Below are 114,856 nucleotides of genomic sequence, written 5' to 3' on the forward strand. Positions count from 1 at the left end.
CCCGAGACCACCCACTGCAACTGGCTGAGCGACATGTCAAGGGCGTGCTGAATCGTGGGCAGCGCCACCGCGACCATCGAGGTGTCCAGCGCGTCCAGGAAGAACGCGGCACACAAGACGGCGAGGAGAGTCGCCGCGCGGCCGCCAAGCTTGGCGGCCTGGGGGCTGGCGCCCGCCACTGTTGATTGATCAGTAGTACTCACGAAGCCGAATGTATCATCGCTACGTTTTGAGTCAAGTGATCGCTATATATTTTTGTAGCGTCGCTACCCTTCGGAGGTGCGGGAGCACGCTCACCAGGCATGTATGGCGACAACAGCCGCTTGCGGCAGGGGTACGAACAACCATCAGCGGCTGAGATCATCCCGGTTCTTCGGTCGTGGCAGCAGTAGGGGTGGTAGTAGCGTCGCTATAGCGCGTAATGTAGCCGTATGCCAAGCACACCTGTCCGTGACCGACTGCTCCTCGCTGGCGCCCGGCTCCTTGAGGCCTCCGACGGAGGCGACGTCTCCACTCGTGCCATCTGCGAACTGGCCGGTGTCCAGGCGCCGACGCTGTACCACCACTTCGGCAGCAAGCAGGGTCTGCTTGATGCCGTCGTCAGTCATGGGTTCCGCAGCTTCCTCACCACCCAGGACGATCACCGGGACGGCAGCGACCCCATCCAGCAGATCCGAGAGGGCTGGGACCGGCACATCCAGTTCGGCCTCGAGCACCCGACGTTCTACGCCTACATCTACGCCCGTGTGGGCCAGGGAACCCGCTGCGGCGTGGTGACTGATGTGGAAGCCATGCTGCTCAAGGCGCTGAAGCCGGCGGCTCAGCAGGGGCTGTTGGCGATTGAGCCGTCGGACGCAGCAGCCGAGATCCTCGCGGCCAGCAGCGGCGTCATCATGTCACTGATCACGGACCCGGAGCATGGCACCGACCTGCGCATGTCCGCCCATATGCGCGACGCGGTCCTGAGCGCCATCACCGCCAACAACGACGCTCACGACGAGCCGGCCAGCGCAGCCACCGCGGTGGCGTCTGCCGCGATCTCCCTCTCCTCTGTACTTGATCACGCCCCGGACGTACTCAGCCCGACCGAAATGGCCTTGCTGCGGGACTGGCTCATGCGCCTGGCCGCTCGATGAGACGGCGTTACCGGGCCGCCGCGGAGGCCTGGCAGACCCTCGCCGAACTCACTGCCCAAGGCCGGGAGATGCCTCGTTGCACACGGCGCCCGAACTGGCGGTCACAGCGTTCACGGAAAACCGGACCGCAACCACGCACACGTGGTGGTCGTGGGCGGGCCACTCACGACGACCCTGCGCGGGCTGGTGATCGACGAGGTCACCGAGGTGCTGCCCGCACCGACCGTCACTACCGGCCTGAGCTGGTCACAGTTCAGCCGGTACCGTCCTGAGGGCACCGCGGGCGGGTCCACCATCGCCCTGGACGACGCACACGGCCCGATCGAGCGCATCGTCGAGCGAGAGGCGATCCTGACACCCGCCGACCCGTTGCACACCCCATGGGTCGCTGCCGTGCACGCCGGCCGCGCGATGCGCCGCCACCTCACCGCTCACGGCCTCGGCACGGTCGCGGACGCACTGCTGGCCCAGCCCGAGTTGCGCTTCCACCCGGTGACGCCCGACGACGCAGTCCTCGGCGAGGACGAGCGCCGCTACAGCAGGCTGTTGTCCGACAAGGTCCTCGACAGTGCCATGGTGCTCATGCTCGTCAAGGGGGGTGGCCCTCCAGCAGCAGCAACACAGGGAGCGGACTTCGGGCGACTGGCGCAGGCATTGCAGGCCTGGCAACAGCCGAGCAGGCTTCTCCCACAAGCGCCGCCGCCTTGGGTGAACGTGCAGGTCGTCACCGACTCGGACGGCTGGCTGCAGTGGTGTGGATCTCGTCGGCCCTGCCGGGCCGCGCTCACGACCTGACCGCCGCCCGCACCCACGGCATCATTCGGATCTGCGAACGCCAAGGCGTCCCGGTCGTTGCCGACCGTGCCTACATAGGCGCAGGCCCCTGGGCCGTCACCGCCATTCGACCATCATCAGGCGGCCAACTATCCCTGAACGAGTAGACGCTGAACCGCGCGCTCGCCCACAACCGTGCCCCTGCCGAACAAGGCGTCGCCCGTCTGACGTCCTGGCGGATCTTCGGGTCTGTAAAACGAGCGGCCCTGTCTCACATCCGGTGGTGACGGATCGTAAGGAGGGATGGTCTCCAGTCGCAGAGAGTGCAGTTAGTGCTCTGACCTCGGTGTTTCATGGGGTGGACGGCCCTGCGGTGGGATGCCGGCCTGGACACGTCGTGCTCGAATCGGCCGCCTGCGTAGCCGCCGCCGATTCCTGGGGACGACTGCCCGGCGCACGGACCTGCGACTTCGCGGCCGTTGGGCCTACCCCATCGCCATCACCACCGTCCGTCACCACCGGATGTGAGACAGGGCCGAACGTTTTACAGTCCCCAGCTCCGTCACGATCAGCACCGCTTCGTCGGTGAGATGTCGGAGATCCCACGACGCCAGTGTGTCGGTTACCAGGGTCCGCGCGGCGAGGGCCGACTCCGGGATCCGCTTCAGGGATCTGGCGCACGGCAACGCGTCCCCGTGCGGTACCTGCTCTGCCGTACCTGTCGGTGACGGCTCGTCCGACGTGGTCGAGAGCCGGCGTGCGGCAGCCAGCTCTTGCTCGCGCCTGGCGACAGTGGGCTCGGCTGTCATGGCGTCTCCAGCGATAGGAAATGAGGGCCTTAACAGTCCCTCTTTCGCACGTGGATCGTCACGGGCAGTGATGACCAGGAAATCTGGACGGACAACGCGCCCTGTGACCCGTGAAAACTCCTTCTCTCGCGGAAGGTTTTGGACAGCGGTGAACCCCGAAACATGGACATTTCTCAAGCCGGGCAGCTGACCGAGCGCTACCGTGAAAACACATAACCACGTCTGGGGGATCTCATGGCCCAGTCTCCGAAGCCCGGTAGCAAGGCCCAGCGTGACAATCTGCGCAGGGAAATACTTGCGGTCGGCTGTTCGGCATCGGACATCGTGAACGAAATGCGGGCCCGCTGGGGTTTTCGCCCTCGTGAGGCGTGGCGGCACGCGCACGGTCTGAGCTTGCAGGAGGCCGCTGATCGCATCAACGAGGAGGGTGTCACCCGTGGTGACGCCACGGCAGCCGACGCCAGCCTTCTGGGCAAGTGGGAGAAGTGGCCGCTGACCGACCGTCGGCCGTCGCAGGCCGTTCTCGACCTCATGGCCGAGGTGTACGGCTGCGAGGCGGAGCAACTGCTCGACATCGAGGACCGGCGAGCCATGCCTCGCGTGGAGGCGCCCGCACCGCGCCAGACGGTGCGTGTACGGGAGACGCCCGACCCGTTTCGTACGCCCGACGAGCCCCCGCCGACGCTCGCCGCCGAGGTCCGGCAGGCGGCGGAGGAATCCGTCGCGTGGGCCGCATGGGCCGAGACCAGCACGATCGGCGAATCGCGTTGGAGCAGATCCAGTCCGACGTCCGCCGTCTCGCCAAGGACTACCTCGGCGGAGACGCCGTCGAGATCTTCACCCGCACTCGGCGCCTGCGCGACACCACCTTCCGCCTCCTGGAGGGGCACACTTCACCGCGGCAAGCGTCGGACCTGTACGTCGCCGCCGGTTACCTGTGCGCCCTGCTGGCCTGGATGAGCAGCGATCTGGGCCACCTGGACGACGCCGAGGCCCACGGCCGTACCGCCTGGCTGTGCGGCAAGAAGGCCGAGCACCAGGGGCTGCTCGCCTGGACCGCGAGCACCCGCAGCAAGGTCGCCTTCTGGGACGGACGGCTCAGGGACGCCGTCCAGCACGCCCGCCGCGGAGCGATGTACGCGGCCGGCGGCACCGTCGGAGCGCTGCTGGCCTGCCAGGAAGCGGACGCCTGGTCGAAGCTCGGCGCCGCCGAGGAGACCCAGGACGCTCTGCGTCGCGCCCAGGCCGCGCGGGACCAGAGCACCGGCGACGACGAGATCGGCGGCTTGTTCTCCTGCAGCACCGGCAGGCAGGAGCAGTACGCCGCGAGCTCCCATCTGCGCATCGCGGCCTACGGCGACGCGCTGGACGAGGCCGAATCGGCGCTCACCCACCTCCAGGCCCAGCCGGTACGCGCGTACGGCACCGAGGCGCAGACCTCGATCAGCCGCGCCATGGGGTACGTCGGCGTCGGTCAGCCGGACGCCGTGATGGAGGTACTGCTGCCGGTCCTCCAGCTTCGGCCGGAACAGCGCTACGGAACGGTCATCGGCCGTATGCGCGATCTGACCACGCAGATGACGCAAGCACCAGGAGCGCGGGGCGCCGCAAGCGTCCAGGCGCGGGCTGCGCCGCTCGACTGGTGCCAGGACTCGGCGCCGCGGAGGCTCGCCCTCTCGCCAGGTGCGGGCACGAGCTGACAGGATCGGCGGTTATGACCCCTCAGGCCATGCGCAGCCACTGGTGGTGGCGACCCGGTTGGGACGTGGGCCGTCGCTTCTACACCTGGCATATCACCTGGGAGGGTCAGCACGACGTCCACCGAGTCGCCGATGGCTACCGCCGGGCGCTGGCGGGCCTTCCGGGCTGGACCTGATCCCCGACCGCTGGCTGCACCTGACGACGCAGGGCGTCGGATTCACCAACGACGTCTCCGAGGCGACGGCTACGGCGATTGCCGCTGCGGCCCGCTCCCGGCTGGCGGCCCTGCACTCGTTCGACGTCTCGCTGGAGGCTCCGATCGTCGATCCGGAAGCGATCCTTGTTCCTGTGGTCCCGGCGGAGCCCATCCGCCGGCTCCGACAGGAACTGCGCTCAGCGATTGCCGACGTGCTGCCGGAGGTGCCGGAACCTGCGGAGGGCTTCAACCCGCACGTCAGCATCGCGTACAGCCACGCCGAGGGCCCGGCCGCGCCTTACGCCGAGGCGATCGAGGCCGCGGCCGTACCTCCGGCGAAGGCTGTGGTCACGCACGCAGACCTCATCGTGATCCACCGCGACCACCAGATGTACGAATGGACCACGCTTGCCGAGGTCCCTCTCGGGTAACTCGTGAGCTGCTTGGCCCGAAAGGGACGGATGGTCTACCTGCAGACATCGGGTCCACGGTGCGGGAACCTGTGACCGCTAGGGTGGCTTCTCTGAGTCGGGCAAGGCGCGCCGTGGGCCGGAGAGGCGTTGCTTCGGAACCTCAAGCATGCACGCGACACGCGGGTCGCACCGAAGGAAAATGCCCGGCATGCGGAGAATCGCGCATCGCGGAGTTTCGTGAGAGTAGTCGGCAAGGCAAGCTTGTGCTGGTCAAGTACCGTGGCCGCCGCCCTCCGGGGCGGCGGAGGATCGCAACCATTGGATGGACCGGACGACGGTGCTGTCCGAACTGGTGGCCGCCGCCCTCCGGGGCGGCGGAGGATCGCAACCGGGGGAGTGGCGAAACGTTGGCGATCATCCACCCGTGGCCGCCGCCCTCCGGGGCGGCGGAGGATCGCAACGTCCGCAACGACGGAGTGTGGTGCATGCCGAAGGTGGTTGTCCGCTGTCATCCAATCGAGGCGTTTGACAGCGAACCCAGTCGTTCCGGCTTCCTCGCCAGCGAGCCTGGGTCTGTCCAGCCAACGGGCAGACCGCTCCGCCGCCACCGCCTACCGAACTCGCGGGTGGGGCCTCCGGGAGTTCTGAAATTGGCACACCAGGCGATCTACCTGCGACTATCGTGCCTCCGTGACGTTGACCGACACCGAGATAGCCGCCCTGATCGCACCCGCCGGGCTTCACTTCGTGCAACGGCGCTGGGATGAGGTCCCGCTGCCGCCACTGCCCGAGGGTTACTCGCCGGCGAGTGCCCGCCCCGAGCACGGGCGATTCGACTCCCACCCGGACGAGATCGCCGACGTCGATGCCCCGGACATGGCTGACAAGGTCAACGCGAGTTGGTATCGGATGGCAACGCAGTACGGACTCTTCAATCAGGACCGCGAGTTCCTCCTCGGCGTCGACACGCACCCGACGGACGGAGAGCCCGAAGAGGACGGCTGGGCCTGGGTCCAGGTCCGCCTCCTTGACGACTGGGACCTGGTCACGAGCGAGGTGACCCAGCTACGGAGCGGGTTCGCGACACTGTTCACTACGCGCTTCGTGCCGGAATTTACCGCGGTGTCGCTGGACGGACGCATGATGATGAACACCACCGTCTGGGGCAACGGCACCGTCAGCACCATCGCCATCCGCCCCTAGCGATCAGCTTCGGAGCTCCACTCCTGCTGACAATGAACTCAGTCGTCGCAGGTCAGGGCGTCGTCGTCGACTAACTTCGCTGTCCAAGGACAGTGGTGGCCGTTGCCCTCCGGGACGGCGGAGGATCGCAACCGGTGGCAGCACCTGTACGAGCTGTGGCACCGCGCGTGGCCGCCGTCCTCAGGGGCGGCTGGCTTCGTGCATCTCTAGGAACAGCAGATGTGGACGGGTTTGGGAGGCAGTTGGTGATCTTTCGTCGCCTGGATGTCGATGAGAAATGACGGCATGAACGGCGATGGAAGCTGGTTCACGTCCCTGAGCCGAGCCGGTTCCCTGGCCAGTTGTCGACTGTGGGGGGAAACCGCCGTGACAGGCGACGTCAGTTGGGGAAGACTCGTGTCGTGCGCGATCGTGTAGAAACCCCCTCTGGCCTGGTGCTGCGGAGATGGAAGGCCGAGGACGCCCAGGCGGTGATGACCGCGTTCGCGGATCCGCTCATGCGTGGCCAGTCCATCGAGCCGGTTGATTCTGTCCAGGCCGCCGAGCGGTGGATCACGGCTCGCGCTGAGCACTGGGCCGCGGACTACGCCTATTCCTTCGCCGTCGTCGATGGCAGCGGCCTCGTTCTCGGCCAGGTGCGTCTTGGTCCAGTGGATCGGCGTCATGCCACTGGATGGGTGTCCTATTGGACAACGGCGACGGCCCGGGGCCAGGGAATAGCTTCCCGTGCCTGCCATGCTGGGGCTTGCTGGGCTTTCGACGATGCGGAACTCTTCCGGCTGGAGCTTGGGCACCGGGTGAACAATCCCGCCTCATGCGGAGTTGCTCGCGCTGCTGGTTTCGCGGTGGAAGGGCAGCAACGACAGAAGCTCGAATACGACGGCGTCCGCGTCGACGTGGAACTCCATGCCCGCCTGGCAACGGATCCAGAGCCCGCTTCGTTGTGAGGCAAGCTCTTCCTGTGGCACCTGATGGGTGAGGCTGCGCGAGAGGCGGTGCGGGACGAACGCCTCCAGCGGGGCCTTGCCCGACTCGACCACGATTTCCGGCTTCCGGGCTGCGACGTAGTAACGGACCATCCCGTAGGAGACGTCGGCGCCATGTTCCTCGACCAGCCGGTGGAAGATCCTCGTGACCGTGTGCCGTTGCTTGCGCGGCGCGTCCAGATCCGCCCGCAGGATGCAGTCGATCACCGACTTGTACGGATCCAGAGCCGATGCCCGCGGCGGCAGCTTCTTGCGCGGCTCCAGCCAGGCAGAGTCCAGCGCTTTCCGCACCGTCCGCCAGGTCGCGCCGTGCGTGCGCTCAAGCTCGCGCATTGACATGCCACCACGGTGGTCACGCCGGATCGCCGCGTACAGCTCGACCTTCGACATCCGCGGCATGACCAGCACCTTTCACCAGGGGCACCTCGATGCTGCCCTGGCAAGAATCCCAGTGTCTCCCAAACTAAAAAAACTCGGGTTCTGGCTCAAGTTCTGTGGTCTGTGACTTTGGGTAACCAATTAGATCTCGAACAGGGCTTCCTCTTGTGGCGGGATCGGAGGGTCAAGGAGGTCGCGGAGGTGGGTGATCTCCTGACGCCACTTCGACCAGTTCGCAGCTTCGGCCCACTGCTCGGCGAGTTCAGACCGGTCGGAGACCACTTGGTCCAGGGCGTCGACGGCGAGCATTCGAAGGTCTGCGGGCAACTCCGGTAGCGGCTCTGATGGGCCATAGTTCAAACACGCCGGCTCGCCGTCAGGATGCTGGGCGACGACCAGGGCGGCTGCGGCCACTGCCCGCTCGCCGTCGTAGATACCCAGGAAGTCCACGGGGCTGGCGGCACGTACGAGCACGCCCCGGATCATGGGTTCACGTTCTCCCAGCGCTGCCTCGTCCAGATCACCCCCGAAGTCGGCGGCGGTGTCATTGTCGAAGGGGCCGGTATCCCAGGTGCCCATGTCTCTCCTTGCATGGCCGTCTGGGGGATCGTCGCACTGACCACCGACAACGAGATCACGAGGCAAGCAGCACCCGCTTGCGCAGGAGCTTGAAGCCAGCACGTCCGTACATCTGTCGCTTGATCATTTTGATGCGGTTGACGTGGCCTTCCACGACGCCTGAGCTCCAGGGCAAGGTCAGGCCGGCTGTGACGGCTGCGAGGTCGCGTTCGAGGCCGTTGATGAAGGTGTGCATGCTGGGCAGGTCGTCGGCCCGGACCGCCGCTATCCACTCGGGGAGCCGTTCTCTGCGCTGGGTGAGCATCTGCCCGAAGGAACGGACGTGCCCGGCGAGGGTGTCCAGCTCGGGGCAGTGGGCCAGAACGGACTTCAGCTTCAGCCGGTCCTTCTCCGCAAGGGCGTCTGGGTGGGTCAGGATCCACCCGGCCACGGTCCTGGGCGACGGCGGCCGACCCTCCGGCACGGCGTCTCGGAAGGGACGAAGGTAGGCACGGACGGCACCGTATCCACCTGTGTATCCGTGGCTCTGGATCTCCTTCCAGAGGGTCCAGGCGTTCGTGCAGCCCTCGGCCCACCGCTCGTGCAGGTACGACTTGAAGTCGTCGAGCTTTGTCCTGCGGTTCTGCCACTGGCCTTGGAAGAGGTCTTCCGGGCTTGCCGCGTCGGCCAGGCGCTGAACGGTTCGGTAGGTCATTCGGAGTTCGCGGGCGACCGCCCGCCGGCTGTGCCCTTCGCCGAGCATTTCGTGCACGATGGCGTGCTTCTCGCGAGTTCGATCGGCGAAGCGGTGTCCAGTCGGCCACGGGGACGTGCCAGCTTCGGGAGCCGGCGGCGCAGTGGCGCTCTCGGAGCCGGGAACCGTGAATGGCACTCGCAGACAGGTCCGATGGCGCGATACGCATCGCTCGGTGGCTTCGCCGAGGTTGCGCCAGAGATGGAAACGGTCTGCGACCTGCACGGCGGTGGGAGCCCCGGTGCTGGCGCCTTCGGCGAAGAAGGGGGCACGGTCGCGACAGACCACCTCAACCTCAGGACACTCAGCAAGCCAGGCGGCGACAGTGGCTGCCTCACGGTCCGGCAGCAGATCCACTGGTCTGCCGGTTTCGACATTGACCAGCACGGTCCCGTAGATGCGGCCCTTGCGCATCGCGTACTCGTCGATACCCACCACCCGCGGGTCCGATGGCTGAGGGTCAGGCATCGCATCGACCAGCCGAAGCACCGTACTGCGGCTGACGGAGACTCCGAAGACGTCCGCAAGACGGGCTCCAGCGCGGCCGGTCAATGCAAGACCCACCTCGGCCAAGGCCGAACGCAGCCGGTCAGTCCGCTGAGCGTGACGGCGGGTCAGTCCCGGGATCTGCTCCACGAAGGTCTGCCGTCCACAGGAGGCGTCCGCGCAGATGAACCGGCGGACCTGGAGGCGCAGCACCACACGCCTTCCCACGCTGGGCAGATCAGCAGGAAACCGCAGGTAGGACCCATGAAGTCGGTTCGACCACCTTCCACAGCCGGGACACTCAGCACCAGCCGACTTGCAGGCGATTCCGATCCAGATCGCCTCGCCGTCGTCCTCCGCTGACAACACCGCGACTTCAGGGTCCGACAGGAATAGGAGCTCTTCCAGACGCAGCAGCACTTCGTTCACGGCCTCGAACTCTCGGGCACGACAAGGCGGCCATGGGGCATTTCAGGACGATCGGGTGAGAGCCAATATGGAGATCAACAGTCACGGAGCGTGGATGCTCCACAGAAGTTGAGCCAGAACCAACTGTCGACGTCACCCGTCCGTGGGTCTGGGCACCTCCCAAACCCGTCGATAATCGACTTCACTACTGCTCGATAAAGCCAGGCGGCGGAGGATTGCACTATCGAGGACACCGGGCGCGGTGTCGCGGCCAGGGGTGTGGCCGCCGCCCTCCGGGGCGGCGAGGGATTGCAACGGTTACGTGACCGAGGACGGTGTGACCATCGCCCAAGCGGCCGCTTCGCACCGGCGGATTGGGCTGGCCCCGGACCGGGTCCGTGGACAAGCTCGACCGGGTCGCGCCCTACCCCGCTGAACTCAGCGGACACCGACCCGCTCGGCCAGGTCGACCACCTGCTTGCGATACGTCGGGCGTGCCCGCTTCCGCAGGTCAGTCACCATCTGGATGGCCATCGGGTTGCGGGCGAAGTCTTCCGGCGCGACGGCTGCCAGGTCGGTCAGGTGGACCAGGACCGCCGCGTCCTCGCGTAGCAGGTCCCAGCAGCGGGCGACGTCGAGCTGGAACGTGAATCGGCGCTCCAGGGGGAGACGCGACGTGTCGATCCGGTCCGCGAGGGCCAGGGCAGCCCGTGAGTTGCCGGCCTCCGTGTCGATAGAGACGGCGTGGAGTTGGACGTTCGTGGGGCCGAAGACGGTGTGGTGGGCGTTGCCGTCGCCGACGGCTGTCGCCAGCGGGGTGGCCGACTTGGCGAGTCGCTCGCGCGCTGCCCAGTACCTTTTCCTGCGTCCGTCGGCGACCACCGCCACGAGCTGCAGCGCGCCCGCCATGGCCGCTGCCTCGCCCTGCGGATCCGCGCCCAGTTGTTCGACGGCCCGCACGGCGACGTCCGCGGCGGCGTCCGGATCGCCCGTACCGAGGAGGATGTGGCCGAGATTCCACCGGGCTGCCGCGATGCGGATCGGGTCGTCCGCTTCCTCGGCCGCCCGCAGGCCGCGGTCGGCCACCATCATCGACAGGTCGGCTCTGCCGGTTCTGCGGCAGTAGGAGCGGAGCATGAAGTACATGTCCGCTGCGCACCGCTGGATCTCCCGGCGTGCGTGGGTGTCCGCGTCGGAGCGGTGGCGGCGCAGCGCGGCGTTCACGTCGTGGATCAGACCGGGGAGGGCATCGGCCGCCGCGGAGAAGCGTTCGGGGTGGGTCTCCCACGCGCGCCAGGTGCTGTCGACGGCGGCGCGCAGCTCCGCCGTCGAGCACGGAGGGCGGCCGGGATCCTCCACGTGGCCGAGGAGAGCGTTGGCGACACGTCGGTCGGCGCAGGCCTTCTCGGTGCGGGGTCGCGGGTCGGACGGCTCGTCCAGCAGCACGGCCACGGGGATCCGTAACTCGCGTGCGATGCTCATCAGGACGGGCAGCGTGGGCGTCTTTTTGCCGCGCTCGATACGGGAGAGGTAGTCCTCCGTGATCCGGCAGAGGCCGGCGACGACCGCCTGGCTCTTGCCCTGCCGCTCGCGATGCTCGCGAATACGCTGGCCGACAGGGAGTTCCGGCTCCATCGTGGCGGCCCCCATGGTCGGTGGTTCCAGCGGTGATTGACGAGGAAGGACGTGGCGCATGGCACGGCGGCAGGTCGTCCTGTGGGACATCGACCATACGCTGGTGGAGACCCGGGGTGTGGGAAGGGAGCTGTCGGCCCAGGCCTTCCGGGCGGTCACCGGGCAGGAGATGCTCCGTCAGGCGACGGTGGACGGTATCACCGAGGCGGTCATCTTCCGGGAGACGGCGAAGCTGCACGGGCTGGAAACGGACAGGGCCGACTTCGAGCGGTTCGCGGCGGCGCTCGCCGACGCCCACGTGGCCGCCGCGGCGGAGCTGCGCGCCCGGGGCCGGGCCCTTGCCGGGGCGGAAGCCGTCCTGGACAGGCTGGCTACGGCTCCCGGGATCATCCAGACGGTGGTGACGGGCAACGTCCGGCGCGTCGCAGAGATCAAGTTGGGCACCTTCGGGCTGGACCGTCACATCGCCTGGGACCTTGGCGCTTACGGAGAGGACGCGGACGAGCGCGCCGACCTGGTCCGGACCGCCCTGCGAAGGGCTGCGGCGCACCTCGGTATCCCGCTGACGTCACGCGACGCCGTGGTCGTCGGCGACACGTCCGCCGACGTCAGGGCCGGCCGATCCGCAGGCGTTCCGGTCATCGCCGTCGCCACCGGCCGGACGTCCGAGACCGATCTGCGCGCCGCAGGAGCCGCGTACGTGGTCCCCGACCTCACCGACCACGAGCAGCTCGCGCACATGGTCGCGTCCCTCTCGGCTAACGACGCGACCTGAGGTCGCCCCGGGGCCCCGGACGGCCGGGCCACCCGGACCGAGAGTCCGGGTGGTCCGGTCGAATCTCTCGTAGCGTCAGCAACCACCGCGCGAGGGAAGGAACCCGTCTTCATGAGCAACACGGCCGTCGAGCCCGACGAGGCCAGCCGCTTGAGGAACAGCGTCGTGGACACCCTTCGGAAGGCGGGGTGGATCAGCTCGCCCGAGGTCGAAGCCGTCATGCGCGCCGTCCCCCGTCACGAGTTCGCGCCGGGGGCCACGCTGGAGGAGGCCTACCAGCCGTACGCCGCTGTGATCACGAAGACCGACGAGCACGGGATCCAGCTCAGCTCGGTGTCTGCCCCGCAGATCCAGGCCCTCATGCTGGAGCAGGCCCGGGTCGGCCCGGGAACGCGGGTGCTGGAGATCGGGTCGGGCGGGCTGAATGCTGCCTACCTGGCCGAACTCGTCGGCCCCGGAGGACACGTCACCACGGTGGACATCGACCCGAGCGTGACGGACAGGGCCAGGCGTCTGCTGGACGACCACGGATACGGCCGGGTCACGGTGGTGACGGCGGACGCCGCCGAGCCGATTCCCGGCCTCGGGCAGGTCGACGTCGTCATGGTGACCGCCGGGGCCTGGGACATCCCGCCGGCCTGGACCGACCAGCTCGTTCCCGGCGGGCGGCTGGTGGTGCCGCTCCGGATGCGCGGGCTGACGCGCTCGATCGCCTTCGTCCGCGTGGACGACCGTCTGGAGAGCGAGTCCGCGAAGATCTGCGGCTTCGTCCCGATGCAGGGAGCCGCCGCCCACCGGGAGGATCTGCTCCTGGTCGCCGGCACGGCCGAGATCGGGCTGCGCTTCGACGACGGTCTGCCCTCGGACCCGGGCCTGCTCGACAACGCCGTCACCTTCCCCCGGGTCGAGATCTGGACCGGAGTGGCCATCGGCGTCAGCGAGCCGCTGGACACCCTGCAGATGCACCTCGCCATCATGCTGCCCGGCTTCTGCACCATGGCCGTGGACCCGGACCTTGACTCCGGGATCGTCGCCCCCGCCAACAAGGGCTTCTCCCTGGCCGCCGTGGACGAAGCCGGGCGTACCTTCGCCTACCTCACCCACCGCCGTACGGAGGACAACGGGCACGTCGAGTTCGGCGTCCACGCGCTCGGCCCGGACGCCGCCGCCTTCGCGGAGACCGTCGCCGACCACGTACGCGGTTGGGCCCTCGCCCACCGCGGCGGCCCCGGCCCGGACATCCGGGCCTACCCGGCCGGTACCCCCGACAACCGGATCTCCGGCGACCGGGTCATCGACAAGGTCCACAGCCGGATCGCACTCTCCTGGCCCGCCACCGCGTGATCGTCGGCCAGGCATCCGCACCACCCACAACGGAAGGAAGGGCACCACCATGAGCATGTCCGCCCCCGCGCCGACGGCCACCGACGACGAGGACTTCGCCCCGCTGGACGTGCGGGTCGTCCTCGCCACCCACCCCCACGGCAAGCTCCAGTGCTCGACCGGCGACGGCTGCGGCAGCACCTGTTCCAACGGCGCTTCCGCCTGCGCGTCCTCGGTGGACGACCCCGCCTGATTCCGGGTCCACAAAAGCCGTCGGGCCGGGCTGGTGCCGTACAAGTTCGGGAGGGGGGTGAACGCGAAGATCCAGTTCAGGATTGCCGACGTCCAGAATTGGGTGAGGCAGCGGCGGATGGTCGGCTGACCATCCGGTTCGGCCTGCGCTGCCACCACGCAGCAGAGGCGGCAGCGCGCGCCGACGTCAGACCGCCAAGCCCACGTCGAGGATTTTGGCGGCCTTGCTGATGGAACCGGGCATCAGGTGGCGGTAGATCCGGAAGGTGATGTCGAGGCTCTTGTGGCCCATCCATTCGGCGACGTCGGTGATGGGATGCCGTGGGAGAGGCAGTTCGAGGCGAAGAAGTGACGGAAGCCGTAGACGGTCATGCCGTCAGGGATGTCGACGGTGTCGGACTTCTTGATACGTTGCCACTGGTTGGAGAGGCAGTAGTAGGGATAGGGCTGTTCGGCGTTCCGGGGATTGCGGAGGAGGTAGCCGTCCACGGTGCCGTGCGTCTTCGCGTACGACTCGATGGCCTCGCGGGTCCGTGACGGCAGGGGGACGTCCCGGTACTCGCCCGGCTTGCGGTGCTTGAGACGGGCGTAGGTGTTGGTGGTCTGGTTGACCTGCGCGTGGACGCGGTAGGTGTCGCTCGCGACGATGTGGTCGAGGTTGACCGCTGCCGCCTCGCCGTTGCGCAGGCCGCAGCCGCTCATCAGCTCGGCGACGAGGTGGAAGGCGTCGTCGCCCGAGGAGCGGAGGAGGCTCAGCTGGGCGGGGGAGGGGATGACGGTGCGCGCGGGGTCGTACTGCGGTGGCTTGACGCCGTCCAGGGGGTTGTCCTCGTAGAGGCCGAGGCGGTGGGCGTCCAGGAGGATCGCCTTCAGCTTGTCGTAGACGTTGGACTGCGTGGCCAGGCCGACGCCGTTGCGCTCCATGGACTGGATGAAGGTGTCCACGACCTTGTGGTCGAAGCTGCTCATCCGGCGGCTCTCGAAGGCGGGGAGCAGGTGGTGCGCGAGGAGGGAGTCGAGGTGCCGGCGGGAGGAGTCCGCCAGGTGGCGCTGGCCAGCGCGCCATTCGGTGGTGAAGGTGCCGAACGTCATGGCGCCGTACTTGCGGATGCGGTCGGCCCTGCTCTTGCTGTGCGCCTTGGACTTCTTGTCGCGGTAGACGTCGGTGAGCCGCTCCATGGCGGCGTCCTGGCTGGTGAAACCGGACTCCTCGGTCTGCCGCCCCGCGCTGTCGCGGTACCTGATCGTGTAGGCGTGCGGGCACTTGGTCCACCTGGCGGGCGGATGTTCGCAGGTCTTGAAGAAGGTGCCCATCCCGCGGGGCAGGGTCTTGGCGGCCATGGTTCGGCGGCCTCCTCGGCGTCCGGTGCTGGGGTTTTGCTGACCTCCGAGGGTGGATCATGCCCTTGAGCTGCTGAAACACCGTTTGTGCGTGCTATGTTCTGGAACTTCGTCGGCAGGTCAGCCGAGGACATCGTTGAGGCCCGCGAGGCCTGGCGCACCGGCACCCGCTTCGGCGAGGTCCACGGCTACGCGGGCCCCCGACTGGAGGCCCCCGCCCTGCCCCCGACGCCGCTGAAGCCGCGGGGGCGGGAGCGCTGAGCTGGGGTTTTCTCGCCGCTGCTGCAATCGCCGACGTGCCCCCGACGCGGGGGTGCCGCGCTCTCTGAGGGGTCCGGTGGGGCCGGCCCGCGGCCGGAAAGATCCGCGTGAGACGATCGGCGCCGTCACGGTTTGCAGTGGCGGGGACTGGAACGGAGCGGAAGCCACCGTGCCAGTCCCCGACATCGCTCAGTTGTAGCGGTTGAGGATGTGGGCCCGGTCGGGGTTCCAGGAGCCGGTGGTGCTTGTCCAGCTGGTCAGGGCGCCGTTGAACTTGCCGGTGTGGTCGGCCTTGGCGGTCCAGGTGATCAGTTTCCGCTTGCCGTCCGTTGTGTCGTCGTACAGGGCCGCGACGTCGTCCATGCCGTCGCCGTTGTAGTCGCCGGTGATGAGGTGCACGTTCTGGTAGGTGAACAGACCGGTTGCGGCGGTCCATGCGATGACGGGCGCGGCGAACTTGCCGTCGCTGGAGGCGGCGAGGGTCATGAGGTCGTCGTGGCCGTCGGCGTAGTCGTACCAGAAAGCGACGTCGTCGATGCCGTCACCGTTGAAGTCGCCCGCCTGGAGATGGGTGCGCGCGAAGCTGCCCCAGGTGCTGCTGGCCCAGGAGGGGACGGGGCTGCTGAACGCGCCGGTGGGCTGGCTGAGGAAGGTGTGCATCTGGACGTGGCCGTCGAGGTATCCGTACAGGAGGGCCAGGTCGTCGCGGCCGTCGCCGTTGAAGTCGCCGGTCACGAACGCGCACTGCACGGTGGTCCAGGTGTGGGCCGCGGGCCCGGTCCATGCGGAGAACGGGGCGTTGAAGCCGCCCTGGGCGGTGGAGGTGAAGGTGTACAGGGCGTGCGTGGTGTCGGCCAGGCTGTACCAGACGGCGAGGTCGTCGCGGCCGTCACCGTTGAAGTCGCCGCTCTGCAGCAGCATGTTGTCGAAGTCCCAGGAGCCCGAGGGCGCGCTCCAGGAGGCAACGGGAGCGTTGAAGCCGCCGTCTGGCCTGCCGAGCGCGGTGAAGATCTTGACGGTGCCTTCCTCGTAGCCGTAGAGGATTACGACGTCGCCGAGACCGTCACCGTTGTAGTCACCGGTGGCGAACTTCATGTTGCTGATGTGCTGCCAGGTCGTCGCGGGCGCGGAGTAGGACTCCATCGGTGCGGCGAACGATCCGTCGGGGTTGGCGACGAACGTGTGCAGGGCGTCCGATCCGTCGGTGTAGTCGTACCAGACGCCGATGTCGCTGCGGCCGTCACCGTTGTAGTCGTGGCGGGGCGGCAGCGCCGGGTCGGCGACCGTGGCGCTCACCCAGGCGCCCACGGTGTCCACGCGGGTGTCGACCGCTCCGGTGCGGGTCTCCGAGGGGTCCGCGCCGAAGCAGCCACCGCCCCAGGAGCGGCTGTTGATCCCCACGAGCTGCACCGCGCCGCCGCTCTCGCGGAGCAGGGGACCGCCGCTGTCGCCCTTGCAGACCGCCGCGCCGTCCTGACCGGTGATGTCGATCTCGCCGGCGGCGACGGTGTCCACGCCGAACGTGCCGGTGTGCAGATTCAGCGGGACCCACTCGTCCTTGGTCCGGCCGTATCCGGCGACCTGCAGTTGCTCTCCGGCCACAGGCGCGGTCGTGCTCAGCGCGACCGGGGCGATCCCGGCGACCGGGCTGGCCAGCTCGGCCAGCACCAGGTCCTGCCCCGATTCGGGCACGAGCTTGACGACGGTGCGGACCTGTCCGGCCGTGGTCGTCAGGTCGGCACGCCCGATGGTCGCGGTCGTCTTCGCCGTGGGCGGGCCGGTGGGTACGTCCAGGCCCGCAGCCGGGTCGGCGACGAAGCAGCTCGCGGCGGTGAGGACCCACCGAGGGGCCACCAGCGCACCGGAGCAGGCGCGCTCGGTGTCCCCGGTACCGATGTCGAGACGGGTGGTGAAGGCGTAGGAGGAGGCGGTGTCGGTGGTCGGTGGACCCGTGACGGCGTTCGCGGGCGGGACGTTCAGCGCGATTGCGGCCACCAGGGCCGCGGCCGGCAGGGCGACGCGCACAGGTCTGAGGAGTTGCATGGTGTGTGTGGGTCCTCGGCTCAAGGGTCGTGCGGCCGTCGGCCGCGGGAGAGTGGCTGATAGGAGGGGGCTTTCGACTCGGCAGGGCCGGTCGACGGTCCACCCGACACCTCGGACCGGCCGGTCTGCCGGGTGGCCGGAGGGCCGCCCTCCCGCGTCTGCGGGAGAGCGGCCCTCCGCGGCCCAGGCGTCAGCCGAAGACGCTGCCCAGGCCCCGGAGGATCCCGGAGCCGAGCTCGATCGCGCCGTCCCCGATTTTGTAGAGCTGCTCCGCGGCGTTGCGTTCGGCGAGGTCCAGTGCCTCGTCCAGCGGCTTGAGGTACTTGCCGGCAGCAAAGGTCAAGGTGGCGAAGGCGGAGTTGCCCACGATCTTGAGGAACTCCGGACTCGTCGGCCCGTAGCCGAGGTAGGCGGCGGTGACGGCGATGACGTCCAGCGCGACCGACGCCTCGGCGAGGGTCCCTGCGAGGAGCTCCATGGCACCGGCTATCGGCTCCGCCTCCGGCCCCATCTCGGCGACGAACACCCCCGCGAGGGCGAGGATCCCGGCGATGGTGCTGGAGTCGGCACCGGCCTGTTCGGCGAGTTCGGCCAGCTCCCTTGCGTCCTCCTTCCACTTGGGGACGTCGTCGCCGTCGTTGGAGTCGTTCTCCGGGTCGTCGATCTCGTCCTTCTGGGCGTTCTCGGCCCGCTGACGGGCCGCCGCCGCCATCTCCTGCTGCCGCTTCTCCCTGGCGATGCGGTGCGCGTCACTCGCCGCCGCTGCCGCGGCCTCCGCGTCGTCGCCCGCCTGGAGGGCCGACGTATGGGCCGACAGGGCCGCGGCCTGCGCCGACGTGGCGGAGGCCGTCGCGCTGCGGGCGGCGGACGTGGCCTTGTTGGCGGAGTAATTCGCCAGGCGTGCCGCTGACCGGGCAGCCGCGGCGGCGTTCTTCGCCCGGTCGGCCGAGGCCTGGGCGTCCTGGGCGGACTGCTCGGCGGCATCGGCCAGGTCGTTCGCCTTCTGGGCGGATGCCGCGGCGTCGGCGGCGGACGCCGCCGCCTGGTCCCTGTACTTGGCGGCGTCCGCGGCCGCGTTCCGGGCGGTCGCGGCGGCCTGCTGGGCGAGGGCGGCGTTCTGCAGGGCCTGGTGGGCGACCTTGGTGGCGGCGGCGATGGCGCCCTGCATGGCAGCGATGTGGGTGGCCGAGTCGTAGTCGAGCTGGGCGCAGGTGTGGCGCACGGTTGCCAGGAAGTGGCGGCGCATCCAGGCGGGCCCCTCCATGGCGGCCTGTGCGTAGGCCCTGGTGTAGGGGCCCGCGGTGTCGAGCAGCGCGGCGGTGGCCACGCCGTCGTCCTGCATCTGGGCCGGCTGGACGGCCGACTGGAAGAAGTCGAAAAGGGCTTCGGGGGTGTTGGCGTCCATGGCGTCGTTCGCAGCCTGGGTCACCAGCCTGCCCGGCCCGTCGGCCAGGATGCGGGCGATGCCGAGCGCGTTGCCCGGTTTGGTGGCGTCCTTGATGCCGGTGGTCAGGAACGCCGCCGCGGCGCCTGGTTCACTGCTCTCGAGCACTGTGGCGGCGGCGGAGCTGACCGTCGGAGTGCCGGCCTGGGAGATGGCGAAGACCGTCTCGCGGTCGTCCTGGTCCTGTGCGAGTGTGCGATCGGTGTCGATCCACCGGTGGATGTCGGCATCGGCGCCGGACAGCGCGAAGCGCGCCGCCTCACGCGACCAGGAACTTCCGCAGTTCATGACGGCGACGGCCGCCTTGCGTCCGAGTACGGTGGCCTGGTCCGTGTCGCCCGAGCTGAGCGCCGCTTCGGCCTGCGCGACGAGGTCACGGGCCGCTGCGGAGGTCCGCTGGTCCTGGGTCCGCTGCGCCCGGAGCGCCGCCCCCTGCTCTGCGTCCAGCTGGGCGAGCTGCCGGCATTCCTTCATGGCCTGGGCCTGTTCGCGTGCGAGGGTGTCCAGCTCGGCCTGCCGCGCCGCTGCCTCGACCGCGACGGCCTGGGTGACGGCGTCGAAGGCGTTGTTCGCGGCCTCGGTGGCCGCGTTGGCGAAGGCGGTGGACTTGTTCGCGTAGTCGAGGGCCTGGCCGGCGTACTGGGCGGCCCACTCGGCGGCGTCCGCGGCGGCGTCGGCATGACCGGCCGCGGCGTTCGCGGCGTCCCTGGCCGCGCGTGCCGCGGATGCCGCGGTGGCGGCGAAGGACTGGGACTTTACGGCGGCGCTGGTGGCGATGGCGGCGTTGTCGGCGGCGATCTGCGCCTGCCGCTGGGCCTCTGCGGCCTCGGCCTGGGCCACGCCGGAGGCGGAGGAGGCCGCCTGGGCGGACGCGCTCGCGGCAGCGGCCGCCTGGCCGGCCGCCGTCGCCGCGGACTTCCCGGCAGCGGCCGCCTTGTCCGCCACGCCGGCAGCCTTCTCGGCGGCGGCCGCGGTGGTGCGGGCGCTGGCGGCCGCGTTGCGCGCGGCGGTGGCCGCGTTTCTGGCGGCAGCAGCCTTCGAGGCGTCCTTGGACGCGGCGACGGCGCAGTTGTACGCGTTGGCCGCGGCCGATCCGGCGACGGCGGCGGCGTGGCCCGCGGCCGTAGCGGCGCGGGAGGCACGGCGCGAGGCGTCGATGGCCGCCTGGGAGGCGCGGATGGCGATCCGGGCCGCGTCGGCGGCGCCACCGGCGGCCTGCGCGGCCTTCCGCGCGGCGTTACCTGCCTTGGCGACGTCCTGCTGGGCGGCAGCGGCTTCCGCGGCGGCCGTTTCGGCAGCGCTCTTGGCTTTGTCCGCGGCCTGCACGGCGCGTGCGGAGGCGTCCTCGGCCAGCTTCGTCTGGTTGTCGGCCCGTTCCGCCTCCCGCTGGACGGCGGAGACCAGTTCGCTGATCTTCGCGGCTTCCTGGTCGCGGGCACGGGCGATGTACTGTCCGGTGTCCAGGAACCACTCGATGTCCTCGGCGGTGCCGTCCAGGGCCCGGGAGGCGTACGTCCGCACCTCCGGCCCCGCGCCCACCGAGAGGGCAGCCGTCTGGACCTGCATGTCCTGGAGGCGCGCCGTGTACTGCCCGTTCAGGAGGAACTGCTCAAGTGCGTCCTGGGTGCCGGTGTCGAGCGCCGCACTGCCCGCGGCGGCGACCCGCTTGCTTCCCGCCGCGATCAGGGATGCCGTGGTGACGGACAAGTCCTGTTCGTACGCGGCCTGGTAACCGTCCTGGAGGAAGGTGGCCACGGCGGCGTCACCGCCCTCCAGCGCGGTGGCGGCCGCGCCGCCCATGCGCTTCCCGGCCTTGGCCATGACCCTGACGACGGCGGCACGGTTGTCGACTGCCGACGCCATGGCCAGCCCGGTGGCGAGGAAGGCCCCGACATCGGCGTCCGAGCCGGTCATGGCGGTCTCGGCCGCGACACGGACCGCGGGCCCGCCGGTCATCCACGCCTTCACCACCTGCGCCCGCTCCGTGTCGGGCAGGCCGAGGATGTCGGGACCCGACGCGTCGTCCGGAGGAGGCGTGTCGGCGTACGCCGCCGCGGGGTTGAGCACCAGACTGCCGGCCACCGCGCCGGCCGTGGTGGCGGCGAGGGCACCCAGCAGGTGACGTCTGCTCATGTACGGGTTCTTCACGTGTTCCTCCGGGTCGGTACGGCCGCCCGGAAGCAGCGGGCGGCCGAACGGGCGGTTCTCTGACGGGCGGCAGGCCGGCGCGACGGGTGCGGGCCCGGGGGAAGGGCACGCCGTGCGCCGGACGTGCGGCACGGCGTACGGAGGCCGTGGTCGCAGCGTGCGGAGCGCTTTTGCGGGCCCTCTTCGCAGATAGGATCCGGGCGGTGCGGTGTATCAGAGTGCGATAGGAAACTATCCGGATTCGGCGCAGCCGGTTGGAATATCGCATTCCGGCTCCGGAATGCCGTGTTCCGTATTCCCGGCTCCGCGGTGGACGGTGGATCGTGGCTATCGAACCAAGGACGAAGGAACCGCCCGCGCGGTATGCGCAGCCGGGCGGGACATATGTGACAGGGTGCCGGGAAAGGCGTCCTGCCTCCCGGGTGAATCGGCCGCCCCTACCGCCGAACGAATCGGTACAACTGCCCCCCACCTGTACGGAAGCAGCAACAGCCGTGCTGCGGGTGACGCTTCCGCGGACTGGCCTCACATTAGAGAAACCTTTTCACTGTTGCAAGGGTTGGCGGTGATCCCTATGATTCTCGTGGCCGCGGCAATGGGCCTCGCTCGGATAGGAAATCATTCCGGTTCACCAAGCCGGCGACACGCCACCCGGAGGCCTCACGGACGAGTGCGGCGACCCGGCCGGGTTCCGGTGCCGCGCCGGCCGGCGGCGCGCTTCTCACGCGTCTCAAAAAAATGGGAAGTAATTGCACGTCAGCAAGCTGCGCTCTGCACGGAACTCCGGGGCGGCTCTTGCCGCCGCTGCCGGAGCTGCGGCGAGAGCCACAAGGGGGACGCCGGGTCCCCGACCCCACCACGACAGCTGACCCGTCGATGCCGTGTCGGCACGGACGCGGACGGCCCAAGAGAATCGACTGTGAGGACCGAGATGGACACACCTGTTGCGACCGAGCCGCGGACGAGGCGCAGAAGCCCGCTGAGGCGCGCCTGCGGCGTCTTCGTGGCGGCCGGACTGGCCGCGGCCGTGATGACGGCCGGCGCGTGGTCCGGGGCCAAGGCCTCGCCGGAGGCGCGGACGCGGCCCGTGGCCGCGGTCCCCGCCGCGGACGAGGCGCCGGGGTACGCGGTCGAGGACTTCGCCTACCCCGGCGCGGACCGGATCCTCGCCGAGCAGGGCATCACCCTCGAACGGGGTGACGGCCACATCGTCCTGGCCGACTGCGCGAGCGAGGGCGAGCTGCTGGAGGTCAGGTCCACCGACTCGGCGGACACCTTCTGCTTCCGTGTCACCGGGAACAGCGGCTGGCTGACCCTGAAGATCCCCTCGGTCTACGCCGTCAAGGGCAACGACTACACCACCCAGGTCGACATGACCACCGCCGACGAGCAGCGCACGTACGACATCGACAAGAACCTGTGGACCGGCGTGGGCGAGGCCGACGACGACCAGGGACGCGAATTCCAGCTCATGGAGATCAGGACCAGCAAGTAGCGCCGGTCCGCGCCTCCTCGCGTGCCCGCCGGTCACCTGCCCCTCCGCCCAGCCGCTCTGGCGCGGCCGACCCCCGCCCAGACCTTGCCCCGAGGAACCACCACACCATGCCTTTCGCCAGACCTCTGCGCGCCGTCCTTCCGGCCGCGGCCCTGATCGCCGGGCTCGCGCTGGACGTCCCGCCCGCGAGTGCCGTCTCCGGCCAGCCGTCCACCGACACCACCTACGGCTACGCCGTGCGCCTGACCATCGGCGTTGATGCCAGGGCCTGTTCGGGAGTCCTGGTGAACGCCCGCTGGGTGCTCACCGCCGCGTCCTGCTTCGTCAGCGACCCGGCCTCCGGAGCCGTGCCGGCCGAGGGCGCGCCGGCCGAGAAGACGGTGGCCACGATCGGCCGCACCGACCTGACCACCACCGGCGGCCTGGTCACGGACGTCACCTACCTCGTCCCCTCACCCGGGCGCGACCTGGCCCTCGCCCGCCTTGCGCAGCCCACGACCGGGATCGCCGGCACCGCGCCCATCGCGTTCGCGACGACCGCACCCACCACGGGGGAGAGCCTCACGGCAGCCGGGTTCGGCCGGACCGCGACCGAGTGGGCGCCCCTGGCCCTGCACACCGGCACCTTCACGGTGGACTCGGCCCAGGACGGCCGGCTGGCCATCACCGGACAGGACACAGCGATCTGCGCGGGCGACGCGGGCGGGCCTCTGGTCCGGCAGAAGGACGGAAAGCCCGAACTGGTCGGCGTCAACTCCCGTTCCTGGCAAGGTGGCTGCTTCGGCCAGGACACGTCCGAGACGCGCACCGGCGCCGTCTCGTCACGCGTGGACGACAGCGCCGTGCAGGCGTGGGTGCAGGACACGGTCGACCAGGTGCGCGAGGTCGTCACGGCCGCCGACGTCAACGGGGACGGACGCGCCGACCTCGGCATCCTGGGGACGGACGGCAACCTCATGGTGCGCACCGCGAAGGCGGCTCCCTCGGGCAGCCCCTCGCTGCGCTTCAACGCGGGCGTCCTGTGGAGTTCCCACTGGTCCAACTACCTCGGCCGGCCGGGAGAAGGACGCCTCTACTTCGCCGACATCACCGGTGACGGCAAAGCCGACATGATCGTTCAGGGCACTGACGGCAAGGTCAGCGTTCGTACGAACACCGGCACTTATTTCAACGGCGGTACGGACTGGAGTGCCGGGTGGTCCAACTACCTCGGTCAGCCGGGTCAGGGTCGTCTCTACTTCGCCGACATCACCGGTGACGGCAAAGCCGACATGATCGTTCAGGGCACTGACGGCAAGGTCAGCGTTCGTACGAACACCGGCTCTCCCGGCACCGGAGGGCAACCGCTGGGCTGCTTCGGCGCGGCCACCATCGGATGACGGTCGGCGGTCTGCGACCGGCCGTCGGCCACCGGCGCGACGGGCAAGGCCCCCGAGCTTGTGATCGAGATGTCCGACGTCTCGATCACACTGCTCGGGGGCCTCGTTGATGATCTGCCGCACTCGACCTACCTCGTACGCACCCGTCGAGCGCGGCGTCGCCGCCTGAAGTCCCGGCGGATCCTGCGCGTCAGTCCGGCAGCCAGTGCAGCTCGTGCGCCAGGGCTTCGGCGACGGCGCGGACGCGGCGGTGCAGCGGCGACTGCTCGCGTGGGAGGACCAGGTGGATCGTCAGGCTGGGCGCGCCCCGCAGCGGTCGCCAGGTGAGACCGGCCGGTTGTGTCGTGGCCGCGGCCTCTCCGGCCGGGGCCAGGGTGACCCCGTCGCGCAGGTCGCGCTGAGACATGTCGAAGGAGACTGCGGGCGTGTGGAATCGGGGTGGTGGCCGGGTGTCCCGGAACACCGCGGACAGCTGATCGTGGATCACGGGGTTGGCCGCACGGTCCGGGAGTCGCAGCGGATACGCGGCCGCGTCGGGGATCTCGATCTCCGGGTGCTCGGCCAGCGGGTGGTGCTGCGCCAGCAGGACCCCGACGCGTACACGCCGCAGCAGGAACCGGCGTACGCCACGGCCCGGCTGTTCACCGCGGGTGATCCCGGCATCGATGCGGCCGTCGGCGACCGCGGGGGAGATCTCCGGTGTCGCCATCGGGACCGCGCCGACCTCGAGTCCGCTGCTGCCGCGAACCAGCCTGTCCACCAGGGCCGGTGCCGTCTCCGCCCCGGTGGACAGGCTGTATCCGATGCGCAGCGTGCCCACTTCACCGGCCGCCGCGCTCCGGGCGGTGTCCCAGGCCCGGTCCAGCGCCGCCAGCGCGGGCGGCGCGGACTCCGCCAAAGCCGCACCGGCCGCGGTCAATACGACGCTGCGCGTGTTGCGGACCAGCAGGGCCGTACCGAGTTCCGCCTCCAACCGGCGCATCCGGGCGCTGAGTGCGGGCTGTGCGACACCGATCCGTGCGGCCGCGCGGGTGAAGTTCAACTCCTGTGCCAGCACCAGGAAGTAGCGCAGGCTCACCGTGTCCGGCGCCACGTGCCCTCCCCTGCCGATTGATAACGATCCGTTCTGAGCCTATCCCGTACCGGTCTTTCCCTCGGCCGCACGACAAGGCCTAGCCTGCGCGTACGACGATTCCACCGAACGCAGTACCCGTCGCGGAATCGATCGCTCCCGGTGTCAATTCGACGTCGGACGTGTCCGGCCCGACAACGGAGGTTTCCATGGCCAAGGGCTACTGGGTCAGTGTCTACCCCGCCATTTCCGACCCCGAGGCTCTCACCGCCTACGACGAGCTGGCCCGTCCGGCTGTCCAGGCCGGGGGCGGGCGCCTCCTGACGCGTGGCAGCCGCGTCGTCGCCCATGAGGCCGGAATCACCCAACGTGTCGTCCTGATCGAGTTCGACAGCTTTGAACAGGCCGTCGCGGCATACGAGAGCGAGGCCTACCAGAAGGCGCTGGTGGCCCTCCCCGACGGCGTCGAGCGCGACTTCCGCATCGCCGAAGGCATCGACTGACCGACGGGGACGCCGCTGGAGCCGCGAGGGGATCCGTCGCGGCCGGGTCAGCCCGGCTTGACCGCCAGCGTCGCAAAATAGTGAGACATGTACGGGGCGGATGCATTGGATTGGTGCGGCGCCTCCGTGAAGCCGGTGAGGGCGAACCCCGCGGCGAGTTGGCCGCCGATCTGGTCGGTGAGGGAGTGGCTGTATTCGAGAGGCGCATCGGCGCCGAACTTCGCGGCGCGTTCCTCGGCGGAGTAGTGCGTGACATCGCTGTAGGGCAGTTTGTGCACGACGACCAGTTCGCCGCGCTCGTCGAGCGCCTCGTGGTCGAACAGGTACACATCAGGGTTGAGGAATCCCGAGAGCAGAATTCCGCCCGGTCGCAGGACGCGGAAGCACTCACGCCACACCGCTGCCAGGTCCGGTACGAATACGTTGGAGACCGGATGGAACACGACGTCGAACGCTGCGTCACCGAAGGCGCTGAGGTCGCGCATGTCGCCCAGGACGGTGCGCAGTTCGAGTCCGTCGCGCGCCGCCACCATCCGGTCCTGGCCGAGCTGGCGGGGTGAGTTGTCGAACACGGTGACCCGCGCCCCCGCGGCGGCGAGGATCGGACCCTGCTGGCCGCCGCCGGAGGCCAGGCACAGCACGTCCCTGCCGGTCAGGTCCGCCGGCAGCCAGGAGCGGTCGACCGGCTCACGCCCGATGAGGACGATCGACCAGTCGCCCGTGCGGGCACGCCCGACATCCTCGGCGCTCACCGGCGTCGACCACTCGTTGCCCTCCTGGACGTACTTGTCCCAGGCTTCGCGGTTGTGGGCGGCCGGGTCGACAACAACGTCCCGCACGTTCAACTCCCTGCTACGGCCGAGCGGACATCCGCGGTACCGGCAGTTCGGTGCCGCAGGCCGACACGATTGCACATCGGGCCCTTCTGCAACCGCCGGACGGCACCCGGCGCAGCACTCCTGGCCCGGAGGACCAGCGGGTGCGGACGACGCGCGCGGGACGGTCCGCCTGGCGTTCGGGTCCGCGAGGACGTCCCGGAGCGCGGCCCGGAGCCCGTCCTGGGCCCTCCGGCCGCCGGGGGTGCCGGTGGCGGAGCGGTAGCCTGCGGGCGGACGAGGAGGAGCATGGGACGGGACGGCAGATCGGTGCTCGGGCAGTTCGCGGTGGCCGCGGTGGCCGCCGCTCTGCTGTGGTTCGGCGCCACGTGGCTGGCGCCCCACGTGATCCGCGGGCTCATGGGCGGCTGGTGAGCGGCGGCCGGGGAACGTCTACAGGACGTCCCAGAGGGGAGAGCTGAGGAGACCCTCGGCATCGGAGAGCACGACGAAGCACAGGAGTGCCCACTCGCCCCGGTCGAGCCCGTCCGTCTCCCAGGCGTCGCCACGGGAGCGGAGGACGAGGCGGTCCTCACCGCCGACACGGCGGGTCAAGTGCCGGTGGAATCCGTGCACCGTGAAGGAGAGGGTCCGGCCGTCGTCCAGCTCGAAGTGGAGGCCGCGGCGGCTCGCCAGGAGCGACCTGCCTGCGGCCCGCACCGTGAACGGGACGCCGTCCAGCGTGCCGTTGAGGCCGTGACGCAGGCTCTTGCGCAGGCCCAGGGACGGAGCGGCGTCGTCCACCCGCAGCAGGACCTCCTCGCCGAGGACCACCTGCCAGTTCTCCCACGCCTCGGCCACGGCGACGAAGGTCACCCGCCTGCCGGGCTCCCGGAAGAGCGTGTATTCGCCGTACGCCGTCGGGACACGGGCGAACGGAGCCCGGGCGTTCACCGGGGCGTTCCATGCGGACCGCGGTGCGCGCCAGGACGGTTCGAGACGGGACGGCTCGATACGGGTTTCGGACATGGCGAGGACCCCCCTTCGCACGGCCGATTCTAGGCGCCGGCGGCCGGGCGGCGTGGGCGATCGGGCGATCGGGCACCTGTGTGCGGCAGCCGTGCCCACACCGCCGGGGGCGGGTCAGGGTCACTCCGGCCACGGGTTGTCACGGATGAGCTGGACGAAGTCCTTGCGGTGGAAGGCGGGGTCGAAGTGGGCCAGGACGTCGTCGTTCATCGTGCCGAAGGTGGTGTCGGGGCGCGCGGACATGCCGTCGTAGAAGGCCTTCAGGATGCGGTTCTTGAAGTCGGGGCGGGGGTGGGCGGCGACGACCTCGGTACGCTGCTGGTCGGTGATCTCCGCCAGGCCGAGGCCGAGGACGTCGGTCTCGACGCCGAGGGTCACGACGGCGACCTCGGGGGAGAGGCGGAGGGGGACCTCCGGGGTGGTGTGCAGGGCGATGGCCAGCCAGACGTCGCGGGCCTCGCGCTCGGAGCGGCCGTGGTCGAGGAGGAAGGCGCGGGCGGCCTCGGCGCCGTCGAGCTCGAAGCGGCGGTCCCTGGTGGCGTACGAGGGGGTCAGGCCGAGGTCGTGGAAGAGGCCGCCCACGTAGGCCAGCTCGGGGTCGACCTCCAGGCCGCGCGCGGCTGCCTTGAGCGAGCCCCAGAAGTAGACGCGCCGCGAGTGGTGGAAGAGCGTCTCGTCGGCGGCCTCCCGGACGAGGGCGGTGGCCTCGCGGACCAGCCGGGTGTCGGGGACGGCGATCCCCGCGACGGTCTCGGCGTTCACAGGGTTCCCAGTGTTCACGGCGTTCTCCGAATTCTCCGGTACGGGTGCCCCCGCGGGGTGCGCGGCGGGCTGGTTCCCAGCATTCCCGCAGGTCGCCGTGCGGGGCACCGCCCGAACCGCCGTGCACCCCACAGATCCGGACCTCGGCCGTACGCGTCGTCAGCGCGTGTCGCCCGTGCCGCCGCCCCGTGCCGTGCCGAACCGGGACCGGTAGCCGCTCGGCGGGACGCCCAGACGGGCCACGAAGACCCGGCGCATCGTCTCCGCGCTCCCGAACCCCGCCGCCCGCGCCGCCTCCGCGACCCCGCGGCCCGCGTCGAGCTGCGCCTTCGCGTGGTCGAGGCGGACCTCCTCGACGAACCGCGCCGGGGTCGTGTCCAGCTCGGCGGCGAACAGCCGCGCCAGATGGCGCGGGCTGACCCCGGCGCGGGCGGCCAGCGAGGCCGCGGTGTGCTCCAGGCCGGGCTGCGCCGCGACGAGGTCGACGACCGAGCGCAGCGCGGGCGTGCGCGCCGGACGCACCTCCAGCGGCGCCGAGAACTGGGACTGGCCCCCGGGGCGCTGCATGAACACCACGAGGCTGCGCGCGACACTCCGCGCCAGGTCGGCGCCGTGGTCCTGCTCCACCAGTGCCAGGGCCAGGTCGACACCGGCCGACACCCCCGCCGAGGTGACGACGCTGCCGTCCTCGACGAACAGGGCGTCGGGGCACACCTCGACCTCGGGGTACGCGCGGGCGAGCAGTTTCGCGTGCCGCCAGTGGGTGGTGGCGCGCCGCCCGTCCAGGACGCCGGCGCCCGCGAGGGCGAACGAGCCGGTGCAGATGGACACCAGCCGCCGGGCGCGGGGGTGCAGCACGCGGATCGCCTCGGTCAGCCCGGCGGGCACGGGCCGGGTGACCAGCGCGTCGCCCCCCGCCACGACGACCGTGTCCGCCTCCGCCACCTCCGCGGCCGCCCCGTCGACGGGCAGCCGCAGGCCGACGGACGTGGTGACCGCCGCCCCGGACGGCGACACGTAGCCGAGCGTGTAGCCGGCGCCGAACAGGTTGGCCTCCGCGAAGACCTCGGCGGGGCCCGCCACGTCGAGCATCTTGACGCCGTCGAAGACGACGAACACGACGTGCCTCCCGCGTCCCACGATCCCGCTCGTCCTCTCCCGCGCCGCCCCGCCGCGCCGCCCGCGGCACCCGGCAAGCCTTCCACCCTCAGCGTCTCCCGGCCGCCACCGCGGCGCCGGTGTCCGCGGGGGCGTCCTCCGGTACGGGACGCGGGTCGGGCAGCCGGGTCAGCAGCGTGACGGCCAGGAGTACGGGGAGCAGCGCGGCCAGCGTGCGGGTCAGGCCGCCCAGTTCGGCGGCCCAGCCCACGGCCGCGGGGCCGAGCAGGACGCCCGCGTAGGTGAAGGTGGTGAAGCGGGAGACCGCGGTCGCCGCGCTCACCCCGCCCGTCCGGCCGACCGCGCTGAAGGCCAGCGGCAGCAGCACCGACATCCCGGCGCCCATCACGGCGAACCCGGCGACGGCGGGCACCGCCCCGGCGGCCGACACGGCGGCGCCGAGTCCCGCGACGGCGACCAGCCCGCCCGCGCGGAAGACCCGCGGGGCGCCGTAGCGGGTGGCCAGCCGGTCGCCGACCACACGGACGGCGGTCTGGCCGCCGGCGTACGCGGTGACGGCGGTCGCGGCCAGGCCGACCGGGACGCCGCGGGCGTCGTGCAGGAAGATCGGCCCCCACCCGAGCGCGGCGCCCTCGCAGACCATCAGGGCCGTGCCGGTCAGGCCGAGCGCGACGAACGCCGCGCTCCAGCGGCCCGCGTCCCGCCGGGCCGGGGCCCCCGCGCCGCTCCCGCGGTCGGCCGCGGCGGGCAGCAGCAGCCGGCCCAGGACGAGCCCGGCGGCGGCCAGCACCGCGGCCGCGCCCACGAAGTGCGCGGTGAGGGTCACCCCGGCCCGGGACAGCCCCGCTGTCACCAGCGAGGCCACGACCGCGCTGATGCTCCACGCGGCGTGGCAGCCGCTCAGGATCCGCCGGCCGGCGCGCTTCTCGACGGCGACGGCGTGCGCGTTCATGGCGGCGTCCGTCGTGCCGTGCACGGCGCCGAGCGCGGTGTTCGCGGCGGCGAGCGCGCCGAAGCCGCCGGCCAGGCCGACCAGGGCCAGCAGCAGCGGCATGACGACGAGCGACACGCGCAGCACCGGCCGGCTGCCCACCCGGGCCACCAGCGGCCCGACGAACTGCATGGCCACGATCGCCGCCCCGGCGAACAGCAGCCCCAGCAGCCCCACCTGGCCGTCGCTCAGGTGGTGCGCGCTCTTCAGCGAGGGCTGCCGCGCGATCGACGTCGACAGGGTGAGCCCGTTGAGGAGGAACACCGCCGTCGCCGGCCACCTCCCGCTCCCGACCGCCCCTGCCCCCTGCTCGCGCCCCGTCATCCCGCGACCTCCGTCCGACTCCGCCGACGGCCCCGAAACCCGGGACCGTACCCACGACGAACGGGACGGCCGCACATCGACACCTCCCGGCGACCGGCCGCCGGGCTGTTCCGGGACCGGGCGGCGGGGGGGGAGACCTGCCGGCGGCGGGCGCCGGCGGCTCGCGCGAGAGCGGCGGCCCGCTCCCCTTCCCCCGGGAGCGGGCCGCCGCCTTTCCGGGTGGTCAGCTGTACGTCAGGCCGCTGACGGAGCAGTAGCGGACGAACGGGCCCGGGTACACGTACTCGTCCAGGCAGTAGCCGTTCGCGCTGATGGTCGAGGTGCCCGCGGTGATGGCGTAGCTGTAGCCCTCCCACATCGGCGTCTTCGGGTCCGTCTCGCAGAAGCTGGTGTTGATCGCGAGGGCGGTGGCGCTCGCCGGGATCTGCACGGTGAAGTACTTGACGCCGCCGGACGCGTAGCTCGAACCGTCGGGGTAGTACCAGCCGGAGCCGTTGTTGACGCTCAGCCCGTACGGCAGGCCGTAGGAGCAGCTCAGGGCGAGGTTCAGGGTGCGCATGGTCTCGGCCGAGGCGGACTGCGGCGCCGCGGCCGCGAGCAGCAGGGCGGCGGCGGTCGCCGACCCGAGCGCCACGAGCCGGGAGGCGGTGCTTCGTGTGTTCATGGGTACGTCCCTGTCCTTCCGGGCGCCGGGGCGCCCTGGCGAGTGGGGGTGCGGACGTGCGGGAGGCCGGCCGCGGGCTGCTGTCGCGGCGACAGGCCGCGGCCCGGCGCCGCGGACGGCGGCTCGCCCGCGGACGTGCTGCCCATCGTGGCCGCGCGGCGGGGCGGCGGCCGCGGGTTCCGAGCACGGGCGAAGAGCGGCGGAGACCGGCGAACAGCGGCGGAATCCGCCGCGGTCGGCGGAGCGGCGAGACGGCGGGGACGGCGGGGACGCGGGGTCGGCGAGGCCGCCGGGGCGCAGGGCCTGCGAGGCCGCCGGGAGCCGCGGGATCCCTGGGGGGACGGGTGTCCCGCGGGACCTGTGAAGGCCGGCGTACGGGCCCCGGCTCCCCCGCCCCGGCGGTAAGCTGCCGCCCGCCCACGGTGTTCGGGCTCGTGCCCCGCGGAGAACGGGACGGGAGAGGACGTGGAGTGAGGCAGCCCCTGCCGGACCCGGCCGGTCCGGTGGCCGAGGCCGCAGCGGCCGTGCGGACGCCGGACGAACTCGCCCTGCTGTTACGGGACCTGCGCCGCCGGCACGCCCGCGGCCGCCAGGACAGCCCACTGACCTACCGCGAACTGGCCGCGCGGACCGGGTGGTCGCAGACGGCGATCGCCGAATACTTCACCGCCCGCACGCTGCCGCCGACCGACCGGCTCGACGGGCTGCTCGACCTGCTGGGCGCCACACCGGCCGAGCAGCGCGCGCTGGCCACCGCCCGGGACCGCGTCGAGGAGGCCGCCCGCCGGACGAGGGGCCGCGGCGGCGCCCCGCCCGCCCCGGGCGGGCCGGACCCGGTGCCGCGCCAACTGCCGGCCCCGCCGGAGCTGTTCACCGGGCGGGCACACGAGCTGGCGCTCCTGGACGAAGCCGCGGGTACGCACCCGGGCGGCGGCAGCGGCGCGGACGGCGGCGGGACGGGTGGCATCTGCGCGATCGGCGGTATGGGCGGTATCGGCAAGACATGGCTCGCGCTGCACTGGGCCCACGCCCGGCGCGACCGCTTCCCGGACGGCGAACTGCACGCCGACTTACGCGGGTTCGACCCCACCGGCCGGCCCGTGGACCCGGCGGCAGCGGTGCGTGCCTTCCTCGCGGCCCTCGGCGTGCCGCCGGCGTCCGTCCCGGCCGGGGCGGAGGCGCAGGCCGCGCTCTACCGCGGCCTCACCGCGGACCGGCGGATGCTCGTCCTGCTGGACAACGCGCTCGACACCGCGCAGGTCGCCCCGCTGCTGCCCGGCGGCAGCGGCTGCACCGTGCTGATCACCAGCCGGCGGCGGCTGACCGGGCTGGTCGCCGCGTACGGCGCGCGGCCGGTGGCCCTCGGCGAGCTGCCCGCGGACGACGCGCGCGAGGTGCTCGCCGGCCGCCTGGGCCGCGCCCGGCTGCACGCCGAGCCCCGCGCGGCCGACGACCTCGTCGCCTGCTGCGCGGGCCTGCCCCTCGCGCTCGGCATCGCCGCCGCCTGCGCCGCCACCCACCCCGACCTGCCGCTCGCGGCCCTGGCCGGTGAACTGCGCGACGACGCACGCCGGCTGGACGCCCTCGACGGCGGCGAACCGCGGGCCGACCTGCGGGCCGTACTGTCCTGGTCCGGCCGGGCCCTGTCGCGGGAGGCCGCCCGCGGCTTCGGGCTGCTGGGCGCCGCCCCCGGCCCCGACGTCACCGCCGACGCGGCCGCCCACCTCCTCGACCTGCCGGCCGCGGCGGCCCGTGCGCTGCTGCGCGAACTCGACCACGCCCACCTCGTCCAGCGCCACGCCCCCGAGCGCTACCGCATGCACGACCTGCTCCGGCTGCACGCCACAGAACAGGCCCGCACGCACGGCACCCCGGCCGAACAGCGCGCGGCGATCCGCCGCCTGATCGACTTCCGCACCGAGGCCGCCTGCGCGGCCGCCCGATTACTCGCCCCCCACCAGCCCCCACTTCCCCTGCCGCCACCGGAAGCCGCCGCACCGCCCGTACGGCCGCCCGACACCGCCGAGTCCGGCGGCGTCATGTCCGGCGAGTCCGTCCCCGGCGGGTACGCGCCCGGCGGCGGCGCCCCCGGCCGGTTCGCCCCCGGCCGACCCGTTGCCGGTGAGTCCGCGTCCGGCGGCGTCATGTCCGGCGAGTCCGTCCCCGGCCGGTACGCGCCCGGGGGCGTCATGTCCGGCGAGTCCGTCCCCGGCCGGTACGCGCCCGGCGGAACCGCCCCCGGCGCCCGCGGCACCGGTCCATCCGCCACCGGCGCCTCCCTCCCCACCGCCGCCGAGCCCCGCGACCTCCCGCAGACGCCGCCCGACCGGGCCTCGGCCATGGCCTGGTTCGACGCGGAGCACGCCAACCTGGTGGCCGCGCAGCAGGCGGCGCGCGGGTACGGGTGGGACGGCCAGGTGTGCCGGCTGGCGTGGGCGCTGGACCCCTACCACCGCAGCCGCGGCCGCTACGCGGACCAGGCGGCGGCATGGCAGCTCGCCGTGGACGGGGCGGAAGGGCTGCGCGAGCCCGCCCTCCGCGCCCGCGCCCACCAGATGCTCGGCGACGCGTGCGCCCTGCTCGGGCGGACCGGCGACGCGCTCCGCCACCTGGACCGGGCGCTGGAGCTGACCGGCGGCGCCGGGGACGCCGCCGTCCGTGCCGAGATCCACCACAGCCTGGGCGGGGCCTGGGAGCGGCATGGTGACGACCGGCGGGCGCTGGAGCACGCACTGCGCGCGCTGGCGATCTCCCGCACGCTGGACGACACCTACCGCCAGGCGCGGGCCCTCAACGCCGTCGGGTGGCTCCGCACGCGGCTCGGCGACCACGCCGAGGCCCGCGCCGACTGCCTCGCCGCCCTCGCGCTGCTGCGCAAGCACCCCGCCGACCGCCGCCAGCTCGGCGAGTCCAGCACGCTCGACAGCCTCGGCTGCATCGCGCACCGGCGCGGGGACCACGACCTGGCGGTCGCGTACTACGCCGAGGCACTGGCCATCTGCCGCGCCCAGGGCCACAGCCACCTCGAAGCCGACGTGCTGCGCCACACCGCCGAGTCCCTCCTCGCCCGCCACCGCACGGACGAGGCCCGCGACGCCCTGGTACGGGCCCGCGCACTGCTCACGGCCCAGCACCGGCTGGACGACGCCGAGCACGTCGGACGCGACCTTGCGGGCCTCGCCCGGTCCCCGGGCGGCCGGGGGGAGGGCGGCTGACGGCCCGCGCGGCGGTCGCCGACGCCGGGCGCGCCGGGCGCGTCCTCCGAACGCACCGGACGCCGCCCTGCTGGAAGCCGCGCCGCGCGATGTGCGCCGCGTTGGACGCGGGCGCCGACCCCCCGATCGCCGACGGCGACGGCGTCACGCCGCTCGCGCACGCCGAGCGGTGCGGCTTCCCGCCGAGCGCTGATCCGGGCCGCCGGCTGATCTCCCCGCATGCCCCCCGGCTCCGGCCGGTCCGGGGCCGGGGGCCTGTCACACGGTGGCCCGGGCGACGAGGGCCCGGCGGGCGCGCAGGCCGCGGACGGCGGACGAGGCGACCGCGACCAGGGAGCCGCCGACCGCCCAGGCGACCAGCACCCAGATCGCCGCGGCGATGCGGTGGCCGTCGAAGTAGACGGTGTTGCGTACCGCGGTCGTGCCCGCGCCGGGCGGCAGGGCCTGGCCGATCGCGCGCCAGAACGGCGGCAGCAGGGACGCCGGGTAGACGCCGCCGGAGCTGGGGTTGCCGAGGACGGTGAAGATCAGGATGGTCAGGCCGAGTCCGACCGTGCCGGCCAGCGACTGCAGGGCGACACCGGCCGCCGCCGACGCGTAGACGACGAGGGTCCCGATGCCGGCGAGCTCCCAGAACGCGCCCGGCAGGCAGTTCAGCACCGGGCCCACGATGACCGCGCCCCCGATGCCGGACACGAACGCGTACGGCAGCATCACCAGCAGCCGCACCAGGACGCGGCGCAGGGTGGGCCGCCGGGAGCCCGCGGCCATGCTGAGCGCGGAGGACGCGAGGTAGCCTCCGATCGTCCAGCTCAGCACGAGGTAGAACGACGACAGTCCGCGGAAGTCGCCGGCCGCGGGCGGGCGGATGTCGCGCACGACGACGTCGCGGTGCTGGGCGGTGTTCACGGTCCGCACGACCTTGGTGGCCGCGTCGCTCGCGGAGGAGCCCGCGGCCGAGGCGACCAGGAGGGTGTCCGCCGCCGCGCGCGGGTCGAGGAGGAAGGCCGCGTCCGTACGCCGCTCCAGCAGTCGCTGCCGGGCCTGCGCCTCGCCGGTGACGGCGGTCGCGTGCACCGGCTCGCCGGGCAGCGCGTTCAGCCGCGCGACCGCCGCCTGCCGGACGGACGGCGGCGCGGCCACCACGACCGGCACCCGGTGCGGCTTCGGCGCGTGGAAGGCCCCCATGTAGGAGAGCGCGAAGCCGAGCTGGAGCAGCAGCACCCCGAAGACGACGAACGCGGACCGCGGCGTGACCGCGTCCCGCAGTTCCCGCACGACCCCGCCCAGCCCGCCGAGCCCCTCGGCCCCCGGGAACCCGCCGGGCTCGCCGGGACTGCCCGAGCCCGGCCCATCCGGGCTGCGTCCGCCGGAGCCGGAGCCGGAGCCGGACCCGTTGCCGTTGCCGTTGCCGGAGCGGCCCGCCCCGCCCGGATCCTGGGGCCCGTCCGGGCCCGGGCCGGGCCGGTCCGCTTCGTGCGCCACCTCCGCCGCCCTTCCCGCGTACCGTCGCCTCCCGGGCCCACGGCCGGGGTCGTCATATCGTCGGTCCGGTACGGGGCCGGTTCGCGCGGGCGCGCCCGGGCCGGGGCCCGGCCCAGCCGTTCGGCCCAAGCGGGCCCCGGGGCTACTGCGGCAGCGCCCAGGGCGCCGAGCGGAGGTCGGCGACGCTACGGCGGGCGCGCGCGGCGGCGGGCGGCTCGGCCGGTCTGCCGACCGCGATCATGGTGACGACCTCCCACCCGGGGCCGGGCTGCAGCTCCGCGGTCAGCTTCTCCAGGTCGAACGCGCGGAACTGGTGCGCCGCCAGGCCCATCGCGTGCGCCTGCAGCGTCAGATGCGCGACGGACTGCCCCAGGTCGTAGTCCGCGAACTCGGAGTAGAGCAGCCTGCTGCCGTCGACGTAGCGGTGCGCGAGCGTGACGACGAGCAGCCCGGCGTCCACCGCCCAGCGGGCGGAGCTGCGCGCGAGATGCGGCAGGATCCTGGCGTGGTCCGGCTCGCCGGGGCGCGCGGCGACGTACGCCCACGGCTGCGAGTTGCCCGCGGAGGGCGCCCACCGGGCGGCCTCCAGCAGGAGCGCGACGGCGTCGTCGTCCAGCGCGCCCGACGGGTCGAACTTCGACGGGCTGAAGCGGCCGGCGAGCAGCGGGTGGAGGCCGTCGAGCGGCGGGCGGTCACGGTTCACGCCGCGTGCAACTCGCTGCCGCGGGGGTGTATTCCACTACTCGGCGGCCCGAGCCCGTGCGGCCTCCCGGGGCGCGGCGGCGGGCCCCCGCCGGGGCGAGCCGGCACTCGACGGCGAATCCCATGAGGGGGTCCAGGCCGTCCGGCTCGCGGCGCTGTCCCCGAACGGGCCGAGCGGGGCGGAGGGGGCTGCCGCGGCCGGGTACCGGGTCAGACAAGGGTCAGGCAAGGGTCAGGAAGAGCTTCTCCAGCTCGGCCTCGGACATGGGCGGCTGGTTCTCGTCCGCCGCGGTCATGCACTGCCGCATGCCGCTCGCGATGATCTTGAAGCCCGCCCGGTCCAGCGCGCGGGAGACGGCGGCGAGCTGGGTGACCACGTCCTTGCAGTCCCGGCCCGCCTCTATCATCGCGATGACACCGGAGAGCTGCCCCTGGGCCCGCCGCAAACGGTTGAGGACCGACTGCACCGCGTCCTCGTCGACCGCCATCCCCATGGCCGCCACTCCTCTCGTCCGGCAACCGTCCAGCGGTCCAGTGTACCCCCGGGGGTATGAAAACCCGGGGGCCGCGGAAAGAAGCGGACGGGGACCGGCTCCCCGGGCCGCGGCCGGCCGGGGCGCGCTCAGCCCCGCCGGGCCGCCGCCGCGGACCGGGCGCGCCGCACCGCCCACAGCGGCACCGCCAGCCAGCACACTGTGAACCACACCACCAGCCCGCCGGCCAGCCACCCGGCGACCGCGTCCGGCACCACCAGGCGCAGGACGAGCAGCAGCGAGCAGGTCATCGTGCACAGCAGCAGGAAGAGGCCGAGCACGGTCAGCCGCGAGGCCCAGACCACCGTCTCCGGTTTGAGGTGGTGGCCGGTCAGCAGCCGGTGCATCGCCGCCGGGCCCACCAGCACCCCGGTCGTGGCCGCGCCCAGTACGACCGAGGTCGCGTACAGGTGCCGCTCGGTGCCGGACAGCTCGGCGAAGCGCTGCTGGAAGGCGACGGTGAGCAGGAAGCCGAAGAGGATCTGCACGCCGGTCTGGGCGACCCGCAACTCCTGGAGCAGGTCCGACCAGCGGCGGTCCGCCCGTTCCTCGACGGTCTCGTCGCGACCGGGGGCCGCGGTGTCCGCCGGGTCCCCGGGTGGGTGTTCCGTCATCGCGCGTGCTCCTTTCCGTGCAGGGGCGGCGGGTGCGGTACCCGCCTGATGAATCTGCCCCGTTCCGCCCGGCCCACCGGCTTCGCCGCGCCGTGGCTGATCGAAAGTGTCGAATCACGACCCACCCACGCTGCCGACGTGATTGAACGCGTTTGAACGCGGTGTTTGTTTGCCGGTGTCCCCGGGGGTGGGCAGGGCATATGGCACCCGCTCCGACCTGCGACGCAATGCGATTCGGCGGTGTCGTCCGGCTCTCGCTCGCCCACTCGACGCCTGAGTGCTCATGGGGGATTGTGTGCGAAAGTCTTGCGCGCAGACCCGGCTGAAGTTACGTTTCCGCGGCACGCACCCCGTAGCGCCCACCCGCGCCCACCCGCGCCCACCCGGGCCCGCACGTCCCCCGTCTCCGCCTCGCACCGCCCGCACCGCCGCACTGTCGCCGAAGGGAATCCCCCTGTGGAACTGTCCCGCCGCACCTTCACCGCTCTGACCGGCAGCACGGCCGCCGCTCTCGCGCTGCCGGTCGCCGCCGCCCACGCCGCCGCCGCGGACGCCCCGGCCGCCGCACCCGCCGGGGTCCTGCCCCGCCCCGACGCCGACGGCCGGGCCCACAGCGTCGGCTTCGACCGCTACTCGCTGCTCGTCGACGGGCAGCGCGTCCCGCTGTGGTCCGGCGAGGTGCACCCCTTCCGGCTGCCCAGCCCCTCCCTCTGGCTCGACGTCCTCCACAAGATGGCCGCGAACGGCTACAACGCCGTCAGCATCTACGCCGCCTGGAACTTCCACTCGCCCGCGCCCGGCTCGTACGACTTCACCGGCATCCGCGACCTGGACCGCTTCCTGGACATGGCCGCGGAAGCGGGCCTGTACGTCATCGCTCGCCCCGGCCCGTACATCAACGCCGAGGTGGACGCCGGCGGCTACCCGGCCTGGCTGGCGACGACGCCCGGCCGCGCCCGCACCAGCGACCCGACCTACCTCGCGCACGCGGACGAGTGGCTCACCGCCGTCGACGCCGTGATCGGCCGGCACCTGTACACCAAGGGCCAGGGCACGGTCGTGCTCTACCAGCTGGAGAACGAGTACGCCTCCTACGTCACCAGCGCCGCCGGCCGGGACTACATGGCCCACCTCTACGCCAAGGTGCGCGCCGACGGCATCGACGTCCCGCTCTTCCACAACGACAAGGGCCGCAACGGCTACTGGGTCCCCGGCAGCTTCGACACCGGCGGCGAGCAGGGCCGCTACCTCTACGCCTTCGACGGCTACCCCTCGCCCAGCGGGTTGGCCCCGGACTGGGGCTACTTCGGCACCGGCGGCGCCAAGGGCGGCGCGACCGCCAGCCCCGACACCCCCGGCTTCATGGCCGAGTTCGGCGGCGGCTGGTTCGACCCGTGGGGCGGCGCGGAATTCGGCGGGCTCGGCTACGCGGAATCCCGCAGGACCCGCGACGCGGCCTTCGAACGCCGCTTCTACCTCACCAACCTCGCCAACGGCATCAAGGTCCACAACGTCTACATGACCTTCGGCGGCACCTCCTGGGGCTGGATCCCCGCCCCCGTCGTCTACACCTCCTACGACTACGGCGCCGCCATCGACGAGGCCCGCAACCAGACCTCCAAGCTGCTGCCGATGCGGCAGATCGGCTCGATGCTCGCCGCCTTCCCCGACCTCGGGCAGCTGGACCGCGCGGACGACGTGAGCGCGGCGGCCGTCACCGGCGGAGCCGTCCGCGTCTACCACGTGGCGAACCCGGACCGCGGCTCCCACCTGTACTTCCTGCGCAACGACAGCAGCGCCGACGCCACCTGCACGCTGCCCGTGACGACGGCCGCCGGGGAGCTGACCGTGCCCGCCGCGCCCGGCGGGCTGCGGGTCACCGGTAAGGACATGAAGGTCGTCGCCGCCAACCTCTCCCTCGGCCGCCGCGCCCTGCTCTACACCACCGCCCAGCCCATGTGGCGCGCCGCCGGCCGGGCCCAGGACCTCGCGCTGCTCACCGGCCGCCCCGGCGACCCCGTCGAGACCGTCCTGCTGTGCCGCACCCGGCCCACCGTCACCGTCACCGACGGCACCGCCGAGACCTCCTACGACGCCGACGCTGGCACCCTGCGGATCAACGCCGTCCTCGACGGGCTCACCCGCGTCCGCGTCGAGGACGGCGGCAGCGACACCCCGCTGCTGCTGCTCCTGGCCGACGACACCGCCGCCGCCACCCTGTGGCCGAGCACCACGACGGCCGGCCCGCTGCTCGTCCGCGGCCCCGCCCTGGTGCGCGCCGCCCGCGTCCACGGCGTCAACCTCGACCTGACCGGTGACACCGACGCCCCCGCCCCGCTGGAGGTGTGGGCCCCGGACGGCATCAAGCACGTCAACTGGAACGGCAAGCGCGCCGACACCCGTTCCACCCGCGACGGCAGCCTCGCCGCCACCGACCGGCTTCCCGGCCCGCAGCCGGTCCGGCTGCCCGCGCTCACCGGCTGGCGGTACGCCGCGGAGAACCCGGAGTCCGAGCCCGGCTTCGACGACCGCCGCTGGCGCACCTGCGACCTCACCACCTCGCACAGCTCCACCGCGCTGCCCGCGGGCCAGCCCGCCGTGCTCTTCGCCGACGACTACGGCTGCTACTACGGCGACGTCTGGTACCGCGCCCAGGTCGGCGACGCGGCCGACGCCGAGACACTGTCGCTGACCTACCAGGGCGGCACCCTCGGCCTGCTGATGGCCTGGTGGGACGGCCGCCCGCTCGGCACCCACCGGCTGCCCACCCCGGCCAAGGCCCAGGACACCGTCGCGAGCTGGACCGGCACCGCCGCCTTCGCCGTGCCCGAGGACCTGCGCGGACCGGGCCCGCACACCGTCGCCGTACTGGTGCGCCCGATGGCCCACGCCGAGGACGGCGGCGCCAACGACGCCTTCAAGGCCGCCCGCGGCCTGCTCGCCGCGACCCTCGACGGCGCCCCTCTGACCTGGCGCATCCAGGGCGCGGCAGAACTCGACACGGTACGCGGCGTGCTCAACACCGGTGGCCTGTACGGCGAGCGCTCCGGCTGGCACCTGCCCGGCTTCCCCGACGGGGACTGGACGCGGGTCTCGCTGCCGCACGACGGGACCCGGCAGGGCGTCAGCTGGTACCGCACCGACTTCGCCCTCGACGTCGACCCCGGCACGGACGCGTCGATCGGCCTGACCCTGACCGACGACCCGTCCCGCGCCTACCGCGTGCAGATCTTCCTCAACGGCTGGAACCTCGGCCAGTACGCCAACGACGTCGGCCCGCAGCACACCTTCGTGCTGCCGAACGGCGTCCTGCGCACCCGCGGCTCCAACAGCCTGGCCCTCGCCGTCCTCGCCGACGGCACCACCCCCGCGGGCCTGCCGCAGCCCGAGCTGACGCTGCTCGGCGCGGTCGCGGGCGGCGTCCCCGTCGAGGACGTCCCCGCACCCGGCTACTGCGGGCGCTGAACCCCGTGCGGTCCGGCACCCGCCAGAGCTGGTGCCGGACCGCACGGTCCCACCCGGCGCGCGGGCTTCAGCGCGCCGGCTCGATCCGCCCCGCGACCTCGCCGAGGCCCACCGGGACACCGCCGGGGCCCACGGCCGCCGCCGTGATGACGACCTCGTCGCCGTCCTCCAGGAAGGCCCGCCGGGAGCCGTCCGGCAGTTCCACCGGGCGCGCCCCGCCGTGCGTCAGCTCGATCAGCGCGCCGACCTGCTCCGGCCGCGGCCCGCTGACCGTGCCTGACGCGAAGAGGTCGCCGGGGCGCAGGCTCGCGCCGTTCACCGTCAGGTGCGCCAGCATCTGCGCGTACGTCCAGTACATCGACGCGAAGGGCGGCCGGGAGACGGTGTGGCCGTTCAGCCGCAGCTCCATCGCGATGTCCAGGCCGCACGGCGGCAGCACACCCGCGTCGTCCAGGTACGGCAGCAGCGGCGTGTCCCTCGGCGGCGGTGCCGTACGTGCGTGGGCCAGCGCCTCCAGCGGCACCACCCAGGGGGAGACGGAGGTCGCGAAGGACTTCCCGAGGAAGGGGCCCAGCGGCACGTACTCCCACGCCTGGATGTCGCGGGCCGACCAGTCGTTGAGCAGGCACACGCCGAAGACGTGCTCGTCCGCCTCGGCCATCGCGACCCGGCGGCCGCGCGGCGACGCACCGCCCACCACGAAGCCCAGCTCCACCTCCACGTCCAGCCGCAGCGACGGCCCGTACGACGGAGCCGCCTCACCCGCGGCCCTGCGCTGCCCGCACGGGCGCAGCACGGGCGAGCCCGACACCACGACGGTGCCCGCTCGGCCGTGGTAGCCGATCGGCAGGTGCTTCCAGTTCGCGGTGAGGGGGTCGGCGGCGTCCGGGCGGAAGATCCGGCCGACGTTCGCGGCGTGGTGCTCGGAGGCGTAGAAGTCGACGTAGTCGGCGACCTCGAAGGGCAGGTGCGGCAGCGCCTGCGCGAGCGGCACCAGCAGCGGCGCGACCGCGGCCGCGTGCTCCGGCGCCGTCAGCCACTCCGCGACCGCCGCCCGCACCCGCGTCCACACCGGCCGTCCGGCGGCCAGCAGCGGGTTCAGCACCGGCGCCGACAGCAGCGACACGATCTGCCCGGGCGCGCCGGCCGCCCGGGCCGCGGCGCCCGCGTCCAGCACGTGCCCGCCGTAGCGCACCCCGATGCGGGGCGCCGGATCCGCGGCGGTCGAATACACCCCGTAGGGCAGGTTGTGCGGCCCGAACGGATCGTCGAGCGGTACGGACAGCGGGTTCGGGGCGTTCAACGGACCTCCAGCGCGGGGCGGCGGCAACGCCCCGAGGCTACCGCCGGGCCCGCCGCCGGGTTTGGAGCTGCCCGCAGGTCAAACGTAAAGTCGGTCCGATGACCCGGGAGGCGTACCCCGGCGGCACGGGGCCGGCGGGACCGGCGCGGACACGGAGAGCGGCAGCGGCATGACGGCGACCACGCAGGACCTTCACGACCCCGGGCACGAGGAGCCGACCCCGCCCGAGCGGGCCGCGGGATCCCGCGTCCCCGGCGCCGGCGTCCCCGGCGGCGACGCCCCCGGTACGGACGTTTCCGGCAGCTCCGGTACCGGCGTCCCCGGCATCGACCCGGCCCGCATGGAGGTCTGCCTCGCGGTGCTCGCCGAGCTCGACGGGCTGCCCGTCGACCACCCCGACGCGATCGCGGTGCGCCGCGCCACCGCCGGGATCTACCGCACGGTCAAGCAGCGCCGGCGCCAGGAGCGCCGGGCCGCCAAGACCGAGAACGACAAGCGTGTCACCGAGGCCACCGCCACCGGCGCCGCCGACCGCATCGACGACGAGACGCTCGGCATCCAGCTCGCCCCCTCGGTCAGCACCGAGATCGCCGGCATCCTGGAACGCCCCCGGTCCTGCTACGTCTGCAAGACCCGCTACACCGAGGTCGACGCCTTCTACCACCAGCTGTGCCCGCCCTGCGCCGCCGAGAACCGGGCGCGCCGCGACGCGCGCACCGACCTCACCGGCCGCCGCGCCCTGCTCACCGGCGGGCGCGCCAAGATCGGGATGTACATCGCGCTGCGGCTGCTGCGGGACGGCGCGCACACGACCGTCACCACGCGCTTCCCGCGGGACGCCGTCCGCCGCTTCAAGGCGATGCCGGACAGCGACCAGTGGATACACCGGCTCAAGATCGTCGGTATCGACCTGCGCGACCCGGCCCAGGTCGTCGCGCTCGCCGACTCGGTGGCCGCGGAAGGCCCGCTGGACATCCTCGTCAACAACGCCGCCCAGACCGTACGCCGCTCCGCCGCGGCCTACCGCGAGCTCGTGACCGCCGAGTCCGCGCCGCTGCCCGCGGGGGAGCTGCCCGGCACCGAGGTCTTCGGCGCCTTCGGCAGCGGCGCGCGCACCGCAGCCGCCCTGCCCGCCCCGCGCGGCGGCCGCGGGCTCACCGCCGACGACGTCACGGGCCTCGCGCTGGTCAGCGGCTCCGCGTCGCTCGCCCGCATCGAGGCAGGCACCGCGATCGACGCGGGCGGCCTCGTCCCCGATCTCGACCCCACGAACACCTGGGTGCAGACGGTGGGCGAGGTCGACCCGGTGGAGCTGCTGGAAGTCCAGCTCTGCAACGTCACCGCGCCCTTCATCCTCGTGAGCCGCCTGCGCCCGGCGATGGCCGCGGCGGCGGCCCGGCGCAAGTACGTGGTCAACGTCTCCGCGATGGAGGGCCAGTTCTCCCGGGGCTACAAGGGCGCCGGCCACCCGCACACCAACATGGCCAAGGCCGCCCTCAACATGCTCACGCGCACCAGCGCGAAGGAGATGCTGGAGAAGGACGGCATCCTCATGACCGCCGTCGACACCGGCTGGATCACCGACGAGCGGCCGCACCCCGACAAGGTCCGCCTCGCCGCGGAGGGCTTCCACGCCCCCCTGGACCTGGTCGACGGCGCGGCCCGCGTCTACGACCCGATCGTGCGCGGCGAGCTGGGCGAGGACCTCTACGGCTGCTTCCTGAAGGACTACGCCCCCGCCGCCTGGTGACCGGCGCCGCTAGTGCTGTGACCGGGAGGGTTCACCGTCTTGCGTCGCCCGGCACGGCACCTCGCTGCGTTGCCGCATCGACCGAGCAGGCCCACTACGAGGCCGATCCGGCGCCTTGCGATGCACCGCACCGGACGCCGCAAGCTCCCGGCAAACCCTCCCGGTCACAGCACCAGCCGCCGACCTCGAACTCGTTGCCCTCGGGGTCGGCCAGGGCCCCCGCGTGGCCGGGCGGGGCGGCGGCGAGGCGCAGCCGGAGCCGGTTGCGGCCGGACTTCGGCGCCGCGGGCGGGCCCATCACGAGGGCGGGCCCGGCGCCCGCCGGATCCCGCAGGCACACGCCCCACTCCCCGCGCCCGGTGACCGCCCAGCCGGTCGCGGCGGACCAGAAGCGGCCCTGCGCCTCCGCGTCGGCGGCGTCCAGGCATATCTGCGCGAGCGCCGCCCCCGGCGCCCCGCGGTGCTCGGGCAGCACGCACAGCTCGTTGCCCTCGGGGTCGGCGAGCACCTCCCACGGCACGTCGCCCTGCCCGATGTCGGCCCGTACCGCCCCGAGCCCCAGCAGCCGCCGCACCGTCGCCTCCTGGCGGCCGCCCCCGGCGAGGTCAAGATGCAGCCGGTTCTTCCCGCCCTTGGCCCCCGCCCCGCCCGCGAACCGCAGCTCGACCCCGCCGCCGGGCGGCCGCACCACCGCGCCGGGCCCCGCGGGCCACTCCAGCGCCGCGGCCCAGAACCGCGCGAGCCCCTCCGCGTCCACCGCGTCGACCACGACCGCGACCACACCGCCTGCCATCGCCACCACCCCCGTGCCCGGTCCCGTCCTCCGGCGAGTTTAGAGGCGGCGTCAGACGGTCAGCCGGTAGCGGGCCATCATGCAGTCGTCCTCGTGGTCGAGGATGTGGCAGTGCCACACGTAGCCCTGCAGGCTCGTGCCGTCCAGGGCGGTGAAGGCGGCGTCGGGGTCGAAGCCGAGTTCGGCGGCGTCGGGGAAGCGGACCAGGACGCGGGTGACGGTGGCGGGCGGGCAGGCGACGGTGTCCTTCAGGCCCGTCTCCCAGGGGGACGGGGGCTGGGCGGTGCCGAGGAGGTAGGCGTCGGGGGAGGGGCGCCAGGGGGTGCCCGCGGGCGGGCGGGGGTTGGCGCGGACGTAGGACTCGATGTCGAGGCGCTGCCGGTCCAGGACGCGCGTGTGCACCAGGTGCAGGTGCATCGGGTGGGCCTGCGGGGAGACGTTGACGAACTCCCACACCTCGGTCGTGCCCTGCCGCGGGGCGGTGACCGGCCCCTGGCCGTACAGCAGGTTGTCCATCGTCATCCCGGCCGGCGGGTAGCCGGGGACGCGGGCCGGGGTGAGGGTGATGATCCGGCGCGCGGCGGTGGGCTGCGGCGGCGCCGGCAGCGGGGCGGGCAGCCCGGCCCCGCCGCGCAGCCGGTCGGGCGGGGGAGTGCGGAAGCCGCCCACCCCGGTGCCGGTGAAGCGCATGATGTCGGCGGTCGGGGCGACCCCCGTCGCCGCCACCACCTCGGGCGACTCCTGCTGGTCGTTGGTCAGGTCGACGTGCTCGCCCGCCGCGAGCGAGCCGAAGTCCACGACCAGGTCCAGGCGTTCGCCGGGGGCGATGCGGACGGACGTGGTGCGGGCCGGCGCGTCCAGCAGAGCGCCGTCCGCGCCGACCACCCAGAACGGCATCCGGTCGGAGAAGAAGAGCCGGTAGCCGCGGGCGTTGGACGCGTTGAGCACCCGCAGCCGGTAGAAGCCGCGGGCGACCTCCAGATACGGCGACACCACGCCGTTGACGGTCATCGTGTCGCCGAACATCCCGCCCTCCCAGTGCCCCTGCGGCACCGCGCGGGCGGTGCGGAAGACGAGCGAGCCGTCCTCGGCGAAGCGCCGGTCGGCGAGCGTGAGCGGCACCTCGAACTCGCCGCCGGGCAGCCCGAGGGGGTTGCCGGCGGCGCCGGTGTCGTACGCGTCGCGCAGCATGTACTGGCCGGCGAGCCCGGCCACCGCGTTGAGCCGGGTGATGCCCATCGCGTGGTCGTGGTACCAGAGGTGGCCCGCCTGCTGGTCGTTCGGGTGGCGGTAGGTCATGCTGCCGCCGGGCCGGAACGCGTTCTCGGGGTGCCCGTCCGCGTCCGGCGGGGTCACGGCGCCGTGCAGGTGCACGGAGGTGCGCGGCTGCGTGCGGTCGAGTTCGGAGGCCCCCTGGAGGGCGGGGTCGACGTCGGCGGCGAACAGGTGCCCGTGGAAGCCGTTGCTGAAGGTGAGCGAGAGCGGCACGCCGCGCTGCGCCTCGATCGTCGGGCCGAGGTACGGCAGCCCGCCGTACGACCACGTCCGCGCCGTGCCCAGGTCGCGGTGGAAGCGGTGCGCCGCGGGGGCCATGGCCAGCGTCCGGTCGCCGGTGAGCACGGGCGGCAGCGGCAGCGCGTCGACGTACGGCGTCAGCTGCGGCGAGGCGAAGGTCAGCTGCCGTGTGCCGGGACGGGGGCTGGGACCGTGGCCGGTCCCGGTGGCGCGGGCGGTCCCTCCCGAGGCGCCGAGCGCCCCGGCGGCGCCCAGTCCTGCGGCGGTGAGCAGCGAGCGACGGGACGGGCCGTTCGGCATGCGGGCTCCTCGGGATCGGCGGGGACCGACCATAGGCAGACAAATGACGCATCGTCAACGATATGGGGCGTCGTGTCCGGTGTGCGGCGGCGGCGCGCGCCGTGGGCCGCCGCCCCCGCGCAGGCCGGGGCGGGCGGCGGGGCGCGCGGGTACGGACCCGGCGGCCCGGGGAGGGCGCCCGGCGGGATATTTTCGCGGGGCCGCCCCGCGCGGGCGGCGGAGAGGAGGAGTGCCATGGCCGGCACCGGCGACCGCCCCCGCCCCGAGGGGAAGACGCTCGCGGTGATCGCCGCGGAGGCGGGCGTGTCGGTGTCCACCGTGTCGAAGGTCCTGCACGACCGCTCGGACGTCGCGGCCCGCACCCGCGCCAAGGTCCAGCGGCTGCTGGCCCAGCACGGCTACCCGGCCCGCAACGGCCCCACCGCCACCGCGCTGGCACCCGGCGGGCTCGTCGACTTCGTCGTCGACGAGATCGACGGCGCCTGGGCCGCCGAACTCATCCGCGGCGCCGAGGAGGCGCTCGACGCGGTCGGCATGGGCCTGGTCGTGTCCGCCGCGCACGGCAGCGGCAGCAGCCCCGCCCGGCGCTGGCTCGACTCGCTCGCCGCCCGCCGCACCCTGGGCGCGATCCTGGTCGTCCCCGAACTCGACCAGCAGCAGCACCGCGAGCTGCTCCGGCTCGGCATCCCCTTCGCACTCATCTCCCCGGCCGAGGAGCCGCCGCCCGGCGTGCCGTGGGTCGGCGCCACCAACTGGCCCGGTGGGCTCGCCGCCACCCGGCACCTGGTCGGCCTCGGCCACCGCAGGATCGCGGTCATCGGCGGCCCGCCGCAGCGGCTCGCCTCGCGTGCCCGGGTCGACGGCTACCGCTCGGCGCTGGAGGAGGCGGGGCTGCCGTACGACCCGGAACTGGTCCGCTACGGCGACTTCACGAACGAGCCCGCCTACCGGCACGCCCTCGACCTGCTGCGGCTGCCGGACCGGCCCACCGCCGTCTTCGCGGGCAGCGACCAGCAGGCGCTCAGCACCTACCGCGCCGCGGCGACGCTGGGCCTGCGGGTGCCGGACGACGTGAGCGTCGTCGGCTTCGACGACCTGGCCTTCGCCGACTGGGTCACCCCGCGGCTGACCACCGTGCGCACCCCGCTGGCCGACATGGCGGCGCTGGCCGCCGGGATGGTGCTCCAGCTGATCGGCGGCGGGCGCCCCGCCTCCACGCGGGTCGAGGTCGCGAGCGAGCTGGTCGTACGGGAGAGCAGCGGCCCGCCGCCGGGCTGAGGGGACCGCCCGGGACCGTACCCCGTACCGGCTACGGCTGGGTCGCGGCCATGTAGAAGATCTCCCAGTGGTGGCCGTCCGGGTCGTAGAAGCTGCGGGTGTGCATCGGGCTGGCCTCCTCGGTGGTCTTCGCCGGCCGCGCCCCCGCCGCCAGCGCCGCGTCGCCGATCCGGTCGACGTCGTCGGGCGAGTCCTGCTGCACGGCCACGATCACCTCCGTCACCGCTCCGGTGTCAGGGACGGGCCGGCCGGTGAACGACGTGAAGAACGGCTCCGTCAGCAGCATCACCAGGTTGTCGTCGCCGACGACCATGCACGCGGCGCGCGCGTCGGTGAAGTCCGGGTCGAAGGCGAAGCCGAGCGCCTCGAAGAAGGCCATGGACCTCGGGAGGTCCTGCACGGGGAGGTTGACGAAGATACGGCCGGCCATGGTGTCCGCCTCTGCTCGGGTGCGCTGCGCACGGGTCCGTTACGCAAGGGTGGACCGGACGGCCCGGCGGAACTCATCGCCCGCCCCGGCCGCGCGGGCTCATTCGCCCAGACGGGCCCGCAGCCACGCCAGCGCCTCCCGGCCCTGGGCGGCCTGGAACGCCCGCAGGGTCGGCAGCCCCGGCGGGGCCGGGCGGCGCGCGTGGCCGAGCAGGAAGCCGGCGAAGGCGGCCACCACGGCGGTGACGGCGTCCTGGTCCGCGCCCGCGGCGACCTCGTGCCGCGCGAAGAGCCGTTCCGGCGGCGGGCCGCCCTGCATCCGCACGCTCGGCAGCATCAGCAGCAGGTCGTACCAGGGCGCGGCCAGGCAGGCCCAGGGCCAGTCCACGACCACGACCCGGCCCTCCGGGGTGAGCAGCAGGTTGTCGGCCCGCAGGTCGGCGTGCGCGAGGGTGCCGCCCGCCGCGCCCGCGGCCCAGCCGGACTCCAGCTCCGCCAGCGCGGGCAGATTCCGCGCCGCCCACGGGTCGAGGCCCACCAGGTCGTCGGTGCCCGCGGCGTGATCCGCGGCGAGGATCCGCCAGCCGCGGAAGGCACCGTCCTGCTTCTCCGCGACCGGCGGCGCGGCGACCGGGCTCGGCGTCAGCGCCGCGGCCAGGCCGCGGACGGCGTCCAGCACCAGGTCCAGCTCGGCCGGCTCCCACGGCTGCGCGGGCAGCCGCCCCTCGACGTCCTCGAAGAGCAGCACCACCCAGCCGTCCAGGTCCAGATCGGCGAGCAGCCGCGGCGCCGGGACCCCGGCGGGAAGGTTCCGGGCGATGCGCACCTCGTCCCGGTGGATGCCAGGGCTCTCCGGGTTCTGCGCCTCGCTCACCGCCTTGACGAAGGCCCGCCGCCCGTCCGCGAGCACCAGCCGCGCCGCGACACCCGGGGAGAACCCGGCGCCCTGCGTGGCCGCCCGCACCACCCGCGCCCCCAGCCGCCCCTCGACCGCCGCCCGCACCCCGGCCGGCACCGCCTCCCACGGCGTCCGCAACCCGCGCGCCTCGGGAGCCCTGACCTCTGCGACCTCGTCCATCCCGGCATCCTTCCGGCCCCCACCCCGCCGGGCGACCGCTTTTCCGCGGAGCCCGGGGCCGGAGCACGGCACGCCCGGCGCGCAGCGGCGGAAGAACGGGAAAAGCAGAAGGACCCCAGATCGACTGGGGTCCTTCGTCAGTGTCCGAGGGGGGACTTGAACCCCCACGCCCGATAAAGGGCACTAGCACCTCAAGCTAGCGCGTCTGCCATTCCGCCACCCGGACGGGTGTGACGTCACGGCCTCCCGGCCGTGGCGACGGGGTAAACCATAGCAAAGATCGGGGGGTGCCGATCACCGTCCCGCCGGGGGCGGGAACGCCGGTCGGGGCGGGTGCGCCTTGGGGGTGTGCGGGGTGGCGGGGCAGGATGGGGGAGGCGTCCGGCGCGAGCGGCGGACGGGTCCGCGATGGGTGAGGGCGAGGAGGAGGCATCGTGAGCGAGTCACGGCCGGGCGGTGCGGGCGGCGGGACATCAGCGGGCGGCGGGCGGGTGAGCGGCGAGGACGAGGTCGCGGCTCTGTGCAGCGAGCTGATCCGTATCGACAGCAGCAACTACGGGGACCACTCCGGGCCCGGCGAGCGCGCCGCGGCCGAATACGTGGCGGAGAAACTGGCCGAGGTCGGCCTCGAACCGCAGATCTTCGAGTCGCACCCGGGGCGCGCCTCGGTCGTGGCCCGCGTCGAGGGCGAGGACCGCTCGCGGCCCGGGCTGCTCATCCACGGGCACACCGACGTCGTCCCCGCCAACGCTGACGACTGGACCCACCACCCCTTCTCCGGCGAGATCGCCGACGGGTGCGTGTGGGGCCGCGGCGCGGTCGACATGAAGGACATGGACGCGATGACGCTGGCCGTCGTCCGCGACCGGCTGCGCAGCGGCCGCAAGCCCCCGCGCGACCTCGTCCTCGCCTTCCTCGCCGACGAGGAGGCCGGCGGCACGTACGGCGCGCGCTTCCTCGTCGACAAGCACCCGGACCTCTTCGAGGGCGTGACCGAGGCGATCGGCGAGGTCGGCGGGTTCTCCTTCACCGTCAACGACGACCTGCGGCTCTACCTCATCGAGACCGCCGAGAAGGGCATGCACTGGATGCGGCTCACCGTGGACGGCACCGCCGGGCACGGCTCGATGACCAACAAGGACAACGCCATCACCGAGCTGTGCGAGGCCGTGGCGCGGCTGGGCCGGCACGAATTCCCGGTGCGTGTCACCAAGTCCGTCCGCGGCTTCCTCGACGAGCTGTCCGACGCGCTCGGCACCGAGCTGGACCCGGAGGACATGGAGGCGACGCTCGCCAAGCTCGGCGGCATCGCCAAGATGATCGGCACCACCCTGCGCAACAGCGCCGCGCCCACCATGCTCGGCGCCGGCTACAAGGTCAACGTCATCCCCGGCCAGGCCACCGCGCACGTCGACGGGCGCTTCCTGCCCGGCCACGAGGAGGAGTTCCTCGCCGACCTCGACCGCATCCTCGGCCCGCGCGTCAAGCGGGAGAGCCTGCACTCCGACAAGGCCGTCGAGACCGACTTCGACGGCGCCCTCGTGGACGCGATGCAGCGCGCACTGGTCGCCGAGGACCCGGGCGCCCGCGCCGTCCCGTACATGCTCTCCGGCGGCACCGACGCGAAGTCCTTCGACGACCTGGGCATCCGCTGCTTCGGCTTCGCGCCGCTGCGGCTGCCCCCCGAGCTGGACTTCGCCGGGATGTTCCACGGCGTGGACGAGCGCGTGCCGGTGGACGGCCTGCGCTTCGGCGTCCGCGTGCTCGACCGCTTCATCGACCAGAGCTGAACCGACCGGATCGAGCGGAACCGATCGAACGCAGCTGAACGGTCGACCGGGTGTTCCCGTACCGGTGGTCTCCTTAGCCGGTACGGGTGAAGGGCCCGGTCCTTTCGTAGCTCTATTCCTCCCGAGGTCGTTACGACGATGTGGTCCGCAGGCTGGGGCCGCACACGTCCACGAGGAGGAACGAGAATGATCAAGAAGGTCGCCGCCGCCGCGGCTGCCACCGGCGGTCTGGTGCTCGCGGGTGCGGGCATGGCCGTTGCCGACTCCGGCGCCCAGGGCGCCGCGGTGCAGTCCCCCGGTGTGCTCTCCGGCAACGTCGTCCAGATCCCGGTGCACGTCCCCGTGAACGTGTGCGGCAACACGGTCAGTGTCATCGGGGTGCTCAACCCTGCCATCGGCAACTTCTGCGTCAACCAGTGAACCCGCGGCGGCCGCACCGACGCGGCCGCCGGCTCCGGACCGGCCCCGGGCGCGCACCCGCGCCCCGGGGCCGGTCGGCATTCCCCGCCCCCATGGCGCATGCGCGCAGGGCCGGCGTGTGCCGGCGCGGGGGCGAACGTAGAACGAGGAGAACAGCAATGCGACAGGTCGCAACCAAGGGCCTGCTCACCGTGGTCGCCACCAGCGGCGTGATCGCCGCGACCGGCGGCTTCGCGTACGCCGACGCCGGCGCCGCCGGTGCGGCCGCCGGGTCGCCCGGCGTGGTGTCGGGCAACGCGGTGCAGGTACCGGTGCACGTGCCGGTGAACGTGTGCGGCAACACGGTCAACGTGATCGGGCTGCTCAACCCGGTGTTCGGCAACAAGTGCGCCAACACCTCCGCCCACGCTCCCGGCACCGGCCGGACCGGCTCGGGCGCCACCGCCCGCGGCGGCGCCCACGACTCTCCGGGCGTCGGCTCCGGCAACGCGGTCCAGGCGCCGGTGCACGTGCCGGTGAACGTGTGCGGCAACAGCGTGGACGTGGTGGGCCTGCTGAACCCGGCCTCCGGCAACGAGTGCGCGAACGGCGCAACCCCGCCGGGCGACACGAGCACCCCGGGTACGCCGGGCAACCCGGGGACTCCCGGTATGCCGGGCACGCCTGGGACACCGGGCAACCCGGGCACGCCCGGAAACCCCGGTACGCCCGGAACCCCTGGCATGCCCGGTACGCCCACCACCCCGGGCAACCCGGCGACGCCGACGACGCCGGCGACGCCGACGACGCCGGCCACCCCGACGACGCCGGCCACTCCGACGGGTGACACCCCCGCCACGCCGCCCGCCGGGGCCACCCTCGCGCACACCGGTGCCGACGGCGCGGCCTTCAGCGCCTTCGCCGCCGGGGCCCTCGTCCTGGGGGGAGCGCTGCTCTACCGCCGCGGTCGCCGCGCCGCCCGCGGCTGAGACGGCCCCGATACGTCAGCGCGTACGCGTCCGGACCCGGCCGCGTACGCGAACGGGCGCCCGACGGCGCCCCTCCGTGCGGGCCGCGCGCTTGCGGCCCGCGCCCGGGTCCGGGCCCGACGCCGCGCGTGCCGCGTCCGTGGGGCCCGTCAGCCGGCCGTGCCCGCCCCGGCCGTGCCCGCGCCGCTCACCAGGTGGCCCGCAGCTGGCGGATGATGCGCCGCCGCAGCCGTACGCGTCTGCTCCCGTCGGGATAGAGGCGCAGCCGGTCCAGCTCCCAGTGCCCGTACTCCGCCTCGTCCGTCAACAGGCGCGTCGCGTCCTTGCGGGAGACCCCCCGCGGGACGTACATCTCTCTGAATTCGTATTCCGGCATCGCATCTATTGTGCAAGCAACGCCCCGGTGCGGATAGCGTCTGCTCCATGTCTGATGACGTGCAGCCCACGGCGGCCGAGGTTCGTGCCGCAGCCGAGGCGGTCAAGGCCGCGCTCGACCGGCATCTCGACGCGGTCGAGAAGCGCAGCGGCGAGGACGACCCCGCCGTTCACGAGGCGTTCGAGGCGCTGGCCTCGGCGGCCGAGTCGTATGACGAGTTGCTGTACGAGGTCTACGACGAGGTCACACCGCTCGAAGTGCCCACCGGCAACGCGATGGCCGACTACGACGGTCCCGAGGAGCCCGAGGCGATCAGCGTGCTGATCCGCCGCGACTACCAGATCGTGGCGCCCGACCGGCTCTTCTCGCAGGCCAGACATGCCAGTGAGGCCACCGACGGATCGGCCACCGCGTCGGTCAACGCGGCCCTCGGGGTGATCTTCGGGGAGTACGAGCCCGACGAGATCGCCCAGCGCCACAAGGACTTCGGCCTGGAGGAGGGCGACGCGGCGGTGTGGGTCTCCGCGGCGGAGCAGGGCGAGCCGGGGGAGTGGCTGGAAGCGCCCTTCGACCAGGCCGACCCGCACATGGTCATCTGCCGCTTCGACATCAGCGCCTTCTACGACGACGAGCTGGCCGCGCTCGACCCGGACTAGCCGCTGCGCGGCGCCGGAGGCGGGGCGCCGAGCCCTTTGCCCGGGGGCGCGGCTGCTGCCCCTGGCGGGGCGCCGGGCGGCCGTGTGGGGCCCGCGTCGCCGTGGCGCCTGCCCGTTCGCCCGTACGGGGCCGTCCCCCTCGCCGGGGGCGGCCCCGTACGCGTGCGGTCAGGCGTCCGCCGCCAGCTCGGCCAGGACCACGGGGAGGCGGGTCGTGCGGGGGGCGGCCGGGGGACCCGCCACGGCCTGGGACAGGCGGCCTTCGGCGCCCTGGACCACCGACAGGTGGCGCTCGCCGCGGCTGAAGGCCGTGTAGATCCAGGAGCGGGTCAGCAGCGGTCCCGCGTCGCCGGGGATCACGACCACGGCCGCGGGCCAGCGCGACGCGGCCGCCTGGTGGCCGGTCACGGCCCAGCCGTGGCGCACGGCCGCGGCCACGTCGGCCCGCGGGACGACGACCGGGCCGCGCTCGCACTCCAGCCGCAGCCCGTCCGGCTCGGCGCCCGCCACGGTGCCCGGCTCCGCGCGGCCGGGCGCGGGCACGTAGACGACGCGGTCGCCCGGGTCGAAGCCGCCGAAGCGGCCGGGACCGGGATTCAGCCGTTCCTTGAGAGCGGCGTTGAGGGCGCGAGTGCCCACCGGTCCGCCGTGGCCGGTGGTGACCACCTGGACCTGCGGCCCGGACAAGCCGAAGGCACGCGGCACCGAGTCGGCGACCAGCTGGACCGTACGGTGCACGGCCTCGCGCCCGTCGTGCACGGGCACCACCACGACCTCCTTGCCCGGCGCGTCCACGGCTGCCAGCTCGCCGATGCCGACGCACGAGACCAGCTCGCCGATCGGCCCCGGGTCCGGCGTGCGGGACACCACGCGCGGGCAGGCGCGGGAGGCCAGCAGGTCGGCGAAGACCCGGCCGGGGCCCGCCGACCACAGGGCGTTCGGGTCGCCGCTCAGCACCAGGCGGGCGCCGTCCGGCAGCGACTCCACGAGCGTCGCGGCCTCCTCGACCGACAGCTGCGGGGCGTCCAGCACCGCCAGCAGGTCCAGGTCGAGGCTGCCGTCGGCGGCGCGGCCCGGGCCCTCGGCGCCCGACAGCAGCCCGTCGAGCGTCACGGCCGCGTCCGGGCCGGTGTCCGCCGCGAGCCGGGCGCGGCCGCTGCCGGAGTACGCGGCCGCGTACGCGCGCAGGCCCGCGGCCCGCGCGGCGGCGACCAGCGCGGCGGGCTCGGCGCGCGCCGCCTCGCCGCCGCTGTGCACGACGAGGCCGCTGCCTGCCGCGGCCCGGATCAGCTCGGCGGCCGAGGGCGTCGGGGCCTGGGCCCCGGCCCAGGCCGCACCGTCGTCCGCAAGGGAGCGCAGGAGCCGGACGAAGCCCTCGCCGAGGGCCTCCTCGGCCATCGCGTAGCGGTCGAGGGCGAAGAGCACCTCGGGCGCTTCTCCGGCCCCGTCCTGCTCTTCCTCTTCCTCCTCGTCGCCGCCCTCGCGGAATTCGAGCAGCTGGCCCTCGGCGACCGCCGTCGCGACCGCGGCCTGCGGCTCCGGCAGCCCGTAGCGCCCGAGGGCGGCGAGCAGCTCGGCGGGCGCCAGCGCGGTGTGGCCGTGCAGCGCGGCGTCCTCCAGCGCCCGGCCGACCAGGGCGCGGGCCCGCCGCTCGTCGCCCGGCCCGCAGGCCTCGCCGAGCAGCCCGCGCGCGAAGCCGTCGGCCTGCTCGACCCGCACGCCGCCGAGCCCCAGCAGCAGCCACGGATCCTCCCGCAGCTCCTGCGCCGCCCGCTCCCCGAGCACCCGCACGACCCCGCCCGCCAACTCAGCGGGCGCCCCGCCTTCCACCAGCACTCCCGCGGCGGCCTCGACCGCCGCGGGATCGACCACGGCGGCCTGCGGCACGACCGGCCCACGGGCACGCTGCCCGCCCCCGCCGCCCGCCGTCCCGGGGCGGGCCGGGGCTTCGGCACCCGCGCGGCGGGGCGCCCCGGCATCCCGGTCCGCCGACTGCGGCGAGTGGCCCGCGTCCGTACGCGCCGAGCCGTCGCCGCTGCCGGGCACCTGCTGCGTCGCGTCCGCACCCCCGGAAGGGCCCGTACCGGCGTGCTGCCCGACCGCGCCGTCCTCCGCCGCGCGCCCGGACCCGCCGCCGTTCTCCGCCGCCCCGGCGTCCGCGTCCGCCGGAGCAGCGCTTTCCGTGTCGGCCCCCGGCGCGCCCGCCGCCGCGGCCGGCTCGTCCGACCCCGGCGCGGACGCCGGAGCCTCCCCCGTCCCCGCCGGGGAGGTGGCCGCACCGTCCTCCTCGGAGGGGGAGCCCTCCGCGCCGTCCTCCGCGGGAGCGGGGGCCTGCGGGCTCACCGGAGTCGCGCCCGCGGCCTCCGCCGCTTCCGCCGCCTGGAGGGCAGCCGCTTCCGCCGCCATCGCCTCGCGGCGTCTGCGGCGGGCCGCGGCGGCGTCGCCGCGCGGGGCGGGGGCCGCGGCGTTCTCGCCGCGCTCGATGGAGCGGATCGCCGCCGCGAGGTCGGCGAGGCCGGAGGGTTCGGCGGGGGGCATTGCGGCCTCCGTGGGGGGAGCGTGACGCGCGTTCAGAGCGTGCTCCAGTCGTGGTCCGGATAGCGGTGCAGCGGCGCCGACACGTCGTCGAGCGCCAGGTTGATCTCTTCCGGAAGGGTAAGCGCCTCCACTGACAACGCCGCCGTGAGCTGCTGCACGTTGCGCGCGCCGAGCAGCGGGGCGGCCACGCCGGGCCGGTCGCGTACCCACGCCAGGGCGACGTGCAGCGGCGAGACAGCCAGGCCGTCGGCCGCTATGGTCAGCGCGTCCACGATGAGCCGGGCGGTGTCGTCGAGGTAGGGGGCGACGAAGGCGGCGAGGCCCTCGTCGCCGCCGCGCGAGTCCTGCGGGACGCCCCCGCGGTACTTGCCGGTGAGCACACCGCGGCCGAGCGGTGAGGAGGGCAGCAGCCCGAGCCCCAGGTCCAGCGCGGCGGGCAGCACCTCGCGCTCGACGCCCCGCTGGAGCAGCGAGTACTCCATCTGGGTGCTGGCCAGCGGGGTGCGTCCGGGGCCCGCGAGCTGCCAGGCCGCGGCCTTGGCGAGCTGCCACCCGCAGAAGTTGGAGACCCCGACGTAGCGGGCCCGGCCGGAGCTGACGGCGATGTCGAGGGCCTGGAGCGTCTCCTCCAGCGGCGTGCCGGGGTCGAAGGCGTGCACCTGCCACAGGTCGACGTAATCCGTGCCGAGACGCTGCAGCGAGGCGTCGAGGGCCGACAGCAGGTGGCCGCGGGAGGCGTCGAAGCGGCGGTCGGGGTCGGGCACGCTGCCCGCCTTGGTCGCGATGACCAGGTCCGAGCGCGGCACCAGGTCCTCCATGAGCCGCCCGAGCAGGTACTCGGCCCCGCCGTCCGCGTAGACGTCGGCGGTGTCGACCAGCGAACCCCCGGCGCTCCAGAAGGCCTTGAGCTGGTCGGCGGCGTCGCGTTCGCCGCTGGTGCGGCCCCAGGTGAGCGTGCCGAGCCCGAGCCGGGAGACGCGCAGACCCGTACGGCCGAGGTGCCTTTGCTCCATGGGCGCTGAGATTACTGCCCGCACCGCTCGAATGGGCGGCAGTGACGTACCTGACAGGTCCGGTGGCGGCCGCGCGCGCTACAGTCCGGTGGAGCACCGACGTTACCGACCAGTACGAACGTTCGGCGCCGCACCGGCACGTACGACCGACCACGTACGACCACGCCTGACTGCGTACGACCGGGTACGGCCACGTACCACCACGTGCGCCACCGACCAGCTCAAGGGAGAACCATGAAGCTCGGGATCAACCTCGGCTACTGGGGTGCCGGCATGGACGCGGACAACCTCGCCGTCGCCCAGGAGGCCGACCGGCTCGGCTACTCCGTGTGCTGGGCCGCCGAGGCCTACGGCTCCGACGGGCCGACGGTGCTGTCCTGGGTGGCGGCGCAGACCGAGCGGATCGACGTCGGCTCGGCCATCTTCCAGATCCCGGCCCGCACCCCGGCGATGACGGCGATGACCGCCGCGACCCTGGACTCGCTGTCCGGCGGACGCTTCCGCCTCGGCCTCGGGGTGTCGGGACCGCAGGTCTCCGAGGGCTGGTACGGCGTCAAGTTCGACAAGCCGCTGTCCCGCACCCGCGAGTACGTCGAGATCGTCCGCAAGGCCATGGCCCGCGAGCGGCTGGCGTACGAGGGCGAGCACTGGACCCTGCCGCTGCCCGGCGGCCCGGGCAAGCCCATCAAGCTCACCGTGCACCCGCAGCGCGAGCACATCCCGCTCTACATCGCCGCGATCGGCCCGAAGAACCTGGAGCAGACCGGTGAGATCGCCGACGGCGCCCTGCTGATCTTCCCGTCCGCCGCGCATCTGGAGGACACCGCGCTGCGCCACATCCGGGCCGGCCGCGCCAAGGCCGGGCTGACGCTGGACGGCTTCGACGTGTGCCCGACGCTGCCGCTCGCGGTCGGCGACGACGTGGCCGCGCTGGCCGACGTCTTCCGCCCGTACACCGCGCTGTACGTCGGCGGCATGGGCAGCCGCAAGCAGAACTTCTACAACCAGCTCGCCCGGCGCATGGGCTACGAGCGCGAGGCGGCCGAGATCCAGGACAAGTACCTGGCCGGCGACAAGGACGGGGCCGCGGCTGCGGTGCCGCAGCAGCTGATCGACTCCACGTGCCTGCTCGGCCCGGTCGAGCGGATCGCCGACGGCATGCGGGCGTACGCCGACGCGGGCGTCACGACGCTGACCCTCGCCCCCGCGGGCTTCACACTGGAGGACAGGGTCGCCGGGCTGCGGGCGGGCGTCGCCGCCCTGGAGCGCGCCGGACTGGCGTGACGCCGGGCCGGCACGCGGCGGCCGATCAGCCCGGTACGAGCCGGCCGAGCAGCCGGCCGAAGTCGATCAGCCGGGCTATCTGCCCCGCGCCGCCGTCGTCCAGCGACTTGCTGAAGCGGAAGGCCTCGGGCCGGAATTTCGCCGAGGCCACCGGCAGCGCCGAGTCCGGATCGGCCGCGACCGCGCTCAGCTCGTGCGGCATCGCGGTGGCCAGCACCAGGTAGACCCCGCGGTCCACGCGCCGCCCGAGGTCGTCGCGGCCGACCAGGGTGCGCATCCCGACGTGCCCGATCGCCTCCAGCGGCAGCACCTGCACGGACGAGTCCAGCACCGTGCCGCCCGGCGCGGAGGCGTCGGCCAGCTCCTCGCTGTGCCACAGGATGAGCCGCCGCCCGTCGCACACCGCGGCCTCCTGCCACACCGACGCCCCGGCCTCGGTCAGGTCCACCACCCGCTCCAGCGTGAAGCCCCGCACCCGGCGGCGGCCCAGCACTCCCGTGATGGCGTCCATGGCGACGTCCGCGTGCAGGAAGTAGACCCCGGCGGCGTCCTCCAGCCGACCGTACGGCGACCAGTCGGTGCCGGCGGTGTGGCTCCCGCCGGCAGCCGGGCGGCTCCTCGTCGCCTTGCTGAACATCTCCACCCGCTTCGCGATACGGCTCCCGGGGCCCCCTCGACCCCTGCTGCACCTTACCGAGGGGGCGGGACACCCGGACCTATACCGGAGCGGGCGGATCCGGCGAATCCTGCGGGAGGCGCGCCGAAAACCGCGGCCGTGGTGGGGGCTCGGGGGGATCATCCCCGCCACGGCCGTCGTCCAGCACAACGGACGCCACCGGAAAGGGTTACGGTGGCGCACATGCCTACCGCGATCCTTGTCCGGCACGGCCGGTCCACCGCCAACACCCAGGGTGTGCTGGCCGGCTGGACCCCGGGCGTCGCCCTCGACGACACCGGAAGGGCGCAGGCCACCGCGCTCGCCGCACGGCTCGCCGCGCTGCCGCTGACCGCCGTGGTGTGCAGCCCGCTGCAGCGCTGCCAGGAGACGGTGCGTCCGCTGCTGGAGACCAGCACCGGGCTGCCGCTGCACACCGACGACCGGGTCGGTGAGTGCCACTACGGCGACTGGACCGGCCGCAAGCTCGCCGAGCTGGCCGACCAGCCCCTGTGGACGACCGTGCAACGGCACCCGTCGGCCGCGGTCTTCCCCGGCCCCGAGGGCGAGTCGCTGCGCGCCATGCAGGCCCGCGCGGTCGACGCCGTCCGCGACTGGAACGCGCGGATCGAGGCCGAGCACGGCCCGGACGCGCTGTACGTGGTCTGCTCGCACGGCGACATCATCAAGTCGCTCGCCGCCGACGCCCTCGGCATGCACCTCGACCTCTTCCAGCGGATCAGCACCGAGCCGTGCTCGGTGACCGCCATCCGCTACACCCCGCACCGCCCCTTCCTGCTGCGCCTGGGCGACACCGGCGACCTGGGGGCGCTCGCCCCGCCGCCCGCGCCGCCCGGCGGCAACACCGCCGACGCGGTGGTCGGCGGCTCCACGGGCGCCCCGTGATCAGCTTCCGCAGTAGGGTGGTGGCGGATGCGGGTGCGCGGTGAGCACCACCGCGTACGCCGTCCGTGCCGCACCCGCCGCGTACCGCCGCCGCCCCGCGGCACAGCCCCACCGCGGTGTCGGAGCCATCCGGCGTCACCGCCTCACCGCCCCACAGCCGAGCAAACGGAGCAGGACGTGCCCCGCCAGGTCTTCTTCTACGAGCACCCGGACCGTTTCGTGGCCGGTACGGTCGGCCAGCCGGGTCAGCGTACGTTCTTCCTGCAGGCCACGGCCAAGGGCAGGACGACCAGCGTGGCCCTGGAGAAGACCCAGGTGGCCGCGCTCGCCGAGCGGATCGACGAGCTGCTGGACGAGGTCGTGCGGCGCAGCGGCGGCAACGCCCCGGTGCCCGCGGTCGCGCCGACCGAGCTGTCCGACACCGCACCGCTGGACGTGCCGGTCGAGGAGGAGTTCCGGGTCGGGACCATGGCCCTGGCCTGGGACGGCGCGCACGACCGCATGGTCATCGAGGCGCAGGCGCTGGTCGAGCTGAGCGGCGAGGACGAGGAGGACCTCGAGGCGGCCGAGGAGCAGATGCTCCAGGACGAGGAGAACGGCCCGCCGCTGCTGCGGGTGCTGCTCACCGGCGCCCAGGCCCGTTCCTTCGCCAAACGCGCCCTGGACGTGGTGTCCGCGGGCCGCCCGCCGTGCCCGCTGTGCAGCCTGCCCCTGGATCCGGAAGGACACGTATGCCCGCGTCAGAACGGGTACCGGAGGTCGGCCTGAGCGCCGCCCCCGCGGCGCTGACCCTGCTGACCCTGCTGTCGGAGGGGGAGCTGACCGTACGCGGCCGGGTCCGCGACGCGTCGAACGCGGTGCTCTACTGCGAGGCCGCCCACCAGGGCGTGACGGCCGCGTGCGTCTACAAGCCGGTCGCGGGGGAGCGCCCGCTGTGGGACTTCCCCGACGGCACGCTGGCGCAGCGCGAAGTGGCCGCCTTCCTGGTGTCCGAGGCGACCGGCTGGGGCCTGGTGCCGCCCACGGTGCTGCGCGACGGCCCGTACGGCGAGGGCATGGTGCAGCTGTGGATCGACCCCGCGGCGGACGGTGACGCGGACGGCGACGGCAGCGGCGACGACGGCGGCAGTGGGGGGCCCGCGCTGCTGGCCCTCACCGAGGACACCGAGCCGGCCCCGGGCTGGAAGGCCGTGGTCGAGGCCGAGGTGGGCGAGGGCCGCACCGCGCTGCTGGTGCACGCCGACGACGACCGGCTGCGCCGCCTCGCGGTGCTGGACGCGGTGATCAACAACGCCGACCGCAAGGGCGGCCATCTGCTGCCCGCCCCGGACGGAAAGCTCTACGGCATCGACCACGGTGTCACCTTCCACACCGAGGACAAGCTGCGCACCCTGCTGTGGGGCTGGGCGGGCGAGCCGCTGCCCGCGGAGGCGGTGGCGGCCCTGGAGGGCCTCACGGCGGCGCTGGACGGCGAGCTGGGCGTACGGCTGGGCCCGCTCATCACCGCGGCCGAGATCGGCGCGCTGCGGGCCCGGGTGGCGCGATTGCTGGAGACCGGCATCCACCCTTTGCCGGGGGGCGGCTGGCCCTCCATACCGTGGCCCCCGGTCTGACCGGCGGCAGCCCCCGTGCGGCCGTGACCGTTGGGGCGAGCGGGCCGCACGGGGGCCGAAACGGCTGCTCGCGCAGGTAAACGTGCTGCTCCCGCTCGTTCGGCCCGCGGGCGGAAGGTTAATCTCATTTCATGCATGCCTGGCCCGCTTCCGACGTCCCTGCCCTCCCGGGCACTGGACGCGCACTCCGTCTCCACGACTCCGCGACCGGTGGCCTGGTGGCCGTCGAGCCCGGACCGGTCGCCCGCCTCTACGTCTGCGGCATCACGCCGTACGACGCCACCCACCTGGGGCACGCGGCCACCTACAACGCGTTCGACCTCGTCCAGCGCGTGTGGCTCGACACGAAGCACCAGGTCCAGTACGTGCAGAACGTCACGGACGTCGACGATCCGCTGCTGGAGCGCGCCAACGCCACCGGCGACGACTGGACGGCGCTCGCCGAGCGTGAGACCGCGCTCTTCCGCGAGGACATGACCGCGCTGCGGATGCTGCCGCCTGCGCACTACATCGGCGCCGTCGAGGCCATCCCGCGCATCGTGCCGCTCATCGAGCGGCTGCGCGAGGCCGGCGCGGCCTACGACCTCGACGGCGACACGTACTTCTCGGTCGACTGCGACCCGCACTTCGGCTCCGTCTCCGGCTTCGACGCCACCGTCATGCGCGCGCTGTCCGCCGAACGCGGCGGCGATCCGGAGCGCCCCGGCAAGAAGAACCCGCTCGACCCCATGCTGTGGATGGCCGCCCGCCCGGGCGAGCCCAGCTGGGACGGCGCGTCGCTGGGCGCGGGGCGCCCCGGCTGGCACATCGAGTGCGTCGCCATCGCCCTGGAGCACCTCGGCATGGGCTTCGACGTCCAGGGCGGCGGCTCCGACCTGGTCTTCCCGCACCACGAGATGGGCGCCTCGCACGCCCAGGTGCTCACCGGCGACTACCCCTACGCCAAGGCGTACGTGCACGCCGGAATGGTCGCGCTGAACGGCGAGAAGATGTCGAAGTCCAAGGGCAACCTGGTCTTCGTGTCGGCGCTGCGGCGCGCGGGCGTCGACCCCGCCGCCATCCGGCTGGCGCTGCTCGCCCACCACTACCGCTCCGACTGGGAGTGGACGGACGCGGTGCTGGAGCAGGCGCAGGAGCGGCTGGACCGCTGGCGCGCCGCGGTCTCGCGGCCGGACGGGCCGTCCGCCGAGGCGCTGGTGGACGAGATCCGTACCGCGCTCGCGGACGACCTGGACGCCCCGGCCGCGCTGGCCGCCGTCGACGCCTGGGCCGCGCGGCAGCAGGCGGCGGGCGGCACCGACACCGGGGCGCCGGGCCTGGTCTCGCGCGCGGTGGACGCGCTGCTCGGGGTGGCGCTCTGACGCCGGTCGGGACTGCGTCCTGACCGCCGGGCCCTGACCGCGGGGGCCCGGCGGTCACAGCACTGGAAGCGAAGGAGGGGCGGCACCGCCGGTGTGCGGTGCCGCCCCTCTCTTTCCTGCTCCGGGGTCCCCCCATTCCCCCCCGGCTCGGACGCCCCCCCGCGCCCGGGTCTGTTACGTGAAGGTGCTCGCGGCGGCCGTACCGCCGAGGTCGGCCGCATGCCCGGGCAGTTCCCGGGCCGCCAGCAGGTTGAGTTCCGCGACTTTCAATCCCAGTGCGAAGCGGCCGGAGACGCCGAGACTGTCCATCATGTGGCAAATCCGCCGCTGGATGGTCCGATGACCGCGCGAGAGTTTTCTCCCGATAGTGGCGTCGGACAACCCTTCACGCATTAATGCCAGAATTCGGAAATCTACGTCGTCCATACATTCGTCGATTACCATGATCCCCCCCCGGGGAAGGTATGCCAACGTGATGGATCACATGCTAACCGGCGACAGTTCCCCTGCGCAACTAACATTCCGTAAATGCAGGTGGCCGTACCGCGCACGGGGTCCGTCCGTGCGCCGCGGGGTCCGGCGGCCGACCCCCACAGCGTGGCAGGTGCCGGACGTACGCGCTTTGGCGCGGCGTGTCCGGCTCTTGACGATCCGTTGCCCGTCGCGGTCCGCGGGCTACTCCGGGTCGGCCCCGGTGCCGTCGCCGGAGTCGTCCCCGTCGCCGTCGGTGCCGTCGTCCGGGTCCCCGGTGTTCTCGTTCTTCCCTTCCGCGTTTCCCGCCTGCCCCTCGGTGTTTCGCGGCTCCTCCGAACGCTGCGGCCGACCGAGGTCGCGGAATTGCGGGACGCCGTCGCCGCCTTCGCTCGCGTAGTCACCGGGCTGCGGGTCGCGGCGTCTCAGATAGCGCTCGAATTCCCGTGCGATGGCCTCGCCCGACGCCTCCGGCAATTCCGCGGTGTCGCGCGCTTCCTCCAGCGTCTGCACGTATTCGGCGACCTCGCTGTCCTCGGCGGCCAGCTGGTCGACCCCGACCTGCCAGGCCCGCGCGTCCTCGGGCAGCTCGCCCTGCGGGATACGCAGGTCCAGCAGGTCCTCCAGGCGGTTGAGCAGCGCAAGGGTGGCTTTGGGGTTGGGCGGTTGGGACACGTAGTGCGGCACCGCGGCCCACAGGCTGACGGCGGGCACCCCGGCGTGCGTGCAGGCCTCCTGGAGGATGCCGACGATGCCCGTGGGGCCCTCGTACCGGGACTCCTCCAGGTCGAGCGCGGTGGCCAGGTCCGGGTCCGAGGTGACGCCGGTGACCGGGACGGGACGGGTGTGCGGGGTGTCGCCGAGCAGCGCGCCCAGCACCACGACCATTTCCACGCCCAGCTCGTGCGCGAAGCCCAGCAGTTCGTTGCAGAACGTCCGCCAGCGCATGCTGGGTTCGATGCCGCGGATCAGGACCAGGTCGCGCGGCTTGGGGGACTGGACCCTGGCCACCGACAGCCGGGTGGTCGGCCAGGTGATCCGCCGGACGCCGTCCTCCATCCACACGGTGGGGCGGTTGACCTGGAAGTCGTAGTAGTCCTCGGCGTCCAGCGCGGCGAAGACCTCGCCCTTGAACTCCCGGTCCAGATGGGCCACCGCGGTGGAGGCTGCGTCCCCGGCGTCGTTCCAGCCCTCGAACGCCGCCACCATGACCGGATCGATCAGCTCGGGTACCCCCTCAAGCTCGATCACCCGGCGCCTCCTTCCGGCCGGCGGGGCCGTGCGGCCCCGATCCGGCGCTGCTCTCACTTGCTCGTCACGTGCGCCACCAGCCTACGTGCCCGGGCCCGCGCGGACGGCGGTCCCGCCGTTGTGGGGGCGTTACCGGGGCGGCGGTGCGGGCGACGGCGGGGGCCGCCCGGCGGCTGCCGGAAGGCCCGCGAAGGCCACGCAGGTGAGACCTGGAGACATCCGATCTGTATCAACAACTTCGCCCCGCCCTCTGGACGGGCACCCGGCACCCCCGCTATACATCGGATCACCAAGAAAAGATCCGATGTCTCGCGACGGGAGTGTGCATGAGTCCGACCATTACCGAGGTCGACGTGTACGACGTCCGCTTTCCGACCTCGGAGCAGCTCGACGGCTCGGACGCCATGAACCCCGACCCCGACTACTCCGCCGCCTACGTCGTACTGCGTACCGACGACCCCGGCGACCTCGCGGGGTACGGCCTGTGCTTCACCATCGGCCGGGGCAACGACGTCGTCGCCGCCGCGATCGAGGCGCTGCGACCCTACGTCGTCGGCCGCTCGGTGGCCAGTGTCACGGGCGACCTCGGCGCCTTCTACCGGCTGCTCACCCATGACTCGCAACTGCGCTGGCTCGGCCCCGAGAAGGGGGTGATGCACATGGCCGCGGGGGCGGTGGTCAACGCCGCCTGGGACCTCGCCGCACGCGAGGCCGGGAAGCCGGTGTGGGCGCTGCTCGCCTCCATGAGCCCCGAGCAGCTCGTCGACCTCGTCGACTTCCGCTACCTCAGCGACGCGCTGACCCGCGACGAGGCGCTGGACATCCTGCGCCGCGCCGAACCGGGCCGCGCCGCCCGCGCGGAGACCCTGCGCAAGGAGGGCTACCCGGCGTACACCACCGAGCCCGGCTGGCTCGGCTACTCCGACGAGAAGCTCACCCGGCTCGCCAAGGAGGCGGTCGCCGCCGGGTTCGGCCAGATCAAACTGAAGGTCGGCGCCGACCTTCAGGACGACCTGCGGCGGATGCGGCTGGCCCGTGACGCCGTCGGCCCGGACATCCGCATCGCGGTCGACGCCAACCAGCGCTGGGACGTCGCCGAGGCCCTGGACTGGATGGCGGCGCTGGCGCCGTACGACCCCTACTGGATAGAGGAGCCCACCAGCCCCGACGACGTCCTCGCGCACGCCGCGGTGCGCGCCGGGCAGCCCGTCCGGGTCGCCACCGGCGAGCACGTCGCCAACCGCGTGGTCTTCAAGCAGCTGCTGCAGGCCGGTGCGGTGGACTTCGTCCAGATCGACGCCGCCCGCGTGGCGGGTGTCAACGAGAACCTGGCGATCCTGCTGCTGGCCGCCAAGTTCGGCGTCCCGGTCTGCCCGCACGCGGGCGGGGTGGGTCTGTGCGAGCTGGTCCAGCACCTGGCGATGTTCGACTACGTCGCGGTCTCCGGCAGCCTCGAAGGCCGCGTCATCGAGTACGTACCGCATCTGCACGAGCACTTCGTCGACCCCGCCGCCGTCGAGAACGGCCGCTACGTCGCCCCCACGGCGCCGGGATTCTCGGCCCGTATGGTTCCCGAAACGCTCACGGAGTACCGCTACCCCGACGGGCCCGTGTGGCAGGCGCGCGCCCAGCGACAGGAGTTCACCCGATGACCGACGGCACCACCACTTCCGCACCCCTCCAGGACTTCGCCGGCCTGACCGCCCTGGTCACCGGCGGCGCCTCCGGCATCGGTGCGGCGACCGCCGCCCTGCTCACCGCGCGCGGGGCCCGCGTGGCCGTGCTGGACCGCGACCCGTCCGGCGCCCCCGAGGGCTGCCTGCCGGTCGCCGCCGACGTCACCGACGACGCCGCCGTGCGCGCCGCCGTCGAGGAGGCGGTACGCGAGCTGGGCGGCCTGCACGTCCTGGTGAGCAACGCCGGTATCGGCGCCATCGGCACCGTCGAGGACAACGCGGACGACGAGTGGTCGCGGGTGCTGGACGTCAACGTCCTCGGCATGGTCCGCACCGCCCGCGCCGCGCTCCCGCACCTGCGCCGGGCGGCCGCCGCACGCCCCGGCACCGCGTCGATCACCCACACCTGCTCCATAGCCGCGACCGCGGGGCTGCCGCAGCGCGCCGTGTACAGCGCGAGCAAGGGCGCGGTCCTCTCGCTGACACTGGCGATGGCCGCGGACCACGTACGCGAGGGCATACGCGTCAACTGCGTCAATCCCGGGACTGCCGACACCCCGTGGATCGGCCGGCTGCTCGACCAGGCCGGGGACCCCGCCGCCGAGCGCGCCGCCCTCAACGCCCGGCAGCCGATGGGCCGGCTGGTGACCGCCGACGAGGTCGCCGCCGCCATCGCCTACCTGGCGAGCCCCGCGGCCGCCGGTGTCACCGGCACCGCCCTGGCCGTGGACGGCGGAATGCAGGGACTGCGGGTGCGCCCCGCCAACTGACCGGCGCACACCACCGCCGGCCGGAGCACCCCGGCCGGCACCGCACCACCGGGCACGACCTCGTACCACCGGCACCACCGCACCACCCACCGGCACCACCGCACCACCCGCACCACCCCGAGCCGACACACACCCGAAGGGCAGAACTCGACGATGAGACTGCGCAAGACGACCGTTGCCGCCCTCACGGCGCTTCTCGCGGTCACCGCGCTCGCCGGCTGCAACAGAGGCAGCGACGACAAGGCCGGCAGCTCCGGCAAGGTGGGCATCGACCTGCCGCGCTCCGACACCGACTTCTGGAACTCCTACAACAGCTACATAGAGAAGGACCTCAAGAGCGAAGGCGTCTCCGCCCTGCCCCGCACCAACTCGCAGAACGACATCGGCAAGCTCGTCGCCAACGTCCAGACCTTCACCGACCAGGGTGCCAAGGCCGTCGTGATGGCCCCGCAGGACACCGGCGCCGTCGCCTCAACGCTGGACAAGCTGGCCGGCAAGAAGATCCCGGTGATCAGCGTCGACACCCGCCCCGACAAGGGCAAGGTCTACATGGTCGTGCGCGCCGACAACAAGGCGTACGGCTCCAACGCGTGCGAGTACCTGGGCAAGCAGCTCGGGGGCAAGGGCAAGGTCGTCGAGTTCGAGGGCGCGCTCGACTCCATCAACGGCCGCGACCGCTCCGAGGCGTTCGCGTCCTGCATGAAGAGCAAGTACCCGGGCATCAAGGTCATCGCGCTCGCGACCGACTGGAAGGGCGAGGTCGCCTCGGCGAAGCTGCAGACCACGCTCGCCTCCGACCCGGACGTCAACGGCATCTACATGCAGGCCGGCGGGGCCTTCCTGCAGCCGACGCTCGCCCTGCTGGAGCAGAAGCACCTGCTCAAGCCGCCGGGCACGCCGGGCCACATCACGATCATCTCCAACGACGGCATCCCGGACGAGTTCAAGGCCATCAAGGAGGGGAAGATCGACGCCACGATCTCCCAGCCGGCCGACCTCTACGCCAAGTACGCGCTCTACTACGCCAAGGCCGCGCTCGCCGGGCAGACCTTCAAGCCCGGCCCGACCGACCACGGCTCCACCATCATCGCCATCCCCAACGGCCTGGAGGACCAGCTCCCGGCGCCGCTGGTGACCAAGGACAACGTGGACGACCCGAACCTGTGGGCCAACCAGCTCGGGAAGAGCTGAGCGCGGATGAGCAACGCATCGACGCCCTCCACCCCGTCCACCTCCTCCGCACCGCCCGCGGTGCACGCCGAGGGCATCGTCATGCGCTTCGGCCCGACCGTGGCGCTGGACCGGGTGGGCATCACCGTGGCGGTCGGCGACTCGCACGCGCTGGTCGGCCGCAACGGTGCGGGCAAGTCCACGCTGGTGTCGGTGCTGACCGGGCTGCACGCCCCCGACGCGGGCCGGGTCGCCTTCCTCGGCGAACCCGCACCCGCCGCCGGGGACACCGCCGCCTGGCAGTCCAAGGTCGCCTGCGTCTACCAGAAGTCCATGGTCGTCCCCGAACTGACGGTCGCCGAGAACCTGTTCCTCAACCGCTTCGGACGCGGCCGGATCCGCTGGCCGAAGCTGCGCGCCGACGCCGCCGCGCTGCTCGCCGAATACGGCGTGGACGTCGACCCCGCCACCCGCGCCGCCGACCTCACCGTGGAGCAGAGGCAGTTCGTGGAGATCGCGCGAGCGCTCTCGTTCGGCGCCCGCTTCATCATCCTCGACGAGCCCACCGCGCAGCTGGACGCGTCCGGCATCGACCGGCTGTTCACCAAGCTGCGCGAACTCCAGCAGCAGGGCGTCGCGTTCCTCTTCATCTCGCACCACCTGCAGGAGGTCTACGACCTGTGCAGCACCGTCACGGTCTACCGCGACGCCCGCCACATCCTCACCTCGCCCGTCGCGGAGCTGGGGAAGGCGGACCTCGTGGCGGCGATGACGGGCGAGGCGGCGCAGGGCGCGACGAACTGGCACGCGGCGTCCGGCCTCGTCAAGGAGGAAGGCGGCAAGGGCCGCGACGGCGCAACCGGCGAAGGCTCCGGCGGCGAACCCGTGCTGCGCGCCGCGGGACTGGAGCTGGAGGGCGTCTTCGAGCCCATCGACTTCGCGGTGCGGGCCGGCGAGGTCCTGGGCCTGGCCGGCGCCACCGCGAGCGGCAACACCGCACTCGGCGAGACCCTCGTCGGCCTGCGCAGGGCCACCGGCGGCACCACCGCGGTGGCCGGCACGGTGGTGCGGCCCGGCAGCGTGCCGCACGCGCTGAACGCCGGGATCGGCTACGTCCCCGAGGACCGGCACCGGCAGGGGCTCGTCCTCGGGCGCAGCGTCGCCGAGAACGCCACCCTCACGGTGACCGACCAGCTCGGCCCGTACGGCACCGTGCTGCCCTCGCGGACCCGGAGCTTCGCCCAGCGGATGATCGACTCGCTGGACATCAAGACCTCCGGGCCCGCGCAGCCGGTGTCCGACCTGTCGGGCGGCAACCAGCAGAAGGTCGTCATCGCGCGGGCGCTGGCCCGCGACCCGCGGGTGCTGGTGGCGATCCGGCCCACCGCGGGCGTCGACGTCAAGTCGAAGGACTCGCTGCTCGGCGTGGTCCGCGGGGTCGCCGAGCGCGGCGACGCGGCCGTCGTCGTCTCCGACGAACTCGACGACCTGCGGGTCTGCGACCGGGTGATCGCGCTCTTCCACGGACGGGTGATCGCGGAGTTCGGCAGCGGATGGAGCGACCGGGACCTCGTCTCGGCGATGGAAGGGCTGCCCGCGGGTGCGGGCGGCGACAAGGGAGCCGAGGAATGAGCGAGACCACCCAGTTGACCGCCGACGCGGCGGTGTCCGGCAAGACCCGCACCGCGGCGCCGCGCTTCCGGTTCGCCCGCTACCGGGACCTGTCGCTGATACCCGTCATCTTCGTGCTGGGCGTCATCGGCTTCATCGTCTCGCCGGTCTTCCTGACGTCCGACAACCTGATCGGCGTGCTCCAGCAGAGCAGCGAGCTGAGCCTGCTGGTGCTCGCCGAGGCGATGATCCTGATCTGCGGCCGGATGGACCTGTCGCTGGAGTCCACCATCGGCGTGGCACCCGTCATCGCGATGTGGCTGGTGATGCCCAGCAGCGGCCCGGCGACCTTCCACGGCATCGGGCTCTTCCCGACCTGGTCCTCGATCCCGGTGTGCCTGGTGGTCGGCCTGCTGATCGGCGCTGTCAACGGCTTCCTGATCCTGAAACTGCGGGTCAACGGCTTCATCGCCACGCTCGGCATGCTCACCATGCTGCGCGGCCTCCAGGACGGCGTCGCCCAGGGCAAGTCCATCGTCGCCGTGCCCGCGTCCTTCTCCTACCTCGGCAAGGCCGAGTGGATGGGGGCGCCCGCGGCGGTGTGGATCTGCCTGCTGCTGTTCGTCGTTGGCGGCCTCGCGCTCGGCTACCTGCGGCACGGCCGCGCCCTCTACGCGATCGGCGGCAACACCGAGGCGGCCCGCGCGGCCGGCATCCGGGTCGACCGCATCACCTGGATCGTGCTGGCGCTCGGCGGCCTCGTCGCCGCCTTCGCCGGCGTGCTCTACACCGGCCACTACGGGGCCATCTCCGCCACCCAGGGCGACGGCTGGATCTTCCAGGTCTTCGCCGCCACCGTCATCGGCGGGGTCAGCCTCAACGGCGGCCGGGGCACCCTCTTCGGCGCCCTGACCGGCGTCGTCAGCCTGCAACTGGTCGTGAACGTCACCACCCTCGGCGGTGTGCCGCCGCTGTGGGACAAGTTCCTCTACGGTGCCATCATCATCGTCGCCCTGATCATCTCCCGCTTCGCCAGCGGCGAGAAGCAGGACTGACACCACCGTCCCCCCGTCCCCTCCCCCTCCCGGCGCGCAGCCGGCCGGGCCCGCAGAAAGACACCACGTATGCCCCTCCCGGCACTGCCCCGGCTCGGCCTCGGCTGCGCGCCGCTGGCCAACCTCTACCGCGCCGTCACCGACGAGGAGGCGGCGGCCACCGTGGCCGCCGCCTTCGACGCGGGCCGGCCCGTCACCTACCTCGACACCGCCCCGCACTACGGCCTCGGCCGCTCCGAGGAGCGGCTGGGCCGGGCGCTCGCCGGCCGGGACCGCGCCTCGTACGTGCTGTCCACCAAGGTCGGGCGCAGGCTGCGGGACCTGGCGCCGGGCGAGGAGCCCGACGGCCAGGGCTTCACCGACGTCCCGGCCCGCGCCAGGGTCTGGGACTTCACCGCCGACGGCATCCGCGCCACGCTGGAGGGCTCGCTGGAGCGGCTCGGCGTGGACGCCGTCGACATCGTCTACCTGCACGACGTCGAGGACCACCTCCCGGAGGTCTACGACAGCGGTTTCCCCGCCCTCGCGGAACTCCGCGACCAGGGCGTGGTCAAGGCCATCGGCTTCGGCATGAACCTCAGCGGCGTGCTCGCCCGCCTCGTCGCCGACCTCGACGTCGACGTGGTGCTGTGCGCGGGCCGCTGGACGCTGCTGGAGCGCACCGCCTACGACGACCTGCTGCCGGTGTGCGAGCGCCGCGGCACCGCCGTCGTCGTCGGCGGTGTCTACAACTCGGGGCTGCTCGCCGACCCCGGGCCCGGCGCGCACTACAACTACGCTGCCGCGCCGCAGCCGCTCGTCGACCGGGCGCTCGCCATGGCCCGCGTCTGCGGCGACTTCGGCGTCCCGCTGCGCGCCGCCGCGCTGCGCTACCCCTTCGCGCACCCGAGCGTCGTCTCCGCGCTGGTCGGCGCGGCGAACGCGGACGAGGTCCGCGACAACGAGGCCATGTTCGGCCACGACATCCCCGACGCGATGTGGCACGCCCTCGTCGGCGAGGGACTGCTCGACGCGGACGTGCCGCTGCCGCTCACCGCGGGGGAGTGACGATGCCCCAAGCGGTACGCGGGGCGCGGCGGATCGACGCCCACCACCACCTGTGGGACCTCGACCGGCGCCCGCAGCCCTGGATGACCGGGCCCGAACTCGACCCCATCGCCCGCACGTTCGCCTTCGCCGAGCTGGAACCGCTGCTCGACGGGCACGGTCTGGACGCCACGGTGGTCGTCCAGTCCAGCTCCTCGCCGGACGAGACCCGCGAACTGCTGGACGCGGCCGCGGGCTCCGGCGGGCGCATCGCGGGCGTCGTCGGCTGGGCCGACCTCACGGACCCGGCGCTGGGGGACGTCCTGGCCTCGCCGGCCGGGCCGCTGGTCGGGATACGGCACCAGGTCCAGGACGAGGCAGACCCGTGGTGGCTCGCCCGCGCGGGCGTCCGCCGGGGCCTCGCCACCGTCGCCGCGGCCGGCCTCGCGTACGACCTGCTCGTGACCCCGCGGGAACTGCCCGCGGCCCTCGACACGGTGGCCGCGCTGCCCGACCTCCGCTTCGTCCTCGACCACGCGGCCAAGCCGCGTATCGCCTCCGGCGAGTGGGAGCCGTGGGCCACGCAGGTGGCCGAACTCGCGGCGCTGCCGAACGTGGTGTGCAAGCTGTCGGGGCTCGTGACCGAGGCGGACCGGTCCGGCTGGGAGCCGGCCGCCCTCCTGCCGTACGCACGGCACGTGCTGTCCGTATTCGGCCCGGGCCGCGTCATGTTCGGCTCCGACTGGCCGGTCTGCACGCTGGCCGCGTCCTACGGCGACGTGCTCGCCCTCGCGGCAGAGGCGACCTCTGACCTCTCCCCGGCGGAGTCCGCCGCCGTCTTCGGCGGTACCGCTGCCGAGGTGTACGGGCTGGGCTGACGCCCCGGGCTGCCTCCTGCGGTGGGAGTCGCGATCTTCCCGCCGTCGTGGTCGCGCGCGCAGTTCTCCCCCAGGCTCCTCCCGGGCGAAGCCTGGGGGAGAACTGCGCGACAAGCCGCAGCGGACCGCAAGGTCCCGGCAGTCAGCCGGCCTGGCGGGGCAGGGGTCACAGGGTCGAGCGGAGCCACTGCTCGACGGACGCGATGTGGACCGTCGCCCAGCTTCGCGCAGCCTCCGCGTCGCGGTCGCGAAGGGCGCCGAGGATCGCGCGGTGTTCCAGGAGCGTACGCGACACCGCGTCCTCCTGGGTGAGGCCGCGCCAGACGCGGGCGCGGGTCGTGGGGCCGGACAGGCCGTCGAGCAGGGAGCACAGGACGGAGTTGCCGGACGCGGTGACGATCCCGCGGTGGAACTCCAGGTCGGAAGCGACGAGCTCCTCCACGGAGGGCTGCGCGCCCAGCGCGTCGAGCTTGCCCTGGAGGGCGTCCAGCTCGTCCTCGGGGATGCTGATCGCCGCCATCGCGGTGGCCGCGGGCTCCAGGATGCGGCGCACCGCCAGGAATTCGAGCACCGTGTCGTCGCGGTGGAAGTCCACCACGAAGCTCAGCGCCTCCAGCAGCAGCTGCGGGTCGAGGCTCGTGACGTAGGTGCCGTCGCCCTGCCGGACGTCGAGGATGCGGATGAGGGACAGCGCCCGTACGGCCTCGCGCAGCGAATTGCGGGAAAGGCCCAGCTCGGCGGCGAGTTCGCTCTCCTTGGGGAGCCGGTCACCGGGCCGCAGCGCTCCGGAGACGATCATCTCCTTGATCTTCTCGATCGCCTCGTCGGTGACCGCCATCCCGCGCCCTCCCCTTGCTTCAGGCCCGCAGCGCCGCCAGACCTCCGATGTATATCCTCATTATGTGCCCGGAGGGCCCGAACACCTAACGAAACCGGGATTCACGCCTCCGCGTATCTGCCCGGCGGTGCCCCCACCGCGGCGGCGAAGTCCCGCGTGAGGTGGGCCTGGTCGGCGTAGCCGAGGTCCGCGGCGAGCGCGGCCCAGTCGATCCCGGCGCCCGAGTCGGCGCGGGCGGCGGCCTCGTGCAGCCGGGCCCGGCGCAGCACCCACTTGGGCGAGGCGCCCACGTAGTCGGCGAAGAGCCGCTGCAGCCGCCGTACGGGCATGTCCAGCTCCCGGGCCAGCGCGTCCACCCGGAAGAGCTGGGGGCTCGCGGTGATCCGCTCGACGAGCGCGGCGACCTCGGCGGTACGCGGGTCGGGCGGCCCCGCGGGAAGCCGCCCGAGCAGGAAGCGGTCGGTGAGCGCGGCCATCTCCGCGAGGTCGTCCAGCGCCAGGACCCGCTGCCCGGTCACCTCGGCCCCGGCGCCGAAGAAGGGTGCGGCGGGCACCGCGCGGTCGGCCAGCGCGGCCACCGGCTCGGTGCAGAAGGCACGGAAGGCCCCGGGCCGGAATTTGACCCCGAACGCCTGTCCCCGGCCGGCCAGCCGCCGTACGTAGACCTCCCGCTGCACCCCGTAGACGAGCGGCCCGGCGTCCTCGAAGACCAGGTGCACGTTGGGGTGCGCGAGCACCTTCTGCTCGTACGGGTCGCGGCCGCGCAGATCCCAGCGGGGGTTCCAGTAGAAGTCCACGAGCGCGGCCAGGCCGGGCGCGGGCGGGTGCGTCCGCACCTGGAGGAATTCCGCGGCCGTCTCCGGCCGCAGCACCCCGCGGTGGAAGCCGTGCCTGCTCATGGGCCCCAGCCTATGCGGTGTCGCGTCGGTGTCGTGTTTTTTCAATACCGGCCGCGGCGGGCCGCCGTAGCGTCGGGGACATGACCTACCCAGCAGACATCGCCGACGCCGCACGCGAGGCGGCCCGCGTCACCGCGGCCGTCACCCCCGACCAGCTCGCCGGGCCCACGCCCTGCGCCGACTTCGACACCCGCACCCTGATCAACCACCTGGTGGCGTACACCGGTATCGGCATGGAACTACGCGCCCGGCGCGATCCGCACCCCGAGGGCCTGGACACCCGCGACTTCACCGCGGAGCCGGACTGGCAGGCCGCCTACGCGGCGCAGCTGGACCGCTCGGTCGCCGCGTGGTCCGAGCCGGCCGCCTGGGAGGGCGAGGTGAACGGCATGTCCGCCGAGGCCATGGCGGGCATGCTCTTCCTCGAACTGTGCCTGCACGGCTGGGACCTGGCCCGTGCCACCGGCCAGGACTACACGGTCGCCGACGCCACCGCGGAGCGCCTGCTCGAAGGGGTGCGCGGCTTCGCGCAGATGTACCGCGACTACAAGGGCTTCGCCGAGCCGGCCGGGATCCCCGAGGGCGCCGGCGCCCTGGAAACCGCTGTCGCCCTGTCGGGCCGCGACCCATACTGGGCCGGGTGATCCAGGACGACCTCATAGCCCGGGTGCGGGACGTGTGCCGCGCCGACGAGACGGTCCGGGCCGCGCTGATGTACGGGTCCTTCGCCGCGGGGGAGGGGGACGAGCACAGCGACGTCGAGTTCTGGCTCTTCCTCGACCCCGCCGCGCGGGCCGTCCTCGACCCGGCCGCGTGGTGCGCGCGGGTCGCCCCGGTGAACCTGGTGCTGCTCAACGAGTTCGGCACCCATGTGGCACTCTTCCCGGGCCCGGTGCGCGGCGAGTTCCACTTCGCGACGACCGGCGACATCGCCTCGGTCGGCGACTGGCCGGCCCGCGGCGCCTCCGTCGAGGCCATGGTGGTGACCGACCGGGACGGCGCGCTCGCGCCCGTGCTGGCCGCCCTGCCCGAGCGCCCGCGCATCCCCGACGGCCCCGCGGAGACCGCCGACCTGTGCGGGCGCTTCGCGAACTGGCTGGTGCTCGCCGCGCACGTGACCGCGCGCGGCGAGCGGCTGCGCGCGCAGGACGCGCACGCGCACGCCGCCCGGCACCTGCTGTGGATGGCCCGGCTCGCCGGGGGCAGCACCGCGCACTGGCTGACCCCGTCGCGCGCCGCGGAGGACGAGCTGCCCGCCCGTACGGTCGCGGCCGTCGCCGCCGGGACACCCGCGGCCCTGTGGCACGAGGGCCGCGGGCACTGGCGCACCCTGCTGGGGCGCACCGGCGGCGAGGTGCCCGCGGCGCTCTTCGCGGAGCTGGACGCGCTCTTCCCCTGAGCCGGGGGCCGGACACGGCGGGCTCAGCCGCGCGGCTCCTCCTCGTCCTCCAGCCAGCCCATGGTCGCCTTGACGGCCTTGAGCCACTGCTTGTACTCCTTGTCGCGCTGCGTGGGGTCCATGCGCGGGGTCCACTCCGCGGCCCGCCGCCAGTTCTCCCGCAGCGCGTCGGTGTCCGGCCAGAAGCCGATGGCCAGGCCCGCCGCGTAGGCCGCGCCCAGACAGGTGGTCTCGGCGACCATCGGGCGCACCACGGGCACGTCGAGGAAGTCCGACAGCGTCTGCATCAGCAGGTTGTTGGCGGTCATGCCGCCGTCGACCTTGAGGGTGGTGACCTCGGTGCCGGAGTCCTTGAGCATCGCGTCGGCGATCTCCCGGGTCTGCCACGCGGTCGCCTCCAGGACCGCCCGCGCCAGGTGCGCCTTGGTGACGTACCGCGTGAGCCCGGCGATCACCCCGCGCGCGTCGGAGCGCCAGTAGGGGGCGAAGAGGCCGGAGAAGGCGGGTACGAAGTACGCGCCGCCGTTGTCCTCGACCGTCGCGGCGAGCGTCTCGATCTCGGCGGCGGTGCCGATGAGCCCCATCTGGTCGCGCATCCACTGCACCAGCGAGCCGGTCACCGCGATGGAGCCCTCCAGCGCGTAGACGGGCTTGGCGTCGCCGATCCGGTAGCCCACCGTGGTGATGAGCCCGGCGTAGGAGTTGACCGGGGTCTCGCCGGTGTTCATCAGCATGAAGGTGCCGGTGCCGTACGTGGACTTCGCCTCGCCCTCGGCGAAGCACGTCTGGCCGAACAGCGCGGCCTGCTGGTCGCCGAGCGCGGAGGCGACGGGAACCGCGGACAGGCCGCCGACGTCCGTGCTGCCGTAGACCTCCGAGGACGAGCGGATCTCCGGCAGCACCGCGGTCGGCACGCCGATCGAGGCGCAGATCTTCTCGTCCCACTGGAGCGTCTTGAGGTCCATCAGCAGGGTCCGCGAGGCGTTGGTGACGTCCGTGACGTGCCGGCCCCCGTTGACGCCGCCGGTGAGGTTCCAGATCACCCAGGAGTCCATGGTGCCGAAGAGGATCTCCCCGGCCTCGGCGCGCTCCCGCAGGCCGTCCACGTGGTCCAGCAGCCAGCGCACCTTGGGCCCGGCGAAGTACGACGCGAGCGGCAGGCCGGTCTGCCGCCGGAAGCGGTCCTGGCCGACGTTGCGGCCCAGCTCGCGGCACAGCGCGTCGGTGCGGGTGTCCTGCCAGACGATCGCGTTGTGCACCGGCTGGCCGGTGTTCTTGTCCCACAGCAGGGTCGTCTCGCGCTGGTTGGTGATGCCGATCGCCTTGACGTCCGACGGGGTGAATCCCGGGACGTCCTCCCCGGCCTTGCGCAGCGCCCCGGCGACGACCTCCTGGACGTTGGTCCAGATCTCGGCCGCGTCGTGCTCGACCCAGCCGGGCCTGGGCAGGATCTGCTCGTGCTCCTTCTGGTCGACGGCGACGATCCGCCCGTCGCGGTCGAAGACGATGCAGCGGCTGGACGTGGTGCCCTGGTCGATGGCGGCGATGTACGGTCCCGTACCGCCGGCGGGCGTGTCGGTCATGGTGTCCTCCTCGTCGAGGCTCGAAGCCCGGAGCCGGGGGCTCGTGCTCGGGCTCGGGTCTTGCGGGCGTGCGCTTCGGTGATCCGCCTACCGTCTATGTGAACGCGAGCCGGTACAACCCGCCCGCGATGGCGGCCCCGGCCAGCGGGCCGATCACCGGGATCCAGGCGTAGCCCCAGTCGGAGCCGCCCTTGCCGGGCAGCGGCAGCAGGGCGTGCACGATCCGCGGCCCCAGGTCGCGCGCCGGGTTGATCGCGTAGCCGGTCGGCCCGCCCAGCGACAGGCCGATGCCCACCACGATCAGGGCCGTGAGCAGGATGCCCATTCCATTCTCCGCCAGACCGTCGGTCATGCCCTGCGTGAGGACGAAGAGCACCAGCACGAAGGTCGCGACGGCCTCGGTCAGCAGGTTCTGCACCGGGTTGCGGATCTCCGGCCCGGTGGAGAAGACGCCCAGGACGGGCCCGGCCGGCCGGGAGCCCCGGCCCGCGGCCTCCTCAGGGCCGGGCGGGGCGCCGCCCTGCGCGGCTCCGAGGCCCTCCATGTGCGCGGAGAACTGCCCGAGATAGGCCACCCAGACGAGGAAGGCGCCGATCACGGCGCCCACGAGCTGTCCCACGAGGTAGTACGGCACCTTCGACCACTGCCCGGTCTTGATGGCTATGCCGAGCGTGACCGCGGGGTTGAGATGGCCGCCGGAGTAGCCGTTGGCGATGTACGCGCCGCCCAGCACGCCGAAGCCCCAGCCGAAGGTGATCGCCAGCCAGCCCGCGTCCCTGGCCTTGGACCGTTTGAGTGTCACGGCGGCGCAGACCCCGCATCCGAGCAGGATCAGCACCGCGGTTCCGAAGATCTCGCCGGTGACGATATGACCGTTGGACACAGCGACCCCCTTGTCGCGTACGCGTTCGATATCTGGACACCTGGTCGACCGCAGGACGGAAGTCTCCCCATTGACCTGTACGGGTCAAACATTTCCCCTGGTCGGAGCCCCGCGGAAGGGGCGCGGCGGGAAACGGGGGGCGCACACCACCCGTCCGCCCCTCGGAATGCCGCGCCGGTCCGGCGGCCCGGAAGGCTACGCTGGCGGGGTGCATGGTCCGTCCCCCGGGGGACGGACCGGTGCATAGCCGACAGCCGTCGCATCCCAGGGAGCAGTTCCATGGCCTCGCCGTCCCCCTCGTCCGCCACCGCGAGCAACGCCCGCGCCGCCGCCCTCCGCGAGGCACTCGCCTCCCGCATCGTCGTCGCCGACGGCGCCATGGGCACGATGCTCCAGGCGCAGGAGCCGACCCTCGACGACTTCCAGCAGCTCGAAGGCTGCAACGAGGTCCTCAACATCACCCGCCCCGACATCGTGCGGTCGGTGCACGAGGCGTACTTCGCGGCCGGCGTGGACTGCGTCGAGACCAACACCTTCGGCGCCAACGCCACCGCCATGGCCGAGTACGACATCGAGGACCGCATCTTCGAGCTGGCCGAGGCCGGCGCCCGCATCGCCCGCGAGGTCGCCGACGGCTTCTCCGCCGACGGCCGGCAGCGCTGGGTCCTCGGCTCGATCGGCCCCGGCACCAAGCTGCCCACCCTCGGCCACACCACCTACGGCCACCTGCGCGACGGCTACCACGCCAACGCGGCAGGCCTCATCGCCGGCGGCGCCGACGCCCTCGTCGTCGAGACGATGCAGGACCTGCTGCAGGTCAAGGCCGCGCTCATCGGCTCCCGGCAGGCCATGGCCGAGGCGGGCGTCGACCTGCCCCTCATCTGCTCGGTCGCCGTCGAGACCACCGGCACCATGCTGCTCGGCTCCGAGATCGGCGCCGCCCTCACCGCCCTGGAGCCGCTCGGCATCGACCTGATCGGGCTGAACTGCTCCACCGGCCCCGCCGAGATGAGCGAGCACCTGCGCTACCTCGCCCGGCACTCCCGCATCCCGCTGACCTGCATGCCCAACGCCGGCCTGCCGATCCTCACCAAGGACGGCGCGCACTACCCGCTCAGCCCCTCCGAGCTGGCCGACGCGCACGAGACCTTCGCCGCCGAGTACGGACTGTCGCTCGTCGGCGGCTGCTGCGGCACCACGCCCGAGCACCTGCGGCAGCTCGTCGACCGCATCGGCGGCCACGAGCTGACCCCCCGCTCGCCCCGCCCCGAGCCCGGCGCGTCCTCGCTCTACCAGACCGTTCCCTTCCGCCAGGACACCTCCTACCTGGCGATCGGCGAGCGCACCAACGCCAACGGCTCGAAGAAGTTCCGCGAGGCGATGCTGGAGGGCCGCTGGGAGGACTGCGTCGAGATGGCGCGCGAGCAGATCCGGGAGGGCGCCCACCTGCTGGACCTGTGCGTGGACTACGTCGGCCGGGACGGCGCCGCCGACATGGCCGAGATCGCCGGGCGCTTCGCGACCGCCTCCACGCTGCCGATCGTGCTGGACTCCACCGAGGTCGACGTGCTGCGCGCGGGCCTGGAGAAGCTGGGCGGCCGGGCGGTGCTGAACTCCGTCAACTACGAGGACGGCGACGGCCCCGAGTCGCGCTTCGCGAAGGTCACCGCGCTCGCCGTCCAGCACGGCGCCGCGCTCATCGCGCTCACCATCGACGAGGAGGGCCAGGCCAGGACCGCCGAGAAGAAGGTCGAGATCGCCGAGCGGCTGATCGCCGACCTGACCGGCAACTGGGGCGTCCGCGAGTCCGACATCCTCGTCGACTGCCTGACCTTCACCATCTGCACCGGCCAGGAGGAGTCCCGCAAGGACGGCGCCGCGACGATCGAGGGCATCCGCGAGCTCAAGCGCCGCCACCCCGACGTGCAGACCACCCTGGGCCTGTCCAACATCTCCTTCGGCCTCAACCCCGCCGCCCGTGTGGTCCTCAACTCCGTCTTCCTCGACGAGTGCGTCAAGGCCGGCCTGGACTCGGCGATCGTGCACGCCTCCAAGATCGTGCCCATCGCCCGCATCCCCGAGGAGCAGCGGCAGGCCGCGTACGACCTGATCTGGGACAACCGGCGCGAGGGCTACGACCCGCTGCAGCGGCTCATGGAGCTGTTCGAGGGCGTGGACGCCAAGTCCGTCAAGGCGGGCAAGGCCGAGGAGCTGGCGGCGCTGCCGCTGGACGAGCGGCTGCAGCGGCGCATCGTGGACGGCGAGAAGAACGGCCTGACCGACGACCTGGACGCCGCGCTCGCCGAGCGCCCCGCCCTGGACATCGTCAACGAGACGCTGCTGGCCGGCATGAAGACCGTCGGCGAGCTGTTCGGCTCCGGCCAGATGCAGCTGCCGTTCGTGCTCCAGTCCGCCGAGGTCATGAAGACCGCCGTCGCCTACCTCGAACCGCACATGGAGAAGAGCGACGACGGCGGCGGCAAGGGCACCATCGTGCTGGCCACGGTGCGCGGCGACGTGCACGACATCGGCAAGAACCTGGTCGACATCATCCTGTCCAACAACGGCTACAACGTCGTCAACCTGGGCATCAAGCAGCCCGTCTCGGCGATCCTGGACGCCGCCCAGGAGCACCGCGCCGACGTCATCGGCATGTCAGGGCTGCTGGTGAAGTCCACCGTGGTGATGAAGGAGAACCTGGAAGAGCTCAACCAGCGCGGCCTCGCCGCCGACTACCCCGTCATCCTCGGCGGCGCCGCCCTGACCAGGGCCTACGTCGAGCAGGACCTGCACGAGGTGTACCTGGGCGAGGTCCGCTACGCCCGCGACGCCTTCGAGGGCCTGCGGCTGATGGACGCGCTGATCGGCGTCAAGCGCGGGGTGCCGGGAGCGGCGCTGCCCGAGCTGAAGCAGCGCCGGGTGCCGATCCGCCCGGCCGGCGAGCAGGACGAGCAGGACGCGGCGGCGGACGAGTCGCGCGGCCCGGTGCGCTCGGACGTCGCGGTGGACAACCCGGTGCCCGAGCCGCCGTTCTGGGGCAGCCGGGTGGTCAAGGGCATCCCGCTGGCCGACTACGCCTCCTGGCTGGACGAGGGCGCGCTCTTCAAGGGCCAGTGGGGCCTGAAGCAGTCGCGCGCGTCGGGGCCGTCGTACGAGGAGCTGGTGGAGAGCGAGGGGCGGCCGCGGCTGCGCGGGCTGCTGACCCGGCTGCAGTCCGAGGGGCTGCTGGAGGCCGCGGTGGTGTACGGCTACTACCCGTGCGTGTCCAAGGGCGACGACCTGATCGTGCTGCACGAGGACGGCAGCGAGCGCACCCGCTTCACCTTCCCGCGGCAGCGCCGGGGCCGGCGGCTGTGCCTGGCCGACTTCTTCCGGCCCGAGGAGTCCGGTGAGACCGACGTCGTCGGCTTCCAGGTGGTCACGATGGGAAGCAGGATCTCCGAGGCCGCGAACGAGCTGTTCGCCGCCGACTCCTACCGCGACTACCTGGAGCTGCACGGGCTGTCCGTGCAGCTCGCCGAGGCGCTCGCCGAGTACTGGCACGCCCGGGTGCGCGCGGAGCTGGGCTTCGCGGGCGAGGACCCCGGCGAGATGACGGACATGTTCGCGCTGAAGTACCGCGGCGCGCGCTTCTCGCTCGGCTACGGCGCCTGCCCCGACCTGGAGGACCGGGCGAAGATCGCGGCGCTGCTGGAGCCGGAGCGGATCGGCGTGAAGCTGTCGGAGGAGTTCCAGCTGCACCCGGAGCAGTCCACCGACGCGATCGTGATCCACCACCCCGAGGCGAAGTACTTCAACGCCCGCTGAGCCCGCCCTGAGCCCCGTACCCGCCCGTGAGCGCCCGGAGCGCCCCCGGGCGCGTCACCGGGACGCCACACGGCTGTTGCCTGCCCGTCAGGCGTGTCCGGGCGGTGCGACGTAGACTGGTGGGTCCGGCGAAGGCCGGTCGTCTCCGGTACGCGGAGCCCCCGCGTACCGGAGACGACCGGCCTTCGTGTCCCCCAGGACGGGGCGCTCCGCGACCGGCTTCCGGGCCGGTGCCGGGCCGGATCCGCACCTCGGCCGAGGAGTGAGCCTATGACCAGCAGCATCCCCGTCGCCGCCACCCGTCCGGCGTACGGCCAGGAGCTCCAGGCCGTGCTGCTGGACATGGACGGCACCCTCGTGGACACCGAGGGCATCTGGTGGGCGGCCGAGACGGGGGTGTTCGCGGACCTGGGGCACGTGCTGGACGAGGTGCACAAGGCGGTGGTGGTGGGCGGCCCGATGGCGCGCAGCGTCGGCCACCTCATGGAGGTCACCGGCACCACCGCGACGCTCGCCGAGCTGATGGTCGCGATCGACACCCGCTTCGAGGAGCTGATCGCGCGCGGCGCCCCGCTGATGCCCGGCGCGCGCCGGCTGCTGACGGAGCTGGCGGCGCACGGGGTGCCCACGGCGCTGGTGTCGGCCTCGCACCGGCGCACGATCGACGCCATGCTGCGCACCCTGGGCGCCGAGAACTTCACCTTCACCCTCGCGGGGGACGAGATCGCCCGTACCAAGCCCTACCCCGACCCGTATCTGACGGCGGCCCGGCGGCTGGGCGCGGACCCGGCCCGCTGCGTGGTGGTCGAGGACACCGTGACGGGCGTGGCGTCCGGTGAGGCGGCAGGCTGCCATGTGGTCGCGGTGCCGTCGCTGGTGCCGATTCCGGCCGCCCCCCGGCGCACCGTCGTCAGCTCCCTCGACCAGGTGAACGTGCCGTTCCTGAGGTCCCTGGTCCGGGGCTCTGTGAATGTGGATCTTCACTGACGGTGATTGCTGAATAGCATCTCACGAAGTGGAATCCGGGCAGTGTGATGATTGTCACACGACGCCCCATCGACAGTGGGTGGCGCGCCTGGGTGAGATTTCACTTATCGGTTTCTTACCGGGGTGATATGTCGCTTTTGACGCCCCGCTGATCGATAGCCCGGACGTTCGCATATCGGTGGTGAACGTCCTGTTACCGGTATGTAATGTCCCCTCAATCACTCCGTGTCCCGGTGGATGACGGCCACCCCGCTAATGTCCAGGGCGGTCGATGCCGACTCAAACCGACCGGCATGTGAGCAAGGGGATTCACTGGATGTCACGAAACAAGCGTGTCGTCGCCGCAGCCGCCGTGGCCTTCCTGGCTATCGGCGCCTCTGCGTGCGGTGGCAAAAAGGATAATTCGTCCGACAGCAGCGGCGGTGGCAACGGTGGCGGCAAGGGTGCCGTGATCGTCGGCACCACCGACTCGGTGTCCTCGCTGGACCCCGCGGGAGCGTACGACTACGGCTCCTGGGAGATCATCGACAGCGTCTACCAGAAGGTCATGCACTTCCCGACCGGTGCCACCACGCCGGTCCCGGACGCGGCCAAGAGCTGCTCCTTCACCGACCCCAAGACGTACGCCTGCCAGATGCAGCCCGGCCTGGTGTTCTCCAACGGTGACCCGCTCACCGCGGCCTCCGTGAAGTTCACCTTCGACCGGATGCTGAAGATCGCCGCTCCCAACGGCCCCTCCAGCCTGCTGGCCAACCTGGACAACACCACGGTCACCGGGACCGACCAGGTCACCTTCCACCTGAAGAACCCCGACTCGACCTTCCCCTCGGTGCTCGCCACCGACGCCGGCACGATCGTCGACGAGAAGGTCTTCCCCGCCGACAAGCTGCTCGACGGCTCGAAGATCGTCGGCTCCGGCCCGTACACCCTGGACAAGTACACCGCCAAGCAGCAGGCGTCGCTGAAGGCCAACCCGAAGTACAAGGGCGACGCCAAGCTGAACAACAGCCAGGTCGTGCTGCAGTACTTCTCCGAGGCCTCCGCGCTCAAGCAGGCCGTCAAGGACGGCACCGTGACCGCCGCCTTCCGCAGCCTGTCGCCGACCGACACCGAGGACCTGAAGAAGACCTCCGGCGTCCAGGTCCTGGAGGGCACCGGCACCGAGAAGCGCTACATGGTCTTCGACGCCAAGGTGAAGCCCGCCGACCAGAAGGCCGTGCGGCAGGCCGTCGCCCAGGTCATCGACCGCGCCGGCATCGCCAAGGAGGCGTACGACGACACCGTCGCGCCGCTCTACTCGATGGTCGGCAACGGCATCGAGGGCCACACGGACGCCTTCAAGGACAAGTACGGCCAGCCCGACACCGCCAAGGCCAAGGCACTGCTCGACGCCGCCGGCATCAAGACGCCGGTGAGCCTCGCGTACGCCTGGACGCCCACCCACTACGGTGCCGCGTCCGCCGACGAGGCCACCGCCATCAAGCGGCAGCTGGAGGCCACCGGCCTGTTCAAGGTCACCCTCAGCTCCACCGAGTGGCAGCAGTACCAGAAGGACGAGAAGTCCGACACGTACGCCTCGTACATGATCGGCTGGTACCCGGACCTGCCGGACCCCGACAACGACGTCGCGCCGTTCCTGACCAAGGAGCCCTTCCTCGGCACCGGCTACCTCAACCCGCAGATCCTGTCGCTGCTCAGCAAGGAGCAGGGCACGGACGACAAGACCGTCCGCGACCAGGCCTTCGCCGACATCCAGAAGATCGTGGCGGAGGACGTCCCGATCATCCCGCTGTGGCAGGGCAAGCAGACCGTCGTGATCCGCGACGGCGTCACCGGCGCCGACAAGGCGCTCGACCCGACGATGTTCCGGTTCTACGAACTCGGCACGAAGTGAGCGGTGGCCGGCCCGCGGGGGAGTGACCCCCGCGGGCCGGCCCGGCCCGCGGCGCCCCCGCCGCGCCCCCCGTCGTCCCCGGTCCGGGCCACTCCGGACAGCCACCGGAAAGTCACCGCATGAGCAACACGAGCAAGCAGTCGGGCTCGCTGCGCCGCTACGTCCTCACCCGGATCGCACTCGCCGTGCCCATGGTGCTGATCCTGCTGGTCCTGGTCTTCGTCATGATGCGGGTGGCCCCCGGCGACCCCATCTCCTCGTCGCAGGGCGGCAAGCTCAACGCCACCGAACTCGCCGCCAGGCGGCACGCGGCCGGATTCGACGCCCCGCTCTACCAGCAGTTCTGGGACTACCTGAAGTCGGTCGTCACACTGAACTTCGGCACCACCTTCTCCGACCGCCGCAGCGTGCGGGACATCCTCATCGAGAACGGCGGCGCCACCCTCACCCTGACCGCGGGCGCCCTGGTCTTCGCCGCCGTCATCGGCATCCCCGTCGGGCTGCTCTGCGGCCGCTACCGGGACAGCGCGGTCGACGTCGCCGGCCGGCTGGCCAGCATCCTCAGCTACGCCTCCCCGGTCATCGTCACCGCGCCGCTGCTCATGCTCGCGTTCGGCACCACCTCCGGGCAGGCATCCCCGCTGATCCAGCTCAACGTGCCCACCCAGACGCACATCCTCGTCGTCGACGCGGCCCTGGACGGCGACTGGGACGCGGTCGGCGACATCCTCCAGCACCTGCTGCTGCCGTCCGTCGCACTCGGCCTGCTGATCGTCGGCGTCTTCATCCGGATGATCCGCATCAACCTCATCCAGTCGCTCCAGGGCGACTACATCGAGGCTGCCCGCGCCCGCGGGGTCCGGGAACGGCACGTCGTCGCCCGGCACGGCTTCCGCAACGCCCTGGTGCCGGTCATCACCGTGCTCGGCCTCCAGGTCGCCATGCTGCTCGGCGGCGCGGTGCTCACCGAGCGGATCTTCAACTGGCCCGGCATCGGCCGCCAGCTGATCGACTACATCAACCAGCGCGACTACGTCGCCGTGCAGGGCATCGTCACCGTCTTCGCCCTGGCAGTCGTCGTGATCAGCCTGCTGATCGACTTCGTCAACGCGCTGATCGACCCGAGGGTGCGCTACTGATGGCCACGACGACTCTCCCCAACGGCCCGATCGAGCCCACCGAACCGGCCCCGTCCGGCACCCCCGCCCCCGGCGGCACCCGCTTCGGCGGACTGCGCCGGATCACCACCGCGGTCCGCGAGGCCCACGGCGTGCCCAAGTTCATGCTGTGGTCCGGCGGGATCATCTCGCTGCTGTTCGTGATCACCGCGGTCTTCGCGCCGCTCATCGCCCCGTACAACTTCGACACCTACCGCGACGGCGGGAAGAACTTCCCCAAGCAGGGCGCGCCGGACGGCGACCACTGGTTCGGCACCACCGTGCAGAGCCTGGACGTGCTCTCCCGCACCGTCTACGGCGCCCGCACCGCCCTGGAGGTGATGGTCCTCGCCGTCGTCTTCTCGCTCGTCATCGGCGTCCTGCTGGGCCTGCTCTCCGGCTACTTCGGCGGCTGGCTGGACCGCATCCTGGTGCTGGTGATGGACGCGCTCTTCGCCTTCCCGTACCTGCTGCTCGCGATCGTGGCCAGCTTCGTCTTCTCGGGCATCTCCGGCGGCGCGGTCGTCACCGCGGCGCTGTCCATCACGGTGGTCTACATCCCGCAGTACTACCGGGTGGTGCGCGCCTCCGCGCTGTCCGCCCGCGAGGCCACCTTCGTCGAGGCCGCCCGCGCCATGGGCGCCAAGCCCTCGGTGGTGATCCGCAAGTACCTGTTCGGCAACGTCATCCAGTCGGTGCCGGTCATCACCACCATGAACGCCGCCGACGGCATCGGCACCCTCGCGGGCCTGGGCTTCCTGGGCCTGGGCATCCAGCCCACCGACGCCGCCGAATGGGGCTACGACCTGGAGCGCGCGATCGACGACGTCAACGCCGGCATGTGGTGGACCTGCCTCTACCCGGGCCTGGCCATGGTCATCGCGATCCTCGGCTTCACCCTCCTCGGCGAGGGCCTCAACGACGTGCTCAACCCGACCATGCGCCGCCGCAGGATCCGCAAGGTACTGCTCCCCGCCCACACCGGGCGCCGTACCGTCACGGCTCCCGAACTGCCCGACGCGTCCGAAGGCGAGGCCGTCAAGTGACCGAACCCGTCCTGTCCGTCCGGGACCTGCGCGTCTGGTACGGCACCGACCGCGGCGCGGTGCGCGCCGTGGACGGCGTCAGCTTCGACGTCCGGCCCGGCGAGACCCTCGGCCTGGTCGGCGAGTCCGGCTGCGGCAAGTCCACCCTCGGCCGCGGAGTGCTGGGCCTGACCCCGCCCGCGGCAGCCGTCGACGGCGAGGTGGTGCTGCGCAGCGCCGGCGCCGCCGGCCGCAACCTCGTCGGCCTGCCCGCCAAGGAGCTGCAGAAGCTGCGCGGCCCCGAACTCGGGCTGATCTTCCAGGAGCCGATGACCCGGCTCAACCCGCTCATGCGGATCTCCCAGCACTTCGAGGAAGCGCTGCGCGCCCACCACAAGGACCTGCCCAAGAAGGAGATCCGGGCCCGCGCGCTGGAGGCGCTGCGCGGCATGGGCATCCCGGAGAGCCGCTACGCCAGCTACCCGCACGAGTTCTCCGGCGGCATGCGGCAGCGCATCATGATCGCGCTGGCGCTCGTGCTGCGGCCCGCCTTCATCGTCGCCGACGAGCCGACCACCGCGCTCGACGTGCTGGTCGAGGCGCAGATCATCAAGATCCTCGCCGACCTGCGGAAGAACTTCGACACCTCGCTCGTCCTCATCACCCACAACCTCGGCATCGTCGCCGAGGCGTGCGACCGCGTCGCGGTGATGTACGCCGGGCACATCGTCGAACAGGGCGACGCCCGCGAGGTCTTCGCCCACCCGCAGCACCCGTACACCAAGGAGCTGCTGCGCTCCACCATCTCGCTGGCCACCACCGGGCTGCACTTCATCCCGGGCAGCCCGCCGGACCTGGTGGAGCCCCCGCCGGGCTGCCGCTTCCACCCGCGCTGCCCAGTCGCGATGCGCGGCTGCGCGCAGTTCGAGCCGCCCGAGGTGCAGCTGCCGACCGGGGTCACCAGCGCGTGCTGGCACCAGGCACTGGACGTCGCGCCCGAACTCGCCGACGAGCTGGGACCGGACGGGCGCGAAGCGCTCCACGCCGTAGAGGAGATCAGCGTTGCTGACGAAGCCTGACATCGAGCCGGCCGGCGACGGCACCCCCGGCGACGCCGGCGAGCCGCTGGTCGAGGCGTCCGGCCTCGAAGTGCACTTCGGCCTGCGCAGCCGGCTGCTGGGCCGCCTCTCCGGGCAGCCCGCGGGCGGCGCCGTGCGCGCCGTCGACGGCATCGACCTGCGGCTGCGCAAGGGCGAGGTGCTCGGCCTGGTCGGCGAGTCCGGCTCCGGCAAGACCACGCTCGGCCGCACCCTGATCGGCCTGACCAAGGCCACCGCCGGATCCGTCCGCTACCGCGGGCAGGACATCACCGGGCTCGGCGAGCGCCAGCTGCGGCCGCTGCGCCGCCGCCTCCAGATGGTCTTCCAGGACCCGCACGCCTCCCTCAACCCGGCGATGGACATCCGCACCGCCGTCGGCCACCCGCTGCGCATCCACAACCTGGTCGCCGACGAGGCCGAGTACGAGGCCCGCGTCGTGGACGCGCTGGAGCGCGTCGGCCTGACCCCGCCCGAGCGCTACCTCGGCAAATTCCCCGGCGACCTGTCCGGCGGCCAGAAGCAGCGCGCCGTGCTCGCCCGGGCGATCATCGCCGAACCCGAACTGCTCGTCGCCGACGAGCCGATCTCCATGCTGGACATGAGCGTCCGCGCCAAGATCCTGCAGCTGATGCTGGACCTCAAGCGCGACCTGGACCTCACGTACGTCTACGTCACGCACGACCTGGCCAGCGCGAAGTTCTTCTGCGACACCATCGCGATCATGTACCTCGGCCGGATCGTCGAGTACGGGCCGACCGCGGAGGTCTTCGCCAACCCGCAGCACCCCTACACCGAGGCGCTGCTCGCCGCGATCCCCGAGCCCGACCCCGAGCGGGCCGTACCCCGCGAACTGCCGCGCGGCGAGATCCCGGACGCCGCCCGGCCGCCGCTGGGCTGCTCCTTCCACCCGCGCTGCCCGGTGGCCGTCGCCGAGTGCGGCTGGGAGGCCCGCGACCTGCGCACGCTGCTGGAGAACCGCTGGCTGGAGCTCGCCCCGGAGGTCGCCGAGCGCGAGCGCGGGCTGTTCGCAGACGTGGAGGCGCTCGCCGAGCCCGGCCTGGGCACCGCCGAGATCCGGCCAGGCCACGGGCACACCCCCGACGAGGTCCTGGACTTCCTGCGGGCGCTGCGCGACGAGGACGGCACCGAGGGCCGGCCGCACGAGCCGCTGTGGAGGGGCGTGGCGGACCTGCGCAGCGAGAACGGGCGCGCCGTCGTCGCGTTCGCCGCCGCCCGCGACCCGCGGCTCGCGCTGGTCGCCGGCGCGGGCGTCCAAGTGGCCTGCCACCTGCGGGAGTCCGCCGGCTGACGGCCGGGGTGACCGCTGCCTGAGCCGCGCAGCGCGACGAATAGGGTGAATCACGCGAGCCCCGCACACGACGCGGGGCTCGCATACCTCGTGGGTCAGGCCAACAAGGCGGATCCCACGACCAAGCCAGGCAAGAGGAGAACGACGAGGATGAACCGCAAGCTTCTGGTCCTGCCCGTGCTGCTGGGCGCGATGTCGCCACTGGTCACCGGGTGCGGCAGCACCAGCGTTGTGGGGAGCAGCGGCGGCAAGCCCATCGTCGTGGGCACCACCGACAGCATCGAGCTGAGCAAGGACAACCCCGCCCCGCTCGACCCCGCCACCTCCTACGACAGCGCCACCTGGAACATCTTCTACAACACCTTCCAGATGCTGCTGACCTACCAGCGCGGCAGCACCACCCCCAGCCCGGACGCGGCGTCGGAGTGCCACTACACCGACAACACCGTGCTCACGTACCAGTGCCGGATACGCGACGGCCAGGAGTTCTCCAACGGGCACCCGGTGACCGCGCGTGACGTGAAGTTCTCCGTCGACCGGATGCTGAAGATCAACTTCGCGGCCGGCCCGGCCTCCCTGCTGTCCGGGGTGGAGTCCGTCGAGGCACCCGACGAGAAGACCGTGGTCTTCCACCTCAAGGCGCCCGACACGACCTTCCCTGCCAAGCTCGCCACCCCGGCCGCGGCGATCCTGGACCCCGCGGTCTACCCGGCCGACAAGCCCTACACCGGCTTCCGGCTCGTCGGCTCCGGCCCCTACACGCTCGACTCCTTCAAGCAGGCCAAGGGTGGCACCTTCAGCAGGAACGGCCACTACAAGGGCGAGCTGAAGATGAACAACGACAAGATCCAGCTCAAGCTCTTCGCCGACTCCCACGCCATGGAGAAGGCTCTGAAGGCGGGCAGCATCGACGTCATGGCCCGCACCATCAGCCCCGACCAGATCGGCGGCCTGCTGGGGAGCACCGACCCGGACATCAGGACCACCGAGTCCACCGGCGGCGAGGCCCGCTACCTCTTCCTCGACACCACCTCGACCGACCTCAGGACGCTCGCGGTACGTCAGGCGCTGGCCCAGGTCGTCGACCGGGACGCGATCACCCGCAACGTCTACCAGGGCACCGCCGAACCGCTGTACTCGGTGATCCCGGCCGGCATCACCAGCCACACCAACTCCTTCCACAACCGCTACGGCGACCCCTCGGTGCCCAGGGCCAAGACGCTGCTGCGGAACGCCGGCGTCACCTCCAAGGTCCCGCTGACCATCAACTTCCGCCGCGACACCGGCGGCACGATGAACGAGGCGGAGGCCAAGGAGATCGCCCGGCAGCTCAACGCCAGCGGGTTGTTCACCGTCACGACCAAGAGCGAGCAGTGGAACACCTTCCTGAAGAAGGCGACCCAGCGCGACTACGAGCTCTTCGCGCTGAGCTGGCTGCCCGACTTCCCGGACCCGGACAACTACCTGGCGCCGTTCTTCGACAAGGAGAACTTCCTCAACCTCGCCTACAACAACACCACCATCCAGAACACGCTGCTGCCCGCCACCCGCAAGCTCGCCAACCGCGGCTCCACGGCCACGGCGTTCGGCAAGGCGCAGGACCTCATCGCCGACGACGTGCCGATGCTGCCGCTGTGGCAGGGCAAGCAGTACATCGCGGCGCGCAGCGGCATCACCGGCGTGGAGTGGGCGCTCAACTCCTCCACCACCACCCAGTTCTGGGAGCTGGGCCGCGGCAAGACCGGCTGACCGGCACCGCGGCAGCGCCGCACCGCCGTCCGCGTCCGGCCCCCGCACGGGGGCCGGACGCCCGGCGTCCGGCCCGCGGGGCCTCAGCCCGCGCCGGGGCGCACCAGCCCGCTCTCGTACGCGTACACCGCCGCCTGCACCCGGTCGCGCAGGCCCAGCTTGGTCAGCACGTGCCCCACATGCGTCTTGACGGTGGTCTCCGACACGAACAGCTCGGCCGCGACCTCAGCGTTCGACAGCCCGCGGGCCACCAGCTTGAGCACCTCGACCTCGCGCTCGGTCAGCGCGTGCAGCGGCTGCGGCACCGAGTCGTCCCCCGACGGCAGCCGCCCGGCGTACTTGTCCAGCAGCCGCCGGGTGATGCTCGGCGCGAGCATCGCCTCGCCCGCGGCCACCACCCGGATCGCCTGCACCAGCTCGGCCGCCGGCGCGTCCTTGAGCAGGAAGCCGCTGGCCCCGGCCCGCAGCGCCTCCACGACGTACTCGTCCAGGTCGAAGGTCGTCAGCACCAGCACCTTCGCCGGGCCCGAGCGGTCGGGCCCGGTGATCTGCCGGGTCGCCTCCACACCGTCCATCCGGGGCATCCGGATGTCCATCAGGACCACGTCGGGCTGCAGCGCCCGCACCTGGTCCAGCGCCTGCTGGCCGTCCCCGGCCTCGCCCACCACCGCGATGTCGGGTTCGGCCTCAAGGATCATCCGGAAACCGGTACGCAGCAGGGGCTGGTCGTCCACCAGCAGGACACGGATCGCCACGGTCTTCCTCCGTCTTTCGCTAGACCGGACCATTCTCACCGACGACAGGCAGCGCTCCCGCGGTTTCCGCCAGCGGATAGGGCGGGGGAGTCCCCCCGAATTCCGGACAGAACGCCTGGTGGTCGCACCATCCGCACAGCGCCGTGCGGCGCGGCAGCCACTCCCCGCTCGCCGTCGCCGCCCGGATCGCCTCCCACAGCGCCAGCAGCCGCCGCTCCGTCCGCAGCAGGTCGCTCTCCGACGGGTCGTACGTCAGCACGTCGCCGCTGCCCAGATACACCAGCTGGAGCCGCCGCGGCACCACCCCGCGCAGCCGCCACAGCACCAGCGCGTAGAACGACATCTGGAACAGCGGCTCGTCCCGGTACTCCTGGCGCGGGGCCTTGCCGGTCTTGTAGTCCACCACCCGCAGATCGCCGGTCGCCGGCGCCACGTCCAGCCGGTCGACGTAGCCGCGCAGCGTCAGCCCGGACTCCAGCGCCGTCTCCACGTACAGCTCGCGCTCGGCCGGCTCCAGCCGTGTCGGATCCTCCAGGGTGAACCAGCGGTCCACCAGCACGCGGGCGCTGTCCAGCCACTCGGCGAGCGCGGCCGGCTCCGCCGCGTCGAACAGCGCCGCCAGCTCCGGGCGGGCGGCCAGCAGCCGCTCCCACTCGCCGGGCACCAGAGCGCGGGCCCGCTGCGCGGTGCGCTCGGCCGCCGGCGCGTCGAAGAGCCGCTCCAGCACCGCGTGCACCACCGTGCCGCGCGTCGCGGCCAGGCTGGGCTTCTCCGGCAGCTTGTCGATCACCCGCAGCCGGTAGAGCAGCGGGCAGCGCATGAAATCCGCCGCACGGGAGGGCGACAGCGACGACGGCGGCCGCGGGTGCCTGCCCCGCCCCGCCGTGCCCGCGCTTCCTTCGCCTTCGGTGGTCGTCCCCATGGCAGACGACCTTACGGCCTGACACCGACAAGCCGGTGCCCGCCGGACGTAACGGAGCAATAGCATGGCTGCCGAGGCCTCGGTCCCGCACGATCGGTACCGATCGGACCGATCGGGACGCAACGGGACCGGGATGCAGCCGAGCGAGGGGAAGCAGTGAGCGAGAGCGGTGGGCCGCCGTCCGGCAAGAACGACGCCCCTGGGGGCGACCCCGCCACGGCCGCGCGCGGACCCGGCGGCGGGCTCCTCATGGGCCGCTTCTTCGGCGTCCCCATCTACGTGGCACCCAGCTGGTTCCTGATCGCCGCCCTGATCACCTGGGTCTTCGGCGACCAGCTCGACACCGTGCTGCCCGAGCTCGGCCGGGCCCGCTACCTGGTCTCGCTGTTCTTCGCCGTCGCCTTCTACGGCTCGGTGCTGGTCCACGAGCTGGCCCACACCGTCGCCGCGCTGCGCTTCAAGCTCCCCGTCCGGCGGATCCAGCTGCAGTTCTTCGGCGGCATCTCGGAGATCGAGAAGGAGTCCGACAGCCCCGGCCGGGAATTCGTGCTCGCCTTCGTCGGACCGCTGCTGTCGCTGGTGCTCGCCGGCGTCTTCTTCGGCGGCATGCAGCTCGTCGAGTCCGGCACCGTGCCCGGAGTGCTCCTCGCCGGGCTGATGATCAGCAACCTCATCGTGGCGATCTTCAACTTCCTGCCCGGGCTGCCGCTCGACGGCGGCCGCATGCTGCGCGCGGTCGTCTGGAAGATCAGCGGCCGAGCCATGACCGGCACCGTCGCCGCCGCCTGGGTCGGCCGCGCCCTCGCGCTCGCCGTCCTCGTCGGCCTGCCGATGCTCTCCTACGGGCGCGACGACAGCAGCAGCGGCGTCGACTCGCTCACCGACGCGCTGCTCGCCGCGATCCTCGCCGCCATCATCTGGACCGGCGCCGGCAACAGCCTGCGGATGGCCCGGCTGCGCGAGCGGCTGCCCGCGCTGCGCGCCCGCACCCTCACCCGGCGGGCCGTCCCGGTCGCCTCCGACACCCCGCTGTCCGAGGCGCTGCGCCGCGCCAACGAGGCCGGCGCCCGCGCCCTCGTCGTCGTCGACGGCCACGGCGACCCCACCGCCCTGGTACGCGAGTCCGCGATCGTCACCACCCCCGAGCACCGCCGCCCCTGGGTCGCCGTCGGCGGCCTCGCCCAGGACCTCACCCCCGGCATGCGGGTGTCCGCCGAGCTGACCGGCGAGGACCTGCTCGACCGGCTGCGGGCCACCCCCTCCACGGAGTACCTGGTCGTCGAGCCCACCGGGGAGATCTACGGCGTGCTGTCCACCTCGGACGTCGAGAAGGCCTTCATCGCGGCCATGTCCCGCCCGTAGCGGCCGCCCGGCAAGGCCGCGGGCGGGTCCGGGGCGGTCGGGAGCAGGCCCGGGACGGCCGGTGCAGGCCCTGGGGGTCGGCAGCGGGTCCGGGACGGTCGGGAGCGGGGGAAAAGCCCGATAAGGTGATCCCCATGTCCGAACCGACCGGTGCCGCCCGCCGTCGCGGGCCCTTCAGAGTCGGGGACCAGGTCCAGCTCACCGACCCCAAGGGACGCCACTACACCTTCACGCTCGAAGCCGGGAAGCAGTTCCACACCCACAAGGGCGCCTTCCCGCACGACGAGCTGATCGGCGCCCCCGAGGGCAGCGTGGTCCGTACCACGGGAAACGTCGCGTACCTCGCGCTGCGCCCCCTCCTCCCCGACTACGTCCTGTCCATGCCCCGCGGCGCCGCCGTGGTCTACCCCAAGGACGCGGGGCAGATCCTGGCCATGGCCGACATCTTCGCCGGCGCCCGGGTCGTCGAGGCCGGCGTCGGATCGGGATCGCTGAGCACCTTCCTGCTGCGCGCCATCGGCGACCACGGCATGCTGCACAGCTACGAGCGCCGCGCGGACTTCGCCGAGATCGCGTCCCAGAACGTCGAGCGCTACTTCGGCGGCCCGCACCCCGCCTGGCAGCTCACCGTCGGCGACCTCCAGGACAACCTGTCCGACACCGAGGTCGACCGCGTCATCCTGGACATGCTCGCCCCCTGGGAGTGCCTGGAGGCGGTCTCCAAGGCCCTGGTGCCCGGCGGCATCCTGTGCGCCTACGTGGCCACCACCACGCAGCTCGCCCGCACCGTCGAGTCCATCCGCGAGCACGGCAGCTTCAACGAGCCCGCCGCCTGGGAGACCATGGTGCGCACCTGGCACGTCGAGGGCCTCGCCGTCCGCCCCGACCACCGGATGATCGGCCACACCGGTTTCCTGCTCACCGCCCGCCGCCTCGCCGACGGCGTCGAGCCGCCGCTGCGCCGCCGCCGGCCCGCCAAGGGTGCCTACGGCGAGGACTACACGGGCCCGGGCTCCGGCTCCGGCGCCGGCTCCGACAGCTAGGACCACGCCGAATTTCGGCCAACTTCGCCGCGCCGCCGCCGGTTTGTCCGTTCCGGACAAGCCGGCGGGCTGCTTCCCGGAGCCCGCGGCGGTTTCCGCACCCCCCTGCCGCACCCCCGCCCTGCCGCGCAGACCCGCCCCCGCCGTACCCGCCCGGTGTGACGTGTGGCACGATGCCGGCAACCCCCGCCGAGCGACCCCGGGAGACAGGCGAGTGCAGCCCTCCGCAGGTCAGGACGTGGACCTCCCGCACACCCGCGCCCGGAGCGTCCACTGGATCACCACCGCCGCCGCCGTCGGTGCCGTGGTGGCCGTGATAGCCGCCATCCAGCCCGCCGACGCCTCGCCCCGGACCCGCACCGCGGCGGCCCCCGCCGACCCCAAGGGGCCCGCGGCCCCCGTTGCCCCGCCCGACCCGCTCGCCGTCACCTACCCGCTGACCTGCGCACCCGGCACCCAGCCGGACGTCGTCAGCCGCGTGTCGGGCGACCTCGACGGCGACGGGCGCCCCGAGACCGCGGTCGTCGTGCGCTGCCACTCCGACACCGGCACCCCGCCCAGCGGCGTCTACGTCCTCAGCGCCCCCGCCGAGGCCGGCGGCCCCCCGAGGATCGCGGTCACCCTGGTCAAGCCGCAGGACAACCGGCAGATCCGGGACTTCCGACTGGAGGACGGCACCGTCAAGGCCACCGTGCTGGGCTTCTCCTCCGACAGCGTCCCGCAGTGCTGCCCCGACATGAGCCGCACCTACACCTGGGAATGGCGCGGCGACCGCTACGTCGCCCTGCCCGGCCCCGCCCCGAACACCGTCTGAGAGCGCCGCGCGGCCCCGGACCGGGGCCGCCCGGACTACTCCGCGTCGGGCCCGTACACCTCGACCCGGTCCGCCACCCGCCGCACGTGGATGCAGTCGCCGGGACACTCCTTGGCGGAATCCACCACGTCCCGCAGCAGCGGCAGCGGCACGGGTACGGTGGCCCCAGGGGTCTGGACCAGCTCGTCGTCCGCGTCCTTGACGTAGGCCAGACCGTCGATGTCCAGCTCGAACACGTCGGGCGCGTACTGCACGCAGATCCCGTCGCCCGTGCACAGATCCTGGTCGATCCAGACCTCGAGCGCCTCGGCCGTCTCGTTGCTCACGGAAACTCATCCCTGCCGTTGGTCGTTCAGGAAGCAACCGGCCCATCCGGCTGTTGACCGAATCGACGATACAACCGGCTGCTTTCCGGGCGCGCTCGGTGGGTATCTCAGTGGCGGAGGGACGTGCGCAAGGGTGAAGATCGGACACACCGCGATCGTCTTTGTGATCTAGGGGTTTCAACCCCCACCAGCCCAGGTAGGGTCTGGAAACGTCCAGCTCCCCTTGGAGGAGGTGAGGACCGTGGCGGCCCACGACGACGACATCAACCGTGGCGGCCGACCCGCTCGGGGTTCGGAAGAACCCATGAGCCAGGTCGCCTTTCTTGAGCAGGAGATCGCCGTCCTGCGACGCAAGCTCGCCGACTCTCCGCGGCACACGAGGATTCTCGAGGAGCGGATCGTCGAGCTGCAGACCAACCTGTCCGGCGTGTCCGCGCAGAACGAACGCCTGGCAGGCACCCTCCGCGAGGCCCGCGACCAGATCGTGGCCCTCAAGGAAGAAGTCGACCGGCTCGCGCAGCCGCCGGCCGGCTTCGGCGTCTACCTGCAGGCCAACGACGACGGCACGGCGGACATCTTCACCGGCGGGCGCAAGCTCCGGGTGAACGTCAGCCCGTCCGTCGACCTCGACGAGCTCAGGCGCGGCCAGGAACTGCTCCTCAACGAGGCGCTCAACGTGGTCGAGGCCATGGAATTCGAGCGCATCGGCGACATCGTCACCCTCAAGGAGATCCTGGAGGACGGCGAGCGCGCCCTGGTCATCGGCCACACCGACGAGGAGCGCGTGGTCCGGCTCGCCGAACCGCTGCTCGACGGCACCCTGCGCACCGGCGACGCCCTGCTGCTCGAACCCCGCTCCGGCTACGTGTACGAGCGCGTGCCCAAGAGCGAGGTCGAGGAGCTGGTGCTCGAAGAGGTCCCCGACATCGACTACCGTCAGATCGGCGGCCTCGGCAACCAGATCGAGCAGATCCGCGACGCCGTGGAGCTGCCCTACCTGCACGCCGACCTGTTCAAGGAGTACGAACTGCGCCCGCCCAAGGGCGTACTGCTCTACGGCCCCCCCGGCTGCGGCAAGACGCTCATCGCCAAGGCCGTGGCCAACTCGCTGGCCAAGAAGGTCGCCGAGGTCACCGGCCAGCCGCAGGGCAAGAGCTACTTCCTGAACATCAAGGGCCCCGAGCTCCTGAACAAGTACGTCGGCGAGACCGAGCGGCAGATCCGCCTGGTCTTCCAGCGTGCCCGGGAAAAGGCGAGCGAGGGCACCCCCGTCATCGTCTTCTTCGACGAGATGGAGTCGCTCTTCCGCACCCGCGGCAGCGGCGTCAGCTCCGACGTGGAGAACACGATCGTCCCCCAGCTGCTCGCCGAGATCGACGGCGTCGAGGGCCTGGAGAACGTCATCGTGATCGGCGCCTCCAACCGCGAGGACATGATCGACCCGGCCATCCTGCGCCCCGGCCGGCTGGACGTGAAGATCAAGATCGAGCGTCCGGACGCCGAGGCGGCCAAGGACATCTTCTCGAAGTACCTGGTGGACACCCTCCCGCTGCACGGCGACGACCTCGCCGAGCACGGCGGGTCGCCCGCTGCCACCGTCGACGCGATGATCCAGTCGGTCGTCGAGCGGATGTACTCCGAGACCGAGGAGAACCGCTTCCTGGAGGTCACCTACGCCAACGGTGACAAGGAGGTCCTGTTCTTCAAGGACTTCAACTCCGGCGCCATGATCCAGAACATCGTGGACCGGGCCAAGAAGATGGCGATCAAGGCCTTCCTCGACCACGAGCAGCGCGGCATGCGGGTCTCCCACCTGCTCGCCGCCTGCGTGGACGAGTTCAAGGAGAACGAGGACCTGCCCAACACCACCAACCCCGACGACTGGGCCCGCATCTCCGGCAAGAAGGGCGAGCGGATCGTGTTCATCCGCACCCTGGTGACCGGAAAGCAGGGCGCGGACACCGGACGATCCATCGACACCGTGGCGAATACCGGACAGTATCTGTAGGCATTACCCTCCGGCTGCGGGTCCCCACAGCGGGCACCCGCAGCCGGTGTGTGTTTCCCGGCCCGCACGGGCCGGGGCCGGGCAAGGAGGGCCGCATGACCGTACGGCGAGTAATGGGCATCGAGACGGAGTACGGGATCTCCGTCCCCGGCCACCCCAATGCCAATGCCATGCTCACCTCGTCCCAGATCGTCAACGCGTACGCGGCAGCCATGCACCGCGCGCGCCGCGCCCGCTGGGACTTCGAGGAGGAGAACCCGCTGCGGGACGCCCGCGGCTTCGACCTCGCCCGGGACGCCGCGGACACCAGCCAGCTGACCGACGAGGACATCGGCCTGGCCAACGTCATCCTCACCAACGGCGCCCGGCTCTACGTCGACCACGCCCACCCCGAGTACTCGTCCCCCGAGATCACCAACCCGCGCGACGCGGTGCTGTGGGACAAGGCCGGCGAGCGCATCATGGCCGAGGCCGCGCAGCGCGCCGCCCAGCTGCCCGGCGCCCAGCCGATCCACCTCTACAAGAACAACACGGACAACAAGGGCGCCTCCTACGGCACCCACGAGAACTACCTCATGCGGCGCGAGACGCCGTTCTCGGACATCGTCCGGCACCTCACCCCCTTCTTCGTCTCCCGCCAGGTCGTCACCGGCGCCGGCCGGGTCGGCATCGGACAGGACGGCCAGGGCCACGGCTTCCAGCTCAGCCAGCGCGCGGACTACTTCGAGGTCGAGGTCGGCCTGGAGACGACACTCAAACGGCCCATCATCAACACCCGCGACGAACCGCACTCCGACGCCGAGAAATACCGCCGGCTGCATGTGATCATCGGCGACGCGAACCTCTCGGAGATCTCCACCTACCTCAAGCTCGGCACCACCGCCCTGGTGCTCTCGATGATCGAGGACGGCTTCATCAAGGTCGACCTGGCCGTCGACCAGCCCGTCCGCACCCTGCACGAGGTCTCCCACGACCCCGGCCTGCGCCAGCTCGTCACACTGCGCAACGGCCGGACACTCACCGCGGTGCAGCTCCAGATGGAGTACTACGAGCTGGCCCGCAAATACACCGAGGAGCGGTACGGCACCGACGCCGACCCGCAGACCAAGGACGTGCTGGCCCGCTGGGAGGACGTGCTCAACCGGCTGGAGAGCGACCCGATGAGCCTGTCGCGCGAGCTGGACTGGGTCGCCAAGCTCGAGGTCCTGGAGGGCTACCGGCGCCGCGACGGCCTCGGCTGGGACGCCGCCCGGCTCCAGCTCGTCGACCTCCAGTACGCCGACGTACGCCCCGACAAGGGCCTCTACAACCGCCTGGTCGCCCGCGGGCGCATCCAGCGGCTGCTGGACGAGCAGGAGACCGTCCGCGCCGTCACCAAGCCGCCGGAGGACACCCGGGCGTACTTCCGCGGCCGCTGCCTGGAGCAGTACGCCGACGACGTCGCCGCCGCGTCCTGGGACTCGGTCATCTTCGACCTCCCCGGCCGCGACTCCCTGCAGCGCGTCCCCACCCTGGAGCCGCTGCGCGGCACCCGCAAGCACGTCAAGGAACTCCTGGACCGCTGCCGTACGGCCGAGGACCTGGTCCGCATCCTGTCCGGCGGCTGATCCCCGGCGAGTCCCGGGGGTCCCGCTCCCGGGGCTCCCGGTGACCGATCTCCGGCGGCCGAAGGACGGCTGAAACGGGTCAGAACCGGGAATCAACGGGGTAGCACTCGGACGTTGACTAATCGAGAGCCAAGATCAGGGCCTCCTTGTAGGGTCGGATCTTGCAGGGCACGCAACCGAGCGGGGTGAGGGACATGGCAACCAAGGACACCGACGGCGGGCAGCAGAAGGCAACGCGTTCCACGGACGAGGTCGAGGAGGTCCAGGAGGACACCAAGTCCGCCGATGACCTCAAGGAACGCCACGAGAAGCTCTCCAACGACGTGGACTCCGTCCTCGACGAGATCGACGACGTCCTCGAGGAGAACGCCGAGGATTTCGTGCGGTCCTTCGTTCAGAAGGGTGGACAGTAATCACGGATGTGAACGAGGGTTCCAAGCGGTGCCCTCACTGCCGACAAGAGCTGCCCTTCACCGCCTTCGCACGGAACAGAAGCACACGTGACGGCTTCCAGGTCCACTGCCGTGAGTGTGCTTCTGCCTATCACCAGGAGCGGCAGTTGGCGCGCGGCTTCCGCGTGCGCCCGCGCGTCCCGGTGGCCGAAGGCCACAAGTTCTGTCGGCGCTGCAACACGGCGAAACCGTTCGAGGAGTGGGACCGCAACAGGTCGGCTTCCGACGGCTTCTCCACGCGCTGCAAGGCGTGCCGGGTGGTGGAGAGCAGGGCAAGCCACCTGAGGCGCCGGTACGGCATCACCGAGACCGACCGGGAGGCGATGGTCGCCTCGCAGATGGGGCTGTGCGTGATCTGCCTCGCCGCGCCCCCGATCCATGTGGATCACTGCCACGAAACGGGTAGGGTCCGGGGCGTACTGTGCTTCAACTGCAATTCCGCCATCGGCAAGTTGGGTGACGATCCCGGCACATTGCGGCGGGCTATCGCTTACTTGGAGGGAAACGCGTGGAAGCCAATTCTCGTAGCACCGGGCGTCTACCAGCTGCCTTCCTGACGCCCGGCTCGTCGTCCTTCCTGGACTTCCTGGGGGACCATGCCCCCGGGCTGCTGCCGGGGAACCGGACGGTGCCGCCGATCAAGGGGGCGGTCGAGTTGCCGCACGGGACGACGATCGTGTCCGCGGTCTTCGACGGCGGTGTCATCCTCGCGGGTGACCGGCGGGCGACGATGGGGAACGTGATCGCGCAGCGCGACATGGAGAAGGTCTTCCCGGCCGACGAGTACTCGGCCGTGGGCATCGCGGGCACCGCGGGGCTCGCCGTGGAGATGGTCAAGCTCTTCCAGCTGGAGCTGGAGCACTACGAGAAGATCGAAGGGGCCACGCTCTCCCTGGAGGGCAAGGCCAACCGGCTGTCCACGATGATCCGCGGCAATCTGAGCATGGCGCTCCAGGGCCTCGCCGTCGTCCCGATCTTCGCCGGCTACGACACCGACCGTGGCAGGGGCCGCATCTTCTCCTACGACGTCACCGGCGGCCGCAGCGAGGAGCTGGGCTTCGCGGCCACCGGCTCCGGTTCGGTGTACGCCCGCGGCACGCTCAAGAAGCTCTACCGCAGCGACCTGACGGAACGCCAGATGGCCACCGCCGTCGTCCAGGCGATCTACGACGCGGCGGACGAGGACTCGGCGACCGGCGGTCCCGACCTGACCCGGCGCATCTTCCCGATCATCACGGTGATGACGGACGAGGGCTTCCGGCTGCTGCCGGACTCCGAGGTCGGCGCGATCGCCCGCGAGGTGGTCGACGCGCGCCAGGAGCGCCCCGACGGCCCCCAGGCACCGGTGCTGTGACCGCGAGTCAGCCGACGTCCCTCCGCGCGCTCCCAGCGCCGACCGCAGAAAGGCACGGTTAGCCGGTGTCCACGCCCTTTTACGTCTCACCCCAGCAGGCCATGGCGGACCGCGCCGAATACGCCCGCAAGGGCATCGCGCGCGGCCGCAGCGTGGTGGTGCTGCAGTACACCGACGGCATCGTCTTCGTCGCTGAGAACCCGTCCCGCGCACTGCACAAGGTCAGCGAGATCTACGACCGGATCGCCTTCGCGGCGGTCGGCAAGTACAACGAGTTCGAGAACCTGCGGCTCGGCGGCGTCCGCTACGCCGATCTGCGCGGCTACACCTACGACCGGGCCGATGTGACGGCCCGGGGCCTCGCCAACGTCTACGCCCAGACGCTCGGCACGATCTTCTCCAGCGTCGGCGAGAAGCCCTACGAGGTGGAGCTGATCGTCGCGGAGGTCGGTGCCGCGCCCGAGGACGACCAGATCTACCGGCTCCCGCACGACGGCTCGATCGTCGACGAGCACGGGGCCGTCGCGGTCGGCGGCAATTCCGACCAGATCGGCAGCTACCTCGACCAGCGGCACCGCGACGGCATGAGCCTCGCGGAGGCGCTGGCGCTGGCCGTCGACTCGCTCAAGCGCGACACGAACGGCAGCGACCGGCAGATCACCGCGGAGCAGCTGGAGGTCGCGGTCCTGGACCGCACGCGGCCGCAGCAGCGGAAGTTCAAGCGCATCCTCGGGCCGCAGCTGGCCCGCCTGCTCGACGGCGCGTCCACGTCCTCGGCGGAGTCCGAGCCCGACTCCGAGTCCGAGCCCGACTCCCCGTCCGGCGAGGAGGAGCCGCCGCCCACCGCGTAGGCGTGCTCCCCGGTTCGTGCCCTCCTCCGCAGCTTCTCGCGGGGGAGGGCGAGTCCGTTCCGGGGCTGTCACGGAGCGGGCGGTGCGGAGGAGGCGCGGGGGACGAGGGTGAGGGGGAGTTCCACCGCGGGGGCGGGGCGGCCCGCGAGGACGGCGAGCAGCGCGCGCATGCCGTGTTCGCCGATCCCTTCGGCGGGCAGTCGCACCGTCGTGAGTTCGGGGTCCAGCGCCCGCGCGAGCGACAGGTCGTCGAAGCCGGTCACGGACACGTCGGCGGGTACGGACAGGCCCAGCGTGCGGGCGCCCTTGCAGGCCCCGGCGGCGAGGATGTCGTCGTCGCACAGCAGCGCGGTGGGGCGCGGTCCGGGTGCGGTGAGGGCGCGTACCGCCGCCTCGCGCGCGGCGTCGACGCCGAGGGCGGACCGGTGCCGTACGGGCGCGGGGGCGCCGGCGGCGGCGAGTTCCGCGGTGACGGCGTGCGCGCGGGCGCGGAAGGTCCAGGTGTCGACGTCCGCCGCGATGTGGGCGATCCGGTGGTGGCCGAGGGCGAGCAGGTGCCGGACGACCTGGCGGATGCCGTCGGTGACGGCGAGGTTGACGGTGGGCGGTCCGCCGGGCACGTCGGGGTCGCTGTCGAGCATGACGAGCGGGAGCCCGCCGTCGCCGATGGCCGTGAGGGCGTCGGCGGCCATGGAGGAGGCGATGACGCCGTCGATCGCGGTGCGCGCGGAGCCGAAGGGGTCGCGGGCGGGGCCGATGCCGGCGGGGGAGGGGTAGAGCACGACGCCGAAGCCGTTGTCGGCGGCGACGCGGGCGGCGCCGGTGTAGACCCGGGCGAAGTATTCGTGGGTGAGGGCGGGGACGACGAGCATGGCGGTCCTGGTCGCGCCGAGCCGCAGGCTGCGGGCGGCGAGGTTGGGCCGGTAGCCGAGTCGGCGCGCGGCGTCGCGTACGGCCTGCACGGTGCGTTCGGAGACCCGGCCGTGCCATTTCCCGCCGAGGACGAGGGAGACGGTCGCCTGGGAGACCCCGGCGGTCCGCGCCACGTCCCGCGAGGTGACCCGCGCGTCGGGTCCGGGCCCGCGGCGCCCGGCGGCGCGGTCCGCGCCCCGGGACCTGCCGGGCCCTGCGGCGGCTCCGCCCTGGTCCCCGTTCCCTGCCCGGCCGCCGGCCGGGTCCGGTGCGCGGCGGTCCGCGGTCCGCGGTCCGTCCGGCCCGGCGGCCGTACTGCCCGCGTCCCCGCCCGTTCCCCGGCGGTTCCCGGCGCCCTCCCCGCTCCCGGCGCGGTCGCCGGCCGGGCCCGGGGCGGGGGGTGTCGGGGTGGCGGGATCGTGCACGTGCGGGCTCCGTTCGCGGGGCCGGGCGGATGGACCGGCGGCTGGCGCCATGGTACGTATGAGGGCTGACGTTATACGTAACACGGGAAGGGGCGGGCATGGGTGGCGCCGGGTACGGGGAGCTGCTGCGGACACCGCACGCGGCGCGGCTGCTCGGCGGGACGCTGCTGGGGCGGCTGCCGAACGCCATGGCCGCGTTCGCGGTGCTGCTCTTCCTGCGGGACGAGGGCGCGAGCTACGGGCTCGCGGGCGCCCTGTCGGCGGGGTACGGCTGCGCGGTGGCCGTGGGGCAGCCGCTGCTGGGGCGGGCGGTGGACAAGCGGGGGCAGCCGCGGGTGATGGCGGGGGCGGCGCTGCTGTCGGCCGCCGGGTTCGGGCTGCTGGCGGCGACGGGGCCGGATCCGCTGCCGCTCGCCGTGGCCGCCGTGGTGCTCGCGGGGGTGGCGACGCCGCCGCTGGAGGGCGGGCTGCGGGCGCTGTGGCCGGGGGTGCTGGGCGGCAGCCAGGAGCGGGTGCAGCGGGCGTACGCGCTGGACGCGGCCGCCCAGGAGGTGCTGTTCGTCGTGGGGCCGCTGCTGGTGACGTTGCTGGTGGCGGCGGCGTCGCAGGCCGCCGCCCTGGTGGTGACCGGGCTGCTGGGCGTGGCGGGCACCCTCGTGGTCGTCACGTCCCCGCCGTCGCGTCGCTGGCGGGCGGCCGGACGGGAGGCGCACTGGCTGGGCGCGCTGCGCTCGCCGCGGCTGGCGGTGCCGCTGGGCGCCTTCTTCTTCCTCGGCATCGCACTGGGCGCCCTCGCACCGGCCGCGGTCGCGTACGGCGACGCGCACGGTGGCGGCGCCACGGCCTCGTACGTGCTGGCCGCCAACGGCCTGGGCGCGCTGGCCGGTGGCGTCATGTACGGCTCGCGGGAGTGGCCGGGCACCCCGGAGTTGCGGCTGCGGGTGCTCGCGATGGCGCTCGCGGGCTGCTACCTGCCGCTGCTGCTCGCGCCGGGCCTGCCCTGGATGCTGCCGCTGGCCGCGCTGTCCGGCTTCTTCCTCGCCCCTGCCCTGGCCTGCGGCTTCGTGGTCGTCGACCGGCACGCGCCGGCCGGCACGGTGACGGAGGCGTTCTCCTGGGTGGTCACGGCCGTCGGTGTCGGCGGCGCGCTGGGGACGGCGGCCGCGGGCGCGGCCGCCCAGCAGGGCGGCGCGGCGGCCGGATTCGCCGTGACGGCGGCGGGCTGCGCGGTCGCGACGGCGGTACTGCTGGCCACCGGCGGTTTCCTGACGGCGGCAAACCTCGAAACCCGGCCGGAAAAAGATCCAAATCGTGCCGTCGAACCCCGTTTCAGCTCCACGCATCAGGCGTAATGTTCAGACATGGACCGCCGCATTTTCGGGCTGGAGAACGAGTACGGCGTCACGTGCACGTTCAGGGGACAGCGGCGCCTGTCCCCTGACGAGGTGGCGCGGTACCTCTTCCGCCGTGTCGTGTCATGGGGCCGGAGCAGCAATGTTTTCCTCCGCAACGGCGCCCGCCTCTACCTCGACGTCGGCTCGCACCCGGAGTACGCCACTCCCGAGTGCGACAACGTCACCGAACTCGTCACGCACGACAAGGCCGGTGAACGGATCCTCGAAGGCCTTCTCGTCGACGCCGAACGCAGGCTGCACGAAGAGGGCATCGCCGGGGACGTCTACCTCTTCAAGAACAACACCGACTCGGCCGGCAACTCCTACGGATGCCACGAGAATTACCTGGTGGCCAGGCACGGGGAATTCTCCCGGCTCGCCGACATCCTGATTCCCTTCCTCGTGACGCGGCAGCTGCTGTGCGGCGCGGGCAAGGTCCTCCAGACCCCGCGCGGCGCCGTCTTCTGCGTGAGCCAGCGCGCCGAGCACATCTGGGAGGGGGTCAGCTCGGCCACCACCCGCTCCCGGCCGATCATCAACACCCGCGACGAGCCGCACGCCGACGCCGAGCGCTACCGCAGGCTGCACGTCATCGTCGGCGACTCCAACATGTCCGAGACCACGATGCTGCTCAAGGTCGGCGCGACCGACCTGGTGCTGCGGATGATCGAGGCCGGGACGGTGATGCGCGACCTGACGCTGGAGAACCCGATCCGGGCCATCCGCGAGGTCAGCCACGACATAACGGGACGCCGCAAGGTGCGCCTCGCGTCCGGGCGCGAGGCGTCGGCGCTGGAGATCCAGGAGGAGTACTACTCCAAGGCCGTGGAGTTCTGCGAGCGCCGCGGCATCCGCAGCGGTGTCATCGACCAGGTGCTGGAGCTGTGGGGCCGGGCGCTGGAGTCGATCGGCAGCGGCGACCTGGGCCGGATCGGCACCGAGATCGACTGGGTCATGAAGTACCAGCTCATCGAGCGCTACCGGAGCCGCGACAACATCTCCATGTCGCACCCGCGGGTCGCCCAGATAGACCTCGCCTATCACGACATCCACCGCCGCCGGGGGCTGTACTACCTGCTGGAGCGCAAGGGCCAGGCCGCGCGCGTCTGCAACGACCTGCGGATCTTCGAGGCCAAGTCCGTGCCGCCGCAGACCACCAGGGCCCGGCTGCGCGGCGACTTCATCCGCCGCGCCCAGGAGCAGCGCCGCGACTTCACCGTCGACTGGGTGCATCTGAAGCTCAACGACCAGGCGCAGCGCACCGTGCTGTGCAAGGACCCCTTCCGGTCGGTCGACGACCGGGTGGAGAAGCTGATCGCCGGAATGTAGGACCGGGCGGCCCGGCCGTGCCGGGCACCACCGGGCCGAAGTGCCTGCACAGCAAGCCCACAGGCCCCGTACGGAAGTCGTACGGGGCCTGTGGCACACCGTAGGGTGTGGGGCGGCAAACCCACGACCGAAAGCCCCGCCCCCGACCCGAACGAGGATCCTGTGCGCCGACGCTCCGTCCTGCTCGCCGTACCCGCGCTCATGCTCACCGCCGCCGGCTGCGGAAAAGACTCCGGCAAGAGCGGCTCCGGGGCTTCCACGTCGCCCTCGGCCACCGACTCGGCGACCCCCTCGGCCACGTCCACGGCGACCGTGTCCGGCCCGCTGCCCGCCGTCACCGCCGGGACGGCCTTCAACATGAAGCCGACCGTCGCCAAGGGCCCCGGGACCCCGTCCAAGGAACTCGCCGTCAAGACGCTGATCCAGGGCAGCGGTGTCGCGGTCGCCGCGGGTGACTACGTCCGGGTGAACTACCTGGGCCAGATCTGGAAGTCCGCGAAGGTCTTCGACACCTCCTGGGGCAAGGACGCCGACGGCAAGGCGAAGCAGCCGTACGCCACCCAGATCGGCGCGCAGAAGGTCATCCCCGGCTGGGACCAGGGCCTGATCGGCGCCAAGGCCAACAGCCGGGTCATGCTGGGCGTCCCGCCGGCCCTCGGCTACGGCACCTCCGGCAACGCGCAGGCGGGTATCGCCGGCACCGACACGCTGGTCTTCGTCGTGGACGTCCTCGACGTGTGGAACGGCCGCTCGTCGGCCAAGGGCAAGCTCGTCCCGCAGGACGACGCCAACCTGCCGAAGGTCGGCACCAACGTCGACGGCCTGGCGCCGTCGGTCACCGTGCCCAAGGTCAAGGCACCCACGAAGCTGGTGTCCAACTACGTCATCGAGGGCGACGGCGCCACCGTCAAGGAGACCGACACGCTGCTGGTGCAGTACAAGGGCGTGCTGTGGGACGGCGGCAAGGAGTTCGACTCCAGCTACTCCCGCAAGCAGCTCACCGACTTCCCGCTCAGCGGCGTCATCCCCGGCTGGACGAAGGGCCTGGCGGGCAAGAAGGTCGGCAGCCGGGTGGTGCTGGTGACCCCGCCGGACCAGGCCTACGGCGACCAGGCCCAGCAAACGATCCCGGCCAACTCGACGCTGGTCTTCACCGTCGACATCATCGCTGTGATCTGACCGCTGTTCCGGCAGCCCTCGCAGCCCGCGTCGTCCACAGGCCCCACGGACGCTGCCGACCGGACTCTGCAAGACTGTCCAGGTTGCCCGCAACCGTACAAGGAGCACGGACTGTGAACATCGAGAAGCCCGAGATCGACTTCCCGGGCGGCGAGCCGCCGGCCGACCTGGAGATCAAGGACATCTGGGAGGGCGAAGGACCGGTCGCCGAGGCCGGTGCCACGGTCGCGGTCCACTACGTCGGCGTCGCCTTCTCCACCGGCGAGGAGTTCGACGCGAGCTGGAACCGCGGCGCGCCGCTGAGCTTCCCGCTGGGCGCCGGCCGGGTCATCCCCGGCTGGGACCGCGGTGTGCAGGGCATGAAGGTCGGCGGCCGCCGCCAGCTCATCATCCCGCCGCACCTGGCGTACGGCGACCGGGGCGCCGGTGACGCGATCAAGCCCGGCGAGACGCTGATCTTCGTCTGCGACCTGGTCTCGGTCTGACGTCACTGCGGCAGGCCCCGCGGACAGGGTGCCGTCCCCCCGCGTGTGCACGGGGGACGGGCCCGGGCCTGCGGGCCCGCCGCGCGCGGTACGGTGCGGGGGGACATCCGGGCGGCAGCAGGCACCGGATGACGCGGAAGAGACAGAAGGGGGTGGCGGTGGCGATCGCCAAAGCCGAGCGGCTGATGAACCTGGCCCTGTGCCTGATGAACACCCGCCGTCCGGTCAGCAAGCGCGAGCTGCGCGCCTCCATCGAGGCCTACCACGAGGTGGCCTCGGACGACGCCTTCAACCGGATGTTCGAGCGGGACAAGGACGACCTGCGCGAGCTCGGCCTGCTCATCGACACCGTCGAGAACCTGGAGGGCGAGTTCGGCTACCTCGCCCGCCGCGACCGCAACCGGCTGCCCGACATCGCCCTCGACCCCGAGGAGGCCGCCGCCCTCGCGCTCGCCGCGAAGGTCTGGCAGCAGGCCCGGCTCGCCGAGGCCGCCAGCGGCGCGCTGCAGAAGCTGCGCGCGGCCGGGGTGCCGTACGAGGACACGCACAGCGCGCTGGAGCCGCGGATCCCCACGCCGGAGCCGGCCTTCGAGGCGCTGATGCTGGCCACCCGCGAGCGCCGCGCGGTCGCCTTCGACTACCGCAAGGCCAACGCCGTACGCCCCGAGCCGCGGCTGGTCGAGCCGTGGGCGCTGGAGTGCTGGCGCGGCCACTGGTACATGGCCGGCCACGACCGCGACCGCGGCGCCGTACGGGTCTTCCGGCTGTCCCGGATCAGCGGCCGGGTCAAGGCCCGCGGCCGCTTCACCGCCGAGGTGCCCGCGCACGTGGACGTCCGCGCGGCCGTGGAGCGCTGGGCGGGCGAGGGAGCCACGGCCACCGCCACCATCCGGCTGCGCCGCGACAGCGGCTACCCGCTGCGGGCCCGCGCGGTGGTCCTGACCCCGGTCGACGCCGAGTGGGACGAGCTGGAGGTCCCCTACGGCCACGGGCTGGAGGCGTGGCTCGCCGAATTCGGGCCCGACGTGGTCGTGCTGGCACCCGAGGAGCTGCGCTCCGAGGTGCTGGACCGGCTGCGCGCCGTGGCCAAGGGCTGACGAGGGCTGAACGGGAGACGGCGGCATGAGCAACGCGATCGACCAGACCCGCAGGATGCTGTCCCTGGTGACGTACCTGCGCGAGCGGCCCGGCGCCCGGGTGGACGAGGTGGCGCGCGCCTTCGGCGTGACCGAGGCCGAGCTGATCGGCGACCTGAACGTCCTCCCGCTGTGCGGCACCAGCTTCCGCGGCGGCGACCTGCTCGACATCGACACCGACGGCGAGCAGATCTGGTGGCACAACCCCGGCACCGCCGACGACGTGGCCCAGCCGCTGCGGCTGGCCGCGGACGAGGCGACGGCCCTGCTGGTCGCCGCCCGCGCGGTGGCCAACCTGCCGGGGCTGCGGGACAGCGACCGGCAGGCCCTGCTGCGGGCCGGCGCCAAGCTGGAGGCAGCCGCGGGCGAGGCGGCCGGCGGCAGCTCCCGGCTGTCGGTGACCTTCGAGTCCGAGGGCAGCGTCTTCGCCACCGTGGACCGCGCGCTCACCGAGCGGCGCCGGCTGTGGATGCGCTACTACTCCCCGGCGCGCGATTCGCTGACCGAGCGCGAGGTCGACCCGATCCGGCTGTTCGCGGTGGGCCACACCTACGTCGAGGGCTGGTGCCGGCTCTCCGAGGACCGGCGCACCTTCCGGCTGGACCGGGTCGCCGAGATCCGGCTGCTGGACGAGCCGTCCGACCCGCCCCGGCTGGAGCCGCGCGACCTGTCGCAGGGGCTCGTGCAGCCGGCCGGCGACGATCCCGAGGTCGTCGTCGAGGTGGGGCCGGGCGGGCGCTGGGTCGCCGAGTACTACCCGCACGACAGCGCGGAGGAGCTGCCGGACGGCGGGCTGCGCATCACGCTGCGCACCCCCGATCCCGGCTCGCTGCGCCGGCTCGCGCTGCGGCTGGGCCGCGACGGGCGGATCGTGGCGCCCGCCGCGCTCGCGGCCGACGCGCGCGACGCGGCCGTACGCGCCCTCGCCGGATACGGGGAGTAGAGGACGCCGATGACGGTGAGCTGCCCGCCGCCCGAGGCCGGGGCCGGGGCCGGCCCCGCGGTCTTCCGGGCCGGCTGCCCGCACTGCCGGACCAGCTTCGAGATCACCGCCGACGCCCTGCGGCTGGCCGTCGGCGCCAGCGCCCGCACCACCTTCTACTCCTTCACCTGCCCCGAGTGCGGCGAGGCGGTGCGCAAACCGGCCCCGGAGCGGATCGTGGAGCTGCTGACCCTCGGCGGCGTCCGGACCATGCGGCTGCAGCGGTAGGCTGCCGGGCCATGTGGTGGATCTTTCTGAGCGTCGGCCTGGCGGCCGCGGGCCTGCTGGTGCTCGCGGTGTTCGCCGCCCGGGTCTTCCGCGCGGTGGGCGAACTGGCCGCGCAGGTGGCCGTCAGCAGCGAGGCGCTGGGCACCGCGGGAGACCGGCTGCAGCGCGCCGCCGCCCCGCTGGCCAGGACCGCGGGCGAGATCACCCGTCGCTGAGCCTGCCGCGGCGGCCCGCGTGAAGGTACGCTGACCCGGCGACCGGACACCGCCCGGGGCCCGCTGATCAGGCACGGTTCCGGTGCGGTCGCAACCTGGTGGACTCCGGCACTCATTCCGGCGTTCACCGCCGCACGCTACGATCCTTGCGTGGGTGATGGCCGGAGGACCGGGAGACCGGGGCGAACCGACGGCCACCGGCCCTCGCAACGACGTACCGCACGGACCACGCCGCCCCCGGTGAGAAGGTAGACGAATCATGCTCGGCAACCTCAAGCCCCTTGAGCTCCTACTGATCCTTCTCGTCGTCGTCCTGCTCTTCGGCGCCAAGAAGCTGCCCGACATGGCCAGGTCGCTCGGCAAGTCGGCCCGCATCCTCAAGAGCGAGGCCAAGGCCATGAAGAACGACGACCCGACGCCCGCGGCGCAGCCCGGCACCGCGGCCCAGGAGCAGGCGGCCCCGAAGACCATCCAGGCCGCGCCCGGCGACACCGCCAGCGCCCGCCCGGTCGAGGACCGCACGACGACCACCGGCTGACCGCCCGCCCGGCGGTCCCGGCGGCCGCCGGGCCGGACAGCGAACGACCAAGCCGAACGACCAAGCCGAACGACCAAGCCGAGAAGCACCGCCGACGGCTGCCGCACGAGACGAGGACGTGGGTGCTCAAGACTGCCCGCAAGCAGCAGAAGGACCCCGAGGGGCGGATGCCGCTCGCGGACCACCTGCGAGAGCTGCGCAACCGGCTGTTCAAGTCCGTGCTCGCGGTCATCGCCGTCACCATCGTGGCCGCGTTCTTCTACAAGGACATCATCCACCTGCTGCAGCAGCGCATCCCGGACAACGTCCGCTGCCTCGACGGCAGCTCGGCGGGCCACAAGGGCAGCGACGCCTGCGCCACCATGACCGTCAGCGGTCTGATGGGCGGCTTCTCCATCGCGCTGAAGGTCTCGCTGATGGCCGGCGTGGTCGGCGCGTCCCCGGTCTGGCTGTACCAGCTGTGGGGCTTCCTCGCCCCCGGCCTGCACAAGAACGAGAAGCGCTACACGCTGGGCTTCGTCGGCGCGGGCGTGCCGCTCTTCCTCGGCGGCGCGGTGCTGGCGTACGAGATCCTGCCGCAGACCGCGCGGATCATGATCGGCTTCGTGCCGGACGACACCACCAACCTGCTGCCGCTGGACGACTTCCTCGACCTCGTCGTCCGGCTGGTCATCGTCTTCGGCCTCGCCTTCGAGCTGCCGCTCGCGCTCGTCGCGCTGAACTTCACCGGCATGGTCACCGGCAGGCGGATGCTCGGCTGGTGGCGCGCCATGGTCATCGGCATCACCGTCTTCGCCGCGGTCGCCACGCCCACCGGCGACCCGCTCACCATGTGCCTGCTGGCCGCGCCCATCGTGCTGCTGTACTTCATCGCGGTCGGCGTGTGCTTCTTCAACGACTCGCGCAGGGCCCGCCGCCGCGCCGCCGACCCCGACTTCGGACTCGACCCGGACGAGGCCTCCAGCCTGGACCACATCCCCGAGCAGGTCGGCTCCGTCGAACCGCTCGACGACGAGGACGACGGCGACGGCCGCGACGACGACCGGCGCGGCAACGGCTACGACGACGCCACCTGACCGGCGCTTTCCCGGGGGACCCGGCCCGTACCGCCGGAGCGGTGATACGGGATAGGGTCCGCCCGTGACCGGCGACATCACCCTTCTCGTCAACCCGACCTCCGGACGCGGCAGAGGCGCCAGGGCCGCCCGCCCCGCCGCCGAGGCGCTGCGCTCGGCGGGCCTGGCCGTCCGCACCGTCGTCGGCTCCGACGCCGCAGACGCCCTCGACCAGGCCCGCAAGGCCGTCGACGGCGGCACCGGCGCGCTGGTCGCGGTCGGCGGCGACGGCATGGTCTCGCTCGCCCTGCAGGCCGTGGCCGGCACCGGGACCCCGCTCGGCGTGGTCGCCGCCGGCACCGGCAACGACTTCGCCCGGGTCAGCGGCCTGCCCGTGCGCGACCCGGCCGCCGCCGGCGCCGTCATCGCCGCGGCGCTGACGGAGGGCCGCAGCCGCCCGGTCGACCTGGGCCGGACCGGCGGCCGCTGGTTCTGCACCGTCATGGCGACCGGCTTCGACTCCCGCGTCAACGACCGCGGCAACCGGATGAGCTGGCCCCGCGGCCGCTTCCGCTACGACGTGGCGATGCTCGCCGAGCTGGCCGCGCTGCGCCCCATCCGCTACCGGGTGCAGTTCGACGACGCCCCCGAGCGCGAGCTGGACGCCACCCTCATCGCGGTCGGCAACGGCTCCTCGTACGGCGGCGGCATGCGCATGTGCGCGGACGCGGAGATGGACGACGGGCTCTTCGACGTCTGCGTCGTCGGCCCCTGCACCCGCCGCACCCTGCTGCGGGTCTTCCCGCTCGTCTACAGCGGCAAGCACCCGCGGCACCCGGTCGTCACCGTGCACCGCGCCGCCCGGGTGCGGCTCGCCGCCGACGACGTCACGGCCTACGCCGACGGCGAGCGGGTGGGCCCGCTGCCGCTGTCCGCCGAGACCGTGCCGGGAGCCCTGCGGCTGCTGGCCTGAGCCGCGCCCCGTCCGTCCCTCCTGCCCCGCGAGCAGGCAGGCGTGGCTCCCCGGGGGATTCCCCGATCCGCCCGGAGATAAAGATCACGCGGTGTGTCAGTCCCGTTGGGTAGGCTCAGGAGCGAGATGACAGACGAGAAGTCCGACGAGATGTACGGCGAGTCCTCCGACGAGATGTCGCAGATGTCGCCTGCCGAGCGCTACGCCGCGAGCCGCCGCCGTGCCGTGGAGAACGCCACCGCACTGGCGCAGTTCCGCGAGCTGTACGACTTCGGCCTCGACCCGTTCCAGATAGAGGCCTGCCAGGCGCTGGAGGCGGGCAGCGGCGTGCTGGTCGCCGCCCCCACCGGCTCCGGAAAGACCATCGTCGGCGAGTTCGCCGTCCACCTCGCCCTCGCCGAGGGCCGCAAGTGCTTCTACACCACCCCGATCAAGGCGCTCTCCAACCAGAAGTACAACGACCTGGCCAAGCGCTACGGCACGGACAAGGTGGGCCTGCTCACCGGCGACAACAGCGTCAACGGCAACGCACCGGTGATCGTCATGACCACCGAGGTGCTGCGCAACATGCTCTACGCCGGCTCCGCAGCCCTCGACGGCCTCGGCTACGTGGTCATGGACGAGGTGCACTACCTCTCCGACCGCTTCCGCGGCGCGGTGTGGGAAGAGGTGATCATCCACCTCCCGCCGTCCGTGACGCTGGTGTCGCTGTCCGCGACCGTCTCCAACGCCGAGGAGTTCGGCGACTGGCTGGAC

Annotated in this window: 100 protein-coding genes, 1 tRNA gene and 3 pseudogenes (2 of these 104 only partly in view); 65 read left to right on the forward strand and 39 right to left on the reverse strand. The window is 72.5% G+C overall.

Annotation, left to right across the window (positions count from 1 at the left end; all coding sequences use genetic code 11):
• Window positions 1-203 carry the 5' portion of an MFS transporter gene (locus tag IH54_RS0109850; protein ID WP_031514960.1) on the reverse strand. The gene continues 1,240 nt to the left of window position 1, outside the view, so only the first 203 of its 1,443 coding nucleotides appear in the window; the start codon lies at window positions 201-203; its stop codon lies off the left edge, out of view.
• 228 nt (window positions 204-431) lie between these two features.
• Between IH54_RS0109850 and IH54_RS0109855 the strand changes: the two genes are divergently transcribed.
• The 6 genes and pseudogenes from IH54_RS0109855 to IH54_RS47890 form a co-directional block, all read left to right on the forward strand.
• Window positions 432-1,136 carry a TetR/AcrR family transcriptional regulator gene (locus IH54_RS0109855; RefSeq protein WP_031514961.1) on the forward strand — a complete coding sequence of 235 codons (705 nt, stop codon included), beginning with the start codon at window positions 432-434 and terminating at the stop codon, window positions 1,134-1,136.
• A 658-nt stretch (window positions 1,137-1,794) separates the two neighbouring features.
• A pseudogene (locus IH54_RS46705) lies at window positions 1,795-2,155 on the forward strand (transposase family protein); the annotation flags it as partial.
• Window positions 2,156-3,486: 1,331 nt separating this feature from the next.
• Window positions 3,487-4,419 carry an XRE family transcriptional regulator gene (locus IH54_RS39560; protein WP_234343435.1) on the forward strand — a complete coding sequence of 311 codons (933 nt, stop codon included), beginning with the start codon at window positions 3,487-3,489 and terminating at the stop codon, window positions 4,417-4,419.
• Window positions 4,420-4,465: 46 nt separating this feature from the next.
• Entirely contained in the window at window positions 4,466-5,047 is a 582-nt protein-coding gene (locus tag IH54_RS39565; protein WP_324607757.1) for a 2'-5' RNA ligase family protein, read from the forward strand.
• Between the two features lie 672 nt (window positions 5,048-5,719).
• Entirely contained in the window at window positions 5,720-6,232 is a 513-nt protein-coding gene (locus tag IH54_RS0109880; RefSeq protein ID WP_031514964.1) for a hypothetical protein, read from the forward strand.
• Window positions 6,233-6,705: 473 nt separating this feature from the next.
• A pseudogene (locus tag IH54_RS47890) lies at window positions 6,706-7,014 on the forward strand (GNAT family N-acetyltransferase); the annotation flags it as partial.
• A gap of 30 nt (window positions 7,015-7,044) precedes the next feature.
• On the opposite strand, the gene IH54_RS47895 reads toward IH54_RS47890, so the two are convergent.
• The 4 genes from IH54_RS47895 to IH54_RS0109900 all read right to left on the reverse strand — a co-directional run bounded on the left by IH54_RS47895 (window position 7,045) and on the right by IH54_RS0109900 (window position 11,452).
• Complete coding sequence (locus tag IH54_RS47895; protein WP_324607758.1) at window positions 7,045-7,617, reverse strand: hypothetical protein; 573 nt, start codon at window positions 7,615-7,617, stop codon at window positions 7,045-7,047.
• Between the two features lie 120 nt (window positions 7,618-7,737).
• Window positions 7,738-8,175: a DUF4259 domain-containing protein gene (locus IH54_RS0109890; protein ID WP_031514966.1), complete on the reverse strand. Its 438-nt coding sequence runs from the start codon at window positions 8,173-8,175 to the stop codon at window positions 7,738-7,740.
• 55 nt (window positions 8,176-8,230) lie between these two features.
• The gene (locus IH54_RS0109895; protein WP_043180391.1) at window positions 8,231-9,823 is read right to left on the reverse strand and encodes an ISL3 family transposase; all 1,593 of its coding nucleotides are present in this window, start codon (window positions 9,821-9,823) and stop codon (window positions 8,231-8,233) included.
• A 417-nt stretch (window positions 9,824-10,240) separates the two neighbouring features.
• Window positions 10,241-11,452: a helix-turn-helix domain-containing protein gene (locus IH54_RS0109900; RefSeq protein WP_078862071.1), complete on the reverse strand. Its 1,212-nt coding sequence runs from the start codon at window positions 11,450-11,452 to the stop codon at window positions 10,241-10,243.
• A gap of 43 nt (window positions 11,453-11,495) precedes the next feature.
• Here IH54_RS0109900 and IH54_RS0109905 point away from each other — a divergent pair, with 43 nt between their 5' ends.
• The 3 genes from IH54_RS0109905 to IH54_RS0109915 all read left to right on the forward strand — a co-directional run bounded on the left by IH54_RS0109905 (window position 11,496) and on the right by IH54_RS0109915 (window position 13,788).
• Window positions 11,496-12,212: an HAD family hydrolase gene (locus IH54_RS0109905; protein WP_031514970.1), complete on the forward strand. Its 717-nt coding sequence runs from the start codon at window positions 11,496-11,498 to the stop codon at window positions 12,210-12,212.
• Window positions 12,213-12,323: 111 nt separating this feature from the next.
• Window positions 12,324-13,556, forward strand: coding sequence for a methyltransferase, FxLD system (fxlM, locus tag IH54_RS0109910; protein WP_031514971.1), 1,233 nt, complete (start codon window positions 12,324-12,326; stop codon window positions 13,554-13,556).
• Window positions 13,557-13,605: 49 nt separating this feature from the next.
• Window positions 13,606-13,788: an FxLD family lanthipeptide gene (locus tag IH54_RS0109915; protein ID WP_031514973.1), complete on the forward strand. Its 183-nt coding sequence runs from the start codon at window positions 13,606-13,608 to the stop codon at window positions 13,786-13,788.
• Window positions 13,789-14,030: 242 nt separating this feature from the next.
• Here IH54_RS0109915 and IH54_RS39570 read toward each other — a convergent pair whose 3' ends face one another.
• On the reverse strand, window positions 14,031-15,128 hold the full coding sequence (locus IH54_RS39570; protein ID WP_234343437.1) for a tyrosine-type recombinase/integrase: 1,098 nt from the start codon (window positions 15,126-15,128) through the stop codon (window positions 14,031-14,033).
• A gap of 96 nt (window positions 15,129-15,224) precedes the next feature.
• On the opposite strand from IH54_RS39570, the pseudogene IH54_RS42985 reads away from it, so the two are divergent.
• A pseudogene (locus IH54_RS42985) lies at window positions 15,225-15,389 on the forward strand (pirin family protein); the annotation flags it as partial.
• Window positions 15,390-15,578: 189 nt separating this feature from the next.
• On the opposite strand, the gene IH54_RS0109935 reads toward IH54_RS42985, so the two are convergent.
• Both IH54_RS0109935 and IH54_RS47615 read right to left on the reverse strand, forming a co-directional pair.
• Window positions 15,579-17,432, reverse strand: a complete 1,854-nt coding sequence (locus IH54_RS0109935; protein WP_031514975.1) for an FG-GAP-like repeat-containing protein — start codon at window positions 17,430-17,432, stop codon at window positions 15,579-15,581.
• A 190-nt stretch (window positions 17,433-17,622) separates the two neighbouring features.
• On the reverse strand, window positions 17,623-21,009 hold the full coding sequence (locus IH54_RS47615; RefSeq protein ID WP_043180449.1) for an ALF repeat-containing protein: 3,387 nt from the start codon (window positions 21,007-21,009) through the stop codon (window positions 17,623-17,625).
• A gap of 946 nt (window positions 21,010-21,955) precedes the next feature.
• Here IH54_RS47615 and IH54_RS0109945 point away from each other — a divergent pair.
• Both IH54_RS0109945 and IH54_RS0109950 read left to right on the forward strand, forming a co-directional pair.
• Window positions 21,956-22,519 (forward strand): hypothetical protein, encoded by a 564-nt coding sequence (locus IH54_RS0109945; protein WP_324607759.1) that lies wholly within the window; start codon window positions 21,956-21,958, stop codon window positions 22,517-22,519.
• A gap of 107 nt (window positions 22,520-22,626) precedes the next feature.
• Window positions 22,627-23,898, forward strand: coding sequence for a trypsin-like serine protease (locus tag IH54_RS0109950; RefSeq protein ID WP_052397265.1), 1,272 nt, complete (start codon window positions 22,627-22,629; stop codon window positions 23,896-23,898).
• A 190-nt stretch (window positions 23,899-24,088) separates the two neighbouring features.
• On the opposite strand, the gene IH54_RS0109955 is transcribed toward IH54_RS0109950, so the two are convergent.
• Window positions 24,089-24,991, reverse strand: a complete 903-nt coding sequence (locus IH54_RS0109955) for a LysR family transcriptional regulator (protein WP_031514982.1) — start codon at window positions 24,989-24,991, stop codon at window positions 24,089-24,091.
• Between the two features lie 188 nt (window positions 24,992-25,179).
• On the opposite strand from IH54_RS0109955, the gene IH54_RS0109960 reads away from it, so the two are divergent.
• The gene (locus IH54_RS0109960) at window positions 25,180-25,473 is read left to right on the forward strand and encodes a DUF1330 domain-containing protein (RefSeq protein ID WP_031514984.1); all 294 of its coding nucleotides are present in this window, start codon (window positions 25,180-25,182) and stop codon (window positions 25,471-25,473) included.
• Window positions 25,474-25,520: 47 nt separating this feature from the next.
• Here IH54_RS0109960 and IH54_RS0109965 read toward each other — a convergent pair whose 3' ends face one another.
• The gene (locus tag IH54_RS0109965) at window positions 25,521-26,312 is read right to left on the reverse strand and encodes a class I SAM-dependent methyltransferase (protein WP_031514986.1); all 792 of its coding nucleotides are present in this window, start codon (window positions 26,310-26,312) and stop codon (window positions 25,521-25,523) included.
• A 285-nt stretch (window positions 26,313-26,597) separates the two neighbouring features.
• On the opposite strand from IH54_RS0109965, the gene IH54_RS47620 reads away from it, so the two are divergent.
• A complete protein-coding gene (locus IH54_RS47620) occupies window positions 26,598-26,723 on the forward strand; it encodes a hypothetical protein (protein ID WP_267965175.1) in 126 nt (41 codons plus the stop codon).
• An 18-nt stretch (window positions 26,724-26,741) separates the two neighbouring features.
• Here the strand turns inward: IH54_RS47620 and IH54_RS0109975 are convergent, their stop codons facing one another.
• The 5 genes from IH54_RS0109975 to IH54_RS44395 form a co-directional block, all read right to left on the reverse strand.
• Window positions 26,742-27,317 (reverse strand): hypothetical protein, encoded by a 576-nt coding sequence (locus IH54_RS0109975; RefSeq protein WP_159011768.1) that lies wholly within the window; start codon window positions 27,315-27,317, stop codon window positions 26,742-26,744.
• 120 nt (window positions 27,318-27,437) lie between these two features.
• The gene (locus tag IH54_RS0109980) at window positions 27,438-28,097 is read right to left on the reverse strand and encodes an HD domain-containing protein (protein ID WP_234343438.1); all 660 of its coding nucleotides are present in this window, start codon (window positions 28,095-28,097) and stop codon (window positions 27,438-27,440) included.
• Window positions 28,098-28,238: 141 nt separating this feature from the next.
• Entirely contained in the window at window positions 28,239-29,219 is a 981-nt protein-coding gene (locus IH54_RS0109985) for a GlxA family transcriptional regulator (RefSeq protein WP_031514992.1), read from the reverse strand.
• A 67-nt stretch (window positions 29,220-29,286) separates the two neighbouring features.
• On the reverse strand, window positions 29,287-30,453 hold the full coding sequence (locus IH54_RS0109990; protein WP_052397266.1) for an MFS transporter: 1,167 nt from the start codon (window positions 30,451-30,453) through the stop codon (window positions 29,287-29,289).
• A 283-nt stretch (window positions 30,454-30,736) separates the two neighbouring features.
• Complete coding sequence (locus IH54_RS44395; protein ID WP_031514997.1) at window positions 30,737-31,177, reverse strand: hypothetical protein; 441 nt, start codon at window positions 31,175-31,177, stop codon at window positions 30,737-30,739.
• Window positions 31,178-31,647: 470 nt separating this feature from the next.
• Here IH54_RS44395 and IH54_RS47625 point away from each other — a divergent pair, with 470 nt between their 5' ends.
• Window positions 31,648-34,392: an ATP-binding protein gene (locus tag IH54_RS47625; RefSeq protein WP_052397267.1), complete on the forward strand. Its 2,745-nt coding sequence runs from the start codon at window positions 31,648-31,650 to the stop codon at window positions 34,390-34,392.
• A 258-nt stretch (window positions 34,393-34,650) separates the two neighbouring features.
• Here the strand turns inward: IH54_RS47625 and IH54_RS0110005 are convergent, their stop codons facing one another.
• The 4 genes from IH54_RS0110005 to IH54_RS0110020 all read right to left on the reverse strand — a co-directional run bounded on the left by IH54_RS0110005 (window position 34,651) and on the right by IH54_RS0110020 (window position 37,726).
• The gene (locus IH54_RS0110005; protein ID WP_031515001.1) at window positions 34,651-35,661 is read right to left on the reverse strand and encodes a DUF3533 domain-containing protein; all 1,011 of its coding nucleotides are present in this window, start codon (window positions 35,659-35,661) and stop codon (window positions 34,651-34,653) included.
• 358 nt (window positions 35,662-36,019) lie between these two features.
• Entirely contained in the window at window positions 36,020-36,580 is a 561-nt protein-coding gene (locus IH54_RS0110010; protein ID WP_031515004.1) for a nitroreductase family protein, read from the reverse strand.
• A gap of 220 nt (window positions 36,581-36,800) precedes the next feature.
• On the reverse strand, window positions 36,801-37,067 hold the full coding sequence (locus IH54_RS0110015) for a metal-sensitive transcriptional regulator (protein ID WP_031515006.1): 267 nt from the start codon (window positions 37,065-37,067) through the stop codon (window positions 36,801-36,803).
• A gap of 134 nt (window positions 37,068-37,201) precedes the next feature.
• Window positions 37,202-37,726 (reverse strand): DUF6328 family protein, encoded by a 525-nt coding sequence (locus tag IH54_RS0110020; RefSeq protein WP_031515008.1) that lies wholly within the window; start codon window positions 37,724-37,726, stop codon window positions 37,202-37,204.
• Window positions 37,727-38,182: 456 nt separating this feature from the next.
• Between IH54_RS0110020 and IH54_RS0110025 the strand changes: the two genes are divergently transcribed.
• Window positions 38,183-41,191: a glycoside hydrolase family 35 protein gene (locus IH54_RS0110025; protein WP_031515010.1), complete on the forward strand. Its 3,009-nt coding sequence runs from the start codon at window positions 38,183-38,185 to the stop codon at window positions 41,189-41,191.
• Between the two features lie 67 nt (window positions 41,192-41,258).
• Here IH54_RS0110025 and fahA read toward each other — a convergent pair whose 3' ends face one another.
• Window positions 41,259-42,494 (reverse strand): fumarylacetoacetase, encoded by a 1,236-nt coding sequence (gene fahA, locus IH54_RS0110030; protein ID WP_052397268.1) that lies wholly within the window; start codon window positions 42,492-42,494, stop codon window positions 41,259-41,261.
• A 340-nt stretch (window positions 42,495-42,834) separates the two neighbouring features.
• On the opposite strand from fahA, the gene IH54_RS0110035 reads away from it, so the two are divergent.
• Window positions 42,835-44,244: an SDR family NAD(P)-dependent oxidoreductase gene (locus IH54_RS0110035; protein WP_043180458.1), complete on the forward strand. Its 1,410-nt coding sequence runs from the start codon at window positions 42,835-42,837 to the stop codon at window positions 44,242-44,244.
• Between the two features lie 94 nt (window positions 44,245-44,338).
• Here IH54_RS0110035 and IH54_RS39580 read toward each other — a convergent pair whose 3' ends face one another.
• The gene (locus IH54_RS39580; protein WP_159011769.1) at window positions 44,339-45,037 is read right to left on the reverse strand and encodes a VOC family protein; all 699 of its coding nucleotides are present in this window, start codon (window positions 45,035-45,037) and stop codon (window positions 44,339-44,341) included.
• Between the two features lie 51 nt (window positions 45,038-45,088).
• Complete coding sequence (locus IH54_RS0110045; RefSeq protein ID WP_052397270.1) at window positions 45,089-46,852, reverse strand: multicopper oxidase family protein; 1,764 nt, start codon at window positions 46,850-46,852, stop codon at window positions 45,089-45,091.
• A 234-nt stretch (window positions 46,853-47,086) separates the two neighbouring features.
• Between IH54_RS0110045 and IH54_RS0110050 the strand changes: the two genes are divergently transcribed.
• A complete protein-coding gene (locus tag IH54_RS0110050; RefSeq protein ID WP_052397271.1) occupies window positions 47,087-48,130 on the forward strand; it encodes a LacI family DNA-binding transcriptional regulator in 1,044 nt (347 codons plus the stop codon).
• 31 nt (window positions 48,131-48,161) lie between these two features.
• Here the strand turns inward: IH54_RS0110050 and IH54_RS0110055 are convergent, their stop codons facing one another.
• The 3 genes from IH54_RS0110055 to IH54_RS0110065 all read right to left on the reverse strand — a co-directional run bounded on the left by IH54_RS0110055 (window position 48,162) and on the right by IH54_RS0110065 (window position 49,863).
• A complete protein-coding gene (locus IH54_RS0110055) occupies window positions 48,162-48,560 on the reverse strand; it encodes a VOC family protein (RefSeq protein WP_031515022.1) in 399 nt (132 codons plus the stop codon).
• 99 nt (window positions 48,561-48,659) lie between these two features.
• A complete protein-coding gene (locus tag IH54_RS0110060; RefSeq protein ID WP_031515024.1) occupies window positions 48,660-49,637 on the reverse strand; it encodes a phosphotransferase in 978 nt (325 codons plus the stop codon).
• Between the two features lie 141 nt (window positions 49,638-49,778).
• A tRNA-Leu gene (locus IH54_RS0110065) sits at window positions 49,779-49,863 on the reverse strand.
• Between the two features lie 208 nt (window positions 49,864-50,071).
• Here IH54_RS0110065 and IH54_RS0110070 point away from each other — a divergent pair.
• From IH54_RS0110070 to IH54_RS47900, 3 genes are all read left to right on the forward strand, one after another.
• Window positions 50,072-51,427, forward strand: a complete 1,356-nt coding sequence (locus IH54_RS0110070) for a M20/M25/M40 family metallo-hydrolase (RefSeq protein WP_031515026.1) — start codon at window positions 50,072-50,074, stop codon at window positions 51,425-51,427.
• 186 nt (window positions 51,428-51,613) lie between these two features.
• Window positions 51,614-51,847 (forward strand): chaplin ChpH, encoded by a 234-nt coding sequence (gene chpH, locus IH54_RS0110075; protein WP_031515028.1) that lies wholly within the window; start codon window positions 51,614-51,616, stop codon window positions 51,845-51,847.
• A 158-nt stretch (window positions 51,848-52,005) separates the two neighbouring features.
• Entirely contained in the window at window positions 52,006-52,815 is an 810-nt protein-coding gene (locus IH54_RS47900; RefSeq protein WP_031515030.1) for a chaplin, read from the forward strand.
• A 187-nt stretch (window positions 52,816-53,002) separates the two neighbouring features.
• Here the strand turns inward: IH54_RS47900 and IH54_RS0110085 are convergent, their stop codons facing one another.
• Window positions 53,003-53,191 (reverse strand): DUF5703 family protein, encoded by a 189-nt coding sequence (locus IH54_RS0110085; protein WP_031515032.1) that lies wholly within the window; start codon window positions 53,189-53,191, stop codon window positions 53,003-53,005.
• A 47-nt stretch (window positions 53,192-53,238) separates the two neighbouring features.
• Between IH54_RS0110085 and IH54_RS0110090 the strand changes: the two genes are divergently transcribed.
• Window positions 53,239-53,847, forward strand: coding sequence for a hypothetical protein (locus IH54_RS0110090; RefSeq protein ID WP_031515034.1), 609 nt, complete (start codon window positions 53,239-53,241; stop codon window positions 53,845-53,847).
• 168 nt (window positions 53,848-54,015) lie between these two features.
• Here the strand turns inward: IH54_RS0110090 and IH54_RS0110095 are convergent, their stop codons facing one another.
• Window positions 54,016-56,385, reverse strand: coding sequence for a helix-hairpin-helix domain-containing protein (locus IH54_RS0110095; RefSeq protein ID WP_078862074.1), 2,370 nt, complete (start codon window positions 56,383-56,385; stop codon window positions 54,016-54,018).
• Between the two features lie 32 nt (window positions 56,386-56,417).
• Window positions 56,418-57,398, reverse strand: coding sequence for an aldo/keto reductase (locus IH54_RS0110100; protein ID WP_031515038.1), 981 nt, complete (start codon window positions 57,396-57,398; stop codon window positions 56,418-56,420).
• Between the two features lie 234 nt (window positions 57,399-57,632).
• On the opposite strand from IH54_RS0110100, the gene IH54_RS0110105 reads away from it, so the two are divergent.
• Entirely contained in the window at window positions 57,633-58,682 is a 1,050-nt protein-coding gene (locus IH54_RS0110105) for an LLM class F420-dependent oxidoreductase (RefSeq protein ID WP_031515040.1), read from the forward strand.
• Between the two features lie 25 nt (window positions 58,683-58,707).
• On the opposite strand, the gene IH54_RS0110110 is transcribed toward IH54_RS0110105, so the two are convergent.
• Complete coding sequence (locus tag IH54_RS0110110; protein ID WP_043180465.1) at window positions 58,708-59,319, reverse strand: hypothetical protein; 612 nt, start codon at window positions 59,317-59,319, stop codon at window positions 58,708-58,710.
• A 222-nt stretch (window positions 59,320-59,541) separates the two neighbouring features.
• Here IH54_RS0110110 and IH54_RS0110115 point away from each other — a divergent pair, with 222 nt between their 5' ends.
• From IH54_RS0110115 to mshC, 4 genes are all read left to right on the forward strand, one after another.
• Window positions 59,542-60,243, forward strand: coding sequence for a histidine phosphatase family protein (locus tag IH54_RS0110115; RefSeq protein ID WP_031515044.1), 702 nt, complete (start codon window positions 59,542-59,544; stop codon window positions 60,241-60,243).
• 177 nt (window positions 60,244-60,420) lie between these two features.
• Complete coding sequence (locus IH54_RS0110120; protein WP_031515046.1) at window positions 60,421-61,011, forward strand: DUF3090 domain-containing protein; 591 nt, start codon at window positions 60,421-60,423, stop codon at window positions 61,009-61,011.
• A complete protein-coding gene (locus tag IH54_RS0110125; protein WP_031515048.1) occupies window positions 60,975-61,856 on the forward strand; it encodes an SCO1664 family protein in 882 nt (293 codons plus the stop codon). The genes IH54_RS0110120 and IH54_RS0110125 overlap by 37 nt, the downstream gene beginning before the upstream one ends.
• 131 nt (window positions 61,857-61,987) lie before the next feature.
• Window positions 61,988-63,217 carry a cysteine--1-D-myo-inosityl 2-amino-2-deoxy-alpha-D-glucopyranoside ligase gene (mshC, locus tag IH54_RS0110130; RefSeq protein WP_031515050.1) on the forward strand — a complete coding sequence of 410 codons (1,230 nt, stop codon included), beginning with the start codon at window positions 61,988-61,990 and terminating at the stop codon, window positions 63,215-63,217.
• A gap of 174 nt (window positions 63,218-63,391) precedes the next feature.
• On the opposite strand, the gene IH54_RS45445 is transcribed toward mshC, so the two are convergent.
• Together IH54_RS45445 and IH54_RS0110140 are read right to left on the reverse strand one after the other, a co-directional pair.
• Window positions 63,392-63,661, reverse strand: a complete 270-nt coding sequence (locus IH54_RS45445; protein WP_159011770.1) for a DNA-binding response regulator — start codon at window positions 63,659-63,661, stop codon at window positions 63,392-63,394.
• Between the two features lie 231 nt (window positions 63,662-63,892).
• Window positions 63,893-64,939 (reverse strand): PAC2 family protein, encoded by a 1,047-nt coding sequence (locus tag IH54_RS0110140; protein WP_078862075.1) that lies wholly within the window; start codon window positions 64,937-64,939, stop codon window positions 63,893-63,895.
• A 326-nt stretch (window positions 64,940-65,265) separates the two neighbouring features.
• Here IH54_RS0110140 and IH54_RS0110145 point away from each other — a divergent pair, with 326 nt between their 5' ends.
• From IH54_RS0110145 to IH54_RS0110175, 7 genes are all read left to right on the forward strand, one after another.
• The gene (locus IH54_RS0110145; protein ID WP_031515054.1) at window positions 65,266-66,591 is read left to right on the forward strand and encodes an L-fuconate dehydratase; all 1,326 of its coding nucleotides are present in this window, start codon (window positions 65,266-65,268) and stop codon (window positions 66,589-66,591) included.
• Window positions 66,588-67,385: an SDR family NAD(P)-dependent oxidoreductase gene (locus tag IH54_RS0110150; protein WP_031515057.1), complete on the forward strand. Its 798-nt coding sequence runs from the start codon at window positions 66,588-66,590 to the stop codon at window positions 67,383-67,385. The genes IH54_RS0110145 and IH54_RS0110150 overlap by 4 nt, the downstream gene beginning before the upstream one ends.
• Before the next feature lie 153 nt (window positions 67,386-67,538).
• On the forward strand, window positions 67,539-68,576 hold the full coding sequence (locus IH54_RS0110155) for a sugar ABC transporter substrate-binding protein (protein WP_031515059.1): 1,038 nt from the start codon (window positions 67,539-67,541) through the stop codon (window positions 68,574-68,576).
• Window positions 68,577-68,582: 6 nt separating this feature from the next.
• Window positions 68,583-70,187 carry a sugar ABC transporter ATP-binding protein gene (locus IH54_RS0110160; RefSeq protein WP_052397272.1) on the forward strand — a complete coding sequence of 535 codons (1,605 nt, stop codon included), beginning with the start codon at window positions 68,583-68,585 and terminating at the stop codon, window positions 70,185-70,187.
• Entirely contained in the window at window positions 70,184-71,221 is a 1,038-nt protein-coding gene (locus IH54_RS0110165; RefSeq protein WP_031515063.1) for an ABC transporter permease, read from the forward strand. The genes IH54_RS0110160 and IH54_RS0110165 overlap by 4 nt, the downstream gene beginning before the upstream one ends.
• A gap of 69 nt (window positions 71,222-71,290) precedes the next feature.
• Window positions 71,291-72,268 carry an aldo/keto reductase gene (locus IH54_RS0110170; RefSeq protein WP_031515065.1) on the forward strand — a complete coding sequence of 326 codons (978 nt, stop codon included), beginning with the start codon at window positions 71,291-71,293 and terminating at the stop codon, window positions 72,266-72,268.
• 2 nt (window positions 72,269-72,270) lie between these two features.
• Window positions 72,271-73,125 (forward strand): amidohydrolase family protein, encoded by an 855-nt coding sequence (locus IH54_RS0110175; RefSeq protein ID WP_031515067.1) that lies wholly within the window; start codon window positions 72,271-72,273, stop codon window positions 73,123-73,125.
• 166 nt (window positions 73,126-73,291) lie between these two features.
• Here the strand turns inward: IH54_RS0110175 and IH54_RS0110180 are convergent, their stop codons facing one another.
• On the reverse strand, window positions 73,292-73,963 hold the full coding sequence (locus tag IH54_RS0110180; RefSeq protein ID WP_031515069.1) for a FadR/GntR family transcriptional regulator: 672 nt from the start codon (window positions 73,961-73,963) through the stop codon (window positions 73,292-73,294).
• 101 nt (window positions 73,964-74,064) lie between these two features.
• Complete coding sequence (locus IH54_RS0110185) at window positions 74,065-74,862, reverse strand: AraC family transcriptional regulator (RefSeq protein ID WP_031515071.1); 798 nt, start codon at window positions 74,860-74,862, stop codon at window positions 74,065-74,067.
• An 80-nt stretch (window positions 74,863-74,942) separates the two neighbouring features.
• Between IH54_RS0110185 and IH54_RS0110190 the strand changes: the two genes are divergently transcribed.
• Together IH54_RS0110190 and IH54_RS0110195 are read left to right on the forward strand one after the other, a co-directional pair.
• Window positions 74,943-75,506: a TIGR03086 family metal-binding protein gene (locus tag IH54_RS0110190; protein ID WP_031515073.1), complete on the forward strand. Its 564-nt coding sequence runs from the start codon at window positions 74,943-74,945 to the stop codon at window positions 75,504-75,506.
• Window positions 75,503-76,261 (forward strand): hypothetical protein, encoded by a 759-nt coding sequence (locus IH54_RS0110195; protein WP_052397273.1) that lies wholly within the window; start codon window positions 75,503-75,505, stop codon window positions 76,259-76,261. Before IH54_RS0110190 ends, IH54_RS0110195 begins: the two co-directional genes overlap by 4 nt.
• A 23-nt stretch (window positions 76,262-76,284) precedes the next feature.
• On the opposite strand, the gene glpK is transcribed toward IH54_RS0110195, so the two are convergent.
• Both glpK and IH54_RS0110205 read right to left on the reverse strand, forming a co-directional pair.
• Window positions 76,285-77,844, reverse strand: coding sequence for a glycerol kinase GlpK (gene glpK / locus IH54_RS0110200; RefSeq protein WP_031515078.1), 1,560 nt, complete (start codon window positions 77,842-77,844; stop codon window positions 76,285-76,287).
• A gap of 94 nt (window positions 77,845-77,938) precedes the next feature.
• Window positions 77,939-78,727, reverse strand: a complete 789-nt coding sequence (locus IH54_RS0110205) for an MIP/aquaporin family protein (protein WP_031515080.1) — start codon at window positions 78,725-78,727, stop codon at window positions 77,939-77,941.
• 279 nt (window positions 78,728-79,006) lie between these two features.
• Between IH54_RS0110205 and metH the strand changes: the two genes are divergently transcribed.
• The 8 genes from metH to IH54_RS0110245 all read left to right on the forward strand — a co-directional run bounded on the left by metH (window position 79,007) and on the right by IH54_RS0110245 (window position 91,755).
• Window positions 79,007-82,534: a methionine synthase gene (metH, locus tag IH54_RS0110210; protein ID WP_031515081.1), complete on the forward strand. Its 3,528-nt coding sequence runs from the start codon at window positions 79,007-79,009 to the stop codon at window positions 82,532-82,534.
• A gap of 270 nt (window positions 82,535-82,804) precedes the next feature.
• Window positions 82,805-83,521, forward strand: a complete 717-nt coding sequence (locus IH54_RS0110215; RefSeq protein ID WP_031515084.1) for an HAD family hydrolase — start codon at window positions 82,805-82,807, stop codon at window positions 83,519-83,521.
• Between the two features lie 316 nt (window positions 83,522-83,837).
• Window positions 83,838-85,415, forward strand: coding sequence for an ABC transporter substrate-binding protein (locus IH54_RS0110220; protein WP_031515086.1), 1,578 nt, complete (start codon window positions 83,838-83,840; stop codon window positions 85,413-85,415).
• 119 nt (window positions 85,416-85,534) lie between these two features.
• Window positions 85,535-86,554 (forward strand): ABC transporter permease, encoded by a 1,020-nt coding sequence (locus tag IH54_RS0110225; RefSeq protein WP_031515088.1) that lies wholly within the window; start codon window positions 85,535-85,537, stop codon window positions 86,552-86,554.
• Window positions 86,554-87,618: an ABC transporter permease gene (locus IH54_RS0110230; RefSeq protein ID WP_078862076.1), complete on the forward strand. Its 1,065-nt coding sequence runs from the start codon at window positions 86,554-86,556 to the stop codon at window positions 87,616-87,618. The genes IH54_RS0110225 and IH54_RS0110230 overlap by 1 nt, the downstream gene beginning before the upstream one ends.
• Window positions 87,615-88,676 (forward strand): ABC transporter ATP-binding protein, encoded by a 1,062-nt coding sequence (locus tag IH54_RS0110235; RefSeq protein ID WP_043180471.1) that lies wholly within the window; start codon window positions 87,615-87,617, stop codon window positions 88,674-88,676. Before IH54_RS0110230 ends, IH54_RS0110235 begins: the two co-directional genes overlap by 4 nt.
• Complete coding sequence (locus IH54_RS0110240) at window positions 88,660-90,006, forward strand: oligopeptide/dipeptide ABC transporter ATP-binding protein (RefSeq protein WP_031515092.1); 1,347 nt, start codon at window positions 88,660-88,662, stop codon at window positions 90,004-90,006. The genes IH54_RS0110235 and IH54_RS0110240 overlap by 17 nt, the downstream gene beginning before the upstream one ends.
• Window positions 90,007-90,156: 150 nt before the next feature.
• On the forward strand, window positions 90,157-91,755 hold the full coding sequence (locus IH54_RS0110245) for an ABC transporter substrate-binding protein (protein ID WP_031515094.1): 1,599 nt from the start codon (window positions 90,157-90,159) through the stop codon (window positions 91,753-91,755).
• An 83-nt stretch (window positions 91,756-91,838) separates the two neighbouring features.
• Here IH54_RS0110245 and IH54_RS0110250 read toward each other — a convergent pair whose 3' ends face one another.
• Window positions 91,839-92,510: a response regulator gene (locus tag IH54_RS0110250; RefSeq protein ID WP_031515096.1), complete on the reverse strand. Its 672-nt coding sequence runs from the start codon at window positions 92,508-92,510 to the stop codon at window positions 91,839-91,841.
• A 19-nt stretch (window positions 92,511-92,529) separates the two neighbouring features.
• Entirely contained in the window at window positions 92,530-93,432 is a 903-nt protein-coding gene (locus IH54_RS0110255) for a RecB family exonuclease (protein ID WP_031515098.1), read from the reverse strand.
• A gap of 156 nt (window positions 93,433-93,588) precedes the next feature.
• Between IH54_RS0110255 and IH54_RS0110260 the strand changes: the two genes are divergently transcribed.
• The 3 genes from IH54_RS0110260 to IH54_RS0110270 all read left to right on the forward strand — a co-directional run bounded on the left by IH54_RS0110260 (window position 93,589) and on the right by IH54_RS0110270 (window position 96,651).
• Complete coding sequence (locus IH54_RS0110260) at window positions 93,589-94,794, forward strand: site-2 protease family protein (protein WP_234343439.1); 1,206 nt, start codon at window positions 93,589-93,591, stop codon at window positions 94,792-94,794.
• 134 nt (window positions 94,795-94,928) lie between these two features.
• Window positions 94,929-95,837 (forward strand): tRNA (adenine-N1)-methyltransferase, encoded by a 909-nt coding sequence (locus tag IH54_RS0110265; RefSeq protein WP_031515101.1) that lies wholly within the window; start codon window positions 94,929-94,931, stop codon window positions 95,835-95,837.
• 214 nt (window positions 95,838-96,051) lie between these two features.
• Window positions 96,052-96,651: a hypothetical protein gene (locus tag IH54_RS0110270; protein ID WP_031515103.1), complete on the forward strand. Its 600-nt coding sequence runs from the start codon at window positions 96,052-96,054 to the stop codon at window positions 96,649-96,651.
• A 35-nt stretch (window positions 96,652-96,686) separates the two neighbouring features.
• Here the strand turns inward: IH54_RS0110270 and IH54_RS0110275 are convergent, their stop codons facing one another.
• Window positions 96,687-96,977 (reverse strand): ferredoxin, encoded by a 291-nt coding sequence (locus IH54_RS0110275; RefSeq protein ID WP_031515105.1) that lies wholly within the window; start codon window positions 96,975-96,977, stop codon window positions 96,687-96,689.
• A 241-nt stretch (window positions 96,978-97,218) separates the two neighbouring features.
• On the opposite strand from IH54_RS0110275, the gene arc reads away from it, so the two are divergent.
• The 6 genes from arc to prcA all read left to right on the forward strand — a co-directional run bounded on the left by arc (window position 97,219) and on the right by prcA (window position 103,249).
• Window positions 97,219-98,985, forward strand: a complete 1,767-nt coding sequence (arc, locus tag IH54_RS0110280) for a proteasome ATPase (protein ID WP_031515107.1) — start codon at window positions 97,219-97,221, stop codon at window positions 98,983-98,985.
• 95 nt (window positions 98,986-99,080) lie between these two features.
• Window positions 99,081-100,592, forward strand: coding sequence for a depupylase/deamidase Dop (gene dop, locus IH54_RS0110285; protein ID WP_078862077.1), 1,512 nt, complete (start codon window positions 99,081-99,083; stop codon window positions 100,590-100,592).
• A gap of 194 nt (window positions 100,593-100,786) precedes the next feature.
• Window positions 100,787-101,005 carry a ubiquitin-like protein Pup gene (locus tag IH54_RS0110290; RefSeq protein ID WP_031515113.1) on the forward strand — a complete coding sequence of 73 codons (219 nt, stop codon included), beginning with the start codon at window positions 100,787-100,789 and terminating at the stop codon, window positions 101,003-101,005.
• A gap of 146 nt (window positions 101,006-101,151) precedes the next feature.
• Window positions 101,152-101,601 carry an endonuclease VII domain-containing protein gene (locus IH54_RS0110295; RefSeq protein ID WP_324607762.1) on the forward strand — a complete coding sequence of 150 codons (450 nt, stop codon included), beginning with the start codon at window positions 101,152-101,154 and terminating at the stop codon, window positions 101,599-101,601.
• The gene (gene prcB / locus IH54_RS0110300) at window positions 101,553-102,398 is read left to right on the forward strand and encodes a proteasome subunit beta (protein WP_043180398.1); all 846 of its coding nucleotides are present in this window, start codon (window positions 101,553-101,555) and stop codon (window positions 102,396-102,398) included. The genes IH54_RS0110295 and prcB overlap by 49 nt, the downstream gene beginning before the upstream one ends.
• A gap of 65 nt (window positions 102,399-102,463) precedes the next feature.
• Complete coding sequence (prcA, locus tag IH54_RS0110305) at window positions 102,464-103,249, forward strand: proteasome subunit alpha (RefSeq protein WP_031515118.1); 786 nt, start codon at window positions 102,464-102,466, stop codon at window positions 103,247-103,249.
• A 68-nt stretch (window positions 103,250-103,317) separates the two neighbouring features.
• On the opposite strand, the gene IH54_RS0110310 is transcribed toward prcA, so the two are convergent.
• Complete coding sequence (locus IH54_RS0110310; protein ID WP_031515120.1) at window positions 103,318-104,295, reverse strand: LacI family DNA-binding transcriptional regulator; 978 nt, start codon at window positions 104,293-104,295, stop codon at window positions 103,318-103,320.
• Window positions 104,296-104,684: 389 nt separating this feature from the next.
• Between IH54_RS0110310 and IH54_RS0110315 the strand changes: the two genes are divergently transcribed.
• From IH54_RS0110315 to IH54_RS0110370, 12 genes are all read left to right on the forward strand, one after another.
• Window positions 104,685-105,938, forward strand: coding sequence for an MFS transporter (locus tag IH54_RS0110315; protein ID WP_031515122.1), 1,254 nt, complete (start codon window positions 104,685-104,687; stop codon window positions 105,936-105,938).
• Window positions 105,939-105,947: 9 nt separating this feature from the next.
• Complete coding sequence (gene pafA / locus IH54_RS0110320; RefSeq protein WP_031515124.1) at window positions 105,948-107,309, forward strand: Pup--protein ligase; 1,362 nt, start codon at window positions 105,948-105,950, stop codon at window positions 107,307-107,309.
• Between the two features lie 162 nt (window positions 107,310-107,471).
• Entirely contained in the window at window positions 107,472-108,488 is a 1,017-nt protein-coding gene (locus IH54_RS0110325) for an FKBP-type peptidyl-prolyl cis-trans isomerase (protein ID WP_031515126.1), read from the forward strand.
• 113 nt (window positions 108,489-108,601) lie between these two features.
• Window positions 108,602-108,973: an FKBP-type peptidyl-prolyl cis-trans isomerase gene (locus IH54_RS0110330; protein WP_031515128.1), complete on the forward strand. Its 372-nt coding sequence runs from the start codon at window positions 108,602-108,604 to the stop codon at window positions 108,971-108,973.
• Between the two features lie 158 nt (window positions 108,974-109,131).
• Entirely contained in the window at window positions 109,132-110,070 is a 939-nt protein-coding gene (locus IH54_RS0110335; protein WP_031515130.1) for a helix-turn-helix transcriptional regulator, read from the forward strand.
• A gap of 25 nt (window positions 110,071-110,095) precedes the next feature.
• The gene (locus IH54_RS0110340) at window positions 110,096-111,052 is read left to right on the forward strand and encodes a helix-turn-helix transcriptional regulator (protein WP_031515132.1); all 957 of its coding nucleotides are present in this window, start codon (window positions 110,096-110,098) and stop codon (window positions 111,050-111,052) included.
• A 9-nt stretch (window positions 111,053-111,061) separates the two neighbouring features.
• Entirely contained in the window at window positions 111,062-111,319 is a 258-nt protein-coding gene (locus tag IH54_RS0110345; protein WP_031515134.1) for a hypothetical protein, read from the forward strand.
• Between the two features lie 11 nt (window positions 111,320-111,330).
• The gene (locus IH54_RS0110350) at window positions 111,331-111,534 is read left to right on the forward strand and encodes a hypothetical protein (protein ID WP_031515136.1); all 204 of its coding nucleotides are present in this window, start codon (window positions 111,331-111,333) and stop codon (window positions 111,532-111,534) included.
• Between the two features lie 259 nt (window positions 111,535-111,793).
• Entirely contained in the window at window positions 111,794-112,072 is a 279-nt protein-coding gene (gene tatA, locus IH54_RS0110355) for a Sec-independent protein translocase subunit TatA (protein ID WP_031515138.1), read from the forward strand.
• Between the two features lie 122 nt (window positions 112,073-112,194).
• Entirely contained in the window at window positions 112,195-113,148 is a 954-nt protein-coding gene (tatC, locus tag IH54_RS0110360) for a twin-arginine translocase subunit TatC (RefSeq protein WP_031515140.1), read from the forward strand.
• A gap of 64 nt (window positions 113,149-113,212) precedes the next feature.
• Window positions 113,213-114,100, forward strand: coding sequence for a diacylglycerol kinase (locus tag IH54_RS0110365; RefSeq protein WP_031515142.1), 888 nt, complete (start codon window positions 113,213-113,215; stop codon window positions 114,098-114,100).
• A 126-nt stretch (window positions 114,101-114,226) separates the two neighbouring features.
• A protein-coding gene (locus tag IH54_RS0110370; RefSeq protein WP_078862079.1) for a DEAD/DEAH box helicase crosses the window boundary here: on the forward strand, window positions 114,227-114,856 show its beginning. It continues 2,262 nt past the right edge of the window; only the first 630 of its 2,892 coding nucleotides appear in the window; the start codon lies at window positions 114,227-114,229; its stop codon lies beyond the right edge, outside the window.

This window comes from Streptomyces sp. NRRL F-5123 (assembly GCF_000721495.1).
In the GTDB taxonomy this organism is placed as follows: domain Bacteria; phylum Actinomycetota; class Actinomycetes; order Streptomycetales; family Streptomycetaceae; genus Actinacidiphila.

Bases quoted from the DNA above. Each gene is read 5' to 3' on its own strand.
- IH54_RS0110220 (WP_031515086.1), top strand. From the start codon at position 83,838: ATGTCACGAAACAAGCGTGTCGTCGCCGCAGCCGCCGTGGCCTTCCTG.
- IH54_RS0110225 (WP_031515088.1), top strand. From the start codon at position 85,535: ATGAGCAACACGAGCAAGCAGTCGGGCTCGCTGCGCCGCTACGTCCTC.
- pafA (WP_031515124.1), top strand. From the start codon at position 105,948: ATGGACCGCCGCATTTTCGGGCTGGAGAACGAGTACGGCGTCACGTGC.
- IH54_RS0109900 (WP_078862071.1), bottom strand. From the start codon at position 11,452: ATGGGGGCCGCCACGATGGAGCCGGAACTCCCTGTCGGCCAGCGTATT.
- IH54_RS0110255 (WP_031515098.1), bottom strand. From the start codon at position 93,432: ATGGGGACGACCACCGAAGGCGAAGGAAGCGCGGGCACGGCGGGGCGG.
- IH54_RS0109855 (WP_031514961.1), top strand. From the start codon at position 432: ATGCCAAGCACACCTGTCCGTGACCGACTGCTCCTCGCTGGCGCCCGG.
- IH54_RS0110345 (WP_031515134.1), top strand. From the start codon at position 111,062: ATGACGGTGAGCTGCCCGCCGCCCGAGGCCGGGGCCGGGGCCGGCCCC.
- IH54_RS0110060 (WP_031515024.1), bottom strand. From the start codon at position 49,637: ATGGACGAGGTCGCAGAGGTCAGGGCTCCCGAGGCGCGCGGGTTGCGG.
- IH54_RS0110170 (WP_031515065.1), top strand. From the start codon at position 71,291: ATGCCCCTCCCGGCACTGCCCCGGCTCGGCCTCGGCTGCGCGCCGCTG.
- IH54_RS0110095 (WP_078862074.1), bottom strand. From the start codon at position 56,385: ATGCCCCCCGCCGAACCCTCCGGCCTCGCCGACCTCGCGGCGGCGATC.
- IH54_RS0109975 (WP_159011768.1), bottom strand. From the start codon at position 27,317: ATGTCCGAAACCCGTATCGAGCCGTCCCGTCTCGAACCGTCCTGGCGC.
- IH54_RS0110175 (WP_031515067.1), top strand. From the start codon at position 72,271: ATGCCCCAAGCGGTACGCGGGGCGCGGCGGATCGACGCCCACCACCAC.
- IH54_RS0109905 (WP_031514970.1), top strand. From the start codon at position 11,496: ATGGCACGGCGGCAGGTCGTCCTGTGGGACATCGACCATACGCTGGTG.
- IH54_RS0109960 (WP_031514984.1), top strand. From the start codon at position 25,180: ATGGCCAAGGGCTACTGGGTCAGTGTCTACCCCGCCATTTCCGACCCC.
- IH54_RS0110230 (WP_078862076.1), top strand. From the start codon at position 86,554: ATGGCCACGACGACTCTCCCCAACGGCCCGATCGAGCCCACCGAACCG.
- IH54_RS0110145 (WP_031515054.1), top strand. From the start codon at position 65,266: ATGAGTCCGACCATTACCGAGGTCGACGTGTACGACGTCCGCTTTCCG.
- IH54_RS45445 (WP_159011770.1), bottom strand. From the start codon at position 63,661: ATGGTAATCGACGAATGTATGGACGACGTAGATTTCCGAATTCTGGCA.
- IH54_RS39580 (WP_159011769.1), bottom strand. From the start codon at position 45,037: ATGGCAGGCGGTGTGGTCGCGGTCGTGGTCGACGCGGTGGACGCGGAG.
- IH54_RS0110115 (WP_031515044.1), top strand. From the start codon at position 59,542: ATGCCTACCGCGATCCTTGTCCGGCACGGCCGGTCCACCGCCAACACC.
- IH54_RS0110350 (WP_031515136.1), top strand. From the start codon at position 111,331: ATGTGGTGGATCTTTCTGAGCGTCGGCCTGGCGGCCGCGGGCCTGCTG.
- IH54_RS0110160 (WP_052397272.1), top strand. From the start codon at position 68,583: ATGAGCAACGCATCGACGCCCTCCACCCCGTCCACCTCCTCCGCACCG.
- IH54_RS0110085 (WP_031515032.1), bottom strand. From the start codon at position 53,191: ATGCCGGAATACGAATTCAGAGAGATGTACGTCCCGCGGGGGGTCTCC.
- IH54_RS0110110 (WP_043180465.1), bottom strand. From the start codon at position 59,319: ATGTTCAGCAAGGCGACGAGGAGCCGCCCGGCTGCCGGCGGGAGCCAC.
- IH54_RS0109890 (WP_031514966.1), bottom strand. From the start codon at position 8,175: ATGGGCACCTGGGATACCGGCCCCTTCGACAATGACACCGCCGCCGAC.
- IH54_RS0109935 (WP_031514975.1), bottom strand. From the start codon at position 17,432: ATGCAACTCCTCAGACCTGTGCGCGTCGCCCTGCCGGCCGCGGCCCTG.
- IH54_RS0110290 (WP_031515113.1), top strand. From the start codon at position 100,787: ATGGCAACCAAGGACACCGACGGCGGGCAGCAGAAGGCAACGCGTTCC.
- IH54_RS0110090 (WP_031515034.1), top strand. From the start codon at position 53,239: ATGTCTGATGACGTGCAGCCCACGGCGGCCGAGGTTCGTGCCGCAGCC.
- IH54_RS0110105 (WP_031515040.1), top strand. From the start codon at position 57,633: ATGAAGCTCGGGATCAACCTCGGCTACTGGGGTGCCGGCATGGACGCG.
- IH54_RS0110150 (WP_031515057.1), top strand. From the start codon at position 66,588: ATGACCGACGGCACCACCACTTCCGCACCCCTCCAGGACTTCGCCGGC.
- IH54_RS0110050 (WP_052397271.1), top strand. From the start codon at position 47,087: ATGGCCGGCACCGGCGACCGCCCCCGCCCCGAGGGGAAGACGCTCGCG.
- chpH (WP_031515028.1), top strand. From the start codon at position 51,614: ATGATCAAGAAGGTCGCCGCCGCCGCGGCTGCCACCGGCGGTCTGGTG.
- IH54_RS0109945 (WP_324607759.1), top strand. From the start codon at position 21,956: ATGGACACACCTGTTGCGACCGAGCCGCGGACGAGGCGCAGAAGCCCG.
- dop (WP_078862077.1), top strand. From the start codon at position 99,081: ATGACCGTACGGCGAGTAATGGGCATCGAGACGGAGTACGGGATCTCC.
- IH54_RS47900 (WP_031515030.1), top strand. From the start codon at position 52,006: ATGCGACAGGTCGCAACCAAGGGCCTGCTCACCGTGGTCGCCACCAGC.
- IH54_RS0110340 (WP_031515132.1), top strand. From the start codon at position 110,096: ATGAGCAACGCGATCGACCAGACCCGCAGGATGCTGTCCCTGGTGACG.
- IH54_RS0110015 (WP_031515006.1), bottom strand. From the start codon at position 37,067: ATGGCGGTCGACGAGGACGCGGTGCAGTCGGTCCTCAACCGTTTGCGG.
- IH54_RS47620 (WP_267965175.1), top strand. From the start codon at position 26,598: ATGGGACGGGACGGCAGATCGGTGCTCGGGCAGTTCGCGGTGGCCGCG.
- IH54_RS0110265 (WP_031515101.1), top strand. From the start codon at position 94,929: ATGTCCGAACCGACCGGTGCCGCCCGCCGTCGCGGGCCCTTCAGAGTC.
- mshC (WP_031515050.1), top strand. From the start codon at position 61,988: ATGCATGCCTGGCCCGCTTCCGACGTCCCTGCCCTCCCGGGCACTGGA.
- IH54_RS0110245 (WP_031515094.1), top strand. From the start codon at position 90,157: ATGAACCGCAAGCTTCTGGTCCTGCCCGTGCTGCTGGGCGCGATGTCG.
- IH54_RS0110020 (WP_031515008.1), bottom strand. From the start codon at position 37,726: ATGACGGAACACCCACCCGGGGACCCGGCGGACACCGCGGCCCCCGGT.
- IH54_RS0110180 (WP_031515069.1), bottom strand. From the start codon at position 73,963: ATGGCGGTCACCGACGAGGCGATCGAGAAGATCAAGGAGATGATCGTC.
- IH54_RS0110125 (WP_031515048.1), top strand. From the start codon at position 60,975: ATGCCCGCGTCAGAACGGGTACCGGAGGTCGGCCTGAGCGCCGCCCCC.
- IH54_RS39570 (WP_234343437.1), bottom strand. From the start codon at position 15,128: ATGGCCGCCAAGACCCTGCCCCGCGGGATGGGCACCTTCTTCAAGACC.
- IH54_RS0110055 (WP_031515022.1), bottom strand. From the start codon at position 48,560: ATGGCCGGCCGTATCTTCGTCAACCTCCCCGTGCAGGACCTCCCGAGG.
- IH54_RS0110045 (WP_052397270.1), bottom strand. From the start codon at position 46,852: ATGCCGAACGGCCCGTCCCGTCGCTCGCTGCTCACCGCCGCAGGACTG.
- metH (WP_031515081.1), top strand. From the start codon at position 79,007: ATGGCCTCGCCGTCCCCCTCGTCCGCCACCGCGAGCAACGCCCGCGCC.
- IH54_RS47615 (WP_043180449.1), bottom strand. From the start codon at position 21,009: ATGAGCAGACGTCACCTGCTGGGTGCCCTCGCCGCCACCACGGCCGGC.
- tatA (WP_031515138.1), top strand. From the start codon at position 111,794: ATGCTCGGCAACCTCAAGCCCCTTGAGCTCCTACTGATCCTTCTCGTC.
- glpK (WP_031515078.1), bottom strand. From the start codon at position 77,844: ATGACCGACACGCCCGCCGGCGGTACGGGACCGTACATCGCCGCCATC.
- IH54_RS0109915 (WP_031514973.1), top strand. From the start codon at position 13,606: ATGAGCATGTCCGCCCCCGCGCCGACGGCCACCGACGACGAGGACTTC.
- IH54_RS0110185 (WP_031515071.1), bottom strand. From the start codon at position 74,862: ATGAGCAGGCACGGCTTCCACCGCGGGGTGCTGCGGCCGGAGACGGCC.
- IH54_RS0110155 (WP_031515059.1), top strand. From the start codon at position 67,539: ATGAGACTGCGCAAGACGACCGTTGCCGCCCTCACGGCGCTTCTCGCG.
- IH54_RS44395 (WP_031514997.1), bottom strand. From the start codon at position 31,177: ATGAACACACGAAGCACCGCCTCCCGGCTCGTGGCGCTCGGGTCGGCG.
- fxlM (WP_031514971.1), top strand. From the start codon at position 12,324: ATGAGCAACACGGCCGTCGAGCCCGACGAGGCCAGCCGCTTGAGGAAC.
- IH54_RS0109950 (WP_052397265.1), top strand. From the start codon at position 22,627: ATGCCTTTCGCCAGACCTCTGCGCGCCGTCCTTCCGGCCGCGGCCCTG.
- IH54_RS0110100 (WP_031515038.1), bottom strand. From the start codon at position 57,398: ATGGAGCAAAGGCACCTCGGCCGTACGGGTCTGCGCGTCTCCCGGCTC.
- IH54_RS0110215 (WP_031515084.1), top strand. From the start codon at position 82,805: ATGACCAGCAGCATCCCCGTCGCCGCCACCCGTCCGGCGTACGGCCAG.
- IH54_RS0110190 (WP_031515073.1), top strand. From the start codon at position 74,943: ATGACCTACCCAGCAGACATCGCCGACGCCGCACGCGAGGCGGCCCGC.
- IH54_RS0110035 (WP_043180458.1), top strand. From the start codon at position 42,835: ATGGAGGTCTGCCTCGCGGTGCTCGCCGAGCTCGACGGGCTGCCCGTC.
- IH54_RS0110315 (WP_031515122.1), top strand. From the start codon at position 104,685: ATGGGTGGCGCCGGGTACGGGGAGCTGCTGCGGACACCGCACGCGGCG.
- IH54_RS47895 (WP_324607758.1), bottom strand. From the start codon at position 7,617: ATGCCGCGGATGTCGAAGGTCGAGCTGTACGCGGCGATCCGGCGTGAC.
- IH54_RS0110165 (WP_031515063.1), top strand. From the start codon at position 70,184: ATGAGCGAGACCACCCAGTTGACCGCCGACGCGGCGGTGTCCGGCAAG.